The organism is Caballeronia sp. INML1, assembly GCF_023631085.1.
Lineage (GTDB): Bacteria > Pseudomonadota > Gammaproteobacteria > Burkholderiales > Burkholderiaceae > Caballeronia > Caballeronia turbans.
Map to the genome: position 1 here is coordinate 169610 of NZ_JALQDT010000059.1, position 115343 is coordinate 284952.

Genomic DNA, 115343 nt, shown 5'->3' on the forward strand with positions numbered 1-115343 from the left:
CGATACGCGCGCGACCGCGTATCGGCAGACGCATACGAAGACGACTATCGCCATCGATGCAATCGACACCGACGCGAAGCGCATCACGTACTTCCATAACGCGGGTTATTTCGCGTTGTCGGGCGAGGACTACGATGGCGTGTTCCGGCTCATGCCCGGCCTCGCAAGCGATGTGCACGCGCTCTTTCCGTACGTCGAGTTCGTGAAGCGCGCGCGTGCGCCGCTCGAAGGCGATGCGATGGTGCAACGCTCGGTCGAGCTGCTCGCCTTGCGGCTCGCGGATCGTCCCGCGACGAATCCGGTCGCGCAATGGCGTGCCGCATTCCCCGAGCACTTGCGCGCGTTGCTCGAACGTGATCCCGCGTACTATCACCTCTACACGTTCAACGTGATGCGTCAGCTCGGCTCGAACTTCGAGTTGCTGTCGAAGTATCTCGGCTGGCTGAACCGGCACGGCGTGAAAGTGTCGTGCGACATCCAGACGAGCGCGCAGGCGATTGCCAGCGAAGCGATGGTCATGCAGTTCCGTCTCGCGCGCGCCCGCATGCGCTCGCGCATCGACCCTTGCGAAGATTGCCTCGATTCGATGCAGGCTTCGTACGACAAGGTCATCGAGCCGCTCGCCGCGCGCTTTCTCTGAACGCCAAAGCCGCGCACATCGCGCGGCTTTGGCGTCGTTCTCCGAATCCCGTCAACGAGGTAGGCACATGCACGTCCTGTCCGCGCACGCGCCGCGGCGTCTCTCCGAAGGCTGGCAATGCGTGAGCACGCCTGCGGGTGCGTGCGCGACGCCCGCATCGCTCGATGCGCTCACCACGCAGTGGATCGAAGCGCCCGTACCTGGCACGATCGCGTCCGCCCTGCGCGCGAGCGGCGCCAGCGATGAAGCGCTTGCGCAGCCGTTCGCGTATTCGGATCACTGGTATCGCGTGACCTTGCGCGGGCACGGCAAGCGGCGCCTGCGCTTCAACGGGCTTGCGACCTTCGCCGAGATATGGCTCGATGGTCGCAAGCTGCTCGAATCGGATTCGATGTTCGTCGCGCATGATCTCGATGTCGATCTCGATGGCGAGCACACGCTTCATCTGTGCTTTCGCTCGATCGCGCCCGCGCTGGCCGCAAAACGAGGACGCGCGCGCTGGCGTCCGAAGCTCGCGCAACCCGCCACGTTGCGCAATGTGCGCACGACGCTCTTCGGGCATATGTCCGGCTGGTGCCCGGCCATTCAACCGGCGGGACCGTGGCGGGCGATCGAACTGATCGGCGAGTCGCGTGCGTGCATAGACAACGTGGACATGCGCACGCGTGTCGATGAAAGCACTGGCATTCTCGATGTCACGGTGCGCTACTTTCATGCGCAGGAACAAGCACCGGTTCATATCGAATGCGGCGAAGCGCAAGCCATGATGCAATGGCAGGACCCGTACACGGTCACGGGCCGCGTGCGCGTGCCGGACGTGCGCTTGTGGTATCCGCATACGCACGGCGAGCCGGCGCGCTATGCCGTGAAGCTCGGCGAAATCGAGCTCGGCGAAGTCGGCTTTCGCACCATCGAAGTCGATCGCGGCGTGGACGACAAGGGCTTTCAGCTCGTCGTGAACGGCGTGCCCGTGTTCGCGCGCGGTGCGTGCTGGACATCGGCGGATATCGTCGCGCTCGATGCGTCGCGCGAGAAGCTGGATCACATCTTCGGGTTGATGCGCGACGCGGGACTCAACATCGTTCGCGTGAGCGGCATCACGCTCTACGAATCCGACACGTTCTACGAACTCGCCGACAAGCACGGCGTGCTCGTGTGGCAGGACTTCGCGTTCGCGAACTTCGACTATCCCGACGACGAAGCCTTTCGCGCCAGCGTGCAACGCGAAGCCGAACAGTTCTTGACCCGCACGCGCCGCTTCGCTTCGCTCGCGGTGTTGTGCGGGGGAAGCGAAGTGCATCAGCAGGCGGCGATGCTCGGCCTTCCGTTCGAGGCGTATCAGCAACGCCTCTTCAATGAGCTCTTGCCGAATGCAGTTGCGATGCAACGGCCCGATGTTGCGTATGTCGTGAACTCGCCGAGCGCTGCGCCCGGCGATACCGTGTCGATGCCGTTCGGCACGCACGGCGGCATCACGCATTACTACGGCGTGCCCGCGTATCAGCGTTCTTTCGATGACGTGCGCCGCTCGCAGGTGCGTTTCGCGTCGGAATGCCTCGCGTTCGCCAACGTGCCCGACGATGTCGCGCTGCGCGCCATGCCGAACCCGCGCGCCCATGAGCCGCGCTGGAAAACAGGCGTGCCGCGCGACCCCGGCTCGGCATGGGACTTCGACGACGTGCGCGAGTACTATATGCAAACGCTTTATCGCATGGACGTGCCGCGTTTGCGCTATGAAAACCCCGAGCGCTATCTGGAGCTATCGCGCGCCGTCGTCGCCGATGTGATCGGTGCGGTGTTCTCGGAGTGGCGTCGCGAAGGATCGACCTGTGCGGGCGGCATCGTATGGAATCTGCTCGACGTGCGCCCGGGTGCGGGCTGGGGCGTCATCGACGTGCTCGGTGCGCCGAAGAGTGCGTTGCACGGACTCGCGCGCGTGCTGCGACCGGTGCAGGCGCTGATTATCGATGAAGGACTCGACGGCCTCGACGTGCATCTCGTCAACGAGACCGCGCGCGAGATTCGTGCGCGCGTCGAACTGACTTGCCTGCGTGAAGGCGCGGTCAAGGTCGCGGGCGGTTCATGCGATGTCGTGTTGCAGGCGCGCAGCGTGCAGCGCGTGTCGTCGAATGCGCTGATCGGTGCGTTCTTCGACATCACATATGCATACCGCTTCGGCCCGCGTGCACACGACGCAACGCATGTCGTCTTGCGTGATGCCGATACGGGCGATGTGATGTCGGAAGCGTTCCATTTCCCCGATCCGTCGATTGGCGAGCGCCGCGATATCGGCTTGAATGCGACTGTCGAAAAAGACGACGAGGGCTTTTGTCTCGTCGTCGAAACGGCGCAGCTTGCGCGCTGGGTGCACGTGGTCGATCCGAACTACTTCGCGCGCATCGACTGGTTCCACCTCGCGCCAGGCAGCACGCGGCGCGTTCCGCTCATTGCGCGGCACGCGAACGTGAGCGCCGCGCCCGAGGGCGATGTATGCGCGATCAATGCGATACGGAGCGCCGCCTATCGCGCCGTCTATCGCGCCGTCTAACGCCCGAATGCGTCCGTTTCAACGCGCCGTCCGTTGAGAAACGCATCGGCCACGAGACGCAGCGGGCGCACGTCGACATCGCTCGTCTTCGTTTCGATGAGCGCGTGAAAGTGCTCGTATAGCGCGGGATATTCGCGCTCGCGTCCGATGTCGATGTCCTTGCCCGCGATGGACAAGCGCTTGCCGCCCTCGCGCATCGACAGACGGCCCGCGTCCGTTTCCACGTCGATATCCCATTCCTCGACCGGCCCGTGACGCCAGTCGAACACAGCGCGCACCGGCGCGCCGTTCGTTGCGATGCAATCGAGTTGCGCCGCGATCGGCGTGGACGTATCGCTCGGCATGGTCAGCGTGGCTCCGCGCAACGCGACTTCATGCGGCAAGATGCGCGTGACGATCGACAGCGCGTTGATGCCCGGATCGAACACGCCGAGCCCGCCCGGTTCCCAGATCCATTGCTGTCCCGGATGCCAGCGGCGCACGTCTTCCTTCCAGCGCACTTCGACAGAACGAATCGCGCCTGCGTTCTTCGCAAGCCACTCGCGCGACGGTTCTACGGCGCTCGCCGCGCGCGAGTGCCACGATGCGAACAGCGTGCAGCCATGCGCCCGCGCGACCTCGTCCAGGGCCGCGACTTCGCTCACGCTCGCGCCCGGCGGCTTTTCCAGCATCACGTGCTTGCCCGCTTCGAGCGCGGCCAGCGCCTGCGCGTAGCGAACTTGCGGCGGCGCGCAAAGCGACACGGCATCGATTGCGGGCTCGGCGGCGAGCAGCGCGTCGATATCCGGATAGTTGCGCACGCCATCGACGCTCGCATTGCGGCTCGCGCACGCGACGAGTTCGAATCCTGGCTGCGCCGCGATCGCGGGCAAGTGCTGATCCCGCGCGATCTTGCCGATGCCCACGACGGCGAGCTTATAAACGCCTTTCATGCGATGTCTCCTTTCGCTCCGAGTGTGTTCGAGCGTAAAGATACCCTATCGCATCCATCACGCTGACACAGCCATCTCCACCCGCGCGCGATATCGTTCGATCAAACGCTCGCGCTTCTTCGCGACCGCCGCCATGTTGCGCTCCTTCACATGGCCAAAGCCGCGGATTTCATCAGGCAGCTTCGCGAGTTGCAGCGCCGTGTCGAAGCGGTCTTCATCGAGCGTCGAACAGAATTCGTCGACGAGCGCGAGATAATCCGCGATCATCCGGCGCTCCGTGCGGCGCTCGGCCGTCTTGCCGAATACATCGAGCGACGTGCCGCGCAAGCGTTTCATCTTCGCGAGGACGCGGAATGCGGGCAGCATCCACGCGCCGAAGGTCTGCTTCACGAGATGACCGTGTTCGTCACGCTTTGCGAACAGCGGCGGCGCGAGATGGAACATCAGCTTGTAATCGCGGCCCGGTTCGCCTTCGAACTGCTCGCGCAACTTGTCGAGATACGCGGGATCGGCATAAAGACGCGCGACTTCGTACTCGTCCTTATAGGCCATGAGCTTCGCGAGATTCACCGCGACCGCGCGCGTGAGCGGCAGCTTCGCGTTCAACGCCTTTTCCTTCTCGCGGAGGCGCTCGACCACCGTGCGATACGAGCGCGCATACGCTTCGCTTTGATACGCCGTCAGCAAAGCCTCACGCGTCGCGATCACGTTGTCGAGCGACTCGGGCATCTTCATGACGATCGCATGCTGCGCGGTTTTGAGCAAATCGCCCGCGCCATGTTGCGCGACGTATCGGCCCCAGTCGAATGCGAGCCAGTTCTTCTCGACCGCAACGCCATTCAGTTCGATTGCGCGCTTGAGGCTTTCGAGTTCGAGCGGCAACCAGCCCTTCTGCCATGCGAAGCCGAGCAAGAGCGGATTCGAATAAATGGTATCGCCGAGCAGCTTCAGCGCGAGCGCGTTGGCATCGACGAATGCGCAGCCCGCGCCGATGCTGTCCGATAGCGCCTGCTCCGTTTGCGCGGCGGGAAACGTCCATTGCGCATCGGTGACGAAGGCGGCGGTCGGCGTCGCGCCGCTGTTGATGGCGGCCTGCGTGATGCCATGCCGCGTGCGCGAGAGCACATCGTTCGATGCCGACACGATCGCATCGCAACCGATCACGAGCCGCGCCTCGCCCGTCGCGATGCGCGTCGCATGCAGCGCCTGCGGCTCCGGTGCGATCTGTACGTGGCTCAGCACCGCGCCACCCTTCTGCGCGAGACCGGCCATGTCGAGCACCGTGACGCCCTTGCGCTCGATATGCGCCGCCATGCCGATCAATCCGCCGATCGTCACGACACCCGTTCCGCCGACGCCGGTCACGAGAATGCCGTAAGGCTTCGACAATGCGGGCAATGCCGGCAACGGCAAGGCATCGAAATCGGGCTGCGCGCCCCCGGCCGCTTTCGGCTTGCGAACCTGTGCGCCTTCGGCCGTGACGAAGCTCGGGCAAAAGCCCTTCACGCACGAAAAATCCTTGTTGCACGACGACTGATTGATCTTGCGCTTGGTGCCGAGCGGCGTGTCCATCGGTTCGACGGACAGGCAATTCGATTGCACCGAGCAGTCGCCGCAGCCTTCGCACACGGCGTCGTTGATGAACGCGCGGCGTGCGGGGTCAGGATACGTGCCGCGCTTGCGGCGACGGCGCTTTTCCGTCGCACATGTCTGGTCGTAGATCAGAATGGTCGTGCCTTGCGTATCGCGCAACTCGCGCTGAATGCGATCGAGTTCATCACGATGATGCACGCTCACGCCTTCAGGCAATGCGACTTTCGCATCGTATTTCTGCGGCTCGTCCGTCACGATGACGATGCGCTTCGCGCCTTCCGCGAAGACCTGATGCGCGATCTGCGGCACCGTCAATACGCCGTCGACGGGCTGTCCGCCGGTCATCGCGACCGCGTCGTTATAAAGAATCTTATAGGTGATGTTCGCATTCGCAGCGATCGCCGCGCGCACCGCGAGCAAGCCCGAATGGAAATACGTGCCGTCGCCGAGATTGACGAACACATGCTTGTCGCCCGAGAAATGCATCTGACCGATCCATGCGACGCCCTCGCCGCCCATCTGGCTGAAGGTCTCGGTCTTGCGATCCATCCACATCGACATGTAGTGGCAGCCGATGCCGGCGAGCGCGCGCGAACCCTCGGGCACGCGCGTCGACGTGTTATGCGGACAGCCCGAGCAGAACCACGGCTTTCGTTCGACCTCGACGCGCGGCTTGATCGCCTCGCGCTCTTTTGCTTCGATGGTCTCGACGCGCGCGAGCATGCGCGCGCGCACATCGGCGGGAAGATCGGCGCGCGCAAGACGCCGCGCGATGGCCTTCGCGATCAGCGCGGGCGATAGCTCGTAGTGCGCGGGCAACAGCCAGTCGCCGCGCGGCACGGACCATTCGCCGCCTTCGTTGTCGCGCTCATCGAACTTGCCGTAGATGCGGGGACGCACATCCTCGCGCCAGTTATATAGCTCTTCTTTCAGCGCATATTCCAGGATCTGCCGCTTCTCTTCGACGACGAGAATCTCTTCGAGACCGGTTGCGAATGCGCGTGCGTCCTGCGCATCGAGCGGCCACACGCAGCCCACTTTCAGCACTCGAAGGCCGATCTGCGCGCAGGTTACATCGTCGAGGCCGAGGTCGACGAGCGCCTGACGCACGTCGAGATAGGCCTTGCCCGCGGTGATGATGCCGAAGCGCGGCTTGTCTGAATCGATTACTACGCGATTGAGCTTATTGGCGCGCACATACGCCAGGGCCGCGTACCACTTCTCGTCGAGCAGACGCGCTTCCTGCGCGAGCGGCGAATCGGGCCAGCGGATGTTGAGGCCGCCATCGGGCATTGCGTAGTCGGTCGGCGTGACGATCTCCACGCGGTCCGGATCGAGATCGATCGATGCGGTGGATTCGACCACATCGGTCACGCATTTCATCGCGACCCATAGACCCGAGTAACGGCTCATCGCCCAGCCGTGCAGACCGTAGTCGAGATATTCCTGCACGTTCGACGGATACAGCACCGGAATGCCCGCCGCAATGAACGCATGATCCGATTGATGCGCGACCGACGACGACTTGGCCGCGTGATCGTCGCCCGCGAGCACGAGCACGCCGCCGTGCCTGTCGGTGCCCGCGGAATTCGCGTGCTTGAAGACATCGCCCGTGCGGTCCACGCCCGGGCCCTTGCCGTACCACATGCCGAACACGCCGTCGCGCGTCGCGCCGGGCCACAGGTTGATCTGCTGCGTGCCCCAGATCGAGGTCGCCGCGAGATCCTCGTTCACGCCCGGCTGGAACACGATGTCGTTGTCTTTCAGATGCTGCTTCGCCTTCCACAGCGACTGATCGAGCGCGCCGAGCGGCGAGCCGCGATAGCCTGAAACGAAGCCCGCCGTATTCAGCCCGGCCTTGCGATCGCGCGCCTTTTGCAGCATCGGCAGACGCACGAGCGCCTGTGTGCCGCTGATATAGACGCGGCCTTTCTCCAGCGTGTATTTGTCGTCGAGGGAAATGGTTGCGGCTTCCAGCGCGGCGCGGTCGGGTGCATTCATCGGGGCTCGTCTCCGGGTTCGGGAATTTTGTTTTTTGCCGAGTATAGGAAGCCGATTCGACATCGTAAAATCACGAATAAACAACTCTGGTATCTGAAAATCAGATGGCCTTCGACCTCACGCTCCGGCAATTGCGCTACTTCGTGGCCGCCGCACAAACCGGCCAGTTCTCGATGGCGGCGGCGAACGAGCATGTATCGCAATCGGCGATCACCAATGCGGTGCTCGCGCTCGAGAGCGCGTTGGGCACGAAGCTCTTCGAGCGCCTGCCGCAAGGCGTGGCGCTGACGCCCGATGGTCAGGACTTTCATAATCACGCGCGCCGCGTGCTCGATGCCGCCCGCGACGCCATGCACATGCCGCCGTTCCGTGCGCACGACATGCGCGGCGTCGCGCGCATCGCGGCGTCGTACACGGTGCTCGGGTATTTTTTGCCGGAGTTGCTCGCGCGCTTCCGTGCGACGTATCCGTTCATCGATTTCGATCTGCGCGACATGGAGCGGCCGCAGATCGAAGAAGCGGTGGCGAATGGCGATGTCGATATCGGCGTCGTGCTGCTATCGAATCTGCAGCGACCGGACCGCTTCGACAGTCAGGTGCTGATGCGCTCGCGCAGGCAGTTGTGGGTCGCGCCGATGCATCCGCTCGCGCAGCAGCAGGCGGTGTCGCTGAAGGACATCGCCGAGCATCCTTACATTCTCATCACCGTCGATGAAGGCGAGCAATCGACGATGCGTTATTGGCACAAGAAGCGCCTCGAACCGAATATCGCGTTTCGCACGAGTTCGATGGAGGCGTTGCGCGGACTGGTGGCACACGGCTTCGGCGTCACCGTGCTGTCGGACATGGTGTTTCGGCCGTGGTCCCTCGAAGGCAAACGTATCGAGGCGCGGCCCGTGAACGATGCCATTCCTCATATGGAAGCGGGCATGATCTGGCGCAAGGGCGCGACCTTGAGCGCGCCGTCGACGGCCGTGCAGCAGTTCCTGATACACGCGTGCGGGGCCTGACGCACGCGCGATGCGCTCGATTATTGCGCGCCGGCCAGCGACGTGATGATTGCATACGCGGCCTTCACGCGATCCTCGTTCGGTATGTTCCGGTTCGCCAGCATCACGATGCCGATACGCTCCTTCGGCACGAACGCGATATATGTGCCGAAGCCGTTGGTCGAGCCGGTCTTGTTGATCCATACATCATCGCGCGGGGCTTGCGGCGGATCGATCCGCGTGACGGGCGTCGCGTTCAGGATCATCGCCGATGCGTTCCCGTCTAGCAGCGACTGCAATGCGGCCGGATACGGATACTGCTCCCAGATAAGATCCTGCGTCATCGGGCCGGCCTGGAAATAGCCCGTGTGCGTCGCATCGACGGCACGCTGAAATGCAGGGTCGATGCGGACCATCTTCATGTTGATCTGCAAGAAGCGCGTCATGTCGGCGGCCGTCGATCTCACGCCGTAGGCCTCGGACGACAGCACGCCGCCTTTCATGCGGATCGGCGTCTCGTCCTTCGCATAGCCTTGCGCATAGTCGCGCTGCTTCGACGCGGGCACGTCGATATAGCTGTGCTTCAGGCCGAGCGCTGGAAACAGGCGCGTTTGCATCAGCGTATCGAAGTTTTCGTTCATGCTCTTCGCCGCGATCAGCCCGAGCGTGCCGATGCCCGGATTCGCATAGGTGCGGATCGTGCCGGGCGGCCCGGCGGGACGCCACGTCCTGAAGTACTGCATGAGTTGGGCGTCGTTGTGAACCTCGTCGGGCACTTGCAGCGGCAGACCGCCCGGCGTGTGCGTGCCGAGATTCAATAGCGTTACCTTGCCGAACGCCGTGCCGTCGAGCGACGGAAGGTGCCTGCTCACCGCATCGTTCAGGGAAAGATCGCCTTCGATCTGCGCATAGGACGCGAGTGTCGCAGTAAACGTCTTGCTGACCGAGCCGAGTTCGAAAAGCGTATCGTGCGTGACCGGCTGCTTCGTCGCTTTCGACGCGACACCGTAATCGAACACATACGGCCTGCCATCCACGACGACGCCCACCGCCATGCCCGCGATGCCATGCAGTGCCATCAGCGGCCTGATCGTTCGATCGACCGTCTGCCTGATCTTCGCAGTGTCGCGATCGGCGGCGAGCGCGGCGCCGGACATCGCGCCAAAAGAAAATATGGCAGTCGCCAAGAGACTCAGCGCACGAAACTTCATCGTCTTGATCCTTCGTTCTGGTTTGCATGATTGGAACGAAGCGAAATATCCGCTCTTTTTCGTGCTTCGACAATCGAGGATAATTTGCCGCACGCAATAGAAAATCTTATGCGACCCATGCGTCCTCATCTTCCCCTGAACGCACTGCGCGCGTTCGAAGCATCCGCGCGGCATCTGAGCTTCACGCGCGCCGCGCAGGAACTGAACGTGACGCAGGCGGCCGTCAGCCAGCAAGTGCGCGCGCTCGAGGAACGGCTCGGCACACCGCTCTTCCGACGCCTGCCGCGCGGCCTGAACGTCACCGACGAAGGCCGCGCGCTCCTGCCCGTACTGAGCGATGCGTTCGGCCGCATCGAAGCCGTGCTCAAGCAGTTCGAAGGCGGCCATTTTCATGAAGTGCTGACGGTGGGCGTCGTCGGCACATTCGCGGTCGGCTGGCTGATGCCGCGGCTGAAGGCGTTTCGCGAGACGCATCCGTTCGTCGAATTGCGGCTGCTCACGCATAACAATCTCGTCGATCCGGCGTCGGAAGGACTCGACTTCGCGATTCGCTTCGGCACAGGCATCTGGCCGGCGACGTACAACACGCCGCTGCTCGATGCGCCGCTCGCCGTGCTATGCGCGCCGGATATCGCGCGCCGCCTCGGCAAGCCGTCCGATCTCGCGAACGAAGTGCTGCTGCGCTCCTATCGCGCCGACGACTGGACCGACTGGTTCCACGCCGCCGGCCTCGACGCGTGGACGATGAACGGCCCCGTCTTCGATTCGTCGCGTCTGATGGTGGAAGCCGCGGTGCAAGGCGCGGGCGTCGCGCTCGCGCCGCCGCGCATGTTCGTGCGCGAGCTGCAGGCCGGGCTGCTCGTGCAGCCGTTCGACATCGAAGTGAAGACCGGCGGCTACTGGCTCACGTGGCTCAAGTCGCGAAAGCTGTCGCACGGCATGCGGCTCTTTCTCGACTGGATCCTCGCGCAGGCCGCGCAAGCGCCTTGATGGATTTCATGGCGCCTCAACGCCGCGCGCGACGCCTGCCCGCAGCCCAGTCGTCCGCAAGCGGCACTGACGAGAACAGCAAGAGCAACGCGGCGAGCGGCACGGTCGTGGCAAAGCCGAGATGCGCGAAGCCGATCGCGCCCGCGAAGCCGCCGAGAATGAACATCGCGAAGAGCGAGCTCAGCAGCACGAGGCGCGCGTGATTCGCGCGCACATAGCTGGCATCGTGCCGCGCAATGCCGCGGTTCCAGTACAGACTCTTGCCGATTTCTATACCGATGTCGGTGACGAGACCGGTCACGTGCGTCGTCCGGATCTCGGCCTTCGAGATCTTTGTGATCATTGCATTTTGCAGGCCCATCACGAAACACAGCAGCGCGACGGTCAACGGCACGTCCCACACGCGATGCGTCTCGAGATTCGCGCCAAGAATGCCGAAAACGAGCAGGAGCGCGGCTTCGAGCAGAAGCGGCAAGGCGAACACGCTGTGCGCGCGCCGCTGTCGTCCCCAGCTGATCAGCACCGCCGAGGTCGCGGCGCCGCAGAGAAACGCGCCGACTGCGCCGATCGCTGAAAACACGAACGCCACCTGGCCGAGCACGAGGTTATCGGCGATCGAAGACACGAGCCCCGACATGTGCGACGTGTATTGCCCCACCGCGAGAAAGCCGCCCGCGTTCGCCGCACCCGCGACGAATGCGAGCGCGCAGCCCAGGCGCCGGTTGGCGGAATCGGTGCGGCTGGGCGAAGTCAGGCCCCGGAGGTAGGCGATCGGCATGGCGGCGCGGGCATAAGAACTGAGTGGAAAAGATAGCACGACAATTTGCGTGCCCGACCATCCTTTCACCGAACGCGAAGTGAAAAAAAATCATAAGTCGATAGCATGCTAACGAATAGAGTTCTCGTTATAATCCGGCCGCATGACCCATCTCGACATCCTGCGCCGCTCCGTGAGCAGCACGCTCGTGCTTGCCGCGCGACGCTGGCGCCGCACGAGTCACGGCGTGCTCGCCTCGTACGGCGTGTCGGAAGCATGCGCGGTGCCGCTGCTCACGGCCAATCGGCTCGGCGAGGCGGTGCGTCAGGTGACGCTCGCGGAGCATGTCGGCATCGAAGGGCCATCGCTCGTGCGGCTGCTCGATCAGCTTTGCGCGGCAGGCCTCGTGCGACGCGACGAAGACCCGGAAGACAAGCGCGCGAAAACCATCACGCTCACCGATGAAGGCCGCGCGGTCACCGCGCGCATGGAAGAGCGCCTCGTGACGCTGCGCGCGCGGCTGCTGAAGGGCGTGAGCCGCGAGGATCTCGAAACCACGCTGCGCGTGCTCAATGCGTTCAGCGCATCGCCGGATGCAAAACTGCTCGCCGCGCTGGAAGCGCTCGACGACGCCGCAAAGCCCGTCCGCCCAGCCGGCAGGCGCGGAGCATAGCGCCATGTCCTTTCCTTCCGCGCGCGAGTGGCTCTTTTCCGCCAAGACCTTCGCCGCCGCGATGATCGCGCTTTACATCGGCCTCGCGCTCGAACTGCCGCGTCCGTACTGGGCGATGGCGACCGTCTATATCGTGTCGAATCCGTTCGTCGGCGCGACGCGCTCGAAGGCGCTCTATCGCGCGCTCGGCACGATGATCGGCGCGGCGGGCGCGGTGCTGATCGTGCCGCCTTTCGTCGAGTCGCCGTTTCTCTTCAGTGTGATCGTCGCGTTATGGACGGGCACGCTGCTCTATCTCTCCATGTTCGACCGCAGCGCGCGCAGCTATGTCTTTCTGCTCGCGGGCTATACGCTGCCGTTGATCGCCCTGCCCGCCGTCACCAACCCGATCACGGTCTTCGATCTCGCGATCACGCGCACCGAGGAGATTCTGCTCGGCATCGTGGTGGCGAGCATCGTCGGCAGCGCGGTGCTTCCTAGCCGGCTCGCGCCGACGCTCATCGAACGAACGGACGCATGGTTTCGCGATGCCGCGTTCTATGCGTGCGAGACGCTCTCGGGACATATCGCGGGGGCATCGATTTCAGCGGCACGCCAGCGGCTCGCGGCAACGGTCAACGGCCTCGAATTCCTGCTGAGCCAGCTGACTTACGATCACACGCGGCCCGATATCATCCGACGCGCGCGCGCGTTGCAGGGCCGCATGCAAATCTTCCTGCCGCTGATTTCGTCGATGGCCGATCCGCTCATCGAACTGATCGACAAGCACGGCGCGCATCCTCGAGGTCTTGAACAACTGTTGAAGGACGTGGCCGCATGGGTCGGCTCGCCGATGCCGCGCGCGGAGCAGGATGTGGAAGACGAGCGCGAGCCCGATGCGCTGCGCGAACGCATCCAGGCGATGCGTCCCTCCGTCGAAGCGCTGGCGAGCGCCGACGGCGCACTGCTGTCGAATGCGCTGTGGCGTCTCGGTCAGGTCGTCGATGTATGGCAGGACATTCGCGCGCTGCGTGCGGCGATTCTCAACGAGACGAGCGAATGGCGTCCGCACTTCCGTCACTGGCGGCTCGGCGGCACGGCGCGCTTCTTCGATCGCGGCATGATGCTCTTTTCGACGGGCGTCGCGGTCAGCGCGATCATCGTCGCGTGCGCACTCTGGATCGAATCGGGCTGGAACGATGGCGCTGGCGCCGTGACGCTCGCCGCCGTCGCGTGCTGCTTCTTCGCCGCGCTCGACGAGCCCGCGCCGCAAGTGTTCACCTTCTTTCTCGCGACCTGCATGAGCGTCGTGTTGGCCGGCCTCTATGTGTTCGCCGTGCTGCCCCACGTGCACGACTTCCCGATGCTCGTGCTGATCTTCTCCGTGCCCTTTCTCATCATCGGCACGCTCATTCCGCGGCCGCGCTTCACGCTCGTGACGATGCTCACGGCCGTAAACACCGCGACGTTTATCAGCATTCAGAGCGCCTACGAAGCGGACTTCTTCGTGTTCATCAACAGCAATCTCGCGGGCGTCGCGGGCCTGCTCTTCGCGTTCATCTGGACGCGCATGACGCGGCCCTTCGGCGCGGAACTCGCTGCCGCGCGGCTCACGCGTTCGGCCTGGGCGGATATCGTGTTGAGCGCGTCGGCAGCGGAAGTCATTCAGGACCAGCGCGAACTCTATGCACGCATGCTCGACAGGCTGATGCAACTCTTGCCGCGTCATGCCGCAACGGACTCGCATCGTCACCCATCGATCGAAAGCTTTCGCGATTTCCGCGTCGCGTTGAATGCGCTCGATCTGCGCCGCACGCGCCGCAAGCTGCCGATCGAATTGCAGACCTCGGTCGATACCGTGCTCGATGCATTGCGTCATTACTTCGAACTCTGCATCGCGCGCCGCACGCGTCAGCCGGTGCCTGTCGAACTCATTCGCAGCATCGATGCGACGAGCGCGCAGGTCACATCCCGCGCGATCACGCAGTCGCAAGACGTGGTCGCGGAGAAATGGCTGCGGGACACGCTGCACGCGCTCGTCGGCATGCGCCTGTCGCTGCATCCACCCGCGACGCAGACGCAGCCCGGCATCGCGAACGGCGCGCCGCCGCGCGAGGAGCCGGCATGATCTTTAAATTTGCTCTTTCATCGGAACGCCACACATGATCGGCGAAATCGACATTCTCGGCGTGTTCGTGCCTGCGGTGCTCGTGCTGATGTTCATCGCCTATCTCTTGAATCTCGCGATCCGCACCGTGCTCGCGCGCGTCGGCTTCTATCGCTTCGTGTGGCACCGTTCCATTTTCGATCTCGGCATCTATGTTCTGGTGCTGGGCGTTGTCGTCATCGTTTCGCAGCGGCTCATCTCGTGAAAAAAACCTGGTTCTCCCTCGGGCAGATTCTGCTTACGCTCATCGTCGTCGCGATTGCGTGCGTCGTGTTATGGAAGCTCGTCGATTACTACATGTTCGCGCCGTGGACGCGCGACGGTCACGTGCGCGCCGACGTGATCCAGGTCGCGCCCGACGTGTCCGGCCTCATCACCGACGTGAAGGTAATCGACAATCAGCAGGTCAGAAAGGGCGATGTCCTCTTCGTGATCGATCAGGCGCGCTACACGCTCGCGCTGCGCAATGCGCAGGCTACCGCGCAGCAACGCCGCGCGACGCTCGATCAGGCGCGGCGCGAAGATGCGCGCAATCGCGCGCTCGGCAATCTCGTCGCGCGTGAAGTCGTCGAGGAAACGCATTCGCGCGTCGAGCAGGCGACCGCCGCGCTCGCCGATGCCGAAGTCGCCATCGACACGGCGCGTCTCAATCTGCAACGCACCGAGATTCTCAGTCCCGTCGACGGTTATCTCAACGATCGCGCGCCGCGCGTCGGCGAATTCGTGTCGGCGGGACGCGCGGTACTCTCGGTCGTCGACATGCATTCGTTCCGCGTCGATGGCTACTTCGAGGAAACGAAGCTCGGCGGCATCGATATCGGCCAGCCTGTCGATATCAAGGTGATGGGCGAGCCGGGCCTCCTGCGCGGACATGTGCAGAGCATCGTCGCGGCAATCGAGGATCGCGACCGTCAGCAAAGCTCGAGTCTTCTGCCGAACGTGAATCCTGCCTTTAGCTGGGTGCGTCTCGCGCAGCGCATTCCGGTGCGTGTGACGCTCGATGAGATTCCGGCGGACTTTCGCATGATCGCGGGCCGCACCGCGACGGTCTCGGTGCGCGGCATCGGTCCGAAGATCGGCAAGCGCGCGGCGTCGGAGACCTCGCCGGCTTCTGCGCCTGCGCCGACTTCGAGCGTGTCGGCCCCCGCGTCGGGCGCATCGCAATGAAAGCGGTCGCCATCGCTGTTTCGTCTGCCATCGCGCTCTTCGGCTGCACCACGGTCGGCCCGAACTACACGCTGCCCGATCACGCGGCGATCAAAGCGCCCTACGCGAACGCGGCCATCGACGGCGCGGATCGCGCGCCCGTCACGCAAGGCGAAGTGCCCGCCAAATGGTGGCGCCTCTATGACGATCCCGTCGTCGATCAACTCGTGGCCGCGGCGCTCGCGTCGAACACCGACCTGCGCGTGGCCGCCGCGAATCTCGCACGCTCGCGCGCCGAAGTCGAATTTGCGAACCGGCAAGGCGGATTCTCGGGCAAGACATCGGCGGCGTTTCAGCGCGCGCAGGAATCGGCGGAGCAATATCTGTTGACGGAGAAGATTCCTGTCGTCAATGAAGGCGCGCTCGATCTTTCCATTTCATATGAGATCGATCTCTTCGGCAAGCTGAAGCGCGGCGTCGAAGCGGCGAATGCCGACGATGAAGCCGTCGAAGCCGCGCAGGACCTCGCGCGCATCACGGTCGTCGCGGATGTCGTGCGCGCGTATGTCGAAGCGTGCTCGGCGGGCGAAGAGCTGGAGATCGCACAGAAGTCGCTCGATTTGCAGAAGCAGCGCGTGAAGCTCACGCAACGTCTGCGCGACGCGGGCCGCGGCAATCAGTCGGAAGTCACGCGCGGGCAGACTCAGGCCGATACGCTCGCCGCCGACATTCCGCGCTTCATCGCGCGCCGCCGTGTCGCGCAGTATCGGCTTGCGATGCTGCTTGCGCGCGCGCCTTCGGACTTGCCCCGAGCCGCCCTCGCCTGCAAGCGGCTGCCGAAGCTGCGCGCGCCGATTCCTGTCGGCGATGGCGCAGCGCTCCTCAGACGCCGCCCCGACGTGCGTCAGGCGGAGCGGCAGCTCGCGTCATCGACGGCGCGCATCGGTGTGGCCACCGCCGCGTTGTATCCGTCGGTGAGCCTTGGTGCGTCGGTCGGGTCGGTGGGTGTCGTGGAAGATCTTTTCGGCGCGAACACGAACCGCTGGGCGTTCGGGCCGCTCATCAGCTGGAGCTTTCCGATCAACGGTCAACGCGCGCGCGTGCATCAGGCCGAAGCGGCGACGGGCGGCGCGCTTGCACAGTTCGACGGCGTCGTGCTGAAGGCGCTGCAGGAGACGCAGAGCAGCCTCGCCACATACGCATCCGATACCACGCGCGCCGATGCATTGCGCACCGCGTATAAATCGGCGATCGAATCGGCCGATGAAACGAACCGGCTGTATCGCGCGGGCCGCGAGTCGTTCCTCAACGACCTCGACGCGACGCGTACATTGACCGGCGTCGCGGCGCAGGTCGCGGCCGCCGAAGGCCAGGTCGCGATCGATCAGGTGAACCTCTTCCGCGCGCTCGGCGGCGGCTGGGAAACCGACGAAGCAGTCGCGAAGAACTCGAAGCAAAAATGAGGCGATCGTGCGTGCGAGCGAATATCGATTCATTACCGTCTGGAGGATCGCGGCGCCGCTTCAATCCGTGTGGGACGCGATCCACGATCCGTCGGCGTGGCCGCATTGGTGGGCGTGCGTCGAACGTGTGATCGAAGTGGAAACGGGCGCGCGCGATGGCGTCGGCGCGTTGCATCGTTATACATGGAAAGGACGTTTGCCGTATCGCGTGCGCTTCGACATGCGTGTTACGCGCGTCGAGCCGCTGATGTCGCTCGAAGGGGAAGCGAGTGGCGATGTCGAAGGCTCGGGGTGCTGGCACTTTTCATCGCAGAATGACGTGACGATCGTGCGATACGAATGGCGCGTGCGCACCGGACGCGGATGGATGAAGCTGCTTGCGCCGATCGCGCGGCCGCTCTTCAAATGGAACCACGACTACGTGATGCAGCGCGGCGCCGAAGCGCTTGCAAGGCGGCTCGATGCGCGGCTCGTGGGCGTGGAGCATCGTGAAGCGCAGAGGTGAGGCGGGCTTGGCACCGGATCACCCCCGCACCGCAATCATGTCCTCGTCGCGGATATTCCACGTATTGATCCTCATCCGTTTTAGCCTTATCCCGCCGGCCTTAACGATTACACGGCAAGCGCCGCGCAATCACGCCGCGCCGCGACGATGCGCCCGCCATTGCGCACAGAAACCTCGTGAGGTCCGCGGCGGGCATCGGCCGGCACAGTCCGTCTGCATCCCATTGCGCGATATTGCGGCACACATTGCGCAACACCCAGTCGCCGATCTGAACGATGAGGCACGAGCGCATCGCGAAAGGGCGAGCTCGCGCAACGGGATCGATTCATAGCGACGTCGCCTGATCCAGCACCGATGCCAGAATCATCGCGCCCGCGTTGCCCGGAACCGGCCGCGGATTCGGCCCGTACACACGGTCGCCCGGACGGATCTCGACGCCGCTCATCGCGCACACGCCGGCGGTGCGCGCGCGCATCGCGCGCCACACCTGATCGCCATAGCAGCAGCGCGTCGGATCGCGCCATTCGATCGTCGCCGTGGTGCTCGACGGACGCTCGATCAGCTTCACGGTGACGCGGCGCTCGCCCGTTTGACTGAAGGGACGCCTCGCCGAAGGCGCCTCGAAACTCACGCCATCATTCAGCGACGTCAATCGAAAGATCGTCTGTGCCCACGGATCGAGCGCGATTGCAGCTTCGGCCATAGCCGGCTCCTTATTGAAGAATGGGGTGAACCGATCCGCTCACGCCGCCTCGAGCGGGTTTGTCTGCCAGTGCCTCGCCGTCGCGGCGACGAAGCGCCTGCGAAGGCCGCAGCGAAGCGCGATATCGAGAATGCGCATCGCGACCACTCCAAATTAATCAAACGAAAATCACGCGCCTAGCCGTACATACGGTTGACGAGACCGCCCATTGGTTGAGTCAACCTATATGAAGGTTTGATTCGCGCAGGGCTCGGCGAGGAGCTAACACCTTCGTATGAGCGCGTCAGACGCGCGCATGAGACGGCTCATCCGCACGTCGCATGCGATGCAGCCGGACGGTTCGATCCACGGCGCACGCGCCATGCGAACGTTTAGCCGATGCACCGATGGTTGGTGCGAGCACGCTCCTTCGTAGGTGTAGTCGAGGCGCGCGCCGGGCGATACATTGTCATCAAGGTCGCAACACGAACACAGACCGACGGCCTTGACCAAGGGAAACCGAAGAGAATATTTATTTCGGATACCCGAATACATACGCATCATCCACCAGGAATAGATCATGAAAAAATACCTCGTCAGCTTCACCCTCGTTGCCGCCACGCTCGCCGCGCCCGCTCTGGCATTCGCGCAGTCGAACGGTCCCGTCACACGCGCACAGGTCCGCGCCGATCTCGTCGCGGTCGAAAAGGCAGGTTATAACCCCGCGCTCGCGAGCGATCCGTACTACCCGTCCGACATTCAGGCGGCAGAAGCGAAGGTCGCCGCGCAACATGCCGACGCAGTGCGGACGTACGGGGGCGCGCAAACCGGCACGAGTGCATCGGGTGCACCGAAGCATGTCTCGATGAACAACACGTGCGTCGGCCCGATCGACTTCTGTCAGCCGTTCTTCGGTAGCTGATGCGCGCGTCCGGATCGATGATCTCTCATTCGCACAAGCGGAGTCCTTCATGAAGCGAATCTTGCAAGCAGCCTCGGTGCTGGCGCTGTCGGCCGGTGTGTTCGCATCGGCTGGCGCAATGGCTCAGAATGCCGCCCCGGCCGCCGATGCCCATGCGCCCGTCAGGAACATCGTCCTCGTTCACGGCGCGTGGGTCGATGGCTCGGGATGGAAGCCGGTCTACGACATCCTGACCCGGGACGGCTATCACGTCACGATGGTCCAGGAACCCCTGACCTCGCTCGAAGGCGATGTCGCCGCAACCAGGCGCGTGCTCGACCTGCAAAACGGTCCGACCATTCTCGTCGGCCATAGCTACGGCGGGTCGGTCATCACGGAAGCGGGCGTGCATACGAATGTCGCCGGGCTCGTCTACGTCGCGGCGCATGCGCCGAATGTGGGCGAGGACGAAGGCGCGCTCGGCAAGAAAACGCCCAGCTTCCTCGCGAAGCAGACGGACGCCGTCGAAAAGACAGCGGATGGCTACACGTACCTGAACCCCGCCGTCTTCCCGAAAGACTTCGCCGCGGATCTGCCGCTCAGGCAGGCCACGTTCGAATCGCGCTCGCAGATTCTGACATCGGCGCAAGTCTTCACGACGCCGCTGACGGCTGCAGCATGGACGTCGAAGCCGAGCTGGGGCATCGTCGCGGGCAGCGACAAGATCATCAATCCGGATCTCGAACGCTGGTACTACGAGCGCGCGCATAGTCACATCACGGTCATTCCCGGCGCGAGCCATTCCGTGTATGAATCGAAGCCGCAACAGGTCGCGGCGGTGATCGAAGATGCCGCGAAGCATGCGGTGCAATAGGTGACGCGATCGCGCGGCCGTCGTGCCCTTGCACGGCAGCCGCGCGTATTCGTCTGCGGTTTTCCCTTCTTGCCGCTTTCGCCGTCGATGCCTTATAACGTGTGTGGCCGCGCATGTGCCGCACGAGGTATCGAATGATGAGACGGAGGAAGCGATGGTTCGGCTGGTGATGATTCTTCTCGGCGTGGACTATCTGCGCACGCGATGGCGCTCGGTGATGACGCTCGGGCTGCTCAGCATCGCGCTCGGCGGCGTCATCTTCACCGACGCGCTCGACGGCTCGCTCTACTTTCCCATCATCCCCTTCGCGCTGATGATGCTGCTCGAAGGCCTCGCCACACTCGCCGTCGCGTGGACCGGCATGGGCGGTCAGCGCAAGCTGCGCTACGTGAAAGGCACGACGTTCTGCCTCTCGGCGCTGCTCGTGCTGTTCGGCGGCGAGCACGGCAACTTCGTGCTGTCGCTCATCTTCGGCACGCTCTTTCTCGTCGATGGCGCGTTGCAGATCGTCTCCGCGCGCGTGGTCCGCTATCGCAAATGGCGTCTCGCCACGGCAGGCGGCGTGCTCGAAATCGCAATCGCAATCTTTTTCTATCAGCCTTATCCCGATCACTATGCGGGCACGGTCGCCTATTGCGTCGCGTTCGGCCTCTTCTTCGGCGGCTGGAACATGATCCTGCTCGCGGCGCGCGTGCGGCGCATGGCGGCGAATCCCGCCGTCGAAGGCGAATCGGCTACGGCGGCGCAGGCAGAACCCGCGCGCGCCGCGCCGTCGTTCGCCGGCGCGGTCTTCGACGGCCCGCCCGCACCCGATGAAGCCGCGCTGACCGTGCACGTATGGACGCCGGTCGGCACGGCGAAGTCGCAGCCGAAGCGGCAGTTGCTGGTCGATCGCTATATCGCCGCTGTCGACAGGAACGGCACCATCTCGACGGGCCACGCGGCGCTGGAAACGCCCGAAGGCGTCTACATCAGCCTGTATCCCGCGGTCGAGATCGACCGCTCGCCGAACGAATTCACGCGCACGCTGCGCGCGACACGCGAGAACGACGTGCCCGGCCTCTTTCAGCCCGACTATGAAACCGAGTCGAAGGCGTGGTGTCCGTCGACGCAACAGGTGCGCATCCGCAACTACGATCCGGTGAGGCTCGCGCGCTTTTGGCAGGCGTATCGGCGTGACACGACCTATAACCTCACTTACCGCAATTGCTCGAGTTCCGTGGCGCGGGCGCTGGAAGCGGCGATCGAGGGTGCGTCGGCGCGCGTATGGGGCAAGGGCGGCGGATGGAAGCCGCTCGTGCGCATCATGACGACACCGGAGCTATGGGTCGCGGCGCAAGTGCGAAAGCGTGCCGCGACGATGGCCTGGACGCCGGGCCTCACGCTCGATTACGCGCGCGCGCTCAGCATGCTCGCCGACCCGCGTCACTCCGGCTGGGTGAAGATGGCGCGCATCGCGGTCGCGACGATGTATCGCTCGCGGCAGCGCTGGCGCGCCGAAGAGCATGCGGCGGCGCGCGCGCAAGGAGAAGCGTCGGTGGAAGCGGAACGGCGCACCGGATGAAGCGATGATTCGATGCGCGCGATTTACTGATCGCTCGCCTTGTCGATGGCCTTGCGCGAGCGGCTGCCGCGCGATGACGATTTGCGCGATGGCTTTTCCGCCTTCGATTCGGCAACCGGTCCGGCGGCGATCACCGCGCTTTCGTTCGATACATCGGCGACGCTCTGCTTCGTCGCAGTCTTGCGCGCACGGCTCCGCGCGGCCGGCTTTTTCGGCGCGGATGCGGGCGCGGGTGTAGCTTCCGCTTGCGGTTCGAACGTCTCGCGTTCGACCGGCATCGGTGCCTCTTCCACGAACGCGACCGGTTCGTGCGCGGCTTTCCTTGCGTCTCGTCGCTCTCTGCGGCTGCTTTTCCCCGCGCCTTCGTGTTCTGTCGGAGCGACCGGCGTCGATGCTTCTTCCTCGAACACGACGGGCTCGGGCGCGGCCGCGTGCGCACTCTTCCTTGCGCCGCGGCGCTCTCGGCGTCGGTTGTTCCCAGCGCCTTCGTTTTCTTTCTGGACGACCGGCGCCTCGGGTTGCCTCACATCGACCGCCGCGGCCTGAGCGGACTGAGCGGAGCGAAACACGAATGCGCCGGATTTGTCGTCGCGGCCCACTTCGAGCAGACCGCGCGACTGCGCTTCATCGAGCAGATTGCCGAACGCACGAAAGCCATATTGCGTTTCGCTGAAGCCCGGCTTGCGGCGCTTGATCGCGCTCTTCAACACCGACGCCCAGATCTTGCCGCTCTCGCCGCGCTCCGATGCGAGCGCCTCGAACGTCTCGACGGTGATCGCGATGGCCTGCGACTTGCGCGAGTCCGTCTCCTGCCTGGGATGCCGTTCTTCATCGGGCGCGCGTTTCGATTCGCGCTGTTCGCGCTTGGCGATGGCGCGTTGCTGCTCGCGCACGAGGTCGTCGTAGAAGATGAACTCGTCGCAGTTCGCGACGAGCAGGTCGGACGTCGATTGCTTCACACCTACGCCGATGACCTTCTTCGCGTTCTCGCGCAGCTTCGACACGAGCGGCGAGAAGTCGGAGTCGCCGCTGATGATGACGAACGTATCGACGTGTGATTTCGTGTAGCAAAGATCGAGCGCATCGACGACGAGGCGAATGTCGGCCGAGTTCTTGCCCGACTGGCGCACGTGCGGAATCTCGATCATCTCGAAGCTCGCCTCATGCATCGCCGATTTGAAGCCTTTGTAGCGATCCCAGTCGCAATAGGCTTTCTTGACGACGATGCTTCCCTTCAGCAGCAGGCGTTCGAGCACCGGCCGGATATCGAATTTCTCGTACTTCGCATCGCGAACGCCGAGCGCGACGTTTTCGAAGTCGCAGAACAACGCCATGCTGACGCTTTCCTGAGGTCCAGCCATATGATTCTCCAGCCCGTGCGGCTTGTTTGGAATGCGCACATGATAGCTTGTCGGCCCGATGGCCGTTCATGACTCGCCGCCCCCGACGTTCAAGGTCTTCTCGCGTCGCGCCAGCAGATCGTCGAGCGTCTCGTTCGCCTCGCGCATCAGACGTTCGACGACTTCGCCCGCGGATGTCCGCTCGCTCACCAGCGCCGACGATTCCCCCGCGAAAAGCGCCATTTTTTCGAGATCGCCGGTCGTCGATCGCAGCGGAGAGATCGTGCTGTATTTTTCGACGGCACCCCATTCGTCATGCGCGATGACTTCGCGCGGCAGCGCATAGGGATCGTTGCCGAAGAGATGATCGCGCGCCGCATCCGTCAGGCTGTTCGCGAGCACGCGCACCGGTGAGCCGGCGGGCCAGTTGATCGCGTAGAGGTCGGTGTGGACGGTGTCGCCCGCGCGCGCATCGATCACGCGTTGCTTGTGATAATCGTGCGCATAGGATTCGTGCGTCGGCAGGAAGACAGTGCCGCAATGCACGCCGCTCGCGCCCAGCGCCAGCGCCGCAACGAGCCCCGCGCCCGTCGCGATGCCGCCCGACGCGACCACCGGCACACGGATATGCGCGGCGATTTCGGGTAGCAGCGTCATGATGCCGGTCGAGCCGCGCACATGGCCGCCCGCCTCGACGCCTTGCGCCACGATCACATCGGCGCCGGCCTTTTCCGCGCGAAGCGCATCTTCGAGCGAGCCGACCTGATACAGCACGAGCGCGCCGCCGTCTTTCGCGCGCGCGACGATATCGGGGTACACGTCCCAGAAAAAGCAGATCGCCGGCACCGCCAGTTCGAGGCAGGCGTCGAGCTCGGCGGCCAGCAAGCCGGGTTTCGTGCCCGTCGGAATGAGGTTGACGCCGAATGGCCGATCCGTCGCGGCGCGCACGGCGGCGACTTCGTCGGCGATCGTCTCGGGCGATTCGCGCACCATGCCGAGCAATCCGAAGCCTCCCGCACTCGACACCGCCGACGCGAGTTCCGCACGCGCGGGGCCTCCCATGCCGGCGGAGATGATCGGATAAAGGCAGCCGAGCACGCGGGTCAACTCGGTATCGAAAGGCGCAGCGTTCGCGGTCATGTCGTCCTCGCGCGATGAACGGCCCGAAAGCAAGTGCCGGACCCTCGCCAAAGCCTAGTCCCGACCGGACTGGCTTTCAAGCTGACTCATGACGGATGGCGCTTCGTCGGCGAGAGCGCTTCGCGGACTGTGGCCTGAGAAGCGCAGTCAGGGCTTCGCATGACGCGCGGCGAGCGCGGCAAGGTCGCGGCGGACCCAGTCGGCGTCGGCGGCGAATTTTTCGTCGGACATGCCGGGCTGGCGGAACAGCGTGAGCGCCACTTCGGCGCCCGCGCCGTTCTGATAAACGCGCAATGGTACGTAGACCTCTTCACCGTTCGGCAGACCGACGTAATGATCCATCACGCCGAGCGCGTTGTGACCGGTGAAGCGGATCGTCACATCGCCTTCGGGACCGCGGGCGCGCCAGTGGTCGCCCAGGTCTTCGAGCGTGGACTGCGCGAGTCCGGACGCCCATGTCGGAAAGACCTCCGGATGCCAGATCGCTTCATAGAGCTCGCGCCAATCGCGATCGATCGTGACGGTGAGGGTCTGCGTTTGCATCGTCACATGAAGATCACGTTTCGATCTTCGACATCACCGCGGTCGCCGGATCGTAGCGATAACCCTTTTGCGCGAGCTGCTGCGCCATCTTGTCGCCGATCATCTTCTGCTGCGACTCGCGGAACACGAGTTCGTGATCCGGCTTCAGGCGCTCCAGCTCGACCGCGAGCCTGCGCATCAGCGCGACTTCGCCGGTGCTGCGAGCATCGATAAAGAGGATCTTCTCGTTGGCCACATCGAGACGCTGGCGCAAGTCCTTCGCGTAGGTGACCCATTGCTCGGCGTTGGCGCGGAGATCGTCATAGGCCTTCGAATGCGCCTTCGCCTGCGCCGAGATCTGACGCTGCAGCGACGCGAGCTCCGACTCGTCGCCCTGCTCCTTCTCGACGAGGCGCTTCGCGAGATCGGTCGCGTTCTTCTCGGCGGCCTCGGCGCGCTCGCGCAACGCGTTGACATCGTTCGACACGCGCGCGAGTTCGGCGCCCTGCTCGGCCTTCTCTTCCATGAACGCGCTGATCTGCTTGCGGGCTTCATCCAGCTCGGCGCTGACACGGCCAGCGTGATCGCGGTACGCGGTAATTTCGGCGTTTCGCGCAGCTGCGTTCTCACGCTCCGCCGCGAGCGCGACGCGCACTTCGTTCAACTCCACCTCCAGTGCGGCGACGTGCGCGAGGCTTTCGCTCGCCTGCGCCTCGGCGGCCTGCGCGCGCCCGTGCGCGGCGATCGCATCCTGCGACCAGCGTTCGACTTCAGCCGATTTCTCCTGCGATGCGAGGCTCAACGCTTCATGCTGTTGCCGCGCCTGATCGCGCTCTTGTGCGATGCGCGCGAGCTCGTCGTCCTTGCCCGCCATCAATGCATGCAGTTGCGCGTGATCCTGAAGCACGCGGTCGCGCTCTTGCGCAATGCGCGCAAGCTCTTCGTCCTTGCCCGCGAGCGATGCGCTCAACTGCTCGTGCTGCTCCCGCGCCTGATTGCGCTCGTCGGCGATGCGCGCGAGTTCCTCGTCCTTGCCAGTCAGCGACGCGTGCAAATTGCCGTGCTGCTCGCGTGCCTGATCGAGCTCATCGGCGAGACGCGCGAGCGCTTCGTCCTTGCCCGACATCGACGCATGCAATTCCGAATGGTCCTGCCGCGCCTGATCGCGCTCTTGTGCGATGCGCGCGATGTCTTCGTCCTTCGCCGACAACGCCGCGTTCAGCGCATCCTTCGCGCGCCGCTCTTCTTCGAGCGACGCCTTCACGGCTTCCAGTTGCGCCTCGCCCGCCGATACGCGCTGCAACGCTTCCTCGACGCGCGTCTCTGCGGTCTGCGCGCGCGCCGTGACGGCTTCGAACTCCTGGCGCAAGCGCGCGACCGACTCTTCCGATGCCCGCAACGCGCTCACCATCTCCGTCATTTGCTGGCGGCTCTTCGCGGCCTCGTCGCCGGTCTTCTGGAACTCGGCGAGCGCCTCGTCACGCTCCGCGAGCGCGGTCGAAAGCCGCTGGCTCACCGCAGACAGACGCTGGCCGGACATCCGTTCGGTTTCGTCGCGAGAAACGGTCCAGAGCCGCCGCGCGACGTTCACGTGCGTCTCGGCGAGGTCGTCGGGGAGTCCGGTCGGCGCCTGCTGCTGCGGCACGTCCGGGGAACGCGCCTCGCGCCAGCGTTGCAGGCCTGCCGCGATGGCGACGACCGAGCCGCTGCCGGCCTCCGTCCAAACGGTCACGGGGGAAACCTTGCGGCCTTCTTGCGTCAGGCGGTCGGCGATCGACGCGATTTGCTCGTCGGTAATGATGTCTACGTCTGTGGGCATAAGCGCCTCGAAAATCAGTGGCGTCGCACTCAAAAAACTGCGATACGTTGTTACATTCGGCTGAATCCGCGCCAGGGCGGAACGGGATGATACCCATTTTCCACGCCTCGCCATTGCGCAGCGCGTCACGTGCCCTCGAAAACGGGATTTTGCAGCGAGAGTGTATCGCTTGAGAGGCGATAATTTCGAGACGTAATACGTTATTCACAGAAACGCATCGAGCCCGGACGGGCCATCCGTCCGGGCTTCATTGAATCGAGCAAACCGCGCGCTTACGGCCTTGCGAAAACCGGACCGAGCCCGATGACGTTCGCATCTGTCGAACGCGCGCCCGATGCAAAGGCGCCGTTCACCGGCGCACCGTAGGCGGTCAGGCCCTTCGCGGCATCGACGCGCGCCTGCGCGGCCTGGATGTTTTGCGGATACTGCGTCTGGTCGCTCGCCGGATCGTAACCGGCCTTTTGCAGCTCGACGAGCTGCGCGCGTACTTCCGCACGGGTGATCGGCTGGTTCGACTGCGCGAACGAGAAAGCCGGAAGCGCGACAGCGGCAGCGACGATAAGCGATTGGATGACTTTCATGATTGACCTCCAGAGAATGGGATGGAAACCCGTCTTGTCGATCCGCGCCGTGTTGCGAATCGTTCGGGCATGGAGGTATTAGAACCGGCGCACGTATCTGGCTTGTTTCGCGGCACGCAGGTTATGAAACGCCGTGTGTCGGGCTTCACTGCGGATACAGTGCGATACAAAGAGGACGGCCCGCCGCGCCGTCTACAATCGGCTTGCCGTATCGAAACAGGACACGATCGGGACCACACAGGGAGGAGACCCATGCAGACCCCGCGCCCTTCGCTGAACGCCCTGCGCGCGTTCGAGGCCGTGGCGCGCCTGCGCAGCATGACGCTCGCCGCGCAGGAGCTGTGCGTCACGCACGGCGCGATCAGCCGGCAGGTGAAGGCGCTCGAGGACACGCTCGGCCTCACGCTGCTCGTGCGCTCCGCGCAGTCGTCGGACCCGACGCCCGAAGGCAGGCGCCTCGCCGAGGGACTTACTACCGCGTTCAATCTCATCGACGCGAGTATCGAGCAGTTGAAGCCCGAGCCGCTCACGCTGTCGTGCTCCGCGACCATCATGATGAACTGGCTGATTCCGAGGATCGCGGGGTTTCATCGGCGCTATCCGCAGACCGAGCTCAAGTTCAACATGAACTACGACCAGATCGATTTCGTGCGCGACAAGATCAGCGTCGCCATTCGCGCGAACACGATCGAGCCGCCGAAGGACGCGGTCACGCGCACGCTCATCGACGAATGGATCGGGCCGGTGTGCTCGCCGGAGTATGCACAGTCGATCGGACTCGCAACGCCTGCCGATCTCGCGCGCGCAAAGCTGCTGTCCACCCGCACGCGCCCGGAGGCGTGGACGGACTGGTATCACGCGACGAACCTCGCGCCGATCGCCGGCGCGAGCGCGGATGCCTACGATCACTTCTATCTGCTGATTCAGGCGGCCGTGTGCGGTCTCGGCGTGGCGCTCGTACCGCAGTTGCTCGTGATGAACGATCTCATGTCCGGCAAGCTCGTTGCGCCGTTCGGCTTCGCGCCGGGTCCGCGTCAGCTCGTGCTGTGGGTCGCGCCGCATCTGCGCGCGCATGCCGACGTCGCGCAGCTGGAGCGCTGGCTGATCGAAGAGATGAACGAAAGTCTGGAGCAGATGACCGCGTTCCTGCGCGCGCGGGACGACGAAGCGCTCAGGACGTGAAGAACATGCCGTAGAGCGCGCTCGCACGCGAGAGGCGCGCGTGCATCGCGATCGCCGCGGCGATGCTCTCGTTGATCCGCCGTGCCTCGCAGAGCCATCGAAATCGCCCGTCTTCGATGAAACCTCACGAAGCCCCGGTCCATGAAGCGCCGTCGCGCACGTCGCCGAAGAAAGACGCGCGGCCGATCTGTCCGCCTTTCAGCACGATTTCGATCCCGTCGCGCGCCGGATCGTCGGACCACGCGCGGCACAGCGGCGCGCCCGGCGCCATGGCCGCCGCGACGCTCAATGCCGTGATGCCGAGCCTGCTCGCCACTTCGCCGGAACTGTCGCCGCCCGCGACGACGACGCGGCGCAACGGCGTGCGATCGAGCAGCCGGCGCATCACCTCGGCAAGCGCTTCGCCAACCCGGCGCGCGGCGTCCGCGCGGCTCAGTCCGGCGTGCGACGCCATGTCGTCGAATGCGAGCACGGCGGGGTCGTCCGGGCCTTCGGCGCTGAAGACGATCGGGCTTTCGCCAGCGCACACCGCACGAACCGCGGCGCCGGTCACGCGTTCGATTTCGGCTTCGCGAGATTGCGCATTATCGAGTGCGCGGCGCAAGTCCAGGCGCTCGACGCAAAAGCCGTGCTCGCGCGCCCAGCGAATCTGCCCCGCCGTCACGGGCGAACAGCTTCCGCTGACGGCCGCGATCACAGCGGCGGGCGATGCGTCGGGCAAGCCCGGCGTCTGCGGCACGAGCCCGTTCGCGCGCCAGTGCGCCGCGAGCGCGTACTGCAGTCCCGACGACGACGCCGTGAACACGCCCTCGCCGCGCGCCTCCCACACGAGCTTGCCCGCGGCGGCGAGCGTCTCCTCGTCGAGCACGTCGATCATGACGACGGGCGTGCCGTCGTTCGCGAGCGCGCTCAGGCGTTCGCGAACATCCGGCGAACGCAACTGCACGAAATCGATCAGGCGGATGCGCCGCTCCGTCTGCCGGCCCAGATGCACGCGCAGGTCCGCTTCGTCCATCGGCGTGACGGGATGACGCGACATCGTAGGATGACGGTCGAGCCGATGGCCCTCGCCGTCCACTGCCGCGAACAGATTGCCGAAGGCCTGATAGCGCTTGAGGCGCGGCGCGCCGACGATCATCGGCGACCACCTGCCGCGCATCTGCGCGACGCCGATGTCGATCGCGCGGCCTATCGAACCCGTGTGCGGCGATGAATCGAAAGTCGAGCAGACCTTGTATTGCAGGATGGGCGCGCCCAGCGCGGCGAGGCTCGCAAAGGCGTGCGGCAACTCGTCGTCCATCCATTGCGGACTGCGCCCGCGCGATGATCCCGCCAGCCCGACGCAACGCACATCGGGAAAGCGCGCGAGCAGTTCGGGCGCGGGCGCTTGCAGGCACAGAAGCGTCGGCACGCCGGCGGCGGTCATCGCTTCCATCGCGTCGGTGGAACCGGTGAAGTCGTCGCCGTAGTACGCGAGCAGCAGGCCGTCCGGCCATTGCGTGCTCATTTCCAGAACTCCAATGCGCTCTTCAGCGCAGGGCTGCGTTGCGCATGACGGGCGAGCGGCACGCCTTCGATCGCAGCGACCCAGGACTCGCGCAATGCCTCGACGCCCGCCGCGACGCCGCCCGGATGCCCGAAAATGCCGCCGCCCGCCGTGTGAATGAGATCCGCGCAGCCGATTGCGGCATACGTGTCCGCCGCCTGCAAGCCCGTCTGGCCCGAGCTGAACACGGGCATCGCGGTCAATGGCGCTTCGTCCATCACCGGCGACAGGACCGCGCGGGCCGCCGCGATCACGCTTTCGTCGGATTCGCTGAACTTGTTGCGCAGGCCGTTTACGTGCAGATGATCCGCGCCCGCGAGCCGCCACAGCATCTGCCACGGCGCATAGTCCCAGCCGAGCGCTTCGGCGCGCGTCAGATAACCCCAGCCCGCGCGATGCGCGTGGATCGGCAACTGACTGTGCTTGCGCAACTCGGTCATGCCGACGAGACCGATCGAATTGAGCACCGCCATCACGCACGTGCCGCCCTGTTCGAGCACGAGATCGTGACGACGCTTCATCTGATCGAGATCGCCTGTCACGTTGAACGCGACCATCACCTTCTTGCCGGTGCGCTCGGCGTGATCGTTCACGACGCGCATCACCGCGCGCACGCGTTCGTCGAACGGGCAATGCGAGCCGTCGCCTTGCAATTCGTCATCCTTGATGAAGTCGATGCCGCCCGCCACCAGTTCCTTCACCTGCGCGGCGGTTTCCTGCGGCGAAAGCCCGACGCTCGGCTTGATGATCGTGCCGATGAGCGGACCGTGCGACACGCCCGACAGCTTGCGCGTACCCTCGATGCCGAACGCGGGCCCCGGATACGCCGCCGCGAATGACGCGGGCAGGCGCAGCCCGGTCAGACGCAAGCCCGACACCTGCCGCAATTCGAAGAGATTGCCCGCGATCGTCGACATCAGATTCGGCAGCGACGGCCCGAAGTTACCGATCGGCCACGAAAGTTCGAGCACGCATTGCGTATAACGCTTCGATGCGGCGCCTCCCGGGAGACTCGGCGTCTCGGCATGGCCCAGCACTTCGAGCCGTTCGATGCGCGCGCCCGAGCGAGCCTTGAGTTCGGGCGTCTCGTTGGGCAGCGCGATGAAGGTGCCGCTCGACTGCTCGCCCGCGATGGTCTCGGCGGCAAGGCCCGGATCGACGCCGGTTTCGAGCCAGTAAGTGGCGTGGATGCGTTCGGTCACAGTCAGTTCCTCGATGGCGATTCGGTTGCGATCTTGCTCGTGCAGCGCGCAATTTTCAGGTGATACGGCGAATGCTCTCCGCGATTTCCTCGCGGTCGAACACCTTCTTCCAGTCATCGCGCATCAGGCGCGGCTTGCCGAATTCGATCGCCTTGTTGCACGCATCGGAGAATGCGCCGGGAATCTCGTTGAAGATCACTGCGCCGAGAATGTTCATGTGGCCGAGCAGGAAGTCGCGCGCCGCCTGTTCGGGCACGCCGCGCCTGATCGTCTCATCCATCGCTTCGCGCATCACGTAGAGCAGCGTCGCGCAGATGGTTTCCGACAGGCCCGGCTCCAGGATCGCCATCTGATCGACGGTCAGCCGATACGAACGCAGGATCGGCGCGTAGATCACCTTCGCGACGGCCTCGCCCAGATCGAACGCTTCCTCCGGCCCTTGCATCAGCGCGCTGACGATCGACTGCTTCGCGTGCGCGCCGCCGAAGTGGTCATGCAACGACTTCTCGTCGAGGTCGTAGTTGAAGATGATCGGATGGCACGGATGCGCGACGAAATACGTCAGATCCTTGCGGTCCGGAAGATGGCCGGCGAAAGGCGCGGCGGCATCGAGCGTCATGACCATCGTGCCCGGCGACAGCTTGGGCGCGATGTCGTGCGAGAGCTTGCCGATCAGCGTATCGGGCACGGCGAGGATCACGACCTGCGCACCGTCGAGCGCGGCATCGGCGCTGACGCATTCGATACCGAGTTCATCCTTCAGCCGCTTCTGTCCGGCCGCGCCCGGCTCGACATGCGCGACGCGATAGTCCGACTTCAGCAGGTTGCTCGAGAGGCGCACGCCCATCTTTCCGCCTGCTCCGAATAACGCGATCTTTTCCTTCATTTCGATGACTCCGGTGTGAGGTGAGTGTTCAATGTGCGTTGGCCGCGACGGCATCCGGCGCGCGTTCCTGACTCGTGCGTCCGATGGCGAAGGCGAGCGCGGCGGACATCAGCATCATTGCGCCGACGATCAGCATCGGCAGTTGATACGAGCCCGTCGCGTCCTTCGCCATGCCGGTGATGTACGGCGCGACAAAACCCGCGAGATTTCCGACCGTGTTGATGAGCGCGATGCCCGCTGCCGCCGCCGCACCCGAAAGAAAGCGCACGGGCAGCGCCCAGAAGTTCGGCAGCGCGGAGAAGATCGCGCAGGCCGTCACGGTGATCACGGCGATGGTCGCGGCGGGCGAGCCCATCTGCATCGCGAGCGGCACGCTCAACGCGCCGATCAGCGCCGGCACGCCGATATGCCACGAGCGCACGCCGCGCTTGGTTGCGTCGCGGCTCCACAGGAACAGGGCGATCGCGGCCGGCAGATACGGAATCGCGGTGATCAAACCCTTCTGGAACACGTTGAAGTGCGTGCCGAAGCGCGCCTCGAAGCCGCCGATGATGGTCGGCAGGAAGAACGCGAGCGCGTAAAGCCCGTAGATCAGGCCGAAGTACATCAGCGCGAAGAGCCAGACACGGCCACTCATCAGCGCGGCGACGGGGTTGCCGTGGACCTTGCTGGCCGATGCGCCTTTCGCGCGGTCTTCCTCGTCGAGGCGCGTCGTGAGCCAGTCGCGCTCGGCGGCCGTGAGCCAACGGGCGTCAGCGGGTTTGTCCGCGAGATAGAACCACGCGATCACGCCGACCAGAATGGCAGGAATCGCGACGCCGAAGAACATGATGCGCCAGCCGGCGAGATCGAAGAAGCCGTGCGCCTGGATCAGAAGCGCGGCGAACGGCGCGCCGATGACGATCGTGAGCGGTTGCGCGAGATAGAAGAGCGCGAGGATGTGGCTGCGATGCTTCGCGGGCACCCACGTGCTCAGGAAGAGAATCGCGCCGGGAAAGAAACCCGCTTCGGCAACGCCCAGCAGAAAGCGCAGCGTATAGAGCCCGTTTACGCTGCTCACCCAGGTAAAGAGCAATGCGACGATGCCCCACGTCACCATGATGCGCGCGAGCCAGCGGCGCGCGCCGAACTTGTGCAGCGCGAGATTGCTCGGAATCTCCAGCACGATATAGCCGATGAAGAACACGCCCGCCGCGAAACCGAACTGTGCGGCGGTGAGGCCGAGATCCTTGGTCATTCCGTTCGGGCCGGCGAACGAGATCGCGGTCCGGTCGAGAAAGTTGATGAAGAACATCAGCGCGACGAACGGCACGAGCCGCCACGACACTTTTCTGATCGCCGATCGCTCGACGGACTGCGTTTGCACAACGTTCATGTCTCCTCCAGGCGTGGCGCACGAGTGTGGTCAACTGGTGTGACGAGTAGACCATCGCCGGAGGGATGCGAGACATAGGTGCAAACGCCGAATCGGATCGATTTTTTCTCACAGCTTACGGCGATATATTCACGTCTTTATCCATAAACCGCCATAGTGGTGCTGCGAAAATCTCACAGCGTTCGGTCTCCGGGCCGAGCCGGTCGTCGAGCCGAAGTGTCGCCGGCTGCCGCTCACGAATTCAGCGGCGTCGCGGGTGACCCAAAGCCTCATCGACGCGTGCATACCGAACAGGCATCGACCTTCATCGGGATGACTCGCCGATGAAGGTCGTTCGCGTCAGCGCCTTCACGCCGCGACGCGCAATGCCCGCGTTCCGCCTTTCCCCCGGCTCACCGCTGCCAGCGCCGCGAGGCTGATCACCGCCGTGAACATCATGTAGAAGCTGGGCGCCGCCTTGCTGCCCGTCGCGCTCAGCAACCAGATGATGATCGCGGGCGTGAATCCGCCGAACACCGTCACGCCGATGTTGTAGCCGATCGACATGCCCGTCGCGCGCGTGGACACCGGAAAGATTTCCGACATCAGCGCAGGCAGCGCGCCGAAGTAGATCGCCTCGAGCAACGCGAGCCACGCGACGAGTGCGAACAGTGCAGGCACCGACACATGCGACACGACATACGCGAACGCCGGATAGCCCGTCGCGAAGAGCAGCAGCGCCGCCGTCGACATCTGCTGCTCGCCGCGAAACCCGTCGATGCGTCGAGATTCAGCTCGCGGATCGCGAACGTCGGCACATACTGCAACAGGTAGTTCACCGCCGTCGATACCGTCAGCGCGCCGATCGAGACGAGCAGCAACGCCTTCTGCTGCGTGAATACATCGCGCACGGGCGTGGCCGTGTGGTCGGCTTCGGTGTAATCGGCCGCGTCTCGCAGATAGCGTCGCAGGAACAGGCCCGCCGGTCCGATCAGCAAGCCGAAGAAGAACGGAATGCGCCAGCCCCACGCTGCGAGCTCCGTGGCGGGCATCATTTCGGCGCGCTCACCGGCGATCACGCTCGGCAGCGCGGTCGCGCTCGAAGGCGACCCCCGCCCGCCGACGCTCGTCGCCACACCCATCGACGAGCCTTTGCTCAACGAGCGCCTGTTGCAGGTCACCGTGATGCGCGAGCGCCGACTTGCGCCTGCGGTCGATCAGTTTCTGAGCACGCTGACGAACGCGTTGCGCGAAAGTCTGGGCGCGCCGCCCGCCACGCGCGAAGAGAAAAAAACGTTAGGCGGTCATTGCGTGGCGACCCACCACGTGGTGCCGGCGGCGTCGCAAAAGCCGCCTCTGAAGTCGTCATCGGCGCGTTTGCGCGTGGGCGCTTGCACGCTTTGCGCGCCGTTGTGGATGGCGCGGTCGTAGACGGCCTGTACGTCGCGCACGTAGACGTGGATATGCGGCCCCGGCGATTGCTGATCCGTTGCGCCACCGCCGATCATCACGATGCTGTCGTCGATGCGCACTTCGGCGTGCATCAGCGAGCCATCAGGACGATCGAAGCGGCGGACCAGTTCGGCTTCGAAGACTTTCTGCAGAAATGTGATGGTCGCTTCCGCGTTTTCGCAGATGAGGTACGGACTGATGGAGGGGTAGGTCGGGGGTTTCCAGGCGTTCATGGCCATGCCTCGTTTGATCGTCGCGGCTCATCAGGGTAATGGAATCCCGCGTGGGCTTCAAACCCCTTCCACCTCATCCACCTCATCCACATCGACCAACTTCTTCGACACTGCCTTAGGCACCTCGGCCGTCGCTTGCGGCGCGGGCTCATACCGATGCACATCGTGCGTCACGAAGCCCAGATCATGACTCGGCACTTCGAACCACTCCGGATGCCCGAACGATCGACGAATATCTTCCAGCCCGCTTGCCCAGTGCTCGTCCATCGTGTCGTTGCTGAACTCGTAGTCCTTGTAGTGCCCTTCGAAGAACTTGTTCTTGTAGATGAGATGCACGACGTTCACCGCGCCGCCATCCGCGATTTTCTGCGCCTCGCGCAACAGCGGATGCGAGCGCCGCGTCTTCTCGGGAACGTGCTCCAGCAGTTCCTTGATAAGCCGCGCATGCTTTTGATTATGCGAAACGAAATCGGTGATCGCGCGTGTTCGGCTCGAATACTGAATGTCCTTCGTGCGTTCGCTCACGTCGAGAAAATCGCCCGGCAGCGTGCCGCGCGCGCTCCACAGATCCACCTGGAACACGAGCGTGTCCTTGTGCTGGCTTTCGCGAATGATCTCCGTCAGCGGGGTGTTCGACACGAGACCGCCGTCCCAATAGAACTCGCCCTCGATCTCGACAGCAGGAAAGCCCGGCGGCAACGCGCCCGACGCCATGAAGTGCTCAGGCGCGAGACGCATCTTCGTATTGTCGAAGTAGACGAGGTTGCCCGTGCGCACATTGACCGCGCCCACCGACACACGCATGGCGCCATCGTTGATGCGGTCGAAATCGGCGAACTGCAGCAGCGTCGAGCGTAACGCGGACGTATCGTAGTAACTCACGTCGCTCGGGCGCTTGCTCTTCGTGACCGGTCCGAGATCGGGCACATGCACGCGCGGCGAAAAGAAGCCCCTCTGTCCTTCGGTCAGCGCGCGCGCCGCCGCCCACATGCTCGAAAACTTGCGGCCGATATTGCCGAAGCCGAACGCCGCAGGCAGGAACGCGCCGACATGTCCGATCAGATCCGCAGGCTGGCAGATCGTGTTCCAGAACCCGCGCAGCGCGGCCACGCGGTTTTCGGGCGCATTGCCCGCGATGATCGCAGTATTCAGCGCGCCGATGGAAATGCCCGATGTCCATGTCGGATCGACGCCGACTTCCGCGAGCCCTTCGAACACGCCGGCCTGATAGGAGCCCAGCGCGCCGCCGCCTTGCAGCACGAGGCAGACGTCATCGTAATCCGGCAGCGCGACGTGGTTCGCCTGCGTGAGTGTGTTGCGTTGACTGCGGCGCATGGATTCCCCTTATTGCATGAACCAGCCGTGGCTCACCACGACCGACTGCCCTGTCAGCGCATTCGATTCGAAGCCCGCGAGGAACGCGACCGTGTTCGCGACATCGGCGACGGTCGTGAATTCGCCATCGACCGTTTCCTTCAGCATCACGTTCTTCACGACTTCTTCTTGCGAAATGCCGAGCGCCTTCGCCTGCTCGGGAATCTGCTTCTCGACGAGCGGCGTGCGCACGAAACCGGGGCACACCACATTGGCGCGCACGCCGCGCGATCCGCCTTCCTTCGCGACGACACGCGCGAGTCCCAGCAAACCATGCTTCGCCGTGACATAAGCCGACTTCAGTTTCGATGCCTCATGCGAGTGCACCGATCCCATGTAAATGATCGAGCCGCCCTTGCCCGATGCGTACATGTGCTTGATCGCGGCTTTCGTCGTGAGGAACGCGCCGTCGAGATGGATCGCGAGCATCTTCTTCCAGTCGGCATACGCATACTCTTCGATCGGCGCGACGATCTGAATGCCCGCGTTCGACACCAGCACGTCGATGCCGCCCAGCTTGGCCACCGCCTCTTCGATGCCGGCGTTCACCGCGTCTTCGCTCGTCACGTCCATCGATAAGGCGATCGCCTTGCCGCCCGCCTCTACGATGCTGTCCGCAACTTTCTGCGCATTCGCGAGGTTCAGGTCGGCGATGACGACCGCCGCGCCGTCGGCCGCGAGCTTGCGCGCCGTCTGTTCGCCGATGCCGCTCGCTGCGCCCGTGACGAGCGCGACTTTTCCTTGCAGTGCCATGTGCTTGTTCCTTAACGATTCGAAGTTATTGATTGACGGCGAGCCTGAGCTCATCCGGCGGCGCGAGATAGTCATAGGCGACTTCGCCGATATCGAGCGTGAGATTCGCGATGACATGCCGCGCGCCGACCACCTTGCGCACCGGCAGATCCGCGACGGGCGCGAGCGCATGCGCATGCAGTTCCAGCGCGGCCGGGCCTTCCCATGCGCCGAGCACGCTCACGTCGCGCAGAAAGAAGCGAACCAGTTCGCACACGCGCGCGGTGCCATCGACATGCGGCAGCACCTTCAGCAAATAGTTCGGCGTATCGGCGAGCTTCTTGCGCTCGGCTTCGAGATCGAGCGGACGATACTTGTAGCCCATCGTGCCCGTCGCGATCCGCTGCGTGCCGTAGTCGAGCGTGCCGAGCAGCGTGTCCTTGCCGTCGACTGAAAGACGCGGCGATGCGAGCTTCTTCGGAAAGCCCCAGATCTCGCGGCCGCCCGCAATCGGCCCTTCGTCGTCGAGATACATCGCGTGCGTGTAGCTGCCCTTCCGGCCATCCGGATCGATGACGGAGATCACCTGGCCACTTTCGGTGTAATCGCCGAAGCCGGATGAATCCGGCATGCGAATGAACTCGTAGTGCACGAGACCGTTGTCGACTTCGAGCGGCTCGGGGACCACGGCGCGCAACGCATCGAGATCGGTCTCATAGGAGATGATGAAGTACTCGCGATTGAGAAAGCGGAACGGCGGGCGCGGATAAGCAGGATTGTGCACCGGCATGGCGAACGCATTCCTGCGGATGTCATCTTGTTTCACTGGGTCGCCCCTAAGTTGAGAACAGGCACGATAGTAGATGCAGTCAATGACATTTGTCGCAGACGGCAGGCAGCGAACGCACGCATGCCGGCGCACTGCAACCGGCAAATATCCCGCTGCGTCAAAGTCTTATGCACGCCCGCTGATGAATTGCAGTTTTTTGTGCAATATACTGTTGCCTCAGCGGCGCAGACACGGAACGAGCGTGACGTTGCCGCCCGGCTCACACACGCATGAGCGTGATCGGCCGGTGTACCCCAGGTTGAAGCGGAATATCGAGTCTTTTGTTTCTTGCGGTGCGAAGCAACGGCCCACGCGTTGCTTTGCCTTTTCGAAGGCCATCTCCTCCAAGCGAGTCTCCGATGAAAACGTCCTTGAAAAAATCCCTCGTGCTTTTGGTGCTGACGGCATTCGCGGCGCCGACGCTGTCATTCGCGGCCGCAGAGTACCCCGACAACAAGCCGCGGCCCGCGTATCACAAGAAAGGCCAGAAGCATCATCACAAGAAGTCGACGCCGCCCGCCTCGCAATCGCAATAAGCGGCACTGCTCACACACGCACGGGCGTCCGTTATGGACGCCCGTACATTTTCTTCTGGCGCCGTCCGGCGCGATATCAGCTTGCCTGGATACGGTGCGCCGCGAGACTCAGCACGCGTTCGGGCACATCGACATCGATGGGCTTCACGAGATGTTGCGCAAGCGATCCACCGCGATGTGATGCTCGCCATTCGGCGAGTTGCCCGTCGTTAGCGCAAATCGGCACGGCGCGCGACAAGATCCAGCCCAGCGAGCCATGCGCGCGCACCACGCGATGCTCCGGCTCGAACAGGCTCCGCGATGCGAGCGCCGCTTCGATCGCGCGCAGCACGGGCTGATGCTCGGGACGACCGTAAGTACCGAGCCATTCCGCGTTCTCGGACAAGGTGTCCGCGAGAAAGCCGCGACCGTCGAGCGCGCGCATGCGGGTCCAGTCGGCGCTCATGCGATACACCGCATACGACCCGGATGCGACCAGCGCCCTGAAGCGCGATTCGCTCACACGCAGCGCTTCCTCCCTCACGGCGCGTTCGACGAGATCCGCGGCCTGGCGCGGCACGAGCCCGACTTCAAACAATTGCGTCTGATGGACGCACGCGCGCGGAAACTATTGCCCGCTCGAGACGAGACGTGCGCGCATTGCATCGAGGCGCGCCGCGTCGATATGGCCGCGCGTTGCCATCGCTTCGAGCGCCGCCAGCACAGATGCCGTGCCACAAAGCGATGCCGCTTTCGCGTCCGCATCGAGCTCGAAGGCGGCGGAGCGTTTTGCGCCGCGCGCGCGCCAGATTTTCGCGCACGCGAAGAACGCCGCGACGAAGGCGAGTCCGGGGAGGCTCACGCGCCACACATCTTCATCGGATGAGATCGCGAAAACGATGCAGGGTATCGACAAGAGCGCCGTCACCGAAAGCACGGTCCATGCAAAATCGAGCAAGATCGTTTTGCGTTGCGTCGCGTGCCCGACTTCGTGCGCGACGATGATCTGAAGCAAGGGCTCCGGTAACGTCAGCGTGGCGCGATCCACATCAATGCGATTGAACAAGGCTTCGTAGCAGGGCCCGGCGCAGCCCGTGACGAAGCGCACATGCGGCGGCGTAACGTGCAGCGCGGCGGCATCGGCGGCAACGAGCGCGAGGATATGCTGTTCTTCCACGCGAAGCCGCTTCATGATCATTGCCCCGGATGATCGGTCCACTCGCTGCGCGCCTGCCACGCATCGATCTCGGCGGTCAGCTTCGCCAATTTGGCGCGCACGAGCTCGAGCCCGGGGCCGCCCAGCACGAGATGCCCCGGCGGCTCGGACGACGTGACCGCTTCGATGATGACCTGCGCGGCGCGCGCCGGATCGCCCGGCTGCTTGCCGCTGCGCTCCGCGATGGCCGCGCGCCGGCTACCCGAGGTCTGTGCGTAATCGTCGATCGGCCCGCGCGTCTGTTTCAGCGACCGGCCTGCCCAGTCCGTGCGGAACGGGCCGGGCTCGACCGCCGTGACCTTGATGCCGAGCCCTTCGGTCTCGCGGGCGAGCGCTTCGCCCAGGCCCTCGAGTGCGAACTTGGTCGCCGCGTAATAGCCGCTGCCCGGATTGCCGACGAGCCCGCCCACCGACGTGATGTTGACGACATGCCCGGAGCGTCGCTCGCGCATGCGCGGCAGCACGGCCTTGATCATCGCGGCGGCGCCGAAGAAATTCACTTCGAACATCGCGCGCACTTCTTCGTCTTCGCCCTCTTCGACTGCCGAGAGATAGCCGAAGCCCGCGTTGTTCACGAGCACGTCGATATGGCCGAATGCTGCGTAGGCATCGTCGATTGCAGACTTGATCTGGTCGGTGTGCGTGACGTCAAGCGGCACCGCGATTGCGCGGCCCTGGGCGCGTTCGACGATATCGGCGACGCTCGCCGGATCGCGGGCGGCGACGACGGCGCGCCAGCCCTTGTCGATCACGGCGCCGGCCAGTTCGCGGCCGAAGCCGGTCGAGCAGCCGGTGATGAACCAGACGGGGGTGTCGTTATTGCCGTTGGAAGCGGACATTGCGCTACTCCATGAAAAACGCGCGCACACCGCTCATTCTGACCGGAATGCGCGACGCGTGTGTCGCAGGGATCGAAACGAATATGCGGGCCTATCGCAGCGCGGGCATGCGAATCGCCCGATGATTGCGCGGCTCGAACAGAACCGTCTGCTCGATGCGGGCAGCGATCTGCTTCCAGCCGGCGAGCTCCTCGTCGAGCACGGCGAGCGTCAAAAGAATCCGCTCACGATCGTGTTTCGTGGGCGCGGCTTGTGCGTTTTCGCGCAGCGACGCAAGCGCCGCCTCACGCGCGGCAATCTGTTTCGCGATTCGTTCCCGAAGGCACTTCAGTGATTGGTCCATTTTCGTATGACAGGATGATGTCACCGATGACCTCAGCAAACCGCGCGCCTTGCAGTGCGCTTTCACGAGCGCGCCGCGTTGACGCGTTTCTGCAGCGTTATCCGGCATCGCCCGAACTGATCACGGATTGCATGCTCTTCAATAGCTTCGTCAGATAGCGAAGCAAGCCGACCGTATCGCCAAATTCGACGAAGCCGGGCCTGACACCATCGCTGAAGAGCAGCGTGCCGTCCAGCGTGTTATCGACAATCAGCCCGGCGTACGCGGCGTGTGGTCTGTATTCGTCGGCAGCGAGGCTGAACGTATTGCCGTTCACAGCGGCATCACGCAGACGCATGAGAAATTGCACTTCGGGCGCGCGCGACGCGGATAACCGGTGAAGATCGAAGTACTCGGCGACCGCAAGAATTGCATTCGTGCACGGGACGAGCAGCGCAAAAGCGATGCGCTTTTCAGCCGTGTCGAACGATGGCCACGACAGCGCGTCTTGCGGCTGCGGGCTTTTGGTCGGCGTGCCGTCTTCGCTATGCGTATGCGCTTCAGGATGCGAACGTTTGCGCGCAAGTAAGGGCTGTGCCTTCGCGAAGTCCGGCGGCGGCGCACCGTGCTCGATCCAGTCGGAAAAGAGGCTCGCGTAAGCGTAGAGCGTCGTCAGTTGCGCTTCGATGAAGGCGACGCCCACTCTGCAGGCGTCTGGATGGCGACTTTCGGACATGGCGTCTCCTTTGCGTTTCCTCCCTGTATGCAATCACCGGGCCTGATTCGAAGTCGGTTTGCGTCATTGACAGTTAGTTGCGAGAAGGGACAAAGCTGGCCAACGCGAATCGTTCTATATATTTTGGATACCGAATCAATTTCAGCCACGCCAAACCGCCTCCGACACAAGGCGGAGTCACGCGAATACAGAAGACATGCGATGCGTTCGATCTGAAATCGAAGCGTACGAAAGGAAAAGGGGCAATGACGCGCGCGGGTCGGACCGCGCGCGGCGCGTCGCGTTACTTGGCCGCTTCCTCGGTCTTCGGCGCAGGAGCCGATCGCGCGAGGCGATTCGTTTCCAGGTACACGGCGCGTTCCGCATCCGCCGCCGAAACTTCGCCGGCCGCGCCGCCCGTGAGATCGATTCGGGGCGCGCCCTGCACGAGGCAGGTCCAATAGCGATTGCCGCGGCACCAGACCTTGATCGCGCTACGCAGTTCCTTCTCGTTGAGCCCGAGCTCCTCCGCGTGCGTCATCAGATCCTCGAAAATGCCGACCTTCAGCGGAACCTTCGGCGCAGGATTCTTCGGAAACGCGAGCGGAAACCGCTTCTGCAGCTTTCCGATCGTATGCACGACAGGGTCCACCGGTTTCGATGGAGTCCCGGATTTCGCGGACTTAGCGGGATCGGCCGGCTTCGACGCAGCCGGCGGCGCGGGACGCCGCGCGCGCGGCGCCTTCTTCTTCGCTGCATTGCTTGCAGCCTGTTTTGCGAGTTGCTCTTTCAGTCCGGCGAGTTGTTCGAAGCCCATCACATCGTGCCTGTAGAAAACGTACCCGGATTTTAACAGCCTCCGGTGACGACCTCGTGGCCGCCGGCGGCGGCCTCATCGGACAAGCATCTGGCCCCGAAAAGACCGCCCTGCCGACATCGCGCTTACTGGCCGCCCGAATAGACGTTGCAGAATGGTCGCGGCGCGCAGTTGTTCGACATGGCGCCAGTCCAGTTCGATGTTCGCCCGCTCGCGCTCTGGCCCATCGCCACGCCGCCGTATGCGGTGTCGCCGGAAATTGGTGTGCTTTGGACGTCTTGCTGGCGGGGTGCGGGAATGGACTGCAATGTGTCGGTGGGTTCTTGTGCCTGAGTCAGAGTTCCGATTGAAAAGGCGGCCACGAGCGTGGTCGTAACGAGGAAGGTCTTCATGACTTTCTCCTTCAACGAAAGACTTGCCGCTGCCTGACGATACAGCCGCCAGGTGAACCAGGTGCGCATGAAACGCGCACCTATCAAACATATACCCAAGCCGCCGCGAAGTTAAATCTGAAAGTTCGTGCGACTGGTCTGGCGAGCCGAATCCCCGCATGAACGTTCGTCCGCGCATCGATCAATTGGATGCCCGCGACGGCCCTTCACTCTCCTTGAGCCGTGCCCGATGCGCGGCAACCTTTGCCCGATTCCCGCAGATGGCCATGCTGCACCAGCGCCGCGCATGCCCGCGCGTGTGATCCGCGAAAAGCAGCGTGCATTTCGGGCCTTCGCACGCCTTCACGTAAGTAAAGTCCTCTTCGCAGACGAGTTTCGCAAGCGCTTCGACCACCGGCATCAACAGCGATTCGGCGTTCGGCCAACGTCGCTGCATGCTGAACGCGAGACCGCTTGCAGCATTCGCATCGGCGACGATCACCGCATGTTGCTCGTCGCGCTGCAACACGCTGTTTAGCGGCTCGAGTTCGGCCAGATCCTTCGCCGATAACGGCCGCCCTTTCCTCTTTCGCACGAACGCACGAAACCATTCGCGCAGTCCGCGCGCCTTTGCTGCGACCTCGTCCAGCTCGGCAGGCGCGATTTGCGAACGCATTTGCGCCAGCACGTCGGCGGGCACCAGTTCCGCCTGTTCAAGCCATGACAGCAAGCCTTCGCCATCGCCGATCCAGTCGACGGGCTCATCGACCGGCGTCGCGATCGAGTTGAGGAAATGGAGGCCGGGCGCGTCGGCCACAAAAATCGCCGGGATGGGGCGGTAGTCCATTTTGCAATTCAGACGTGTTTCTAGGATGCCCCCATCGTAACCACTAAAAATACTCTTGACAAGTTACGGCGTTCATCCGTAACCTTCTTCACAGGCTTTTAACGGTTACACAACTTTTCCTGACCCTGCGGAGAAACGCTCATGTCCACCATTGCGCATCGTCATATCGACGTCGACGGTTTCAACGTGTTCTATCGCGAAGCCGGTCCGGCAGACGGCCCCAAACTGCTCTTGCTGCATGGCTTTCCCAGTTCGAGCCACATGTTTCGCGATCTCATTCCGCTGCTCTCCGAGCGCTTTCATATCGTTGCGCCCGATCTTCCGGGTTTCGGCCTGTCCGATATGCCGAGCCGCGACGCGTTCTCGTACACGTTCGATAACATCGCGAACGTGATCGATCGCTTTACCGAAGTGATCGGCTTCGATCGCTATGCGGTATATGTCTTCGATTACGGCGCGCCGACCGGCTTTCGTCTTGCGCTCAGGCATCCAGAGCGCATCACGGGGATCGTTTCGCAAAATGGCAACGCCTATGAAGAAGGATTGAGCGACGGCTGGAATCCGATTCGCGCGTACTGGCAAGCGCCCACGCAAGCGAACCGCGATGCGCTGCGCGCGCTGCTCACGAAGGAGACGACGAAGTGGCAATACACGCACGGCGTGCCCGACCTCTCCACGATTTCACCGGATGGCTACGCGCTCGACGACTACTACATGAGCCGCCCTGGCGCGCATGAAGTACAACTCGATCTCTTCGGCGACTACCGCAACAACGTCGCGCTATACCCCGCGTTTCAGGCCTATTTCCGCGAGCATCAGCCGAAGTTGCTGGCGGTGTGGGGCAAGAACGATCCGTTTTTCCTGCCGCCGGGCGCGGAAGCATTCAGGCGCGATATCCCGCATGCGGACGTGCGCTTCTTCGATACAGGCCACTTCGCACTCGAAACGCACGCGGCGCAGATCGCGGCAGCCATCACCGAATTCCTCGCTCACTAAAACGCGGACCTTCACCGCGCTCATCCGTTACAGGAGAAAGATCATGCGTGCAATCGTGCTCGACAAGTTCGGCGGAATCGACAGCCTCGTGTATGCCGAGATTCCGGATCCGGAACCGCTGGACGGACATGTCGTCATCGAGATCAAGGCATTCGGCATCAATCACGCCGAGATGCACATGCGGCGCGGCGAATGGGCCGAAGCTGCGAGAGTGAGCGGCATCGAATGCGTGGGCATCGTGAAGTCGTGTCCGGGCGGCGAGTTTCCCGTCGGCGCGAAAGTGGCCGCGTTGATGGGCGGCCTCGGGCGCACGATCAACGGAAGTTATGCGCAATTCACGCGCGCCCCGGTTTCGAACGTGGCGCTGATCGAATCCGATCTGCCTTGGGCCGAACTGGCCGCCATTCCCGAAACCTATGCGACGGCGTGGACGTGTCTCTTTCGCAATCTCGAGATCGAGGCAGGGCAAACCGTGCTTATCCGCGGCGCCACATCATCGTTCGGGCAGGCCGCAGTGAATCTCGCGGTGAATGCGGGCGCGAAGGTCATCGCGACGACGCGCAATCGCGATCGCATCGCGAAGCTCGAAGCGTTGGGCGTGTCGCGTGTCGAACTCGAAGGGCCTGCGTTGAGCAAGCGCATTACGGAAGCGAAAGAAATCGATGCGGTGCTCGATCTCGTCGGCAACAGCACGATCCTCGACTCGCTCGCGATGCTGCGTCGCGGCGGACGCGCGTGTCTCGCGGGCTGGCTCGGCGGCCTTGCGCCGATTGCGGATTTCAATCCGCTGCTGCAGATGTCGAGCGGTGTGCATCTGACTTTCTTCGGCAGCTTCGTGTTCGGCACGCCCGGCTTTCCGCTGTCCGATGTACCGCTGCAAGCCATCGCCGCAGACGTTGCCGCGGGACGTTTCAACGCGAAGCCGTCACGCGTCTTTTCGTTCGACGAGATTCACGAAGCGCATCGCGTGATGGAAGCGAATGAAGCCAACGGCAAGATGGTCGTCGTTCATTGAAAACAATCGCGCGTTTTCCAGTCGAAACGGGTATCGCGCATTACGGCACGCCGGAAGAGATCGCGGAGTTGATGGCGTTCCTCGTGTCGCACGCCGCAAAATGGATGACGGGCAGCACGCTGAGAATGGACGGCGGCGAAGTCAAGTCGATATGAGCGGCGATCGGCCAACCCAGAGTCCATGAACCCCGTGCGAACCTCGAACGTGCGCAAACGCGAGCGAACGAGTAAGGTGCTATTTTTCCGCTCATTCGAGGCACTCCGCACGATGCAGCCAACCGATCCCGACTTCGTCACGCTCCTTTGCGAAAGCTATGCGCGCCTCTTGCGCAAGCCGCTCGTTCCCGATAAAGACCTGACGCCCGCCGAAGCCGCGCGCTGGCTTTACGAGGACGCACCGTTCGGCATCCTCGCGCACGACACCCGGCCCGATCCGGTCTTCGTCTACGGCAACTTGCGCGCGCAACGCCTGTTCGGCTATACCTGGAACGAGTTGACTGCGTTGCCGTCGCGCCTGTCGGCCGAGGCGCCCGAGCGCAGCGAACGTCAGGCGTTTCTGGAACAGGTAACGCGCGATGGCTATGTCGACGGCTATCGCGGCGTTCGCGTCACGAAATCCGGCAAACGCTTCTGGATCGAACGCGCGACCGTGTGGCAATTGTTCGATCGGGACGGCGTGTATCGCGGACAAGCGGCGCTGATTCCGCATGTCAGCGACATCGGCTGAAGCATGACACGCGTTTCAATCAACGCGCGACAAGCTTGCGAATCACGTCGACGAGTTGCGTCTTGCCCTTGACGATCGCTTCCCGGTGACCTTCGAAGTCGATCCAGCCTTGATTGAAACCGTCGAGCATTTGAATGCGCGGCATCGGGTACTTCATGCCCTGGCCCACGAACAGTGCTTCCCACGTTTCGCGCGGGACCGCCTGTGCGCGCACCGGCTTGCCGAGCACTTGCGCGAATGCGGCGGCAATGTCATCCGGACTCGTGCGCCGCGGCCCTTCCAGTTCGACGATCCGCACGCCCGCCCATTGCTCCTGCATGAGCTTCGCCGCGAGTTCGCCGATATCGTCGGTGGCGATCATCGGAATCGCGCGATCGAGCGGTTGCAGAAATGAATGCACGATGCCTTCGTTACGCGCCGAGTCGATATCCCACCCGCAATTCTCCATGAACCAGCCCGGACGCAAAAACGTGACGGGTATCGGCTGCTTGCTGAGCGCCTCTTCGAGCAGCGTGCGCTGCGTCAGCAGATTGGTCTGCGTGGCCTGCGCGCCAATCGTCGACAGACATACGATCTTGCGCGGCTTCGCACGCGCCACAGCCGCGACGATCGTATCGATGACTTCCCGTGCTTCCGGAAAGCCAGGCGCGGGATCGAATTCCGGCGGCGGGAGAATGAACGCGGCTTCGGCGCCTTCGAAGGCTTGCGCGAGCGCATCGGCGTCGGTCATGGTGGCGAGGGCAAGCTCGCAACCGCGCGCCGACCAGACCGCGCCCTTCTTCTCATCGCGTACGACAGCGCGAACGGGCTTGCCCGCTTCCAGCAGCGCGTGTGCGAGCGCCCCGCCGACTTGTCCTGTGATTCCGGTGATGACGTACATGGTCCGATTCCTTTGTGCAATTCATATGGATAAGATGGATTGCATGTTAGCGGGCGGACTTCCCGCGAAAAATGACTTGCAGGTTATCGGATCGATGCCTCGGCGTTATGGATCGTGCCGCGGTCCGCTCGCGGGCAAGCGTGAACAGGTTGATCCTCTGCCCGGCACATGAAACGGGTATTGCCACTCAGCGAAACATTTCCTTAAAGTCTGCCTATCCACCAGGATCCGCTGGCCGGCTCCAGCAACGGAGACGACACCATGAAAACGGAAAGCGCCGCCGATATCGTCGCGCCCACCTCCGTCGCGGCGCTCGCCACCACGCTCGATTACGATGCCGCGCCGAACGAAGGCGACGCGCTTGCGCCCTTGTGGCACTGGATTTTCTTCAGGCCGATCGTGAGGCAATCGCTCATCGCCGAGGACGGGCATCCAAGGAAAGGCAGCTTCCTGCCGGAACTCGGCCTGCCGCGCCGCATGTGGGCCGGCGGGCGTTTGCGCTTTCCCGCGCCGGTGATCGTCGGTGAACGCATCACGCGCGAATCGAGCATCTTCGATGTCAGCGAAAAGCAAGGCCGCACGGGCAAGCTCGGTTTCGTGACGGTCGGCCATCGCATTTGCTGTGGCGATGTCACCGCGATCGAAGAAGAGCACGACATCGTGTATCGCGAGCCGGCCGCGCCCGGCGCGCCTGCACCGGCCCCGACCGCCGCGCCCCGCGACGCGCGATGGCAGCGCGACATCGTGCCCGACGAAGCGCTGCTGCTGCGCTATTCGGCGCTGACCTTCAACGCGCATCGCATTCACTACGACAAGCCGATAGTACGCTCGCGACGATTCGATCGCACTGCGCGCCGCCGAAGTCGAACACGTCGCGTTCGGCGAGATCGAATGCCTGCGCCAGCGCTTCACGCAACATGCTGCGCGCGCGAAAATGCCGGCTGCGCACCGTCGCCTCGGGAATGTTCAGCCACTGCGCGGTCTCCTCGACGCTCATCTCCTCGATCGAACGCAACACGAACACGATGCGAAATAGCTCCGGCAATTCGTCGAGCTTGCGTTCGAGCAGCGCCCGAACTTGGGAACGCGCGAGTGCGTCATCGGGCGCGGGGTCATCGTGCGTAGTCGTCGCTTCGACCTGTTCCGCTTGGATGTCACGTCGGAAACCCGCGTTCCCGGCTTCCGGACGATGCGTTCAGCCTTGCGAGCGCTTGAGCCGCATCGACACGGAAAAGCGCTCCGCCGGGTGCACCGTCACCGACACTTCGAACGTCGCGCCGCTCGCATCGAGATAGCGGCGCACGATTTCGAGGGCAGCCGTTCCCGCCTCCACGCGCAGGCGCCGCGCCATTTCCGCCGGCACGTTGATGGCGCGCACGTCCTGCTGAATCTCGTCGATGCAGCGCCCATAGCGCGCTTCGATCAGCGAGCTGATGAGCGTGTCCGGATTCTGCTTCGCGGCTTCGGCCACATCCTCGTATGCCGGATCGATATACACGTCCGTCCATCCGAGGGGCGGGCTGTCCTTGTCGCCGTCGATACGCAAGCTCGACACCCGCAGCCACGGCGTGCCCTGCGCGCAGCGCAAAGTCTTTGCGAGCCGTGCCGATGCCTCGATGTGCTGCGTCGATTGCACGAGACGCAAGTGCTCCGAGCCGAACTGCACCAGATCGTCGACGGACGCGAGTGACGGGCGGAAGTCATTGCGCGGCTGCATCGACTCGACACGCGTGCCCGCATTCTTGCGCCGCGACACGAGGCCCAGTTGCTGCAGCTCGTGCAACGCGGCGCGCACCGTATGCCGGCTCGTCTGATAGTGGTCGCGAAGTTCCAGCTCGGTCGGCAGATAGGAGCCCACGGGAAAGCGGCCCGACGTGATTCCTTCGGTCAGCTCGCGCGCGATATCGGCGAAATGCGGTCTGTTCATGCTGTGATGGCGATGTTTTCGGGTGGTCAGGGTAAATCATAGCTTGATCGATATGTTCGAACATATTAATCTGCATATGTCCGGACATATTGCATGTCCTGCCCCGTTTATTTCGTTTGAACATGAGGTCACGATGACAATTTCCGTTTCTCCCCTCGCCAGCACCGTGTTCGATTCCGTGCTGTTTCGCGACGCCTTCGGCACCGCGAAAATGCGTGCGCTGTTCTCGGATCACGCGCTGGTGCAGCGTTATATCGACGTCGAAGTGGCGCTCGCAAAGGCCGAGGCGCGCACGGGCGTGATCCCGGCGGAGGCCGCCGAAGTGATTGCGCGCGAATCGACGATCGAGCGCATCGACTTCGATCACATGCGCGAGGAGACGGACATCGTCGGCTATCCGATCCTGCCGCTCGTGCATCAGATGGTCGCCATGTGCGGCGACGCCGGACGTTATGTTCATTGGGGCGCGACGACGCAGGACATCATGGATACCGCTGTCGCGCTGCAAGTGCGCGATGCGCTCGAATCCATCGAGGGCGACATTCGCGAATTGCGCGCGATTCTCGCGGACCTCGCGAAGAAGTATCGCGATACGCCGATGGCCGGCCGCACGCATTTGCAGCAGGCGCTGCCCGTCACGTTCGGCTACAAGGTCGCGATCTGGCTCGCAATGTTCGATCGACATCAGGAACGCGTCGCGCAGATGCGTCAGCGCGTGGCCGTCGTCCAATTCGCGGGCGCGGCGGGCACGCTGGCATCGCTCGCAGACAACGGCTTCGCGGTGCAGAAGGCGCTCGCCGATGAGCTGAAGCTCGGCGTGCCCGCGACGACCTGGCATGTCGCGCGCGATGGATTCGCCGAGGCCGTCAACCTGCTCGCGCTCGTCACCGGATCGCTCGGCAAGATCGCGATGGACATCATGATCATGGCGTCGACGGAATTCGGGGAAGTGTACGAGCCCTTCGTCAAGGGACGCGGCGCGAGCAGCACCATGCCGCAAAAGCGTAATCCGATTTCGAGCGAACTCATGCTTGCCGCGGCGAAAGCGGTGCGACAACACGCAGGGCTCATGGTCGACGCGATGATCCAGGACTTCGAGCGCGCCACCGGGCCGTGGCATGCGGAATGGATCGCGATTCCCGAGAGCTTCATTCTCACGTCGGGCGCGTTGCATCAGGCGAAGTTCGCGCTAGGCGGCCTGATCGTCGATGAAGCGCGCATGAAGCATAACCTCGGCATCAGCCGCGGCCTGATCGTGGCGGAAGCGGTGATGATGGGCATGGCGCCTTACACGGGACGCCAGCAGGCGCACGACATCGTGTACGACGCATGCCGCACGGTGAACGAACGAGGCGGCACGCTCGCGGAAGCGCTCGCTGCATTGCCCGAGGTGACGAAGCACTTCGACCGCGCCGCGATCGATCGCATGACCGATCCCGCGAACTATCTCGGTCTCGCGCCGCAAATGGTGGATCGGGCCATTGCGCTGTCGAGAGACATCTGATTACCGAAGGTCATGGAGGAGCATGCGATGCAAAACGAACACGCCTCACACGACGACACGACCGTCGCACCGCCGAAGAAGCTGCCGTGGTATCGCAAGCTCGGCATGCAAGTGCTTTTATCGCTCGTGATCGGCATTGCGGTCGGTCTCGTCTTTCCGAAGTTCGGCGCGCAACTGAAGGTGCTCGGCGATATCTTTCTCGCGCTCATCAAGGCCGGCGTCGCGCCGCTCGTGTTTCTCACGATCGTGCACGGCATCGCTTCGGCGGGCGATGTGAAGAGCGCGGGGCGCGTCGGCTGGAGATCGATCGTCTACTTCGAAGTCGTGTCGACTATCGCGCTCGCGGTCGGCCTGCTCGCGGGCAATCTGCTGCAAACGGGCAAGGCGATGACATCCGTCACGGTCGGCGCCGTGCCTGTGACAGCCGCCAAGGCCGCGCCACAAGGCTTCACCGAGTTCGTGATGCATGTCGTGCCGGACAACTTCATCGGCGCGTTCGCGAAAGGCGAGCTGCTGCAAGTGGTCGTGCTCGCCGTGATGGTCGGTATCGGCATTCTCGCCATTCCCGAGCGCCGCCGCATGCGCATCAACGAAGGGCTGGATCTCGTTTCCGAAGTGCTGTTCTCATTCATCAACCTCGTGATGAAGCTCGCGCCGCTCGGCACGTTCGGCGCCGTCGCGTACTCGGTGGGCAGCAACGGCACGGCCGTGCTGGTCGCGCTCGCACAACTCGTTCTGAGCTTCTATGCGGTGGTGGTGCTGTTCATCGTCGTGGTCATGGGCATCATCGCCAGGCTCGCGGGCTTTAGCCTCTGGCGCTTCCTGCGCTATATCAAGGACGAGATCTTCATCGTGCTCGGCACGGCTTCTTCGGAAAGCGCATTGCCGCGTCTTCTGATCAAGCTCGAACGGCTCGGCTGCGCGAAGCAGACCGTCGGGCTCGTGCTGCCGACTGGCTATGCGTTCAATCTCGACGGCACGTCGATCTTCATGTCGATGGGTGTGATGTTCATCGCGCATGCATATGGCGTGCCGATCACGCTCGAGCATCAGATCGGCATTCTGTTGCTGATGCTGCTGACGTCTAAGGGCGCGGCCACGGTCTCGGGCGGATCGTTCGTGGTGTTCGCCGCGACCGTCACGTCGACGGGCATCCTTCCCGTCGAAGGTCTCGCGCTGATCTTCGGCGTATACCGCTTCATGTCGATGGCGATCGCGACATGCAACACCATCGGCAACAGCCTTGCGACGGTCGTGATCGCGAAATGGTCACGCACGTTCGATGCCGCCATCAGCGAACGGCATCTCTATCCCGAGCGTTATCCGGAGATCGCGGAAGCGGACCAGCGGCTCGCGGACGGCAACCTTCTTCCGGAAGACATGAACGACGCGAATCCCCATCCGGACGGAATCTCGCTGAGAAGCGCGGGAACGCGATAAACCCGGCACGTCGTAATTTTCGCAGCGCGGCAATGCCGCGCTTTTTTCACTTCGCTTATCATCGGAGAACCGCGCATCGAACCCATTGGATGGCTATCCGGACCGGAGATCGCATGCCACCGCTACGCGCAATCCATCTCTTGCAAACCAAAGAAGGCGCTCGCCTGCATGGCGCCGAACTCGGCCAGTGGCGACGCTGGGGACCGTATCTGAGCGAGCGTCAATGGGGCACCGTTCGCGAGGATTACAGCGAATACGGAACCGCCTGGGATTACTTTCCGCACGATCATGCGCGCAGCCGGATGTATCGCTGGGGCGAGGACGGCATCGCCGGATTCGGCAACGACCCGCTTGACTGGTGTGCGTCGCTCGCATTGTGGAACGGGCGTGACCCGATCATCAAGGAACGGCTCTTCGGCCTCACGAACGAGCAAGGCAATCATGGCGAGGATGTGAAGGAGCTGTACTTTTATCTCGACGGCACGCCGACGCATTCGTACATGAAGATGCTGTACAAGTATCCGCACGACGCCTATCCGTATCAGCAGCTCATCGACGAGAACAGGCGGCGCGGCCCGGCGCTTCCCGAATACGAAGTGCTCGATACCGGTGTGTTCGATGGCGATCGTTACTTCGATGTCTGCGTCGAGTATGCGAAGCACACGCCCGATGACATCGTGATGCGCGTAACCATCGAGAATCGCGCGAACGAGGCCGCGACGCTGCATGTGCTGCCGCAGTTCTGGGCGCGCAACCGATGGTCGTGGTCGAGCAAGTGGGGCAAGCCTTCGCTGACGTTCGAGCAGCACGCGCGGGAAGGGGCGCGCGTCGTCGCGCACAATCCTTCGTATGGCGCGATGCTGGTTACGGCCTCGGCAGAAGCGCCCATCGAATGGCTCTTTTGCGAAAACGAAACGAACGTTCGTCGCATCTTCGGCATCGAAGGCGCGGGATCATTCAAGGACGGCTTCAACGACTATATCGTCGAAGGCGACGAGCACGCGATCCGGCGCGACCGCGGCACGCGCAGCGCCGCGCATGCGTGTCTGCAACTCGGTCCGCATGAGCGCTCGGCGATGTATCTGCGCTGGCGCCCGGCATCGGTTTCGAACGATCCGCCGCTCGACCTGGCGCAGCTTTTCGCGCGCCGCGAAGCGGAAGCCGACGAGTTCTACGCGACGCTGCAACACGACATCGACGATGCCGACGCGCGTCTCGTGCAGCGCCAGGCGCTCGCCGGCATGTTATGGACGAAGCAGTATTACCAGTTCGACGTCACGCGCTGGCATGACGGCGATCCGGGCCAGCCCACGCCGCCCAGAGAACGTCGGCATGGCCGCAATGCGGACTGGCGGCACATGTGCAACGGCGACGTCGTATCCATGCCCGACAAATGGGAGTACCCATGGTACGCGTCGTGGGATCTCGCGTTTCATGCGGTCGCGTTCGCGACGATCGATCCGGACTTCGCGAAGAAGCAATTAGCGCTGCTCGTGAAAGAGCGCTACATGCATCCGAACGGGCAATTGCCCGCGTACGAATGGGCCTTCGGCGATGCGAATCCGCCCGTTCACGCATGGGCGACATGGCGCGTGTTCGAGCTCGATCGCGAGATGACCGGCATCGGCGATCACGCGTTTCTCGAAGTGATGTTTCACAAGCTGCTGCTCAACTTCGCGTGGTGGGTCAACCGCAAGGACGCCGACGACCGCAACATTTTTCAGGGCGGTTTTCTCGGGCTCGACAACATCGGCATCTTCGACCGCTCGCAGCCGCTGCCGACGGGCGGACGCATCGATCAGGCAGACGGCACCGCATGGATGGCCTCGTATGCGCTCGACCTCATGCAGATCGGCCTCGAGCTCGCGATGACCAACGAGTCGTATGTCGAGATCGCGGTGAAATTCTTCGAGCACTTCCTGTATATCGCGGAAGCAGTGAGTTGCGGCGAAGTCTGCAACACGGGCCTGTGGGACGGCAGCGACGAATTCTTCTATGACGTGCTGCATCTGCCAAATGGCACGCGCGTGCCGATGCGCATTCGATCCATCGTCGGGCTGATACCGCTTTTCGCGGTGCATGTGCTCGAAGAGCGCGTGTACGGCGATCTGCCGGGACTGCGCGAAAGGCTTGCGTGGTTTCTCGATCATCGGCCGAATCTCGCGAAACTCGTGTCGCGCTGGACCGAGCCCGGCAAGGGCAACACCACCCTGCTTTCGTTATTGCGCGGACATCGCATGAAAGCGCTTTTGCGGCGCACGCTCGATCCAGGCGAATTTCTTTCCGACTATGGCGTGCGCGCATTGTCGCGCGTGCATTGCGACAAGCCTTATGTCTTCGATCACGATGGCGTGAACGTCTGCATCCGGTACGTGCCCGCGGAGTCGGATTCGCGCGTGTTCGGCGGCAATTCGAACTGGCGCGGACCGATCTGGATGCCGGTCAACTATCTACTGATCGAATCGCTCTACGAGTTTCATCGCTACTATGGGGATGAATTTCGCGTCGAGCATCCGACGGGATCGGGCAAGATGCATTCGCTGAATGAAATCGCCGACGATCTGTCGCGGCGCGTCAGCACGCTCTTCCTGAAAGATGCCGATGGCAAGCGGCCCGTGATGGCTGCATATCCGATGCTGCAAGCCGATCCGCGCTCGCAGGATCTCATTCTCTTTCACGAGTACTTTCACGGCGACAGCGGACGCGGCGTCGGCGCTTCGCATCAGACGGGTTGGAGCGGGCTCGTCGCGCTGCTGCTGCAACCGCGTCTGATGAAGCTGTCGCACGTGGGGCCCGAAGCGCCCGTCATGACCGTGCGCCTGCATGAAGAGGCTGCGGCGGCGATGGGCCGCTAGCATTCATCGCGTGCGCTGAAGGGAGCCTGGGCGGATGTGATTTTCGTGCAGGCTGCCCGGGCGCTCGCCTATACTGGAATTTCCCTCATGTCCCCAGAGAACCGGAGGACGTCATCATGTTCAACCATCTGCTGGTTCCCACGGACGGTTCCGCGCTATCGGAAGCGGCGGTGCGCATGGCGGTTGCGCTCGCCAAAGAGAACAACGCGCGCATTACCGGTCTTTATATGGTGCGGCCGCTTCATACGACCGTGTACAGCGCCGAGATGGCCGGAGCGAATCAGGATGAGCTTCAGGTCGCCGATCAGGCGCGCGCCCGGCTCTACCTCGATAATCTCAGGAGCATCGCGGTGCAGGCGGGCGTGGAGTGCGACACGGAAACGCCTACGGGAACGCACCCGTATGAGGCGATCCTCGATACGGCGAAGACGCGGCACTGCGATCTCATCGTCATGGCCTCACACGGTCACGGCGGCATTCGCGGGCTATTGCTCGGAAGCGAAACGCAAAAGGTGCTGACGCATAGTCATTTGCCGATTCTGGTGGTGAGGCCGCCGGAGTGATGGCGGGTCGAAGCCCTACCGCTCCAGATTTCCGAAACAGACGTACTTCGCCTCCAGATACTCCTCGACGCCCGAGGACGCCCCCTCGCGTCCCATCCCGGACTCCTTGATGCCGCCGAACGGCGCGACTTCGTTGAAGACGAGGCTGTCGTTTACGCCGACGACACCGCATTCGAGCGCTTCCATCACGCGAAACGCGCGGCTGATATCCGCCGTGTAGAAGTAAGCCGCGAGCCCGGTGCGCGTGTCGTTCGCGAACGTGATGACGTCGTCCTCGTCCCTGAACGGGAGCACGCTCGCGATCGGCCCGAGGACTTCGTCGCCGCACACGCTCATCGACGGATCGACGCCCGTCAGCACCGTCGGCCTGAAGAAATTCGATCCGGGCGCGACACGCGAACCGCCCGCCGCGACCGTCGCGCCGAGCCTGACCGCTTCATCGACGAGACTTTCGATGCGCGTCACCGCCGCGTCGTCGATGAGCGGGCCGATCTGCGCGCCTTCGTCCAGCCCGTCGCTCACCTTGAGCAACGCGACCTTCGACACGAGCTTCGCGACGAAGGTCTCGCACACGTCTTCATGCACGAAGAAGCGATTCGCGCACATCGCCGCCTGGCCCGAGTGACGGAAACGCGCATCGAGCGCGCCTTTAACGGCAAGGTCTATGTCCGCATCGTCGAACACGATGAAAGGACAGTTCGCGCCCAGTTCGAGCGACATCTTCTTCACGGTGGACGCGCACAGGCTCATCAGCCGCTTGCCTTCGTCGATGGAACCGGTGAACGACACTTTGCGCACATCCGGGCTCGCGAGCAGCGTGCTTCTGATCGGCTCGCCCTCGCCCGTGAGCACGGACAGCACGCCGCGCGGCAAGCCTGCGTTCTCGCCGAGCGCGCACAGCGCGAGCGCCGAGTACGGCGTCTGCGGATCCGGATGATGAATGACCGTGCAGCCCGCCGCGAGCGCGGCGCCGACGCGTCGCGCGACCATCGACGAGGGAAACGTCCATGACGTGATCGCGCCACATACGCCGACCGGCTGATGCAGCACGCGGATGCGCTGATTGCGGCGCGGCGCGGGAATGTTGTCGCCGTAGATGCGGCGCGCTTCCTCGGCGAACCAGTCCAGATAATTCGCGGCCTGCGTGATTTCGGAGCGCGCTTCGTGCAGCGGCTTGCCTTGCTCGCTGCACAGAATGATGGCGAGATCGTCGCGATGATGCTCGACGAGGCGTGCCCACTCCCTCAGCACCGACGCGCGCTCGCGGCTGCTCCAGTTGCGCCAGTCCTGCAACGCCGCACTTGCGCACTCGATGGCATCGGTCACTTGCTCCGCCGTGACTTGCGGCACGGAGCCGATGATCTCGCCCGTGGAAGGATTCGTGACAGGCACGCGCGGCAGCGAAGTGTTGTCGACCCAGGCGCCGCCGATATAAGCCGACTGCTCGAAAAGACTGGGGCACTGCAATTGCATGGCTCGCTCCAATGCGTAAGGCGCTTCCTGCACGGTTCCATCGAGCTTAACGCATTTTTTACTCGCCATTCGCGACGCGCGCGGCATCTCCGGTATACGAATGCGGCGGCGCATCGGACAACGCGCCGCCGCTGGGCGATCAGTGGCTCGCGCCCTCGACCGCGCCGATGCCCGTTTCGGAACGCACCGTCTGCGCTTCGAAGCCGGCCTTGTCGATGCGCGCACGCGCGGATTGGTCGGTCACCGAGAAGAGCCAGATGCCGATGAAGCCGATCGCCATCGAGAACAGCGCGGGCGATGCATACGGGAACGGCGCGCTCGCGTAGTGGAATACATCGACCCACACGGCTTTGGAGAGCACGGTCATCACGACCGCCGAGAGCAGGCCGAGGAAGCCGCCCACGGCCGCGCCGCGTGTCGTGCAGCCGCGCCACAGCACCGACATGAAGAGCACCGGGAAGTTGGCCGACGCCGCCACCGCGAACGCGAGCGACACCATGAACGCGATGTTCTGCTTCTCGAACACGATGCCGAGCACCACTGCGACGATGCCGAGCACGATCGTCGTCATGCGCGACACACGCAGTTCGCTCGCGCTCGACGCCTTGCCCTTCTTGAACACGGTCGCATAGAGATCATGCGAAACCGCCGATGCGCCCGCAAGCGTGAGACCCGCGACGACCGCGAGAATCGTTGCGAACGCAACCGCCGAGATGAAGCCGAGGAACACGTTGCCACCGACCGCGCTCGCCAGATGCACCGCCGCCATGTTCGTGCCGCCGAGCAGCTTGCCGCCCGCATCCTTGAAGATCGGGTTGGTGCTCACCAGCACGATCGCGCCGAAGCCGATGATGAACGTGAGGATGTAAAAGTAGCCGATCCACGTGGTCGCCCAGAACACGGACTTGCGCGCTTCCTTTGCGTTGGGCACGGTGAAGAAGCGCATCAGGATGTGCGGCAGGCCGGCCGTGCCGAACATCAGCGCAATGCCGAAGGAGATCGCCGAGATCGGGTCCTTGATGAAGTTGCCCGGCCCCATGATCGACGCCTTCTTCTCGTGCACATCGACGGCCTTCGCAAAGAGCGCTTCCGGACTGAAGTGGAATTGCCACAGCACCATGAACGCCATGAACGAAGCCCCCGCGAGCAGCAGGCATGCCTTGATGATCTGCACCCACGTCGTCGCGGTCATGCCGCCGAAGAGCACGTACACCATCATCAGCGCGCCGACGATCACCACCGCGATCCAGTATTCGAGGCCGAACAGCAACTTGATGAGTTGCCCCGCGCCGACCATCTGCGCAATCAGATAGAACGCCACGACGACGAGCGTGCCCGACGCCGCGAACGCGCGAATCGGCGTCTGCTTGAAGCGGTATGCGGCGACATCGGCGAAGGTGAAGCGGCCGAGATTGCGCAGACGCTCCGCCATCAGGAACGTGATGATCGGCCAGCCGACGAGAAAGCCGATCGAATAGATGAGGCCGTCATAGCCATTGCTGTAGACCGCCGCCGAGATGCCGAGAAACGACGCCGCCGACATGAAATCGCCCGCGATCGCGAGCCCGTTCTGAAAGCCGGTGATGCCGCCGCCCGCGGTGTAGAACTCGGCCGCCGAGCGTGTCTTTTTCGCGGCCCATTTGGTGATGAAGAGCGTCGCGATCACGAACGCGATGAACATGGAGATCGCGGTCCAGTTGGTCGCCTGCTTCACCGCCTGACCGAGGTCGCCGCCCGCGGCGAAGGCGCCGGCGGAGGCCGCGAAGAGCGCGCCTGCTGCGAAGATACGTTGCGGCTTCATGCGGCCTCCCGCTTGATCTGGTCCGTGAGTTCGTCATATGTGCTGTTGGCGTGGTGCACGTAGAGGCCCGTGATCACGACCGTGAAGACGATCACGAACAGGCCGATCGGCATGCCCCAGGTCATCACGCCCGCGCCCATCTTCGCGGCGAGCAGATCCTTGTTGAACGCGATGAGCAACACGTAGCCGTAGTAGACGACCAGCACGAGCGCCGTCAGCGTCCATCCGAGCTTCGAGCGTTTTCGCACCAGTTCGCGGTAAGCGGCGCTCGACTTGATTTTTTCTACGACCTTGAGATCCATTTCCGTCTCCTGCATGAAAGTCTCTTCTCTGCGTGCGACAACGCCCGCGTTCGGCGCGGCGCGCGAACGATCAGCGATGCGTATGAGTAAGGAAATCCCCGGGGCGGGGACGTCAACCGATGCTCTCGCGCATACATTTCAGGCGAGTTCTGTTTTCGATGCGCTGGAGACTAAGGTAAAAGCGCGCGCTTACCCGTTTCTTACGCGAGGCACTTTCTTTTGACGGGGTTTACGCGAAGCATGGCGCCTGCTGCCGTAACGCGCAACAGACGATCGAGCGTTCGCTCCCACAGCGTCAGCGCACAATCGGTGCCGACGTTTCACATTGCGCCATACCCTTTCCGAAAGCGTGCGAGACAATCCTCGCCCTGCCAGTTGTTCAGTAATTGCTGCACATTCCGATCCACAGCGTTCAGTGGAAATGGCATTAAACGCTATGGCGTTTTCATCCGTATTCAGCTATTAGTAGACTCGTCACGCACGTCACGCTACGCCGTGGCGAATCATGAGCATCTCTGGCTATAACTCGACCGTCAAAACCGGAGGCAGCTACGACACATCACAAGCATCAGGCTCGCGCTCGCTGACGTCGCCCAAGAGTCCTGTCCCGCGCGATTTCATCGCATGGCGAACGCATGCCTTCCGGGCACGCATTCGCTGAAACGCACACCGCGAGCATGTCGTGGCGAGGCGCCTGCCGGCGCGCTCGCTCATCAACGATCGGCCATCCCAAGAGGGAGGCGCCTATGGCGTTCGTGTCGGAACAGATGCTGGACTGCTGCTCGTTCGCTCAACCCTCGCGCCGGGTGCGCGCGCTGCGTCTCGTCGCGGCCGCCGCGCTCGCATCGCTCTCGCTCGTGGCGTGCAGGAAGCCGCCGCCCGAAGCGCCGAAGCCCGCCGTCGATGTCACCGTCGTGACCGTCGCCGCGCAAACGACGCCCGTCGATTTCGAATTCACCGCGCAGACGCAGAGCTCGCGTGAAGTCGAAATACGCGCGCGCGTCGACGGCTTCCTGGAAAAGCGCGTGTACACCGAAGGCGCGCTCGTTCAGGCGGGCCAGGTGATGTTCATCATGGACAAGCGCCCCTTCGAAGCCGCGCTGCAGACCGCCAAGGGCTCGCTCGCGCAGCAGCAGGCGCGGCTGCTCGTCACGCAGCAGAATCTCTCGCGCGTGAAGCCGCTCGCCGCGATGAACGCGTTGAGCAAGAAGGATCTGGATGACGCCGTCGGCAACGAGAAGAGCGCCGAGGCCGCCGTCATCGCCGCGAAAGGCGAAGTGCAGACCGCTGAGCTCAACCTGAGCTACACGACGATCCGCTCGCCGCTCAAGGGCCTCTCCAGCTTCGCGCGCGTGCAGGAAGGCAGCTACGTGACGCCGACGCAATCGGGCCTGCTCACCTACGTCTATCAGCTCGACCCGATGTGGGTGAATTTCAGCATCTCGGAGAACGAGTTGCTGACTTATCGCGAGCAGATCAAGAAAGGCCAGTTGCGCTTTCCGTCCGACAACAAGTTCGATGTCACCGTCATCCAGGCCGACGGCTCGGTCTATCCGCAGACCGGCCGCATCGACTTCACGAATCCGGCCTTCAGCACGGAGACGGGCACGTTTCTCGTGCGCGCGGTATTCGCGAATCCGCAAGGCACGCTGCGGCCCGGCCAGTTCGTGAAGGCGCGTGTCACGGGCGCGCTGCGGCCCAACGCCATTCTCGTGCCGCAACGCGCCGTGCTGCAGGGCGCGAAGAGCCACTTCGTGTGGGTGCTCGACGAGCAGTCGAAGCCGCATCAGCGTGTCATCGAAGTCGGCGAATGGCATGGCGACGACTGGTTCATCACGAGCGGCCTGAAGGCGGGCGAGCGCGTGATCGTCGATGGCGCGATCCGGGTCGGAGCGGATTCGCAGGTTCGCGTCGTCGCGGCACCCCCGGCACCCGCAGCGCCCGCCGCGGGCGGCGCGGCGGCGTCGGGCGCTCAGGAGGCGTCGCTCGGGCAGACGAAGAACGCAAGCGGCGGGACGGAAAAGTGATTTGATCTGACCACTATCGAAAGCACGTCGCGCGGAAGAGGCCAATGAACATTTCACATTTCTGCATTGACCGTCCCATTTTCGCGTCGGTCATTTCGATCGTCATCACGCTGGGCGGCGCGCTGACCATGCTCGCGCTGCCCACGGCGCAGTATCCCGACATCACGCCGCCGCAGATCACGATCTCCGCGACCTATCCGGGCGCGAGCGCGGACGTGGTCGCCAACAACGTCGCCGCGCCGATCGAGCAGCAGGTCAACGGCGCGGACAACATGATCTACATGAGCTCGTCGAGTTCGTCGACGGGCAACCTGACCATCAACGCGTACTTCCAGATCGGCACGAACCCGGAGCTCGCGCAGGTCGACGTGCAGAACCGCGTGAACCTCGCTTTGCCGCAACTGCCGCAGTCAGTGACGGCGCAGGGCGTGCAGGTGCAGAAGAAGTCGCAGGCGTTCATGATGGTCATCGCGATCTATTCGCCCGACGAACGCTACGACGCGACGTATATCGCCAACTACGCGAACGTGTATGTCCTCGACGCGCTCAAGCGGATTCCCGGCGCGAATCAGTCGAGCATCTTCGGCACGCCCGATTACGCGATGCGCATCTGGCTCAAGCCCGACCGCATGGCGCAACTCGGCATCACCGCCGCCGACGTCCAGCGCGCCGTCGCCAACCAGAACCAGCAGTTCGCCGTGGGCCGCCTCGGGCAATCGCCGACGGGCGCGCCTGTCGAGCAGTCCTTCGCGGTGACGACGACCGGGCGGCTCACCGAGCCCGCCGAGTTCGAGAACATCATCATTCGCGCGCAATCGGGCGGCGCCGCGATCGTGCGTCTGAAGGACGTGGGCCGCGCCGAGCTCGGGCAGAAAGACTATTCGATCCGCAGCCGCTTCCAGGGCAAATCGGCGACGGTGCTGGCCGTCTATCAGCAGCCGGGCGCGAACGCGCTCGACGTGTCGAAGCAGGTGCGCGCGTCGCTCGCCGAGATGAAGAAGACGTTCCCGCAGGGCATCGACTACGAAATCGCGATGGACACGACGGAGTTCACGCGCGCCTCCATCTCCGACGTGGTGCATACGTTCTTCGAAGCGGTCGTGCTGGTCGTCATCGTCGTGTTCGTGTTCCTGCAAAGCCTGCGTGCCACATTGATTCCGGTGCTCGCGGTGCCGGTGTCGATCGTCGGCACGTTCATGGGCATGGAGGCCCTCGGCTTTTCCATCAACATGCTGACGCTGTTCGGCATGGTGCTTGCAATCGGCATCGTCGTGGACGATGCGATCGTCGTGATCGAGAACGTCGAGCGCAACATGACGGTGCACAAGCTCGATCCGAAGACCGCCGCCAAGAAGGCGATGGACGAAGTGGCCGGGCCGGTCGTGGCCATCGTGCTCGTGCTCTGCGCGGTGTTCGTGCCGGTGGCGTTCCTGAGCGGCATCACGGGGCAGATGTACAAGCAGTTCGCCATCACGATCGCGATCTCGGTGGTGATCTCGGGTCTCGTCGCGCTGACCTTGTCGCCCGCGCTCGCCTCGTTGCTGCTCAAGCCCGGGCATCACGAGAAAAAAGGCTTTTTCCGCTGGTTCGATGCCCAGTTCATGCGCATGACGCACGGCTACACGAGCGTCGTGCGGCTCGTCATCAAGCGCTTCGCGATCGCGCTGCTGCTCTTCGCCGGCATGATCGCGCTCGCCGTCGTCATGATGCGCGACATACCGACCGCGTTCCTGCCGCCCGAGGATCAGGGTTATCTGCTCGGCGCGGTGATCATGCCCGATGCCGCATCGCTCGACCGCACCGGCGCGGTATCGGACCGCGTCACCGAATACTTCATGAAGCAGCCGGCGGTCGGCAGCATCACGACCGTCGATGGCTTCAGCATTCTCGATAGCCAGAACAAGAACAACTCGTCGACGTTCTTCGTCGGCTTCAAGAGTTTCGAGGAGCGCTACAAGTCGGACAATATCCGCACGCAGAATGCGCGCGCGGTGCTCGTCGACGCGTACAGGCATCTGTCGCAGATCAAGGAGGGCATCGTCGTGCCGTTGAATCCGCCGTCGATTCCGGGCCTGGGCACGACGGGCGGCACCGAGATGTGGATTCAGAGCAAGGGCGACGCGACCATCGGGCAGTTCGCGGCCCTCGTCGACGATTTCGTCGCCAAGGCCAAGGCGCGCCCGGAGCTGACGGGAGTCACCTCGACCTTCAACGCGTCGTCGCAACAGATGCTCGCCAATGTCGATCGCGACAAGGCCGAAACGCTCGGCGTGCCCGTCGAGGATGTCTACAGCGCCATGCAGACGATGTTCGGCTCGCTCTACGTGTCGCAGTTCAACCGGTCGAGCCGGCTCTGGCAGGTCATTCTGCAAGCGGAGCCGCAATACCGCCTGAAGCCGGACGACCTCACGCAGATCTTCGTGAAGAGCAAGAGCGGCGAGATGGTGCCGCTCAAGTCCATGGTCACGACGCGCTATGTGACGGGGCCCGATCTCATCACGCGTTTCAACAACTTTCCGGCGGTGAAGATCACGGCGAACGCCGCGCCCGGTTACGCGTCCGGACAGGTCATGCAGGCGCTGGAAGATATCGCGCGGGACCTGCCGTCGGACTACGGCATCGGGTGGAGCGGCGAGGCGTACGAGGCGAAGCAGTCGGGCAGTTCGTCGGCGCTCGTCTTCGTGTTCGGCCTGATCATGGTCTTCCTGATTCTCGCCGCGCAGTACGAGAAGTGGAGTCTGCCGTTCGGCGTGCTGATGGCGGTGCCGTTCGCGATCTTCGGCGCGCTGCTCGCCATTCTTCTGCGCGGCCTCAACAACGACGTGTACTTCCAGATCGGCCTGACGATGCTCGTCGCGCTCGCCGCGAAGAACGCGATTCTCATCTTCGAGTTCGCCGTGCTGAACCGCGAAGCGGGCGCGTCCGTGTACGACGCGGCGATGACCGCCGCCGAAGAGCGCCTGCGCCCGATCGTGATGACCTCGCTCGCGTTCATTCTCGGCTGCGTGCCGCTCGCCATCGCGACGGGCGCGTCCGCGAACAGCCGGCATTCCATCGGCACGGGCGTGATCGGCGGGATGCTCGGCGCGACGGTCATCGCGGTGTTCTTCATTCCGATGTTCTTCTGGGGACTGGAAACGATGTCCTCGCGCTCCAAGAAAAAGAAAGGCGACGAAGCGCCCGCCGCCGATGCGAAGCCGCATAACGCACCGGGAAGCGGCTCGAATGCTTCGCCGTCCGCTCCGAACAAGGGAGACTGACATGCGGCGCACTCTCGTCAGCCTCGCCGCGGCACTATCGCTCAGCGGCTGCCTGCTCGGCCCGAACTACTCGCGCCAGCCGGTCGATACCCCGGCGACGTACCGCTTCGCCACGGCCGAAGTCGCCGACACCGCGAACACCGAATGGTGGAAGCAGTTCCAGGACCCGGTGCTCGATGAGCTGATCTCGACGGCCCTCGCGAACAACAAGGACGTGAAGATTGCGGCGGCGCGCGTCGAACAGTTCATGGGCCAGTTCGTCACGACGCGCGCCGCGCTGTTCCCGCAGGTCTCGGCAGGCGCGGCGGCCGCGCGGCAGCGCACGTCGGCGGCGGGGCCGCAGCCGCTCAACGGCTTCGGGCCGGTCTACAACAGCTTCGAGGTATCGGTGTCGGCGGCGTGGGAACTCGATATTTTCGGCCGCAACCGGCGGCTCACCGAGGCGGCGCGCGCGAATCTGCTGTCGAGCGAGGAAGGCCGGCGCGCGACAATTCTGTCGCTGGTGGCTTCGGTGGCGTCGGCGTATCTGAATCTGCGCAGCTTCGACAAGCAGCTCGAAATCGCCAAGGCGACGACGCAAAGCCGGGCCGAATCGGTGCATGTGTTCACGTTGCGCTTCGAAGGCGGCGAAGTCTCGCAGATGGAGCTCGCGCAGAGCCAGTCCGAATACGAAGCATCGCTGGCGACGATTCCGCAGCTCGAAACGCAGATCGCTCAGCAGGAAGACGCGCTCTCGGTGCTGCTGGGCGCGAATCCCGGGCCGATCATGCGCGGCCGCGCGCTCGGCGAACTCTCGACGCCCGTCATCCCGGCGGGCCTGCCCTCCGATCTGCTGGAGCGGCGCCCCGACCTGCTTCAGGCGGAACAGGATCTGGCCGCGGCCAACGCGCTCATCGGCGCGGCGCGCGCGCTCTACTTCCCGCAGATTTCGCTGACGGGGTTGCTCGGCACCGCGAGCGGCCAGTTCTCGTCGCTCTTCACGGGGCCGGCGCGCGTGTGGTCGTTCGCGGGTCAGATCACGCAGCCGATCTTCACGGCGGGCAATATCTCGGGCCAGGTGCAGTCCGCCGAAGCGCAGCAACAGGCGGCGCTGCTCACGTATCAGAAGTCGATCCAGGTCGCGTTCCAGGAAGTCGACGATGCGCTCATCGCGTCGCAGAAGCTGCACGAGCAACTCGAAGTGCAGGGCCGGCAGGTCGTCGCGCTCTCCACTTACTCGCGGCTCGCGCGGGCGCGCTACGAAGGCGGCTACACGAGTTATATCGAAGTGCTCGACGCCGAGCGCAGCCTCTTCAACGCCCAGCTTTCGCAGACCCAGACGCAGGCCGCCGCGCTCGTGTCGTTCGTCACGCTCTACAAGGTGATGGGCGGCGGCTGGGTCGTCGCGGCCGACAAGATGACGACGCAGCAACAATCGGCGACGCCATCCGGCGATTCCGCCAAACCGGGCCAGCCCGCTTCGCAGACGGTGCAATGAACACGGTCACATCCGAAGATCGCGACCAACACGACGCGCGCCCGCTGATCGCGTGCCACGAATGCGATCTGATCCAGCGCGAAGGCAGCGTGCCGCCCGGCGGCGCCCTGCGCTGCTGCCGCTGCCGCGCCGTGCTCTATCGCCGTCGCGGACGCGGCTTCGACCGCGCGCTCGCCTTTGCGCTCGCCGCCTCCGTGCTGTGGCTGATCTCGAATGCGTTTCCGATCGTCGGCCTCGCGGTGAACGGCGATCTCGTCGAAACGACGCTGATCGGCGCGGTGCGCGTGCTCTATCGCGACGGCATGTGGCCGCTCGCCGGCCTCATCTTCGTCACGACGATCCTGATGCCCGCGCTGCAGGCGCTCGGCACGGTGTGGCTCGTGCTGCCGCTGTATCTGAACCGCAGACCCTGGCACGCCGACGCCGTGTTCCGTCTGCTGCGCGTCGCGCGCAACTGGGGCATGACCGAAGTGCTGATGCTCGGTCTCCTGGTCGCGGTCGTGAAGCTCGCGCATATCGCGTCGGTGGTCACCGGGCCGGCGCTGTGGTCGCTCGCCGCGCTGATGCTGCTGCTCGTCGCGGCGACGTCCGCGTTCGACGAGCGCGCGATGTGGATGCGCATCGAAGGCGCACCGCCCGGCATGCCCGCCGACACGCCGCTTCACGGGCGCACGGCGGCGGCGAGCGGCATCTGCGTCTGTCACGAATGCGGGCTCTCCACGCGCGGCACGCTGCGTCATGACCATCTGTGCTGCCCGCGCTGCGGCGCCCATCTGCATCTGCGCAAGCCCGCGAGCCTGTCGCGCACGTGGGCGTATCTCATCTCCGCGGCGGTTCTCTACGTGCCCGCGAACCTGCTGCCGGTCATGAACACGAGCTCGCTCTTCGGCGCGCAGAAGGACACGATCATGAGCGGCGTCGTGTACCTGTGGCATTCGGGATCGTGGCCGCTCGCGATCATCGTGTTCATTGCGAGCATCGCCGTGCCGATGCTCAAGATTCTCGCGATCGGCTATCTCGCCGCCACCGCGAATCTGCGCATGACGCAGCGCAACGTGCAGCGCGCGCGCATCTACCGCATCGTCGAGCTGGTGGGCCGCTGGTCGATGCTCGATATCTACGTGATCGCCGTGCTCGTCGCGCTCGTGCAGTTCAGCGCGATGGCGACGATCGAGGCCGGTCCGGCGGCGATCGCGTTCGGCGCGGTCGTCGTGCTGACGATGTTCGCGGCGATGTCGTTCGATCCGCGCCTCATTTGGGACAGCGCGCCGCCACGGGAAGAAAGGCGATGAACACACCCGGCGATATCCCCGATGCGGAAGTTGCGCCGAAGAAGCGCTGGCGCATTCCGTGGGTCTGGGTCGTTCCGGCGGTCGCGGTGGTGATCGGCATCTGGCTCGCCGCGAAAACCGTGCTCGAACAGGGACCGACCGTCACGATCAGCTTCAAGACGGGCGAAGGCATCGAAGCCGGCAAGACGAAGATCAAGTTCAAGGACGTGGACATCGGCCTCGTGAAGTCGGTCGCGCTGTCGAAGGATTACAAGCGCGTGGTCGCCACGGCCGAGCTGACGCGCGACGCGACCAACATGCTCGTCGAGGACACGCGCTTCTGGGTCGTGCGGCCGCGCGTGGCGGGCGGCTCGGTGTCGGGCATCAGCACGTTGCTCTCGGGCGCCTATATCGGCATGGATATCGGGCGCGCGAAGCAGGACCGGCGCGATTACACCGGCCTCGAAACGCCGCCGGTCTTCGCGAGCGACGTGCCCGGCCGGCAGTTCGTGCTGAAGGCGACGGATCTCGGCTCGGTCGATGTCGGCACGCCGATCTATTTCCGCCGCCTGCAGGTCGGCCAGGTGACGTCCTTCGAGCTCGACAAGGACGGCAGCGGCGTCACGCTGCACATATTCGTCAACGCGCCCTACGACCGCTACGTCAACGCGGATTCGCGCTTCTGGCAGGCGGGCGGCATCGACCTCACGCTCGGCACCGACGGGCTCAAGGTCAACACGCAATCGCTCGTCTCGATCCTCGTGGGCGGGCTCGCGTTCGAGACGCCCGCCGTGTCGCTCAGCTGGGCCGAGGCGCCGCCCAACACGACCTTCAATCTGTATCCGACACGGGCCGAGGCGCTGCGCGTGCAGGAGCGCATCGTCGATAACTATGTGTTCGACTTCTCGGGCTCGGTGCGCGGGCTCGCCGTGGGCGCGCCGGTGGAATTCCGCGGCATCCAGGTCGGCGAGGTGGCGGCCATCAACACGCGCTTCGACCCGGTCACGAAGCGCATCAGCATTCCGGTCGAGATCAGGCTGTATCCGGAGCGCTTCACGTCGCGATTCGCCACGGGGCCGACGGGCGGCAGGGTGGCGACAGACCGGCGCGCGCTCGCGGACGTGCTCGTCTCGCGCGGCCTGCGCGGGCAGTTGCGCACGGGCAGCCTGCTCACCGGCCAGTTGTACGTCTCGCTCGATTTCTTCCCGGGCGCGAAGAAGGCGAGCATCGACTGGAACCGCAGTCCGCCCGAATTGCCGACGACGCCGAGCGGCCTCGAATCGATGCAGGATTCCATCAACCGCATCATGACGCGCATCGACAAGCTGCCGATCGAGGAACTGACCGCGAGCGCGCGGCAGACGCTCAACAGCACGACCGCGCTGATGCAGGGCCTCAACACGCAAGTCGTGCCGCAAGCCGCGACCACGCTCGCCGCCGCCCGCGCCGCGCTCGATGCGGCGCATTCCACGCTCATGCCGGATTCGGGCCTGCAGCAGGACACGGCCGAAGCGGTCCGGGAACTGACGCGCACGGCGGCCTCGTTCCGCAGTCTCGCGGACTATCTGCAGCAGCATCCGGAAGCGTTGCTGCGCGGCAAGCCGGAGGACAAGAAGTGATGCGGTCCACTCTGCTCTCTCTCTTACTCGCCGTTCTGCTCGCCGGGTGCGGTTCGCCACCCGCGAGCTTCTACCGGCTGAGCACCGATCCCTCGCTCGCCGCGACGGCCGCGCGCACGAACTCGCGGCCGGTGATCGTCGGGCCGGTGACGGTGCCCGATCTCGTCGACCGGCCGCAGATCGTCACGCGCAACACGAACAACGAAGTCGCGCTCAACGAATACGCGCGCTGGGGCGAGCCGCTCAACAGCAGCATCGCGAGCGCCATCGCAGGCGATCTCACGTTGCTGCTCGGGTCCGATCGCGTCGCGCCCGCCTCGCGCTCGCTCGCGGACCCGCAAGCATGGCGCGTGCGCGTCGATATCCAGCAGTTCGAATCCGTTCCCGGCGATACCGTCGCGATCGACGCGCACTGGTCCGTGCGCCGCTTCGGCGACGAAAACGGGCTGTCCGGCCGCTCGCTCGTGCGCGAGCCCGTCGCCGGCGCAGACTGGAATGCGCTCGTGGCCGCGCACAGCCGCGCGCTCGGGAGCGTGAGCCGCGACATCGCCAACGCGATCGCGCGCAGCGCCTCGCCCTGAGCGACGCGGTTACAGGACCCAGTGTTCCGCGCCATCGAGCGCGGTGCCGGCGGGCGGCATGTCGCGCCGCGCGATCCGCACGAACTCGACCGCGCGCGTCTGCTGCGGCTGCATCGGCATGCGCGCGAGCTGGATGGTGACTTCCGCGCCGCATTCGTCGCTGCCCTCTTCCACGAGCAGGTTCATCTGATTGATGCACAGCGTGCGCGGCGTGACGCTGATGAGCGCCGCGGGCTCCGCGAGCAGATCGACGAGCGTGCGAAGCTGCACGTCGACGGCTTGCGCCCGCGAGCCGAGCGCGGCGAGCGCCGCTTCGTTCTCCGCGACGTCGCGTTGCAGGCGCGCCATGTCGCCCGATGTCCCGACAGACGAGACGAGACCGCCCATGCCCGTGCCGCGCCGGCCGAGCATCTGCATTCGCGCGCTGAGCAGTGCGCGCTCTTCGTTGAGCGCCTCGCGCCTCGCTTCCTGCGCGGTGAAACGCGCCATCGCCTCGAGCGTCAGTTGCTCGACCATGCGCAGCACGATGTCGCGCCTGAGCGCGTCGTCGGTTTCCGCGCAGATGCGCATGCGCTTGTCCTCGAAGCCGATCGTCGTGCGCGCGACGTCCGCGCGCATCACGCCGCCTTCGAGCGCGGAGCCGAGCACGCGCCGCTCGATCATCCGGCTGCTCAGCACGGCATGGACGTGGTCCGCGGTGAAATGCTCGTCGAACCAGCCGCGCACTTCGTTCGATTGCCCGATGACGCTCACGATATCCTCGGGCGTCGCGAACATCGCGCGCAAATGCGGATCGCCCGCCCAAGCGCCGGGTGTCGCATCGCGCGGCGGCGGCAGCGCGCAGACGAGCTCGCGCGCGAACCCGAGCGTCTTGCCGATGACGGGCGCAAGCCGCGCTTCGAAGCGACTCGCGAGCCTCACCTGCGGCGCAATCGCGACGATGCGCTCGAGCGCCTGCCGCACGTCCTCGCGCGACGCCTGAGGCTCACTCGCCCTGCGATTGAAGAGCCGGTCGAAGAGTTTCATCCCATGATGTGCACGCCGCCGTCCACATAGAGCGTTTCGCCCGACAGCCGCCGCGCATAAGGCGTCGCGAGGAACGCGCATGTGAAGCCGACGTCCATGATGTCGACCAGTTCGCCGAGCGGCGCGCGTTCTTCGGCTTCGGTCAGCAACAGGTCGAAGTCCTTGAGCCCCGACGCCGCGCGCGTCTTGAGCGGGCCCGGAGAGATCGCATGCACGCGAATGCCCTGCGGACCGAGCTCGTAAGCGAGATAGCGCGCGCACGCTTCGAGCGCGGCCTTCACCGGGCCCATCACGTTGTAGTTGGGGACGACCTTGTTTGCGCCGTGATAGCTCATCGTGAACATCGCGCCGCCGTTTTTCATGAGCGGGGCCGCGAGCCGCGCCATGCGCACGAACGAATGGCAGGAGATGTCCATCGCCTTCGCGAAGCCTTGCGCCGAACAGTTCAACAGGCCGCCTTGCAGATCGCCCTTCGGCGCCCACGCGATCGAATGCACGAGGATATCGAGCCTCGCCCACTCGCTCGCGATGCGCGCGAACACCGCGTCGGTCTCCTCCTCGCTCGATGCGTCGAGCGGCATGAAGATCGGCGCTTCGAGATCTTTCGCGATCGGCTCGACATACGGGCGCGCCTTTTCGTCCGCATAGGTGATGGCGAGATCGGCGCCCAGTTCGCGGAACGCCTTCGCGCAGCCATACGCGATCGAATGCTCGTTGGCGATGCCGGTGACGAGCGCCTTCGCGCCCTTCAACACGGGATGTGGCACGTTCAGCGTCATGCGCGCGCTCCTTCGATCAACGCGAGCGCATGACGCGCGATCATCAGTTCCTCGTTGGTCGGAATCGCCCAGGCGCTCACCTTGCTCGACGCGGTGCTGATGCGCGGGCCGCCGCTCTCGTTGGCTTTGGCATCGAGCTCGATGCCCCACCATGCCGCCTGCTCGCACACGCGCTGACGTATCTCTTTCGAATGCTCGCCGATGCCCGCCGTGAACACGACGGCATCGAGCCCTTGCAGCGCGGCGCTCATCGAGCCGAGCTCGCGGCCGATGCGATACACGTAAAGGTCGATGGCGAAGCGCGCGCGTTCGTCGCTGCTCGCGAGGAGCGCGCGCATGTCCCCCGAGATGCCCGATACCCCGAGCAGGCCCGAGCGGCGATACAACAGGTCTTCGATCTCGCGCGCGTTCATGCCGAGCTCGTCGAGGAGATAAAGGATCACGCCGGGATCGAGATTGCCGCAGCGTGTGCCCATCATGAGGCCATCGACGGCGGTGAAGCCCATCGTGCTCGCGACGCTCCTGCCCGCGTGTATCGCGCACAGGCTCGCGCCGTTGCCCAGATGCGCGACGACCGTGCGCCCGCGCGCCGCATCGGGCGCGATATCGGGCAGCGTACTCGCGATGTATTCGTACGAGAGGCCATGAAAGCCATAACGCCGCACGCCGTTCTTCGTGATCGATTCGGGCAGCGCGAACGCCTGCGCGAGCGGCGCCTGATCCGCATGAAAGGCCGTGTCGAAGCAGGCGACTTGCGGCAGGCCCGGATTGCGCTCGGCGATGATGCGGATCGGCTTGAGATTGTGCGGCTGATGCAGCGGCGCGAGCGGCGTGAGCTTGTCGAGCTCGTCGAGCACGTGCGCGTTCGTCAGCACGGGCTTCGTGAAATGCGCGCCGCCATGCACGACGCGATGCCCCACGCCGATCAGACGATGCCCCACGCCATGACCGCGCAGAAAAGCGCCCAGATATGCGATCGCATCGGCATGTTCGAGCCTTGCGCCCTCACCCCACGCATTTTCGCCGGTCTTCTCGCCTTGCGCATCGAACGCGACGAAATGCGGCGAGCTGAAGAGACCTTCCACTTGTCCGCGCGTGACGAGTTCGAGCGCTTTGCCTTCGACATCGAACGCGCTGAACTTGATGCTCGACGAACCCGCGTTGAGAACCATGATGACGTCGGCCATGGCTTACCCCGCCACTTGCGCTGCTTCGCGGCGCTTCGACGCCACGAGCGACGCGATCGCGCACGACGCAAGCCGCGATTGCAGCGAATCGGCACGGCTCGTCAGGATGATCGGCACGCGCGCGCCGAGCACGATGCCCGCCGCATCCGCGCCCGCGAGAAACGACAGGCTCTTCGCGAGCATGTTGCCCGCTTCGAGATCCGGCACGATCAGCACGTTCGCGCGCCCCGCGACGGGCGAATCGATCTTCTTCGTCCTCGCGGCTTCGGGATCGATCGCGTTGTCGAGCGCGAGCGGGCCATCGACGAGCGCACCGGTGATCTGATGGCGATCGACCATCTTGCAGAGCGCTGCTGCCTCCAGCGTCGACGGCACTTTCGGGTTCACCGTTTCCATCGCGGAGAGGATCGCGACCCTGACCTCGTCCATCGGCAGCGCGTGGCAGAGATCGATTGCGTTCTGCACGATATCGACCTTGTCGGCGAGCGTCGGCGCGATGTTGATCGCGGCGTCGCTGATGATGAGCACGTTCTCGTGGCCCGGCACATCCATGATGAAGCAGTGCGACAGGCGCCGTTGCGTGCGCAAGCCGCGCTCGCGTTTCACGACGGCGGCCATGAGCTCGTCGGTGTGCAGGCTGCCTTTCATGAGCGCCTCGGCTTTCGCTTCGCGCACGAGTTCCACCGCCTTTTCCGCGGACGCATGACTGTGCGGCGCATCGACGACAGGAAAGCCCGCGATGTTCAGCCCGCATTCCTCCGCGACCTCGCGAATGCGCTCGCGCGGCCCGACGAGAATCGGCGCGATCAGGCCCATCTCATGCGCCTTGACCGCGCTTTCGAGCGATGTCCGGTCGCACGGATGCGCGACCGCCACCGCGAGCGGCGGCAGTGCCCTGCAAATCTCGATGAGCCGTTCATACTTCTCGTGCGTATGATTCATACCGCCTCCCGTTGAACGTGAGATGCGCCGCCGATGCCTCAGTGCGCGGGCGCTGAACGTCTTGCCGCGCGCGCGGCCTTGACGGGCAGCGCCGCGCGAATGCGCGCGAGCATGTCGTGCTGCGCGGCCGTCGGCTCGAAGCCTTGCATGCGGCTGTCCGCGTGCAGCTTGTCGAAGAGCGTGATGAGCTTCTTGCGGTCGTCGTTGTCGTCGAGGAGATCGGGCAAGGTCGCGAGCGCCTGCTCCGGCTCGTAGCGCACGATGATTTCCTGCTCGCCGCGGATGCGCCGCCATTGGTCGGGCGGCATCTGCGGCAGATATTCCGCGTAGTCGGCCGCGAGCGCCTGCCGCAAGACCATGCGCGTGAGCGGCAGCGGCTCGTCGTGCCGCATCAGCAGGCACGCGACGCGCGCGACGGCCTCCGCATACCCACCGTGCCCGATCGATGCAAGCGCGTCCTGAACGAAAGGCAGATCGCGCGGATCGGCTACAGGCTCCGGCGCCTCCTGCCGTTGCGCCTGATGCGCGGAGAAGAGGTTGCCGTAGACGGAGAAGAACATTGCTTCCGTCGTGGCATCGCGCATCGCACGATAAAAGTCGAGGCTCGCGCTGATCATGTCGGAGCCGCAATGCTCCGCACGCCGCAGCACACTGGTTCCGGTGTCGGGCTTGCGCGCGGCCCTGACCGCATCCGCCGCGGGGCCGAGCCATGCGAGCCACGGGTTGTAATCCGAGAACATCCAGCGTTGCGCGCGCAATGGATGAAACGCGCGCAGCATGCTCGCGGTGGTGTCGTTGGCCATCGCCTGCACGAAGGGCTGCGCGAAAAGTTCATAGGCGCGCTGATTGAAATCCGATACCTGCTTCACCGCTTCGAACGGCCGCTCGTCGACGCGCTCGAAACGATTGAAGCGTTCCTTCACCTCTTCCAGACGGCGCTCGCGAAAGCTCACGTCGTACTCGGTCTTGCCGCCCTCGCCCTTTCGTTCGGCGATCTCCATGCCGTACAGCCCCGGCGGAAACGATTCGATCGCCTCCAGCACCGATGCGATCTGCGTGTACTCCTTCTTCGCGACCTTGCCGCTCACGAAGATGCCGAGGTGGCCGATGTTCTCATGCATCAATCCGACGATCACCTGGCCGCGCGCCTTGATCTCGTCCGTGCTGCCGTAGATGTCCGCGACCCAGTTGAACGCCTGCTGCGGCGGCGTGATGTTGTCGCCCATCGACGCGAAGAGGATGATCGGCGACTTGATCGCCCGCAGATCGAAGGACGCGCCCGACACGCCGCGCACTTCACCCGACCATAACTTGTTGCCGACGAAAAGATTGCGCGTGATCCATTCGATCTCTTCGCGGTTCATCAGGTAATAGCCGCCCCACCAGCGTTCGAAGTCGAGAAAGCGCGGCGGTTCGGTGTCGATGTTGTCGAACAGCTTGTAGTACTTGTCCCAGAAACTGTTCGCGGGATTGAGGTTCTCGAAATTCTCGACGAGATACGCGCCGTCGAACTTGCCGTTGCCGAGGTCCGCCGTCAATGACGCGAGCCAGGTGCCGCCCAGCATGCCGCCGGAATAGCGCATGGGGTTGTCGCCCTCGCCTTCGCTCCATGCGCCGCTCCAGTACGACATCGGCGCGCCGTTGATGACGAGCGGGCCGGTATCGTCGGGCTGCGAGCTCGCAAGCATCATCGCGGCCCAGCCGCCCTGGCAGTTGCCGACGATCGCGGGCTTCGCGCTGTCGGGATGCAGCTCCCGCACGTGCCTGACGAACTGCTGTTCGGCCGCGCATACATCGAGCAGCGTCTGACCGGGTTGCGGGTCGCGGAAGAACGTGACGAAGTACACCGGATGACCCGCGCGCAACGCGACACCCACTTGCGAATCGTCCTTGAAACCGCCGATGCCGGGACCGTGCCCTGCACGCGGATCGATGATGAGATAAGGCCGTTTCAACGGATCGATGCTCACGCCCTCGGGCGGCACGATGCGCAGGAGCGCGTAGTTCACGGGCCGCGCGAAGGTCCGGCCATCGAGCAGCATTTCATGCGCGAAGTGCAGCACCGGTTCGAGACCGCGCTTCGTCTGCTCGATGAAATTGTTGCCGCGCTGACGCAGCGTGTCCCAGAAGAGAATCGAACGCTGCACGAGATCGAGCGCATAGGTGTAGCCGTTCAACTGGCCCGCTGCGTTCGCGCCCGCATCGCTGAAACGATCCGCGTCGCCGTTGCCGAAAAGACGCGTGCCCGCATCGCGCGTGCGCTCGCTGAATTGCTGCTGCGCCAGTTCCGCGCGCTTCTCGAACACGCGCGCGACTTTTTCCGCGATTTCCTGGCTTCGCGCCAGTTGACCTGCATACGGCATGACGTGACCTCCGCGAAGAGAACGTGCAAGGGATGAGGCTCAAAGCAGATGTATCGGCCGGCGAGATGAACGCATGGACCGATGAATTGAATACCATCATTAAAATATATGCGCAATGTGCGACAGGGAAGTGGCAAATAAGGCAACTCAGGTTCGCGCGGCGGTATCGCCGTCGGGCGAAACAATCTGCCGGTACTTCGTCACAACATGTTCGAGGTTGTAGAACATGCGCGATTCGCCGAGCGCTTCGCCGAGCGGCGAGCGCCGCACCGCCGCGAGCACGCCCGGATTCAGGCCCGCGAGCCAGAGCGTGGTGCCGTTCGCGGCGAGGCGGGCTTCCGCTTCGCTCATCATCTTGAGCGCGGTGTATTCGATATCGAAGACGCGGCTCAGGTCCAGCACGACGACCTTCGCGCCGGACTCGCGCACGAGCGGCCGGATCTTTTCGGCGACACGTTGCGCATTGGCGAAAAATATCCGTCCCTCGGGACGCAGCAGCAACAGGCCGGGAAACGATTCGTCATCGGGATGTCTCGACGAATCGCGGCGAAACACGTTCGTGCCCGGTATCCGCCTGAGCGCATAGACCGGCGGATCGGACACCTGATGCGCGAGCGCAAAAAGCGACACGACGATCGCGACGACGATGCCCTCCAGCGTGCCCAGCAGCACGACGCCCGCGCATGCCGTCAGCGCCCAGACGAACTCGGTGCGGCGGATCTTCAGAATTGCGTCGAATTCGGCGGGGCTGAAAAGCCCGATGGAATAGAACACCACGACGGCGGCGAGTGTCGCGTGCGGCATCAGCGCCATCAGCGGCGCGAACAGCAGCATCACGGCGAGCGCGACGAGCGCCGTCATGAGGCTCGCGAGTTGCGTGCGCGCGCCCGCTTGCCGGTTCACGGCCGTCTGGCTCGTTCCGCCGCCCGCAACCATCGCGCCGAACAATGCGCCGCCCGCGTTCGCAAGACCGGTCGCGAGCAGTTCGCGGTTCGCGTCGGGCACCGGCTCGTCGTTGCGCGCGAAGGCGCGGGCCGCCGCAATGCTTTCGGTGAAGCTCATCAATGCGATGCCCAGCGCGTCCGGCCACAGCTTCAAGGCAAGCGACAAATCCGGCTGCGTCCACGAGGGCAATCCCGCCGGCACCGCGCCGACCGTTTCGACGCCGTGCGCGCGCAGATCGAAGGCGGCGACTGCAATGATCGCCGCCGCGACGACCAGCAACGGCGCCGGCGCGCGCGGCGTGAAGCGTTCGAGCAGCACGAGCGCGACGAGCGTGAGCATCGCGAGCGCGAGCGTGCTCGCCGAAAGATGCGGTAACCCCGCGACGAACGCGCCGACATTGTGGAAGAACGACCCTTTCGGATAGTGGATGCCGAACAGTTTCGGCAACTGATCCATGACAATGACGATCGCCACGCCCGCCTTGAAGCCCACGAGCACCGGCTCGGAAATGAAGTTGGCGACGAAGCCGAGGCGCAGGCACGCTGCCGCGACGAGCATCACGCCGACGAGCATCGTCAGCGTGGCATTGGCGATGGCGAGCGCGTGCGTGTCGTCGTTGCCGATCGTCGTACTCAATGCATTCGCGGCGAGAATCGCGAGCGTGGTCGTCGTGCTCACGGAGAGCGCGCGCGACGATCCCGTGAAGGCGTAGACGATCATCGGCACGCATGCCGTGTAAAGGCCGGCCTGAACGGGCAGGCCGGCGATCGTCGCGTAGGCGAGCGCCTTCGGAATCACGACGGCCGCCGCCGTCAGACCCGCGATCGCATCGGCGCGCGCCCACTGTTTCTCATAATGAAACAGCCATTCGGGAGCGATGGGCGCGCGCGGCGGCATGACGAAACCCGTGCGCCGGTGTCGCGCTCAGAAGCGCTCGGGCACGTAGCGCAGCGGCCGGTCGCTCTCGCGATAGCCCTCCGGCTTCTGGCGCTTGGGCAGCTTCACCTTTTCCCTCGGCACGGCCGTGTAGGGAATGTTCGTCAACAGATGGCTGATGAGATTCAGGCGCGCGCGGCGCTTGTCGTCGGAACGTACGACGTACCACGGTGCGAGATCGGTGTCGGTTGCTTCGAACATGTCGTCGCGGGCGCGCGAATAGTCGTACCAGCGGCTGTACGAGCGCAGGTCCATCGGCGAGAGCTTCCAGATCTTGCGCTCGTCGTGGATGCGCTCTTCGAGGCGCCGCGTCTGTTCTTCCTGGCCGACTTCGAGCCAGTATTTGAGCAGGATGATGCCCGAATCGATGATCGCGCGCTCCACGAGCGGCACGCCTTTCAGGAACGTTTTCGCCTGCTCCTCGGTGCAGAAGCCCATCACGCGTTCGACGCCCGCGCGGTTGTACCAGCTCCGGTCGAAAAGCATGATTTCGCCCGCCGCCGGCAGATGCGGCAGATAACGCTGCACGTACATCTGCGTCTTCTCGCGCTCGGTGGGCGCGGGCAGCGCGACCACGCGGAAGATGCGCGGGCTCACGCGCTCGGTGATCGCCTTGATCGTGCCGCCCTTGCCCGCGCCGTCGCGCCCTTCGAATACGACGCAGACCTTCGCCCCCGTGTGGACGGCCCATTCCTGGAGCTTCACGAGCTCGACATGCAGACGCGCAAGCTCCTTCTCATACTGCTTTCGGCTCAGGCGCTCATGCACAGCCGCGCCTTCGCGCACGCCCCTCGATTCGCCGACAGCCTTCTCTTCTTTCATCGCTGTCTCCCCATGTGGTTCGATGCAACCCGTGCGGCCGCCCCGCGGCCGCCGTCGAGACGATGCGCGCGGCACCGGGTCGCGGCCTCGTCATGACGCCATCAGGTTTCGTTGCGCTCGGGCACAACCTGCACCATGAGCGTGCGATTTTTCCAGAACATGTTGTGAATGCGCGGCTGAAACGTGCGCAGCACGTGCGGCTCGACGTTATCGAAGCTCACGACGGCGGCCGGATGCTCTCCGGTGCCGGGCACGCGCTGAATCGAATCGTACGGAGGAAAGCCGTAATTGCAGAGGAACTGCCGGATTTCATCGTCGGTCGTGGACTCGTCTACATTGCCTATCCAGAGATCACCCATTGCGAAATTCTCCGTTGAGTTTCGTGTTGTTTCTGCTTCTATAGCCTAGTACACGAACGGCCGATCAGGTCGATTCATCGCGCTTTCCCGATCTTCGTTGCGCGAGCGGATTCAACGCGACGACAAAGGTCACGATGCCGATGCCGAGCGCCCACATGCCGTAGCGGAATTCCGGCTTCACGTCATACAGCAGACCATGAATCGTGAAGTAGAGGCCGCCGAGCCAGATGAAAACGCCGATCGAGGCAACCACCATGCGCGGCTCGTTCAATCTCATCGTTCTCTCCTGATGTTGCGCGGAATAGATCCAGTTTAGGAAATCCTGGGTCGCCGTGTGAACGCTCTCGTATGCGTCGGGCTTGGCGCGCGCCGCCCGGTAGGCTACATTTCCTGCGTGTGACCGTGGGATCGTTCAAGGGCTCCGCGCATGCGATGTGCATCGGCACATCGGCGGAGCAGCCGTTTGCAACGTACGACCAATCAGCCGTTCAACGTTCGAGCGCTGCGCACATGCGAAAGCCGATCCTTTCTTCGATCCGGTTGCGCATCTTTTCGATGCTCGTCCCGATCGCCCTCGCACCCGTCCTCGCGCACGCGCAGGCCGCGCCGGACCGCGCCGTCGTCGGGGCGAACGTCAAGAGCTACGCGAACGCCGTGCTCGCGATCATGTCGTACACCGCGGTGCCGGATGTCACGACGAGTTCGCTTTCCATCAACAGCGGCACCACCGGCAATCCGGGCTTCGGCCAGACGCAGCTCGGCGGCGGCTTTACCCTGAGCCGCTCGTTTCCGCTTTACCTCGAAGGGACTGTGGCGTACAGCCGGTACGACCCGACCTTCATCGCGACCGAAGGCAATCAGCAACGTCCGGTGCCGGCGAAATGGAACACCGCGAGCACGACCATCGGCATCGGCTGGGATTTCCCGATCACCGACGAGTTGCGCCTGCGGCCGATCCTGAACGGCATGATCGGCCGTGTGGCGAGCGATCTGCGCGTCGCTCAGACCGTGTTCAACCGTGTCGCCAACTCCAACCTCCAGTTCCTCGAAGACGGCGCGCTCAATGCGTACGGTCTCGGCGGCTCGCTGATGCTCGATCTGGAGCACTACCGCGAACACTACGAGATCGATCTCGAACTCCGCGCAACCGATATCTATTTACGCAGCTTCGGCAGTTCGTCGGAAGCCGTTCAGGGATCGGCGACGGCCCAGCAATTCAGCCTGTGGGCGCGCTGGCGTGCCCCCACAGGCCTTGCCGCGCTCGACCGCCCGGTGCGCTATGTGCTCGAAACCGCGTACTCGCATTACTTCGGCGACAGCGCCGGCGTACTCGGCTTCAACGACCTGACATCGCTCGGTGTCGGATTGGAGCTCGACAGCAGCCGGTATCCGGTCGTCATCACGCGCACACGCGCGATGGTGCGCTACGTGTTCGGCCACAACGTGCACGGCGTGTCGTTCGGCTTCGCCGTCAGCTTCTAGATTTGCGCGCATGCCTTCATCGTTCCCGCGTCCTGAGAAAGTGCGCGGGTTCACGCCCATGTCAGGCGCCGTTCACAGCACGTTGCGCTGGCTGGGATCGTATTTCGGGTCCGGCTGCTTCTGCGTTTGCCTGAGCACGCCCTGAGCGTCGAAATAGAAGTGAAAGAGCATATGGTCGATGTTGTTCTCTATATACCGATACGACCACACCTCACGATCCATCCGCTTGAAATAGGCCGTCTCGAACGGACGGCCGAATGCGACCAGCACGTCGTTGCGCGTCCATTTGTTGATCTCGGCCCGATAGAACTCGTTTTCCTGAAGCACTTGCCGCACACTGACCGTGTTACCCGACGCGTCGAGATCGACGGCCGTGGTCGTCGATCCCATAGGCTGCGTGGGCCACATGAGACGCTTGCCGCCATTGGGCAGGTCGTAGGTTTCCGTCGGTGGCCCGAGCTTCGCGATGATCGCCTGCTGATCCATGCCGGGTTGCACGCGCTGCTCGGGCTGCGCGCAACCGGCGAGCGCGAGCGCGACGGCGCACGCGCCATGCGTCATCGCGAATGCGAAGCGTCTTTTCATGGTCTCCCCCGCGTTGCCGTGATGCTCGTTTACGCTTATTTCTTCGTGGCAGGCTCGACGGAGATCGCGAGCGCTTCCGTATAGACCGCTTTCACCTGATCGCCCTTTTTCACGCGCTTCAGGCGGTCCGGGTCCTGCACGCGCAGGTCCACGATTTCGCCGCGCGGCCCGCGCAACGTGACGATCTTCGCATGACGATCGACGCCGATCACATCCGCGATGACCGTCACTTCCCGGCCGAGTGCGCCGCCGGGCTTCGCACCGCGCGGCGCACGCTCGGCCGTGTCGTTCTCCGAGCGTGACGCCTGCGTTTTCTTCTCGATGAGACTCAGCGTCAACGATTCCCGATACCGCGCCGTGACGACATCGCCGAGCGCGAGCTGGTCGAAGTTGCGCGCCTCGTTGGTCACTTCCAGCTCGATCACCTTGCCCGCCTGCGTTTTCAACGTGACGGTGCGCGTCGCCGGATCGATGCCGACGATCGTCGCCGTGACCTTAGCGACGCCCTGCACCGTGGCGCCGTTCGCATCGCGCGTGACGCTCACGTCGTTTTCGGGCTCGGCGGACAATGCGCTTGCGGATATCGCAAGGCACGACAAGACAACGAGACTTACACGTTTCATGATCGTGCTCCCTGTTTATATCCGCGCCGCAACGAAGTTACTGGATCGAGTAGCCGCGTCCCTGCATGCAGGCTGCCCACGCGCGGTAGTACGTGGACATCGCGCCCTGGCTCTGCGCCTGCGTGTTGGCTTCCTGCGCGCGCTTGTTCTGCCGCGCGCGCATTCCGCCCGCCATCGTGCCGGTGGCCGCGCCGATCGCCGCGCCCTTGCCCGCATCGCCCGCAATCGCGCCGATCACCGCGCCACCCGCCGCGCCGCGCGCCGCGCCGCCCACGCGCTCACCGCCGCCCACGGCCGGCCCGCCCTGCGGAGGCGGCGCCGCGGAAGCAGTCGCCGGGTCGATGCCCGTGTTGCTTTTTGCCCAGCTATAGCACGCGCCGTCGTCGCTTTGCTGTTGCTGCGCACTCTGACCTTTGGACGGGTAAGCGATCGGTTTGCTCTGTGCGACGGCATCGAGCGCCATCACGGCGATCACGATGGCGCAGCCCGCACGCAATCTCTTTGCATTCATGGTGACTCCTTCCCTGAGTTCGATAATTCAAGCCATTCAAAATTTCGGCGCTTCCGCGAAATCCGCGCCCCGGTCTTCCTTCGAGGCTTCTGCAAGCGGGCCAGGACCGCCGCGATCCAAATTCCGTGCGCTTGCGCGGACGCACCGCAATCTTTTGATACACGACGCCGTTGCTATTCACAACGAATGTCGTCGCGCCGTGCTGCGAGGGATACGCGGTCATCGCGAAGCCCGCCAGCATGCGCCCGTCGATGATATAGCCGGAGGCGCCGTCCTGGCGCATACTTTTCGCTATTTCGTGAGGATTCGAAAGTAATATCCTTGATAAGCGTCAACCGGGTTTCGATCCTTGAAATGATTCGACGATCCGGCCGATATCGGCGCTCATCTTTTTCATGACTTTCGCGCAATTGGGAAGCGCATTCAAGGCATCCGGCCACGCTTCGTTCACAGGCTGATTCGTCGCGATGGCGCGCGAGTAAAACGCGACAAGAGGCACGCGGCGATATCCGGCTACACGGACCTCTCCAGACTCAGCAATCGGAGGCGTGGGAAAACCTGTGACCAAATCAGCGTCTTCGTATTCTGTGTTGCCGTTTGTCGCTCGATGCCCGCTGACGTTTCATCCCCGCGGAAAAGGGCTCCCTCTGCAAGATATGCGAACCTTTCAGCGATTTCAAGAATGGCAACGTAGGTGTTTATTCGCTCGTTCGGCGAACGCCCCCGGTTTTGGTTATCCGCCTAAGGCGATGATCGCCATCGTCAGGAGCACGCCCAGCGCCATCATCGAAAGCCCCGCTTTCCAGCCCTTCCAGCCCGCATAGCGGCCCAGTGCAAAGCCGCAGAAGAACAACATCACGAGCGTCAGCACGCGCGAGATCAGCAACGCCGTCGGCACATGTTCGAAGATGACAAACGGCGCCGCGACGGGAAACGTCGACAGCACGATGATGATGAAGATGCCCAGCGCCGCGAGAAAGTCGTCGCGTACGAAATGCGCGCGCTCGGGCAGGCTGCCGCTTTCGGCGATGCGCCTGCGAATGGTCTCGAGATCGGCGTCGGTCACGAACGGATCGAGCGCCGTGGACACGCGCTCGCGCAATGCGCGCACGCCCGCCGCCGCGTCGCGCTCGCGTTGTATGGAGAGCGCGAGCGCATGCCTGCGCGCGCGGTCCGTGATCGTGCGCACGAGATACATGACGGCGTCCGCGAGACCCCACGCGAGATTGCAGCCCATGGCCGTGTAGAGCATCTTTCGCCCCGCGTCCTCGCCGCCCGTCGCCGCCGATACCGTGCCCACGAACGTCAGCGCCATGAAGAGGCCGAAGCACAGTTCCGACACGCGATCGACCGTGTCGAGCACGGGCTCGCGCGCGCGTTCCTTCGGCGGATTTCCGGGAGTCATCGGCGCGCGCCGCTATTTGGCCTTCACCTCGTTTTCCAGCGGCTGGTTCTTCTCGAAGGCCGTGATGCTTTGCAGCGTGGTCTCGCAGATCGTCGTCAATGCTTCACGGGTCAGATACGCCTGATGCCCCGTCACGATGACATTCGGAAACGAGACGAGCCGCTGGAAAATGTCGTCGGTGATGATTTCGCTCGACAGATCGCGGAAGAAAAGATCTGCCTCCTGTTCGTAGACATCGATCGCGAGACCGCCTAGCTGCCCGGTCTTCAACGCCTCGATGACGGCCTCCGTATCGATCAGCGCGCCCCGGCTCGTGTTGACGAGCAACGCACCGGGCTTCGCGCGCTTGAGCGACTCTGCATTGATGATGTGATGCGTCTGCGGCGTCAGCGGACAAAACAGCGCGACGATGTCCGCCCGCTCGCCGATCTCTCCGGGCGTCGCATAGTGCAGGCCGAGCGCCTCGAATGCCTTCGACGGATAAGGATCGTAGCCAATCACGTTGCAGCCGAAGCCCTGCATGATCTTCGCGAAGACGCAGCCGATCTTGCCCGTGCCGACCACGGCGACCGTCTTGCCGCACAGATCGAAGCCGATGAGCCCGTCGAGCGAAAAGTTCGAATCGCGCGTGCGGTTGTATGCGCGATGCACCTTGCGATTGATCGCGAGCAGAAGCGCAACCGCGTGCTCCGCCACCGAGTTCGGCGAATAGTTGACGACGCGCACGACCTTGATGCCGAGCTTCGCGGCGGCCGCGAGATCGACATTGTTGAAGCCCGTGCAGCGCAGTGCGACGAGACGCGTGCCGCCCTTGTGCAATGCTTCGAGCACTTCGGCATCGGCCTTGTCATTGACAAAGATGCAGACGGCGCCGTAGCCCGCCGCGAGCTCGACCGTATCCATATTGAGCGACATCTCGTGATACCTGAGCTTGTGCTTCTCGACCTTGTTCGCTTCGTCGAGATACTCGCGCTCGTAGGGCGTCGAGCTGAAGATCGCCACTTCCATGATGTTCTCCTCCGAGATTTTGACGGCATGGTGACGCAAGGCTAACCCGCGGCAAGCGATATGGCGATCTGCACGAAAAGCACTTTGACGATGGTCATCGACGGGAAGATCATCGCGTACATGATGTCGGGCTGATCGGTCGGCGCGACGCGATTGGCGAATGCGAGGATCGCCGGATTGCCGGTCGCGCCGCAGATCACGCCGACCGACGTATCGAAGGGAAGCCTGAAGATCCACAGGCAGCAGACTGCCGTCACACTCACGAGAACCAGCAGCGTGATCACGCCGTAAAGCAGCAGAAGCGGCCCGGCCGTGGCCACGGTCGCGACGAACTTGGGCCCGCAGGAAATGCCCACTTGCGCGAGGAAGATCGTGAGGCCGAGGTTGCGCAGCACGAGATTCGCCGACAACGGCATCACCCAGACGAACGGCCCGTTGCGCCGCGCCTTGCCGAGACACAGCGCGACCAGCAGCAACGCGGCGAGCCCCAGGCTGAACGCGCCGAGGCCGGGAACCGGCAGCGGAATCGCACCGACGAGCAAGCCCAGGGCCGCGCCGATGCCGAGGCAGATGAAGCTCAGATCGGCTGTGCCCTTGATCGAATCGCCGAAGAACGTGCGCATCGTCGCCTGATGCGCGCGATTGACGAGCAGGCCGACGCGGTCGCCCGCTTCGAGGATCAGATCGGGTGTCGAGAGCATGTCGGCGTCGCCGCGGCGCACGTGCGCGATCGCGCAGTTGACGCCATCGGGAAAGCGAATATCGCCGAGCGCCATGCCGACGACCGCCGGATTCGACGCGAACACCCGCATGTAGTCGAGGTCTTCGCGATGACTCGTCATCCGTCCCGGCTGCAACTCGCCGCACAGCGTGGCGGCTTCGTCGAGCAGGCGGCGGTCGGTGGCCGTGGCGAGGAGCACATCGTCGGCGCGCAGCGTGAAATCGGCCGTGGGCAACTGATTGTGATGCGCGCGCCGCACCGCGGCGATCGCCACGCCGGAAGGCAGACGACGAGTAAGCTCCGCCAGCTTCAGACCGACGAAGTTCGCGTTTCTCAGCGCGATCTCCGCCGATTCGATCAACTTCGCCGGCGGCTTCTGAATCTTTACTTTCAGCGCCACGCTGAGCAGATAGATGAACAGGATCGGACCGGCAACGCCGAACGGATACGTGATGCTGTAGGCCACGGCTGCATCGTTGCTTTTCATCGATGCGATCGCGACCTGCAGGCTCGCCGTGCTGGTTCCGCTGCCGGCGAACATGCCGAGCGCATCGGCGAGCTTGATGCCGAAGTGTATGAAGGCGCAGGAAACGAGGCCCGAGACGACCACGCCGATGCACGCCGCCGCGTTCGCCTTCGCGCCCTCGCGGCTTGTCAGCCCGTGAAAGAACTGCGCGCCATACTGAATGCCGATGCCGTAGAGAAACAGCAGCAGCCCGAGCGTGCCGAGCAACGCCGGGGGCGCGGACTTCGGCGCGAATGCACCGATCGCGAGCCCGACGAACAGAACCGCGCCGGAACCGAGCGCCACGCCTTTGATGTTGATCTCGCCGATCAGATAACCCAGCGCAATCGTCAGGAAGAGCGCGAACAGCGACTGATTCTCGAGGAAGGTCCTGACTGCATCCATGCCGCCTCCTGTGGGTAGACAAAGCAACTCAGCAGTACACGAATATTAAAGGCGCTTTGCGCGGCGCAGTCCAGCATCACCGCGTAATCGACGCACGATCAACATGCAACCGATGCATCAATCCGATTCGAGCACGACGACGCTGCGTGCGCCGGCCCGGCACGCGCCGCGTTCGATCGCCGCCGTTTCGACATCCGGAACAATGTCCCTGGGCGATTCGGCCGACGTATCCACGATACGCCGCCAGCTCCGGTTGTCGAGGACGGGCAGCGCGACATCACGCGGCTCGTCGTGCATGTTGAAGACGATGTGCAGCATCGGCTCGCCCGCCGCCTGTCCAGCGAGTGTGAACGCCACGAGGCGCGCGCCCGGGTCATGCCACGCGGGCGCGTCGAGCCGTTCGCCGTGCCATGCGACATCGGGCTGCGTTTGCCCGTTCGCGGGTTGTCCTGTCAGAAAGCGCCGGCGGCGCAGGCTCGCGTGACGCTTGCGCAGCGCGATCATCTCGCGCACGAAGCGCAGCATGGCGCGGGCGTTGTCGGAGAGCTCCCAGTCGATCCACGAGAGCGCGTTGTCCTGACAGAAGGCGTTGTTGTTGCCGCGCTGGCTGCGCAGGATTTCGTCGCCGGCGAGCAGCATCGGCACGCCCTGGCTCAGAAGCAGGATCGCCATGAAGTTGCGCGCCTGTCGAAGCCGCAGGCCGATGATCGCCGGGTCGTCGGTCGCGCCTTCCGCGCCGCAGTTCCACGACAGATCGTCGTTGCTGCCGTCGCGGTTGTCCTCGCCGTTCGCCTCGTTGTGCTTGGCCTCGTAGCTCACGAGGTCGTTCAGCGTGAAGCCGTCGTGACAGGTCACGAAGTTGATGCTGTTCGCAGGCAGCCGGCCATCGCTCTGATAGAGGTCCGCGCTGCCCGCGATGCACGTGCACACCTCGCCGACGATGCCCGGATCGCCACGCACGAAACGCCGGATCACATCGCGGTAGCGCCCGTTCCATTCGGTCCACGCCATGCCGGGAAACGAGCCGACGTGATAGAGGCCGCCCGCATCCCAAGCCTCGGCGATCAGGGGCACGCGCGCCAGCACCGGCGAAGCTTCCATCGCCCACGGTAAAGGCGGCGTGCCCAACAACTCGCCGTTCTCGCCGCGCACGAACACGCTCGCGAGATCGAAGCGGAAACCGTCGACGTCCAGTTCGCGAACCCAGTATTCGAGGCAGCGCAAGATGAAGGCCGATACCAGCGGATGATTGCAGTTGAGCGTGTTGCCGCATCCGGTGTAGTCGCGGTAATGTCGCCCGTCGTTCGCATCTATCTGATAGAAGGTCTCGTTGGCGAAGACCTTGAAATGAATCACCGGTCCGTTCTTGCCCGCCTCCGACGTGTGATTGAACACGACGTCGAGCAACACGCGGATGCCCGCCGCGTGAAGTGCGTCGACGAACGCGCGGAACTCCTGCGGCGCGCACGCGGGCTCCACGCAATAGCGCGGATGCGGGCTGTAAAAGCTGTGCGTGCTGTAGCCCCAGTAGTTGCGCAGGCCACGCGCCGCGGCGGAAGCGGGAATGTCCTGTTCGTCGAAGGCCATCACCGGCAGCAGTTCGACGTGCGTGACGCCGAGCGCCTTCAAATAAGGAATTTTCTCGATGAGACCCGCGAACGTGCCGGGATGACGCACGCCGCTCGACGGATGCCGGGTAAACCCGCCGACGTGCAGCTCGTAGATGATCGCCTCGTCGAGCGTGCGAACCTCGACGTCGTCGTCAGGGCGGCCGAGCGGCTCCGTGACGATGCCCCGAAGGGACGCGTGCCCCGCCGCATGCGCGTCGGCGGCATGCTGACGATCATAGAAGCGGTCGCTCACGCCGCGCGCCTGCGGATCGATCAGTTCCTTGCGGCTCGCGGCCTCGTCGCTCATCTGCGGCACGCCGAGGGGACCGTATGCGCGCCACGTATAACAACTGCGCAACGGAAGATCCTCGACGAACACATGCCAGAAGAGATACGTGCGGTTCGCGTCGCCCGACAGCGCGATGACCTGAAACGGCTCGGCACTTTCTTCCGATGCGTACAGCAGCAGCTCGACGCGCGTAGCGCGCCGGCAGAACGCGCAGAAGTTGACGCCGCCCGGCATGACCGTCGCGCCGATGGGAAAGCGCGAGCCGGGCTGCGTGCGATAGATCCTTTGCGCGTGCGCTTCAGGACTGAGCAAGATCGATCCTCACCGGATGCGTCGTCCAGATGCGCTCGCAATATTCGCGGATCGCGCGGTCCGACGAGAACTTGCCCGAGCGTGCCGAATTCATGATCGACATGCGCGTCCATTGCCGCGCATCGCGCCATGCTTCGCTCACGCGGTCCTGACACGCGACGTAATCGGCGAAATCGGCGAGCACGAGGAAGGGATCGTGTTGCAGCAGGCTATCGACGAGCGGGCGGAACATCTCCTTGTCCCCGCGCGAGAAGCGGCCTTGCGCGATCTCATCGAGCGCATCGCGCAAGTCATCGTTGCCCTGCGCGTAGTCCGCAGGCCGATACCCCGCGCGCTTCAGCTCGTCCACTTGCTGCGCGCTGAGGCCGAAGAGGAAAAAATTCTCCGCGCCCGCTTCCTCGCGAATCTCCACGTTCGCGCCATCCAGCGTGCCGATCGTCAATGCGCCGTTGATCATGAATTTCATGTTGCCCGTGCCGGACGCCTCCTTGCCCGCCGTCGAAATTTGCTCGGACAGGTCCGCGGCGGGATAGATCCAGTGCCCGTTCTTCACGTTGAAGTCGGGATAAAACACCACTTTCATCCGGCCTTTGAGGCTTGCATCGTTGTTCACGACTTCCGCAATGCCGTTGATCAGGCGGATGATGAGCTTCGCCATCGCATAACCCGGCGCGGCCTTTCCGCCGAAGATGAAGCAGCGCGGCGCCGTATCGAGATCGGGATTGCGGCACAGGCGCCGATAGAGACTGATGATGTAGAGCGCGTTCAGATGCTGACGCTTGTATTCGTGGATGCGCTTCACCTGGATGTCGAAGAGCGCGCCCGGATCGACGTCGATGCCGGTCGTATTCCTGATGCGCGCCGCGAGCGCAGTCTTGTTGTCGCGCCGGATCGCGCGCCATGCGTCCTGGAAGGCGGTGTCGTCGGCGTGGGCCGCCAGCGCGTCGAGTCGTGCGAGATCGGTGCGCCAGCCGTCGCCGATCGTCTTATCGAGAAGGCGCGCGAGCCCCGGATTGCTCAGCATCAGAAAGCGGCGCGGCGTGACGCCGTTCGTCACGTTAAGGAAGTGCTCCGGGAACATCTCGGCGAAATCGCGCAGCACGGTCTGCTTCAACAGGTCCGAATGCAGCGCCGCCACGCCGTTGACCGCATGACTGCCGACGGTCGCGAGATTCGCCATGCGCACTTTCCTGTCGCCGGTTTCGTCGATGAGCGACATGCGCTTCACGCGCTCTTCGTCGCCGGGATACTGGCGGCGCACGTCATCGAGGAAGCGGCGATTGATTTCGTAGATGATTTCGAGCGGGCGCGGCAACAGGCTCTGAAAGAGCGGCAGGCCCCATGTTTCGAGCGCCTCGGGCAAGAGCGTGTGATTCGTATAGGCGAAGGTGCGCCGCGTGATGTCCCACGCCGCATCCCATGAAAGCAGACGCTCGTCGATGAGCAGGCGCATCAGCTCCGCCACTGCGACCGAAGGATGCGTATCGTTGAGCTGCGCCGCGAAAAGGTCCGCGAACTGGTCGATCGACGTGCCCTTCGCGTCCATCATGCGCAGCATGTCCTGAAGCGAGCAGGAAACGAAGAAATACTGCTGCGCGAGACGCAGTCGCTTGCCGGCCTCGGGTTCATCGTTCGGATAGAGCACTTTCGAGAGCGTCTCCGAGACGACCTTTTCCTCGACGGCCTCGTAGTATTCGCCCGCGTTGAAGTCCTGAAAATCGAAAGACTCGACCGCCTCGCTTTTCCAAAGGCGCAGGATGTTGCACGTATCGACGCGATAACCCTGCATCGGCATGTCGCATGCGACGCCTTTCACCTGGCGCCGCGCAATCCAGCGCACGCGCAGCCTGCCATCCGCATCCGTTTCGCTTTGCGTGTGTCCGCCGAAAGACACGTATTGGCTGATATCGGGGCGGACGATTTCCCACGGGTTGCCCTTTTGCAGCCACTTGTCGGTGGTTTCCACCTGCCAGCCGTCGCGGATCTCCTGATCGAAGATGCCGAACTCGTACCGTATGCCGTAACCCATAGCCGGGATTTCCAGCGTCGCGAGCGAATCCAGATAGCACGCGGCGAGGCGCCCGAGGCCGCCGTTGCCGAGCCCCGGCTCTTCTTCGATGGCAAGCAGCTCGTCCAGATCGTGACCGAGCGCGTGCATCGCTTCGCGCGCTTCGGCTTCCATGTCGAGATTGAGCAGGTTATTGCCGAGCTGCGGGCCGATCAGGAATTCGGCCGACAGATAGCAGGCGACCTTGACGTCCTTCGCCGCATAGACCTTCGTCGACGCGGCCCAGCGCGCGAGCATGCGATCCCGCACGCTGTACGCGAGCGCCATGTACCAGTCCTGCTGTGTCGCGATGTCGGGATAACGCGCCTGACGGCAGATGAGATTCCTCATGACGTCGTGCTGGAACGCATAGCCGGGCACGTCGCTCGCGGCGGCTTTCGCGTTCGCGACTGCATCGGTTGCGGAAACATCGCTCATGGCCGTCCCCCGTTCGGTTCATCACACTGAGCAAGGATATGTTAGGCGGCGGGGATTACAAGCGGCACGCGCGTTGCATCCACGCGTGCCGACAGCTTCATTGTTTCGATTCGCGCAATCGGTACACCGGGCCGTGGAGCGCTATTGCACGCCTTCGAGCAAGCCGAGCGCCATGGCGCGGCGCACCGCGTGCTTGCGCGAACTCGCGTCGAGCTTGCCGAAGAGATTCTTCAGATGCCACTTGACGGTGCCTTCGCCGACCGCCGCCGCGAGCGCAATTTCCTTGTTGCTCAGGTTGCGCGCGAGGAGTTCGAGAATCTCGCGCTCCTTCGGCGTGAGGATCACGCTCGGCAACGCGCGCGGGCCGCCCTCGCCGGAACGCGGCGGCACGCGCACGACATGCGGCGGCACGACGGGCCGCTCGCCCGGATTCACGTCGCCGGCTTCGCTCAGGCGCCGCGCCCAGTCCGCGAGCGCCGGATGCGCGTCGATCAGCACGCGCCCGAGGTGATACGTGCGCGCGAGGTTCAACGCTTCGAGAAACGGCGCGTGCCCTTCGCCGTTCGCCCGTTCCTGCGCGAACGCGCGCAAGGCCATCAGTTCGATGCGCTGGCGGCCGAGCTTCATCGTCGCGGCGAGCTGTTCCGCGTGCGCGAGCGGTTCGATGGCGGCCTGCCAGTCCTCCCGCGCGAGCGCCGCGCCGCCGTGCGCGGTCGACTGGAGCATGTGCATCGAGCGGCACCAGATCGGCCCGCGCGTCGCGCCGTGTTCATCGACGATCGCATCGATGCGCTCGACGAGCGCGTCGCAGGTCTGTGCGCGGTAACGGCCCGCGTGCGCCCGCACCTGCTCGGCAAGGCTCGTCGCGCAAAGACGCGGCAGGTTGCGCGCGACGCCCATCGCGTAAAGCATTTCGAGCAGATCGAGCGCGCGATGCTCGTCGCCGCGCACGGCCGCGATGCGCGCCGCCGTGCGGTAGGCGAGCATGACCGTTTCGGGCATCGCAGCGTGCTCGAGCACGTCGAGGCGATTGGCGAGCAGCGCGCCGGCCTCGTCGATGCGATCGTCCTCGTAGGCGATCGAAGCGCACGTCGCCGCGAACATGCACGTCAGCGGATGACGCCGCCCGAGATCGTCTTCGGCGCTCGCGAGCGCGGGCAGCAGCACGCTTTCGGCGAGCTTCACCTGTCCTTCCTGCAGCCACGTCAGGCCGACCATGTGATCGCCCCAGCGCACGACATAGCCGAGCCCCTTGCCGGTCTGCGCGCGCGTCACCGCCTGCTGGAGCCTGCGCGCCTGCGCGGGCTCGCCGAGCAGCATCGCGCGGGCGGCGAGGCGGTTCGCGTGCGCCTGCGCGAGCCATGAATCCTTCGGAGGCGGCGTCTGCGCCCACGGCTCGAAGAGCGCCAGGAAGCGGTCGGGATCGTCGGCGTACCATGCGGCCGCGCTCAGGATCAGCGCGCATTCGTAGCGCAGGGCGTCGTCGGCGCCCTGCGACGCCAGCACGCGCTCGACCTGACGCTGCGCCTCCTGATGACGTTCGCCCAGCGCGAGCGCCCAAGCGACGGCAAGGCACAGGCGCGGGCGTTTTTCCAGTTCGTCTTCCGGCAGGCGCTCCAGCCAGTCGAGCACGGTGCCGAGCTGGCCTTGCTTCACGGCATCGTGCAGCGACCGTTCCGCGAGTTCGTATGCGTGCTCGCGCTCGCCCGCCGCGTGCGCGTGACGCGCCGCCTGTTCGAGCATGCCGCGCGCGCCGAGCCAGCGCGCCGCACGCCGATGCAGCGCCGCGCGTTCATCGTCCGGAAGTGCGGTGAGCCGCGCCTGCAGCACGTCGCGCGCGAGCGGATGCATGCGGCACCAGTCGCTTGCTTCCGCCGAGACGAAGACGGGCGTGTCGCGCACGAGGCGCGCGAGACGCTGCGGCGCGTCCGCGGCGCCGGTCAGGCCGGCGCACAAATCGGGATGCAGCACGTCCACCACGCTGATGTCGACGAGAAAGCGCTCGTCGTCGGATGAAAGCTCGCTGAGCAGCGCCGCGACGAGCGGCTCGCGCAGGCCGCGCGGCCCCGCCGCGAGATTGTCGAGCGCCGCGCGCGGGTCCTGGGCGCGCGCCATCGCGGTGAGCGCGAGTTGCAGGCCGAGCGGCCAGCCATCGGTGATTTCGAAAAGGCGCGCGGAAGCATCGGCGTCCACGCGCCCGCCGAAGCGCTGCGTGACGAGCGCGATGGTGTCATCAACGCGAAAACGCAGCGCCTCCGGGCCGATGAGCTCCGCCTGCCCGTACGCGAGCAATTCCGCCGCCGGCTTGTCGAGCCCCTGACGCCCCGCCGCCACGATGCGCAGATTCTGCGGCGCGTTGTGCATCACGTAGTCGAGCATGTGTGCGCCCGAGGCGGGCAGCCGGTCGGCTTCATCGACGATCAGCACGACATCGAGCGATAACTGCGCGAGTTCGGCGAGCCACGCGGTGGCGAGTTCGAACGCGCCGGGCGCGCCCGGACTTTCGGCGATGAACCGCCCGAAGCCCGGACGCGCGCAGCCCGTGCGGATGGCGTGGACGAGCGCGCGCAGAAAACGCTCGGCGTCGTCGCGCTCGTCGGCGAGCAGCCACGCGACGGCCGCGCCGCGCGCCAGAAACTCGCGCCGCCACTGCGCGAGCAACGAGGTCTTGCCGTATCCCGCGCCCGCCTGCACCAGCACGATCTGGCTGCGGGCGCTTTCCGCGTTCAGGCGCGCACGCGCGAGCAGGCCCGACGGCGCGCGCGGCGCCATCGTCTTCAATACGAGTTCCGTGGAGGGGGAGTCGGTGGTCATCGGTCGATTTTTGTAATGCGCCTAGCATGGTTCGGATGGCGCACACGCGTCAAGCCCCCTCCCGCCGCGAGAGGGGCGCGCACGCGATGCGCGCACTACGATGCCCTCATCCGTGAAACTGCAAGCCGAAGGACCACCATGTACCGACATCTGCTCGTGCCCATCGAACGCAGCGACGCGTGCGTCGAGGCGATCGGCCATGCGGCCGAGCTCGCGCGATCGCTCGGCGCGCGCATAACGTTCTTGTGCCCGCAGGCGGGCGCGAGCGACGATGCAGCGCAGCATAGGCAGGCCGCGTCGCTATTGGCCCGCGCCGAAGCCGCGGCGCGCGCACAGGGCGTGCCCGCGTCGGTGCTGACATCGCATGGCAGGGCGGCGTTCGAAGGCATCGGCGGGCAGGCGGCGCGCGAGTACGACCTCGTGTGCATCGCGCACGGCGGGTCCGTGCCGCCCGTGCCGGGCGTCGCCGTGCTCGTGTGCCCGCGCGACGCCCGCCCGATGGTCGAAAAGGCGGTCGGCGCATTGCTCGCCGTGCATCGTGCGCGTTCGGATGCCTACGACGATGCGCTGCGCATGGCGCGCCCCGATGCCCGCACGATCGAGCGTCTTCGCGAAGCACATGGCGAAGAACACGCGCTGACGATGGCGTTGCGCGAGCGGACATCGTCGCTCGATGCCGAACTCGACGAACTCGCGCGCCTCGCCGGGCGCGAAGCGGCCCTGCTCGCGCGCATCGCGGAATCGGTCACGCACGACGGGACCGCCGGCGACGACACATTGCATGCGTGCGCGCGCTTCGCGTGGGAACGCATGGGACGCATCGAAGGCGTCGTGCTGCCGGCCGCGCGCCGTTATTTGCGCGACGAAGACTGGAGCGCGCTTGCCGGCGCCCCGCGCTGAACGTAACGAACGACACCGCAGACGAACAGAATGGCCCGTGCGATCCGCTTTCACGAAACCGGCGGCCCTGAAGTCCTGCGCTGGGAAGCGGTCGGCGTCGGCCAGCCCGCACCGTTCGAGGTGCGTCCGCGTCATGAAGCCGTCGGACTCAACTTCGCGGACACCTGCTTCCGCTCGAGCCTCCATCCGCTGCCGCTGCCCTCGGGCATGGGCGTGGAGGCCGCGCGAACGTCGCGCATCTGAAGGAAGGCGATCGCGTGACCTACACTGGATTCATCGACGCGAAGACGTCGCCGCGCGCGTGCGCGAACTGACCGACGGCAAAGGCGTGAACGCCGTTTTCGACAGCGTCGGCAAGACGGCCTTCGACGCATCGCTCGATTCGCTCGATTCGCTCGCGCGGCAAGGTCTGATGATGTGGGTCGGCACGGCATCGGGGCCGGTTGCGCCCTTCGATCCGCAGCTGCTCGTGAAAAAAGGCCCGCTATATCTGACGCGTCCGGCGCTCGCCGATTACATCGCCGATCCGGCCGAGAAGAACGCGCTCGCCGATGCGCAGGACGCGCACCGCGATGTCGAAGCGCGCAAGACCACGGGTTCGTCCGTGTTCGTCGTCTGAGGAGACAACATGCATATCGAGCAGCTCACTTGCGCAATCGGCGCGGAACTGACCGGCGTCAATCTCGCCGATGCCATTCACGACGACGCGCTCTTCGCCGGAATCCGCCGCGCGCTGCTCGCGCATCGCGTGCTCTTTCTGCGCGATCAGGAGATCACGCGCGCCGAGCATGTCGCGTTCGCGCGGCGCTTCGGCGAGCTGGAGGATCATCCGGTCGCGGGCAGCGATCCCGAGCATCCGGGACTCGTGCGCATCTACAAGTCGCCCGATCAGCCGAACGACCGCTACGAGAACGCGTGGCACACGGACGCGACATGGCGCGTCGCGCCGCCTTTCGGCTGCGTGCTGCGCTGCGTGGAATGCCCGCCGGTCGGCGGCGACACGATCTGGGCGAACATGGTGCTCGCATATGAGAATCTGCCCGCGCATGTGAAGGAGCAGATCGCGGATCTGCGCGCGCGGCACAGCATCGAGGCGAGCTTCGGCGCGGCCATGCCGATCGGAAAGCGTCTCGCGCTCAAGGCGCAGTTTCCCGATGCCGAGCATCCCGTCGTGCGCACGCATCCGGAAACCGGCGAGAAGGTGCTGTTCGTGAACGCGTTCACGACGCATTTCACCAACTATCACACGCCCGCGCGCGTGCGCTTCGGGCAGGACGCGAATCCCGGCGCGGGGCAGTTGCTCGCCTATCTGCTGAGCCAGGCCTGCATACCGGAATATCAGGTGCGCTGGCGCTGGTCGAAGAACAGCATCGCGATCTGGGACAACCGCAGCACGCAGCACTACGCGGTGATGGACTATCCGCCATGTCATCGCAAGATGGAACGTGCGGGGATCATCGGCGACGTGCCTTTCTGACACTTCCGGCTGACATTCACTGACCGACAAGGAAATCACCGCATGAACGCATCACCGGACGCGCCGACGATCCTCATGGTTCCCGGCCTGCGCGATCACGTCGAAGACCACTGGCAGACGCATTTCGCCAAGGCCCATCCGAACGTGCGCACCGTGCCGCCGCTGCAACGCGACAAGCTCGATCGCAGCGCGCGCGTCGCCGCGCTGGAGGCCGAGCTGTCGCACATCACCGGGCCGGTCGTGCTCGTCGCGCACAGCGCCGGCGTGATGATCACCGTGCACTGGGCGCGGCAGCACCGGCGCGAGATTCACGGTGCGCTCCTCGTCACGCCGCCCGATTTCGATGCGCCACTGCCCGCAGGCTACCCGACGCCCGATGAGCTTCGCCTGAACGGATGGCTTCCCACTCCGCGCGAGCGCCTGCCGTTTGCGTGTGTCGTCGCGGCAAGCCGGAACGATCCGCTTGCGCGCTTCGAGCGCGTGGCCGGCATGGCAGATGACTGGGGCGCGCGGCTCGTCGATCTCGGCGAGGTCGGCCACATGAATCCGGCGTCGGGATTCGGCGTATGGCGCGAGGCGGAGCGGTTCATCGCGGAGATCGGCTGACGAGGTCGCGCAGCATGTCCGCCGCCGCCCGCGCCGCCACTTCGCAACCCAGCACGATATGCGCCTCGGCCGTATCTTCGATGAAGTCGTGACTGACGCCGCCGATGCTCGGCACGAACAGCATGCACGCCGGCACGTGATGCGCGATGACCTGCGCATCGTGCGACGCGCCGCTCGGCATGCGCTCCCACTGACCCGGCGCGAGCGCTTCGGCCGCGTTCGCGAGATGCGCCTGCAACGCGGCATCCATCGTCACGGGCTCTTCGGGCGGCTCGCTGTCCGTCATGGCGACGCTCGCACGGCCTTCGGCGTTGAAGTCGCAAATCAGTGAGGCGAGCGCGGCTTCCATCGCGCGCAGACGTGCGGCGCTGGCGTCGCGGAATTGCAGGTAAAGGTCCGCCGCGCCCGGCACCACGCTGAACGAGCCCGGATCGAGCTCGATGCGCCCGACCGTCCACACGGTATCGGCATCGGCGAGCTGGCGGAACGCTTCGTCCATGCGCGCGATGAACGCGACGAGCGCCGCGCCCGCGTCGCGGCGAATCGACATCGGCGTGGTGCCGGCGTGATTGCGCTGACCCGTGAAATGCAGCTTCAATTCGCGAATGCCCACGATGGTCGTCACCACGCCGATCGACTTCCCGTGTGCTTCCAGCCGTCCGCCCTGCTCGATGTGCGGCTCCAGATACGCTTTGTGCCGTGTCTTGTCGATGCGCACGCGCGCGGCTTCGGCGAGTCCGGCCTGCTTCAGCGCATCGCCGAGCAGCACGCCTTCGCGATTGCGCGCGCCGCGCACGGCGTCATCGACATTTTCGCCGACGAAGCTGCGGCTGCCGAGAAAGCCCGAGAACGTGCCTTCTTCGTCGATCCACGATGCGACGTCGACCGCGAAATGACGCGTCTGCCCGCATTCGGCGAGCGCGCGTGCGATCTCCAGGCCGTAGACGACGCCGAGCGCGCCGTCGAGCCAGCCGCCCGTCGGCTGCGTGTCGGTGTGCGAGCCGATCAGGAGCGCCGGCCCCGCGTTGCGCGAGCGGCCGAACACGGTGCCGACGCCGTCGATGGACGCGCTCAGGCCCGCGTCGTTCATGCGGCCGGCGAGCCAGCGGCGCGCGGCCATGTCGACCGGCGACAGCGACAGGCGCACGACGCCCGGGCCGGTCGCGCCGAACGTGCGCAGATGCTTGAGGTCGCTCAGCAGGCGGTCGGGGTTTATGTTCGACACAGCTTGTCCTTGACGTTGACGTTGACGTTGAGTACGTGAAAAGCCGAGTATCAGACCGACGCCCGCGCCTCGCGCCGCACTTCCTGCGGCGGCACGCCGAAGCCGCGCATGAACGCCTCGCGCATATGCCGCCGGTCCCGGAAACCCGTTTCCTGCGCAATCGTTTCGAGCGAATGACGGCTCTTTTCGATCATCAGGCGCGCCGCTTCCAGCCGCAAACCCTCGATGGCCTTCGCCGGCGATTGCCCCGTCTCCAGCGTGAACACGCGGCTGAACTGGCGCGGGCTCAGATGCGCCTCGCCCGCGAGCTCCTCGACCGTCAACGGCCGGTTCAGGTTCTTGCGCGCATAGTTCAGCGCGTTCTGGATGCGGTCCGACTTCGGCGCGAGATCCAGCATTTCCGAATGCTGCGACTGGCCGCCCGCGCGCCGCTGATGCATTACGAGCTTGTGCGCGACAGAGCGCGCGATCTCCGCGCCGAGATCCTTTTCCACCATCGCGAGCGCGAGATCGAGGCCGGCCGTCATGCCCGCCGACGTCCAGATCGGCCCATCGACGATGAAGATGCGGTCTTCCTCCACGCGCACATCTGGGAAACGCTGCTGCATCTCCCGCGCGTAGGCCCAGTGCGTAGTCGCGCGGCGGTTTGCGAGCAAGCCCGCTTCGGCCAGCACGAAACCGCCCGTGCAGATGCCCGCGATGCGCCGCGCGCGCTTGCCGGCGCGGCGCAGAAACGTCACGACGTCGGCGGGTGCCGGCGTCATGAGCGGCTCGTTGACGCCCGCCGCGATCCACGTGTCCACTGCGGTACGCGGGGTGATCGGCCGCGTGTTCACCTTCATGCCGAGCGACGAGCGCACTTCGCCGCCCGCCGTCGAATGATTTTCGATGCTGTAGAACGCTTCGCCCGCGGTGATGTTCGCGTACTCGAACACCGATTGCGACGCGAGCGCCATCACCTGAAAGCCTTCGCTCAACAAATAGCCGACGCGATGCATGTCCGTTTATCCGCCTCGATGTCCTGAATCCGTACCTTATACGTCATTTGCGCCACCGTCAAACCGGCCCACAATTCACTCACGCAACCCCACCTTTTCCTGACGGAGTGAAATCATGACGCAACATCTCGGCACGGCGCTCGTCACGGGCGCGTCTTCCGGCATCGGCGCAGTCTATGCGGAACGTCTCGCGCGGCGCGGCTACGACCTCGTTCTCGTCGCCCGCAACCGCGACCGCCTCGCGACGCTCGCCGCGCGGATCACGAACGACACGCGCCGCAGCGTCGAGATTCTCGATGCCGACCTGAACGACCGCAATGCGCTCGCCGCCGTCGAAGCGAAACTGAAGGAAGACGCGAGCATTACGCTGCTCGTGAACAACGCCGGCGTCGGCACGCATACGCCCTTGCTCGACAGCGACGTCGACGCGATGACGCGCATGATCGACCTGAACGTGACCGCGCTCACGCGCCTCACTTACGCGGCGGTGCCCGGCTTCGTCGGGCGCGGCAACGGCGCGGTCATCAATATCGCGTCGATCGTCGGCATCGCGCCGGAAATTCTCAACGGCGTGTACGGCGGCACCAAGGCCTTCGTGCTCGCGTTCAGCCAGTCGTTGCATCGGGAACTGGCGGACAAGGGCGTGCGCATTCAGGCCGTGCTGCCGGGCGCCACGGCCACCGACTTCTGGGAAACGGGCGGCCTGCCGCTCGAAAACCTCGACAAGGCGATCGTCATGTCGGCGGGCGATCTGGTCGATGCGGCGCTCGTCGGCTTCGATCGCGGCGAGCTCGTGACGATTCCGTCGCTGCACGACGGCGCGAAGTGGGACGCGTATGAAGCCGCGCGGCAGGCGATGGCGCCCGAGCTTTCCACGGACACGCCGGCTGCGCGTTACGCGGCGTGAGGCGTGAATCCGCGCGCGGCGCGGGCGTGCACATGACGCGCGGCATCGCCACCGGTCTTTACGCCGGCGAACCGTGTCGCCGACGCGCCGCTCGCGAGATCGAACGGGTTCAATGCGGTGCCGCGCAGTGAAGGCGGCGCCCATGCAGCGGCCACGTTCGCAGGCGAGCGACGCGCGCGCACCGATCCGGGCGGTCGGTCCATGAAACGGGAGGAGGAACGCGCATACGGTATCTGCCCAGTCTCCCGCTACTTCTGATGCACATGCAGCGCGGCATGCAGAGTGGCGCGAAGCTCGATCAGATCGAGGCGAAGCTGCGCAGTGTAGGTATCGACGTCTTCCGCCCAGCTTTCCGATTCCCGCAGCAACGCGCGCAGTTCCTGGCACTCGTCGACCATCATCGACGGACCGAGCACCGTCAGGCCGCCCGCGAGCTTGTGCGCCCAGGCGCGCAGCTTGCGCGCGTCCTCGCGCTTGCAGATGTCGTCGAGCGCGACGATGTCTTCCTCGATCTGCGCGAGGAAGTCGGACACATACGCCGCCGGGATCTGCGGGAAGCGCGAAGGAAGATCATCGTCTTCCTGGCGATCGCTTCCGCCAGGCGCGTCCGTATCCGCCGCTGCATTCGATTCGACCGGGCCGACCGTTTGCAACACGCCCGCCAGCACGGCGAGCGGAACGGGCTTCGTCAGATAGTCGGTGAAGCCGCGCGCGCGCCCTCGTTCGACATCCTGCGCGCTCGCGCTCGCGCTGATCGCGTAGATACGCATGGCCGGATCGAGCGCACGGGCCGCGGCGAGCAGTTCCGCGCCGGACATCTTCGGCATGTCCATGTCGGTCAGCACGATATCCACGCGATGCTTGCGCAGCAGTTCGAGCGCCTCTTCGCCGTCGTGCGCCTCGAGCACGGATGCCCCGAGCGTGAGAAGCTGATCGCGCAGGAGGCCGCGATTCAGACGGTTGTCTTCCGCGATCACGACGACCGGCCCGGTCTTGCGCGCATTCGGCGAAGGCAGCGCCGCGCCGGTAGCCGGGCGTGCGGACGCGCGCTGCCGCCCCTCGATGGCCGCGACCGCATCCCTGAAACCCTTGAGGCTGAAGATGCTGACTTCGAGCACGCCGTCGGCCCAATGCACGGGCACGAGCGGGCCGTTCTGCGTCATGCGGATGACGCGCGCCTCGTCTTTCCACACCGCCTGAATCTCCTGCTCGCTGAACTCGTCGGTGACAATCAGATACTCGCAGCCCTTGGCGAGCGCCGCGTCAGGATGCGTCATGTACGTGACGGACGCGCGATCCGGATCGTAGAGATTCTCGAACCATTCGCGATATTCGCTCGCGCGGCAGAGAATGGCCGCCTTGCCTTCGAGCAGTGCGGCGTCGCCGCTTCCCGGCGATTCGTCGGCGAGAAGCGGCAGCGACACCTGGATGCGCGTGCCGACGCCTTCGGTGCTGTCGAGCGAAATCTTCCCTTTCATCAACTCGCAAAGCCGCACGCAGATCGAGAGACCGAGCCCCGTTCCGCGCGCCTGCGTGAGGCGATGCGCGTCGCCCTGCATGAACGGCTGAAAGAGCTTCTCGCGCTGCGATTCCGGGATGCCGATGCCCGAGTCCGCGACGCTCAGTTCCAGCGCGCCGCTCACCCATCGGGCGCGCACGACGACTTTTCCGGAATACGTGAACTTGAGCGCGTTGCCGAGCAGGTTGTTCAGAATCTGCGAGACGCGAATCGGATCGAAGAAGAGCTTTCCGGGACACGCGCGGTCGATCACGACGAACAGCCGCAAGCCCTGCCGGTTCGCGAGCGGCGCATGCGCGACCATCACGCGCACGACGAGCTCGCGTATCGAGCCCCATTCCTCCGAGAGCCGCATTTCGCCGATATCCATCTTCGAGAAGTCGAGGACATCGTTCACGACATGCAGCAGCGCGCTCGCCGACGCCTGCATCGCCTGCACGCGCGCTTCCTGCTCCGCGGCGAGCGGCCCCAGCGCGACCAGTTCCAGATTCCCGACGAGCGACGACAGCGGCGTGCGGATCTCGTGGCTCATCGCGGCGAAGAAGCTGAGCTTGGCTTTCGCGGCGGCGTCGCTGGTCTCCGAGCAACACGAAGTCGAGCGCCTGTTGCGCAGCGCGAAGGAAACCAGAACAGCACGCTGGTCTTGTTGACGACGGCCGACGCGTACGACACCTTGAGATGCAGCGCGTCGCCGCCCGATTTATGCAGCGTGTACTGGATTTGCTGGATCATCGCCTCGCGCCCCTCTTGCGCCGGCGCGATGCCTGCCGCCACGAAAGCCTCGCTGAGGCCGGCGGGCAGCCGCATCGGGGAGGCATCGGTCAGGTCGAACAGCGAACGCGCCACCTGATTGGCCGCGATGAGGCTGAAATCGTCTTTCAATGCGATGCACAAGCCCACGGGCGTCGCATGGGCCAGCAGATGGTTCAGTATTTCGCCTTCGACCGCGCGGCAGGCCTGCTCGTACGAGCGGGTAAGGAAACGAAAATTCCAGTAGCGGTACATCGCGAGCAACATGGCGGTGAGCGCCCCCGTGACGATGAGCAGGATCGTCAGTTGCACGCGCTTCGCGGCCAGCTCGGTCGCGAGCGGAAGCGCGACGACGATATGTCCGATGCCCAGCGCAAGCATGTCGAGTCTCGCGCCCCAACCTCTGCCGAGCCACTGATACACGCCGGCTTGCGCTTTCGCGAGCCGCCCGTTGACGTAGCGCAGGTACTCCGTATCGTCGCCGGCGAGCACGCGATTCTCGTTATCGAAGATGGCGATCTGTGATTCCAGCAGATCCGACGTCGACTCGCGCAGCACGTGGTCGAGCGTGACCCGTGTGAAGACGAGCGCATAAGGCGTCTCGTCGCGCGCCACCACCATGAACATGATGACAGTCGGCTTTGGGAAGCCGAGCGACGCCGGGGCGACGAACCACATGACGCGCCGCATGCGGGCGGCGTCGAACGGCGCGATGCCGCGCGTGTTCATGTAGATCTTTGCGAAGGTTGCGAGCGCGGCGAGTCTCTCGGGCGGCGCGACCTTGTCGTCGGTATCGGCGAAAAATCCAAAGCCAGACGAGGCGGTGCCGTCGAAGTCCGAGAACTGCAATATCGGCTTCGTGCTTTCCTCGGGGATCATCTGATGCGCTGCCTGGCACGCGGCGGCGAGCGCCTGGTCTTCCCGGCCGGACGGATAGGCCTTGCATCGAGGGTTGTCGGGCGCCTGGAGCACGCCGCTCGTCGGCTCGGTCGCGCCGACATCCAGCATCAGGGCGCCCAGCGTAAGCATGTTGTACCGGCTGAATATGTTGACGTTCGCGCCGCGCATTGCCGCCTGCGCGATTTCCTCTTCGTTCTTCAGCGACGACGTCAACATGAAGAACCCGGTGACGCCCGCTCCGCAGACTGCGGTGAAAATCAGCAGGCCCACCGCGACTGCGAAGATGCGCCGCTCCCGTCTGAGGTTGCTTTCGAGCATCCGCAGCATATGCAGAGGAGAATTCTGCGATGCGGCGAAAAAGCGCTCCATCAGGCCAGTCCCATCCTCGCGGCATACCTGACGAGGTCTACGTGATTCTCCACATGCAGCTTGCGCATGGCGGAACGCTTCTGGGTGGCGACCGTCGGCACCGAACGGTTCAGCGTCCGTGCGATTTCAGTCACGGAAAGCCCCTGCGCGAACAGCCGCACGACTTCCAGCTCGCGCGGCGAAAGCGGCTGCTCGCGCGCGAGGTCCTTCGTCGTCGAGCCTTCGCGCGCGAGACGGAGCTGGATCTTCGGTGAGAAGATCGTCTCTTTCGTGGCGAGCGCGCGCAGGCTGATCCGCGCAAGCTCGCTCGGCGGCTCTTCCTTGCTGACGATAGCCGCGACGCCGAGCTTGCACAACTCATGGAACATGCCGCCGCTTGCCATCATCGTGAGGACGACGAGCGGGACATCGGGATGCGAGCGGCGCAGCATGCTCACGAGCCGCAAGCCGTCGAGTTCGACTTCCTCGTCGCCCTGCATGACGAGATCGGTGATGACGAGATCGGCCGGCTCTTTATCGAGCACGCGGATCAACTCCGCGCCCGAGTTCACCGTAGCCGTGATGACGAAGCCGGGAAGCTTCGAGAACTGGTCGGAGACGGCCATGAGAACGATGGGATGGTCATCCGCCAGCACGACGCGAACCGTGCCCGTGTGCGCACTCATGGACACACCGCTCGCGGCGTCTTCGATAATTGATTCAGAAGTCGAAACAGACGCGCTGCTCGACGCGATCGATGCAACAGACGAACGGAACAGTGCATTGACGCGCCCCCCGACCCGGCTGGAATAGAATGAGTATGTCTTAGGATACCGGGATTCGAATTCAAAGACTAGCGCTGAGCCTCGCATGTGCGCGAGCCCGCCGGACTCCAGAGCCGCATGGTTCATTTCCGGCCTTCACAGTAAACGTTGCAGGTGAAACAGCCAAGGCGCAGGCGCTTGGCACTAGAGCGGCACAGGCTGCAATTCGGCTTTGCGCCTTTCCATGGCTCGCCGCACGCATCGGATGCATCGTCCGCTTGCTGCGTGGTTCGGGCGAAATGATGCAGCGGCATCGACATGACACGGGAACTCGCGCGCTTTCTGGTTTCACTGCCTCCGGCGACGAGCATGCAGGTGATCACGAGCATCGATCCGATAACGATGGCCGCGATCAGCACCAATATCATCCACTCCGACGTTTTCAGGCAGAGCGCGGCGACGATGACGAACGACATGCCGACGAACATCGAAATCAAGAGCGCCGATGCGAATCCCGCTGCTTCACTACACTTCCGGAAGGCGTGGCTGATCGAATCTAAAACGAGCATAAGGGCACCTGGCTAGCAATGCGGCGTGCAAAGGATGACGCGACCGTCTCCCGATCAGCGATGCATTGCGCGTCGAAGTGCAGCCGCCACCGGCATCGCGCACACGAGGCCTTGCGTCAACGCCTTGGTCTGGATCGCATCACTGTAGTCAAACGCGACAGGACCATGTATCGAACAATGTCGATAACGTGCGGCACCGCGAGGCACACACCGTTTCGATCGTCGAAACCGTCCCGCTTTAAAAAAAAAACCGCCTGGATAAGGCGGCAATCTGGGCCGAAGCAAGGTCGGATGTCCTGACGGGGCGGCGCGCGAAAGGTTCGACACGCGACGCGCCTTTCCCGAGCTTTACCGCTTGCCTTCATTTTCAAACGTCGAGGACGCAGCAGCTATAGATGGAATTCGATTCGCGACGAACGCCATCGCGCGCTCAGTTAAACCGCATGCCGAGCCACAAGTGCGTCATCACGCCGAGCGCGAGCCCCATCAGACGGCCGACGAACATGGCGTCGAGGGCGGGCTCGCGATCATGGAAAGAGCGGCGCGGGTTCCTGCGCCCCGCCGTCAGCGCGGGCCGCGCGAATACGATGCACGTTGCCCCCGCTATGCCGATCAACGCGCGCTGCGGGGCCGTACACGCGCTGCACGCACGGTGAACGAAGTCGGCAAGCCAAAGCAGCACGCCCGTTGCAAGCATGAAGTTGCAGACGAAGCTCGCGAAAACGCGGCCGACAGAAACGCGTTCCTTCATGCGGCCTCGCGCGATGCGTTCTCGTCCAGCAGACACCGCAAGTGTCCGCCGATGCGCGCGACGACTTCCGACCAGTCGCAACCGAAGCGGCGGCGGAACAGGCGCATCGTCGGATACCAGGGGCTGTCTTCACGCGTGTAGTGCCAGCGCCAGTCGCCATAGGACGGCAACATCAGCCACACCGGTTTGCCCATCGCGCCCGCGACGTGCGCAACCGACGTATCGACGGTCAGCACGAGATCGAGTGCCGCGATCACGCTCGCCGTTTCCGCCATCGTGTTGAGATGCGCGCCCACGTCGTGGAAGTTCCCGCGCTGCTCCGCGTACTCAGCGGCCTCGTCGGCGCCCGCGCCCTTCTGCAGGCTGAAGAATTCGATGCCGTCTACCTTGAAGAGATCGTTCAGCACGGCAAGCGACGGGAGCGAGCGGCTGGCGTCGTTCTCGTGCGTCGGGTTGCCCTTGAATACGATGCCGACCTTCAGCTTCCCGGGCGCGACCTCGGGCAGCTTCGATGCAACGGCTTCCGGCGCACGCAGATAAGGCACGGTCGGCGGCAGCGCATCGAGTTCGAGCGGCAGTTGCGCGGGAATCGCGTGCGGGAACACCCAGTAATCGATTCCTGACAGGTTCGCCGCGTCCCGCACGTCTACGACATCGCCGGCATCGAGCGACGCTTCGTAAAGCTCGACGAGCGGCGCCTGACACACGACGACCACGCGCTTCGCGCCGCAACGCTCGCGCATGATCTTCGCGAAGCGCAGAAAGAAGATCTCGTCGCCGAGGCCGAACTCGCTCCAGATGGCGATGGACTTGCCGCTCAACGATTCGCCCTTCCACTCCGGCACGTCGCGCGGAGGCTGCGTGGTGGTGCGGCGTTTCCATCCCAGCGGGCCCATCAGCGCTTCTCGGAGAGCGAAGCCTTCGTGCAGCTTGCCTCGCGCGATGAGGTGCAATGCTTCGTAAAGACGCGGCAAATGTTCGCCGGGCAGGCGCTCCACGCACTGCTTCCATATCGCGTCGGCATGCTCGGGCGCATCCCAGCGCAGCAGCGCCAACATCGCCTGATGGTAGATGTCGAAGCGGTACGGATACTGGCGCACCGCTGACGTCACGTTGCGCAAACGCGGAAAGACGTGTGCATGCGATGCGAGGGAATCATCGGCGCTGCAGATGTCGATGCCGTCGCCCACGAAATAGTGCTGGATGAATGCCGGTTCGCGCGAACGGCGCAGACTTGCCTTGCTGGTTTCTTTCATGTTTACCTCACTTCGCTTCGGTTACCGCAACGCGTGCCTGGGCACCATGCAGATTTTTCAACAGCGCCTGAATGCGCTCGCCGAGAATCTCGGGACGTCCCTTGAAAATCAGCTTCTCGATGGCTTTTTTGCCTGCGAGCGTCCGCGCGAGATCGCGCCGCTCGCTTTCGTTTTCGATGAGGCGCAGCGCCGCCGCCTTGTAGTCTTGCGTCGTGCCGGCGATGGTCCATTCCGGAAAGCCGAGACGGCGGAACATGCCTTCGTCGATGTGCTCGTGCACTTCGCGCCCCGTCTTGCATACGCCGACGAGCCCCGCCCACACCGTGTCCACGATGCCGTTCGTGTTGCCGAACGGGAACGGGTTCAGGAACATGTCGCAACCCGCGATCACCTTCATGTAGCTCGCGTAGTCCTGATGCTTGTGCACCACGGCCTTGTCGCCCATCAGGCGGTGCACGAGGTTGCGCACCTGCGGGAACGTGAGGCCCGTCGCCTGACCGACGAGAAAGTGAAACTCGACAGGCACCGGCGCTTCATTGGCGATCTCCGCGCACGTTTGCAGGAAGCCGGGATTGAGCTTGATGGTCGTGCCCGCGACAGCGATCTTCACGGGGTCGGCCTTGAGGCGCTTGCGCTTGGGCAGATCGAGTTCGAGCATCGCCGCAGGCGGACGATACGGCATGCCGTCCGAAGGCAGCTAGAGCAGCTTCTCGCTGAAGCACGCTTCGTCGCCTACGTAGTCTTCTTCGACGACCACGTAGTCCATCGCATGACCGTGCGTCGTCGCGGGATGACCGAGCGCCATCATCTGCAGGGGCGCGACGCGCAGGCACGCCAGCGCCATCGTGGTCGGGAACATGCCGACGCTCGGCATGTACATCGCCTGAGCCTGACGCGCTTCGCTCACTTCGCGCACCTGGCGCACGTGCTCCCACAGATTGGCGCCCGCGAGCGGAATGAATTCGTCGAATACTTCGCGGCCTGTTTCGTCGACGCGGCCTCGCGACATTCGCGCCGCGAAATTAGAACTTCTTCTATTCGTGAGGTCCGGTCGAAACCTTAATCTTCTCCTTGTCAGCGCCAGGCAGTCGCGAGGCACGAGCGAAACAGCGGCCAGAGGCGCATCGGAACAAACGACCAGGAACCGAAAGATGAAATTCAGCATCGCAAAGTTTGAACACCTCTGTTATCGCCGCGAATACGAGAAGGCGAGTCGCATGCTTCTCGAACTGCTCAACAAGATCGACCAGAATTACGGTGTTCTCATGGACGTCGACACGTGGGCGCAATCCGCCGAAGCGCGCGACATCATGGACGACCACCTGCTCACGCGCCTCACTTCCGCGATCACGGCACTGGCGTCCGATCCGAAATTCACTATTTCAGACCACGGCATCGGCAAACTGATGCTGTTTCAGCGATGGCTCGCCGCGCTGTTCGCCGCCAGCTCGTTCCGCAACGCGGACCACATCCTCCGTTCGCTCAGCGCGAACGAGGAATCGCGCAATTCCCTCGAACTGCGCAACAATGAGTTTCGCAAGTTCCAGCTTTTTTATCTGCCGGAGTCGGAAGTTCGCCTCGACTGGGACCTGCTCTGGAAGCACGACAAGGTGATGACGGCCAGCATGGCCACGACGATCATGTCCTCGCGCTTTCTCGCGACGCCTTCCGCACACGCCAAGCGTGAGATGCTGCTGAGCTGGCTGCCCGAGCGTCTTGCCGAAGTCGAAAGCGTCGACGTGCTGCCGATGGGCGTTTTCCACGACATGTACATGCACTGCAGCTATGCCGACCTGCCGGGCAAGCACGACATCAAGAAGCCCATCAATACGCTGGTTCGCCGCAAGCTCGCGAGCCTCGGCATCCACGATGTCGAACGCCGTGCGCAAGCGGTCGAACAGGGCGAAAAACCCGTGCTGCTCGTCGTGCTCGAATGGTTCTCGAAGAATCACTCGATCTATCGCACGCATTCGCAGACGATGGTGGCGATGCGCGACAAGTTCCATCTCGTCGGCATGGGCTATGAAGGCCGTGTCGATGATGCGGGCAAGGAAGTGTTCCACGAGTTCATCCCGCTGCAAGGCGCAAACCTCTGGGAGGTCGCCAAGCATGTTCGCCAGACGAGCGAAGAGCGCAATGCCCAGATGATGTACATGCCGAGCGTCGGCATGTTCCCGATCACGATGGTGCTGGCATGTTTGCGCGTCGCACCGCTGCAGATGATGGCCCTCGGTCAGACGCTCAGGCCGCACAGCATCAGTCCCGTCACTTCCATCTGACGGCGGGTAAGCGCCATGAATCGCTTGTATTCCGGCATCGCGCCGAAGCGCTCCAGCGAAGCGTGCGCGATGGGCGACAGATAGCGCTCGCCTTGATCGTCGACGATGGCGATTCTTGTCTTTTCCATCTCAAACAACTCCTGACAGGCCGAATGAGGCCTCCTGATCAAATGGCTCTCGCAGGTCTCGACCGTCGGTCCGATTGTTCAGCGAGCGTCGCAGGAACGCCGGGAGCGCGCTGCGATGTCGTCACAGCGATACGATGAGAAGCAGTTGCCCTTCGACGCGCTCCTGCGCATCGATCGTGTAGTGACTTGCATTGAACGATAAAGGCGCGACCACTCCGGTCATATAGAACGATGTTGAAATCTTGGGCGCGATCGCTCACGCGGCCGGACGTCGCGGCAGAGGAGGTAGCAAGGTCGCGCCCTGGAATGGTTGCCGGCGCCTGTCCCGAGAATCCAGGCGGCTCAAAAGAAAACACCCCGAAGGTGGATCGGCGTCCAAACCTTCGGGGTGCGGCTCGTGAAGCAGGAAATGTTGTCCGCGACAAGCGCGGTCGGATCAGGTCACCGGGGCGGGATTGAACAGCACGAGCGCGTTATGAAGTCTGAGCGCCTCGGCCTTCGTCTGCTTCTTGCCGCTCGCGACATCGAGCATCAGCCGGAACAGCTCCCAGCCCACATCGGCGATGGTCGCTTCGCCCGTCGCGATGGTGCCCGCGTTCACGTCCATCAGATCGTGCCAGCGGCGTGCGAGATCCGAGCGCGTTGCGACCTTGAGCACCGGCACTTCGGCCAGGCTGTACGGCGTGCCGCGCCCCGTCGTGAAGACGTGCAGGTTGATGCCCGCCGCGAGTTGCAGCGTGCCGCAAATGAAATCGCTCGCGGGCGTCGATGCGTAAATCAAGCCCTTCTGCTTCACCTTCTCGCCCGGCGACAGCACGCCGGAGATGGCGGAGCTGCCCGACTTGACGATGGACCCCATCGCCTTCTCGACGATGTTCGAGAGGCCGCCCTTCTTGTTGCCCGGCGTCGTGTTCGCACTGCGGTCCGCGCCGCCGCGCTTCAGATAATCGTCGTACCACTGCATCTCACGGATGATCGCCTGCGCCACGTCGCCGTTTGCCGCACGCGCCGTGAGCTGCGCGACGCCATCGCGAACTTCCGTGACTTCCGAGAACATTACGGTCGCGCCCGCGCGCACGAGCAGATCGGTCGCGAAGCCGACCGCCGGATTCGCCGTCAGACCGGAGAACGCATCGCTGCCGCCGCATTGCACGCCGACGACGAGATCCGCCGCCGGACACGTCTCGCGACGGCGATTGTTCAGCCGCTTCAGATGCGTGTCGGCCATGCGCATGATCGAATCGATCATCGACCCGAAGCCGACGTGCGATTCGTCCTGCAGCACGACGGTTCCGCCGTTGTCGTCGTGGAGGTTGTCGCCGATATCCGCGACATCTTCCGTTTGCGCGGATGCAGCCGCGATCGGAATCGTGCCCGGCGGCATCAGGCGCTCGGGCTGCAGCTTCTCGCAACCGAGGCTCACCATCATCACTTCGCCGCCGAAGTTCGGATTCAGCGCGATGTTGCGCACGGTGCGGATCGGCACCATCGCGTCGGGGGCGTCGATCGCCACACCGCAGCCGTAGGTGTGGCCGAGGCTCACGACGTCATCGACATTCGGGTATTGCGGCAGCAATTCGGCCTTGATGCGCGTGACCGCGTGCTGCACCACGTCCGCGACGCATTGCACGGTCGTCGTGATCGCGAGGATATTGCGCGTGCCGACCGAGCCGTCCGCGTTGCGATAGCCCTCGAACGTGAAGCCCTCGAGCGGCGACTCGTCAGGCGCCTTGATCGTCGCGATGGGCAGATCGTGCAGCTCGGGCGACGCCGGCATGCGCGTGACGTGCTCGTTCACCCAGCTTCCCTTCGGCAGCGCTTTGGTCGCATAGCCGATCACCACGTTGTAGCGGATCACCGCGTCGCCTTCCGCGAGATCCTTCAGCGCGACCTTGTGGCCCTGCGGCACGCGCTCGCGCAGCACGAGGCCATCGGAAAACGTGGCGCCTTCGCCGAGACCGCCGTCGTTGACGACGATCGCGACGTTGTCATCCGGATGGACGCGAATATAGAGAGGGGCTTGATTCATTCTGACGAATCCTTGAGGGAACGACACCCGCGCGGCTGCGGTTGGAGTTATGTCATCCTACAACATAGACGATCAAAGCGGGTTAGTATTTACCCGTATCCGTTGATTACATTGGCTTTAACCCGTTGTCTGACGTCGCGGTGTGTTGTACGATGACCTATAAGCTCGGCACCCGCCGGTCGCTGACCAACCAGACACGCACATCATGACGACACCGCAAGAACTGAAGCAAATCGTTTCCGAAGGTCTGCTCTCCTTCCCCGTGACGGATTTCGACCAGCAAGGCAACTTCCGCGCAGATACCTACGCAGAGCGCCTCGAATGGCTGGCTCCCTACGGTGCTTCAGCGCTGTTCGTCGCGGGCGGCACGGGCGAGTTCTTCTCGCTCACGCAACCCGAATATTCGCAGATCGTGAAGACGGCCACCGAAGTGTGCCGCGGCAAGGTGCCGATCCTCGCCGGCGCGGGCGGCCCGACGCGCACGGCCATCGCGTTTGCGCAAGAAGCCGAGAAGCAAGGCGCGCAAGGCGTTCTGCTGATGCCGCACTATCTGACCGAAGCGTCGCAGGAAGGCATCCGCGCGCACGCCGAGGAAGTGTGCAAGGCCGTGCCGAACATGGGCGTGATCATCTACAACCGCGCGAACTCGAAGCTCAATGCCGACATGCTGGAGCAACTGGCGGATAGCTGCCCGAATCTGATCGGCTTCAAGGACGGCGTCGGCGAAATCGAAAACATGGTGACGATCCGCCGCCGTCTCGGCGACCGCTTCTCGTACTTGGGCGGCCTGCCGACGGCCGAAGTCTACGCAGCCGCGTATAAGGCGCTGGGCGTGCCGGTGTACTCGTCGGCGGTATTCAACTTCATCCCGAAGACGGCGATGCAGTTCTATCGCGCGATCGCGGCAGACGATCAGGCAACCGTCGGCAAGCTGATCGACGAATTCTTCCTGCCGTACCTGAAGATCCGCAACCGCAAAGCGGGCTATGCGGTGTCGATCGTCAAGGCGGGCGCGAAGCTCGTCGGCCACGACGCGGGTCCGGTGCGCGCGCCGCTGACCGATCTGACGGAAGACGAGCTGGAGCAGCTCGACGTGCTGATCAAGAAGCTCGGCGCGCAGTAAGCGGTACGGAAGGAGACAGCGAAGCGCGGAAGTAGCTTCGCACATGAGGGCCGCCCGTGCGGCCCTTCGTGCATCAGCACGATCGAATCAAAGGGGAAGTCCATGTCGATGAGCCGCACCGCGAATCCCGCGGACGTCATGAAGCGCACCCGCGTGCGCTATCTCATTCTGTTGCTGGTCTTCGTCATCACGACGTTCAACTATGCGGACCGCGCGACGCTCTCGGTGACCGGCTCGGCGATGCGCGCCGAATTCGGTTTCGATGCGATCCGCATGGGTTACATCTTCTCGGCTTTCAGCTGGGCGTATGTGCTCTCGCAGATGCCCGCGGGCTGGCTGCTCGATCGCTTCGGCGCGCGGCGCGTGTATGCGGCGAGCATCTTCCTGTGGTCGCTCTTCACGTTGCTGCAAAGCGCCATCGGCCTGCTCGGCAGCGCGGCGACCGCCGTGACGGCGCTTTTCGTGCTGCGTTTCGCAATGGGCGCGGCGGAAGCGCCCGCGTTCCCGGCCAATGCGAAGGTCGTCGCGAGCTGGTTCCCGACGACGGAGCGCGGCACGGCATCGGCGATCTTCAACTCCGCGCAGTATTTCGCGGCTGTCATCTTCACGCCGCTGATGGCGTGGCTCACGCACGCGTTCGGCTGGCATCAGGTCTATATCGTGATGGGCATCGCGGGCCTGTTGCTCGCGCTCACGTGGCTCTCGGTGATGAAGAACCCGGCGGACCATCCGCGCGTGAACCGGCAGGAGCTGGAATATATCGAGCAAGGTGGCGGTATCGTCCGCGGTCATCAGCGCGCGGGCGGCGCATCGCGGGAAGCGACGAACAGCGTGGGCTGGCCCGTCGTCAGACAGTTGCTCACGAACCGCATGCTGCTCGGCGTGTATCTCGCGCAGTACTGCATCAACGTGCTCACGTACTTCTTCCTGACGTGGTTCCCGATCTATCTCGTGCAGGCGCGCCACATGACGATCCTGCAGGCGGGCTTCGTCGCCTCGCTGCCGGCCATTTGCGGCTTCACGGGCGGCGTGCTGGGCGGCGTCATCTCCGATGGCCTGATCCGGCGCGGGTGCTCGCTCACGCTGGCACGCAAGGCGCCGATCGTCGGCGGCATGCTGCTGTCGTCGTGCATCATCGGCTGCAATTACGTCGATACGGACTGGGTCGTGGTCGCGTTGATGTCGCTCGCGTTCTTCGGCAAGGGCATCGGTGCCTTGGGCTGGGCGGTGGTCGCGGATACGTCGCCGAAGGAAGCCATCGGGCTTTCGGGCTCGATCTTCAACATGTTCGGCAACGTCGCGGGCATCGTGACGCCGATCGTGATCGGCTATCTCGTCGCGCAGTCGGGCTCGTTCAACGGCGCACTGGCGTTCGTCGGGATCAATGCGCTGATCACGGTGTTCAGTTATCTCGTGATCGTGAAGGACATCAAGCGCGTCGAGTTGCGCGTCTGAGCGGACTGACGGCCCGTTCCGTCGATGGCGGAACGGGCACGACGCTTACTTCGCCTGAATCACGTCGATACGCAGCGCTTCGCCGCCATCGACGACCGCGAGCAGGCGATCGACATTCGGATGCGCGCCCGGACGATTGCGCGCATCGGCGGTATGTTCGGCGAACACGGCAAGACCGTGCTCCGCGGCCTTCGCGTCGAGCGTGCCGAACGCCTGCTTCAGATAGTGGTAGACCGCGAGCGAGCCTTGCTTGCCCGGCTTGTTCTCGATGTTCGCGACCAGATCACCTTTGCCGTCGACGAGATCGATGCGCTCGATGCCATCGATGGCGGGCATCTGGGCCAGGTTGTCCTTGAATACGCTGCTCGGCTGGATCACGGAAAGCACTCCACGTTATGAGTTGATGAGGCGGGGCGCAGTATCTTAGCCGATCAGCGCAAGGCCTGATCGCGCGCTTCTTCAGTCGGGGATCTCGGGCTCCACCAGCCTCGCCAGTTGAACCAGCGACTCCTGCCAGCCGAGGTAGCACATCTCCACGGGAATGACTTCGGGCACGCCCTCCTGCACGATGCTGAGCTCGGTCCCGCACGACACCTGGCGCAACGAGACGGTAACCTGCATTTCGCCCGGCAGGTTCGGGTCGTCGAAGCGGTCCGTGTAGCGGATCTTTTCGAAGGGCACGAGTTCGAGGTACTCGCCGCCGAACGAATGACCGTTGCCCGTGCCGAAGTTGCGGAACGACATCTTGTGGGTGCCGCCCGGGCGCGCATCCATGTGGTGGACCTGACAGGTAAAGCCGTAAGGCGGCAGCCACCTTGCTATTGCATCGGGTTCGAGGAACGCACGGTAGAGGCGTTCGGGCGTCGTGCGCAAGACACGGTGAAGACGGATGGTTCCGGTAGTCATGTTGGGCTCTCTTTCACTCGGGTAACGGGACACATCTCTACGACGATGCATCGCAGCGTGAATCGACACGGCCGAGCATCGGGGAATACCCTGGGCGCTCGTTCGTTCTGCGGAATGATACTTGCTCGCGGATGGCGCTCCCGAGGTGCGCGATCCGCAGACGGTTGACTGCGCGACAAGGCGCATGCGATCGTCGATCCTTCCTGATCGAGAGGTGCTGGCTTGTCGAGCAACTGGAACAGCGCGAGCGAGACCGCGCTAGAGCGGCCGATAAGCCGGCGCGTACGCGGCCGACTTGATATGCGCGACGAGATCGGCCGGCCGTTCGACACGCGCGAGACCATGATCGAAGATGTACTCCGCCACCGACGCCGCGACATGCATCGACGCCTCGAAGATGCGGCTTTGCGGCGGGTAGATCAGACCCTTGTCGAGGCTCTCGTCGCTGACCTGCTCGGCCACGGCCTTCGCCGCGACGATGAACATGTCCTCCGTCACGCGCGTCGCTTCCGTGGCGAACACCGCCATGCCCATCGCGGGAAAGATATAGACGTTGTTGCCTTGCCCCGGCACGAAGCTCTGGCCTTCGATCTGCACCGGTGCGAACGGGCTTCCGCTCGCGAAGATCGCCCGGCCATTGGACCACCGGTACGCTTCTTCCGCAGTGCACTCGGAACGCGACGTCGGATTGGAATACGGGAAGATGATCGGCCGCTCGTTGATTTCGCTCATTGCTTCGATCACCGCCTGACTGAAGAGCTTGGGCACCGTGCTCACGCCGATGATGCCCGTCGGCTTCAGCGCCCGTACCGCATCGACGAAGGTGTCGACCGGCTCGTGATCGATCGCGAAGACCTTCTGAAAGTCGGCCAGGTCGGTGCGTGAGCGCACCATCAGTCCATTGATGTCGAAGAGACTGCTGCGCCTGCGAGCCGAGTCGAGATCGAGGCCCTCCAGCACCATGGCCTCGCTGATCAGTTCGGCAATGCCCGTGGCCGCCGATCCTCCGCCGAGAAACAGGAAGCGCTGGTCGGTCAGCTTCTGCTTCGAGATGCGCAGCGCGCCGTAAATGCCCGCGAGCGCCACGGCGGCAGTGCCCTGAATATCGTCGTTATAGGTGCACACCTTGTCCTTGAAGCGCGCGAGCAGGGGCACCGCGTTGAAGTTGGCGAA

104 protein-coding genes and 4 pseudogenes (2 of these 108 running past the window's edge) are annotated in these 115343 nt (G+C 64.2%); 39 read left to right on the plus strand and 69 right to left on the minus strand.

Annotated elements, in window-relative coordinates; genetic code table 11:
- Both NCR38_RS23715 and NCR38_RS23720 read left to right on the plus strand, forming a co-directional pair.
- Positions 1-640, plus strand: partial view of a DUF1839 family protein gene (locus tag NCR38_RS23715; RefSeq protein WP_061117167.1) — the 3' portion only. Its footprint begins 365 nt before the window's first position; the window shows 640 of its 1005 coding nt (coding positions 366-1005); its start codon lies off the left edge, out of view; it ends in the stop codon at positions 638-640.
- A 67-nt stretch (positions 641-707) separates the two neighbouring features.
- Positions 708-3188, plus strand: a complete 2481-nt coding sequence (locus NCR38_RS23720; RefSeq protein ID WP_061117168.1) for a glycosyl hydrolase 2 galactose-binding domain-containing protein — start codon at positions 708-710, stop codon at positions 3186-3188.
- Here NCR38_RS23720 and NCR38_RS23725 read toward each other — a convergent pair.
- Together NCR38_RS23725 and NCR38_RS23730 are read right to left on the minus strand one after the other, a co-directional pair.
- Positions 3185-4120 (minus strand): Gfo/Idh/MocA family protein, encoded by a 936-nt coding sequence (locus tag NCR38_RS23725; protein ID WP_061117169.1) that lies wholly within the window; start codon positions 4118-4120, stop codon positions 3185-3187. The two genes, NCR38_RS23720 and NCR38_RS23725, sit on opposite strands and share 4 nt — an antisense overlap.
- Before the next feature lie 57 nt (positions 4121-4177).
- Complete coding sequence (locus NCR38_RS23730) at positions 4178-7714, minus strand: indolepyruvate ferredoxin oxidoreductase family protein (protein WP_250477693.1); 3537 nt, start codon at positions 7712-7714, stop codon at positions 4178-4180.
- Positions 7715-7818: 104 nt separating this feature from the next.
- On the opposite strand from NCR38_RS23730, the gene NCR38_RS23735 reads away from it, so the two are divergent.
- Entirely contained in the window at positions 7819-8724 is a 906-nt protein-coding gene (locus NCR38_RS23735; RefSeq protein WP_061117171.1) for a LysR family transcriptional regulator, read from the plus strand.
- Between the two features lie 20 nt (positions 8725-8744).
- Here the strand turns inward: NCR38_RS23735 and ampC are convergent, their stop codons facing one another.
- Positions 8745-9914, minus strand: coding sequence for a class C beta-lactamase (ampC, locus tag NCR38_RS23740; protein WP_061117172.1), 1170 nt, complete (start codon positions 9912-9914; stop codon positions 8745-8747).
- Between the two features lie 108 nt (positions 9915-10022).
- On the opposite strand from ampC, the gene NCR38_RS23745 reads away from it, so the two are divergent.
- The gene (locus tag NCR38_RS23745; RefSeq protein ID WP_061117173.1) at positions 10023-10904 is read left to right on the plus strand and encodes a LysR family transcriptional regulator; all 882 of its coding nucleotides are present in this window, start codon (positions 10023-10025) and stop codon (positions 10902-10904) included.
- Positions 10905-10920: 16 nt separating this feature from the next.
- On the opposite strand, the gene NCR38_RS23750 is transcribed toward NCR38_RS23745, so the two are convergent.
- Entirely contained in the window at positions 10921-11682 is a 762-nt protein-coding gene (locus tag NCR38_RS23750; protein ID WP_061117174.1) for a YoaK family protein, read from the minus strand.
- Between the two features lie 142 nt (positions 11683-11824).
- Here NCR38_RS23750 and NCR38_RS23755 point away from each other — a divergent pair, with 142 nt between their 5' ends.
- The 6 genes from NCR38_RS23755 to NCR38_RS23780 are packed head-to-tail and all read left to right on the plus strand — an operon-like array spanning position 11825 to position 17594.
- Positions 11825-12334, plus strand: a complete 510-nt coding sequence (locus NCR38_RS23755) for a MarR family winged helix-turn-helix transcriptional regulator (protein WP_061117175.1) — start codon at positions 11825-11827, stop codon at positions 12332-12334.
- A 4-nt stretch (positions 12335-12338) separates the two neighbouring features.
- On the plus strand, positions 12339-14441 hold the full coding sequence (locus NCR38_RS23760) for an FUSC family protein (RefSeq protein ID WP_061117176.1): 2103 nt from the start codon (positions 12339-12341) through the stop codon (positions 14439-14441).
- Positions 14442-14475: 34 nt separating this feature from the next.
- The gene (locus NCR38_RS23765; RefSeq protein ID WP_061117177.1) at positions 14476-14685 is read left to right on the plus strand and encodes a DUF1656 domain-containing protein; all 210 of its coding nucleotides are present in this window, start codon (positions 14476-14478) and stop codon (positions 14683-14685) included.
- Positions 14682-15647: an HlyD family secretion protein gene (locus NCR38_RS23770; RefSeq protein ID WP_061117178.1), complete on the plus strand. Its 966-nt coding sequence runs from the start codon at positions 14682-14684 to the stop codon at positions 15645-15647. The genes NCR38_RS23765 and NCR38_RS23770 overlap by 4 nt, the downstream gene beginning before the upstream one ends.
- The gene (locus tag NCR38_RS23775) at positions 15644-17089 is read left to right on the plus strand and encodes an efflux transporter outer membrane subunit (protein WP_061117179.1); all 1446 of its coding nucleotides are present in this window, start codon (positions 15644-15646) and stop codon (positions 17087-17089) included. The genes NCR38_RS23770 and NCR38_RS23775 overlap by 4 nt, the downstream gene beginning before the upstream one ends.
- Before the next feature lie 7 nt (positions 17090-17096).
- Entirely contained in the window at positions 17097-17594 is a 498-nt protein-coding gene (locus tag NCR38_RS23780) for an SRPBCC family protein (protein WP_061117180.1), read from the plus strand.
- A 325-nt stretch (positions 17595-17919) separates the two neighbouring features.
- Here NCR38_RS23780 and NCR38_RS23785 read toward each other — a convergent pair whose 3' ends face one another.
- The gene (locus NCR38_RS23785) at positions 17920-18297 is read right to left on the minus strand and encodes a DUF3331 domain-containing protein (protein WP_061117182.1); all 378 of its coding nucleotides are present in this window, start codon (positions 18295-18297) and stop codon (positions 17920-17922) included.
- A gap of 559 nt (positions 18298-18856) precedes the next feature.
- Between NCR38_RS23785 and NCR38_RS23790 the strand changes: the two genes are divergently transcribed.
- The 3 genes from NCR38_RS23790 to NCR38_RS23800 all read left to right on the plus strand — a co-directional run bounded on the left by NCR38_RS23790 (position 18857) and on the right by NCR38_RS23800 (position 21615).
- Positions 18857-19198 (plus strand): DUF4148 domain-containing protein, encoded by a 342-nt coding sequence (locus NCR38_RS23790; protein WP_061117183.1) that lies wholly within the window; start codon positions 18857-18859, stop codon positions 19196-19198.
- A gap of 49 nt (positions 19199-19247) precedes the next feature.
- Positions 19248-20051: an alpha/beta hydrolase gene (locus tag NCR38_RS23795; protein ID WP_250477694.1), complete on the plus strand. Its 804-nt coding sequence runs from the start codon at positions 19248-19250 to the stop codon at positions 20049-20051.
- A 154-nt stretch (positions 20052-20205) separates the two neighbouring features.
- A complete protein-coding gene (locus tag NCR38_RS23800; protein ID WP_061117280.1) occupies positions 20206-21615 on the plus strand; it encodes an HdeD family acid-resistance protein in 1410 nt (469 codons plus the stop codon).
- A gap of 23 nt (positions 21616-21638) precedes the next feature.
- Here the strand turns inward: NCR38_RS23800 and NCR38_RS23805 are convergent, their stop codons facing one another.
- The 5 genes from NCR38_RS23805 to NCR38_RS23825 all read right to left on the minus strand — a co-directional run bounded on the left by NCR38_RS23805 (position 21639) and on the right by NCR38_RS23825 (position 27017).
- Positions 21639-22976 carry an NYN domain-containing protein gene (locus tag NCR38_RS23805; protein ID WP_061117185.1) on the minus strand — a complete coding sequence of 446 codons (1338 nt, stop codon included), beginning with the start codon at positions 22974-22976 and terminating at the stop codon, positions 21639-21641.
- A gap of 66 nt (positions 22977-23042) precedes the next feature.
- Positions 23043-24095 carry a nitronate monooxygenase family protein gene (locus NCR38_RS23810; RefSeq protein ID WP_250477695.1) on the minus strand — a complete coding sequence of 351 codons (1053 nt, stop codon included), beginning with the start codon at positions 24093-24095 and terminating at the stop codon, positions 23043-23045.
- A 147-nt stretch (positions 24096-24242) separates the two neighbouring features.
- Positions 24243-24638: a hypothetical protein gene (locus NCR38_RS23815; protein ID WP_061117187.1), complete on the minus strand. Its 396-nt coding sequence runs from the start codon at positions 24636-24638 to the stop codon at positions 24243-24245.
- A gap of 13 nt (positions 24639-24651) precedes the next feature.
- Positions 24652-26436 (minus strand): DNA-binding protein, encoded by a 1785-nt coding sequence (locus NCR38_RS23820; RefSeq protein WP_250477696.1) that lies wholly within the window; start codon positions 26434-26436, stop codon positions 24652-24654.
- Positions 26437-26708: 272 nt separating this feature from the next.
- On the minus strand, positions 26709-27017 hold the full coding sequence (locus NCR38_RS23825; RefSeq protein ID WP_061117189.1) for a DUF4148 domain-containing protein: 309 nt from the start codon (positions 27015-27017) through the stop codon (positions 26709-26711).
- A 252-nt stretch (positions 27018-27269) separates the two neighbouring features.
- On the opposite strand from NCR38_RS23825, the gene NCR38_RS23830 reads away from it, so the two are divergent.
- Entirely contained in the window at positions 27270-28199 is a 930-nt protein-coding gene (locus NCR38_RS23830; RefSeq protein ID WP_061117190.1) for a LysR substrate-binding domain-containing protein, read from the plus strand.
- 124 nt (positions 28200-28323) lie between these two features.
- On the opposite strand, the gene oiaK is transcribed toward NCR38_RS23830, so the two are convergent.
- The 9 genes and pseudogenes from oiaK to NCR38_RS23880 form a co-directional block, all read right to left on the minus strand.
- Positions 28324-29706: a 3-oxo-isoapionate kinase OiaK gene (gene oiaK, locus NCR38_RS23835; protein WP_061117191.1), complete on the minus strand. Its 1383-nt coding sequence runs from the start codon at positions 29704-29706 to the stop codon at positions 28324-28326.
- Positions 29703-30947 (minus strand): ribulose-bisphosphate carboxylase large subunit family protein, encoded by a 1245-nt coding sequence (locus NCR38_RS23840; protein ID WP_061117192.1) that lies wholly within the window; start codon positions 30945-30947, stop codon positions 29703-29705. The genes oiaK and NCR38_RS23840 overlap by 4 nt, the downstream gene beginning before the upstream one ends.
- A gap of 55 nt (positions 30948-31002) precedes the next feature.
- Positions 31003-31833, minus strand: a complete 831-nt coding sequence (locus NCR38_RS23845) for a phosphogluconate dehydrogenase C-terminal domain-containing protein (protein WP_061117193.1) — start codon at positions 31831-31833, stop codon at positions 31003-31005.
- 28 nt (positions 31834-31861) lie between these two features.
- Positions 31862-33208, minus strand: a complete 1347-nt coding sequence (locus NCR38_RS23850; protein ID WP_061117194.1) for an MFS transporter — start codon at positions 33206-33208, stop codon at positions 31862-31864.
- 348 nt (positions 33209-33556) lie between these two features.
- Positions 33557-34284 (minus strand): annotated as a pseudogene (locus tag NCR38_RS23855) (MFS transporter); the annotation flags it as partial.
- Positions 34285-34491: 207 nt separating this feature from the next.
- The gene (locus tag NCR38_RS23865; protein ID WP_061117281.1) at positions 34492-34872 is read right to left on the minus strand and encodes a VOC family protein; all 381 of its coding nucleotides are present in this window, start codon (positions 34870-34872) and stop codon (positions 34492-34494) included.
- A 57-nt stretch (positions 34873-34929) separates the two neighbouring features.
- Positions 34930-36207, minus strand: a complete 1278-nt coding sequence (locus NCR38_RS23870) for a patatin-like phospholipase family protein (RefSeq protein WP_061117195.1) — start codon at positions 36205-36207, stop codon at positions 34930-34932.
- Positions 36208-36216: 9 nt separating this feature from the next.
- Complete coding sequence (locus NCR38_RS23875; RefSeq protein ID WP_061117196.1) at positions 36217-36999, minus strand: 3-hydroxybutyrate dehydrogenase; 783 nt, start codon at positions 36997-36999, stop codon at positions 36217-36219.
- Between the two features lie 25 nt (positions 37000-37024).
- Positions 37025-37804, minus strand: a complete 780-nt coding sequence (locus tag NCR38_RS23880; protein WP_311394676.1) for an acetoacetate decarboxylase — start codon at positions 37802-37804, stop codon at positions 37025-37027.
- A 362-nt stretch (positions 37805-38166) separates the two neighbouring features.
- On the opposite strand from NCR38_RS23880, the gene NCR38_RS23885 reads away from it, so the two are divergent.
- Positions 38167-38343: a hypothetical protein gene (locus NCR38_RS23885; RefSeq protein ID WP_250477697.1), complete on the plus strand. Its 177-nt coding sequence runs from the start codon at positions 38167-38169 to the stop codon at positions 38341-38343.
- A gap of 76 nt (positions 38344-38419) precedes the next feature.
- On the opposite strand, the gene NCR38_RS23890 is transcribed toward NCR38_RS23885, so the two are convergent.
- The 8 genes from NCR38_RS23890 to NCR38_RS23925 form a co-directional block, all read right to left on the minus strand.
- Positions 38420-38920 carry a PAS domain-containing protein gene (locus NCR38_RS23890; protein ID WP_061117197.1) on the minus strand — a complete coding sequence of 167 codons (501 nt, stop codon included), beginning with the start codon at positions 38918-38920 and terminating at the stop codon, positions 38420-38422.
- Positions 38921-38950: 30 nt separating this feature from the next.
- Positions 38951-39514, minus strand: a complete 564-nt coding sequence (locus NCR38_RS23895; RefSeq protein ID WP_250477698.1) for a M48 family metalloprotease — start codon at positions 39512-39514, stop codon at positions 38951-38953.
- Positions 39515-39516: 2 nt separating this feature from the next.
- Complete coding sequence (locus tag NCR38_RS23900) at positions 39517-40377, minus strand: oxidoreductase (RefSeq protein WP_061117199.1); 861 nt, start codon at positions 40375-40377, stop codon at positions 39517-39519.
- A gap of 91 nt (positions 40378-40468) precedes the next feature.
- Positions 40469-40720 (minus strand): hypothetical protein, encoded by a 252-nt coding sequence (locus NCR38_RS23905; RefSeq protein ID WP_086960869.1) that lies wholly within the window; start codon positions 40718-40720, stop codon positions 40469-40471.
- 97 nt (positions 40721-40817) lie between these two features.
- Entirely contained in the window at positions 40818-41435 is a 618-nt protein-coding gene (locus NCR38_RS23910; protein WP_250477699.1) for a hypothetical protein, read from the minus strand.
- A 283-nt stretch (positions 41436-41718) separates the two neighbouring features.
- On the minus strand, positions 41719-42231 hold the full coding sequence (locus tag NCR38_RS23915) for a ProQ/FinO family protein (RefSeq protein ID WP_061117202.1): 513 nt from the start codon (positions 42229-42231) through the stop codon (positions 41719-41721).
- 125 nt (positions 42232-42356) lie between these two features.
- Positions 42357-42692 (minus strand): hypothetical protein, encoded by a 336-nt coding sequence (locus tag NCR38_RS23920; protein WP_061117203.1) that lies wholly within the window; start codon positions 42690-42692, stop codon positions 42357-42359.
- Between the two features lie 112 nt (positions 42693-42804).
- Positions 42805-43449, minus strand: a complete 645-nt coding sequence (locus NCR38_RS23925) for a CGNR zinc finger domain-containing protein (protein ID WP_061117204.1) — start codon at positions 43447-43449, stop codon at positions 42805-42807.
- Positions 43450-43590: 141 nt separating this feature from the next.
- Here NCR38_RS23925 and NCR38_RS23930 point away from each other — a divergent pair, with 141 nt between their 5' ends.
- The 4 genes from NCR38_RS23930 (at position 43591) to NCR38_RS23945 (ending at position 46186) form a co-directional block, all read left to right on the plus strand.
- The gene (locus NCR38_RS23930) at positions 43591-44445 is read left to right on the plus strand and encodes an alpha/beta fold hydrolase (protein WP_061117205.1); all 855 of its coding nucleotides are present in this window, start codon (positions 43591-43593) and stop codon (positions 44443-44445) included.
- A 43-nt stretch (positions 44446-44488) separates the two neighbouring features.
- Positions 44489-45460, plus strand: a complete 972-nt coding sequence (locus NCR38_RS23935) for a zinc-binding alcohol dehydrogenase family protein (protein WP_061117206.1) — start codon at positions 44489-44491, stop codon at positions 45458-45460.
- The gene (locus NCR38_RS23940; protein WP_250477700.1) at positions 45457-45615 is read left to right on the plus strand and encodes an SDR family oxidoreductase; all 159 of its coding nucleotides are present in this window, start codon (positions 45457-45459) and stop codon (positions 45613-45615) included. The genes NCR38_RS23935 and NCR38_RS23940 overlap by 4 nt, the downstream gene beginning before the upstream one ends.
- A gap of 112 nt (positions 45616-45727) precedes the next feature.
- Positions 45728-46186: an MEKHLA domain-containing protein gene (locus tag NCR38_RS23945; RefSeq protein WP_061117207.1), complete on the plus strand. Its 459-nt coding sequence runs from the start codon at positions 45728-45730 to the stop codon at positions 46184-46186.
- 19 nt (positions 46187-46205) lie between these two features.
- On the opposite strand, the gene NCR38_RS23950 is transcribed toward NCR38_RS23945, so the two are convergent.
- Positions 46206-47066, minus strand: coding sequence for an NmrA family NAD(P)-binding protein (locus NCR38_RS23950; protein ID WP_061117208.1), 861 nt, complete (start codon positions 47064-47066; stop codon positions 46206-46208).
- A 477-nt stretch (positions 47067-47543) separates the two neighbouring features.
- Between NCR38_RS23950 and NCR38_RS34520 the strand changes: the two are divergent.
- Positions 47544-47624 (plus strand): annotated as a pseudogene (locus tag NCR38_RS34520) (hypothetical protein); the annotation flags it as partial.
- Positions 47625-47853: 229 nt separating this feature from the next.
- On the opposite strand, the pseudogene NCR38_RS23960 reads toward NCR38_RS34520, so the two are convergent.
- Positions 47854-48210: pseudogene (locus NCR38_RS23960) on the minus strand (sigma-70 family RNA polymerase sigma factor); the annotation flags it as partial.
- Positions 48211-48261: 51 nt separating this feature from the next.
- A complete protein-coding gene (locus NCR38_RS23965; protein ID WP_250477701.1) occupies positions 48262-48993 on the minus strand; it encodes a GntR family transcriptional regulator in 732 nt (243 codons plus the stop codon).
- 133 nt (positions 48994-49126) lie between these two features.
- On the opposite strand from NCR38_RS23965, the gene NCR38_RS23970 reads away from it, so the two are divergent.
- The 4 genes from NCR38_RS23970 to NCR38_RS23985 all read left to right on the plus strand — a co-directional run bounded on the left by NCR38_RS23970 (position 49127) and on the right by NCR38_RS23985 (position 55355).
- Entirely contained in the window at positions 49127-50497 is a 1371-nt protein-coding gene (locus tag NCR38_RS23970; protein WP_061117211.1) for an adenylosuccinate lyase family protein, read from the plus strand.
- 27 nt (positions 50498-50524) lie between these two features.
- A complete protein-coding gene (locus NCR38_RS23975) occupies positions 50525-51937 on the plus strand; it encodes a cation:dicarboxylate symporter family transporter (RefSeq protein WP_250477702.1) in 1413 nt (470 codons plus the stop codon).
- Positions 51938-52050: 113 nt separating this feature from the next.
- Positions 52051-54792, plus strand: coding sequence for an MGH1-like glycoside hydrolase domain-containing protein (locus NCR38_RS23980; protein ID WP_061117212.1), 2742 nt, complete (start codon positions 52051-52053; stop codon positions 54790-54792).
- A gap of 116 nt (positions 54793-54908) precedes the next feature.
- On the plus strand, positions 54909-55355 hold the full coding sequence (locus NCR38_RS23985) for a universal stress protein (RefSeq protein WP_061117213.1): 447 nt from the start codon (positions 54909-54911) through the stop codon (positions 55353-55355).
- 15 nt (positions 55356-55370) lie between these two features.
- Here NCR38_RS23985 and NCR38_RS23990 read toward each other — a convergent pair whose 3' ends face one another.
- From NCR38_RS23990 to NCR38_RS24000, 3 genes are all read right to left on the minus strand, one after another.
- Positions 55371-56828 (minus strand): NAD-dependent succinate-semialdehyde dehydrogenase, encoded by a 1458-nt coding sequence (locus tag NCR38_RS23990; RefSeq protein WP_061117284.1) that lies wholly within the window; start codon positions 56826-56828, stop codon positions 55371-55373.
- A 139-nt stretch (positions 56829-56967) separates the two neighbouring features.
- Positions 56968-58629, minus strand: a complete 1662-nt coding sequence (locus tag NCR38_RS23995) for a cation acetate symporter (protein WP_061117214.1) — start codon at positions 58627-58629, stop codon at positions 56968-56970.
- On the minus strand, positions 58626-58931 hold the full coding sequence (locus NCR38_RS24000) for a DUF485 domain-containing protein (RefSeq protein WP_061117215.1): 306 nt from the start codon (positions 58929-58931) through the stop codon (positions 58626-58628). Before NCR38_RS24000 ends, NCR38_RS23995 begins: the two co-directional genes overlap by 4 nt.
- 746 nt (positions 58932-59677) lie before the next feature.
- Here NCR38_RS24000 and NCR38_RS24005 point away from each other — a divergent pair.
- From NCR38_RS24005 to NCR38_RS24030, 6 genes are read left to right on the plus strand one after another with little or no spacing between them, the layout of a single operon-like run.
- Positions 59678-60958 carry an efflux RND transporter periplasmic adaptor subunit gene (locus NCR38_RS24005; RefSeq protein ID WP_061117216.1) on the plus strand — a complete coding sequence of 427 codons (1281 nt, stop codon included), beginning with the start codon at positions 59678-59680 and terminating at the stop codon, positions 60956-60958.
- Positions 60959-61002: 44 nt separating this feature from the next.
- Positions 61003-64218 (plus strand): efflux RND transporter permease subunit, encoded by a 3216-nt coding sequence (locus NCR38_RS24010; protein ID WP_061117217.1) that lies wholly within the window; start codon positions 61003-61005, stop codon positions 64216-64218.
- A 1-nt stretch (position 64219) separates the two neighbouring features.
- The gene (locus tag NCR38_RS24015) at positions 64220-65695 is read left to right on the plus strand and encodes an efflux transporter outer membrane subunit (protein ID WP_061117218.1); all 1476 of its coding nucleotides are present in this window, start codon (positions 64220-64222) and stop codon (positions 65693-65695) included.
- Positions 65692-66987, plus strand: coding sequence for a paraquat-inducible protein A (locus tag NCR38_RS24020; RefSeq protein ID WP_061117219.1), 1296 nt, complete (start codon positions 65692-65694; stop codon positions 66985-66987). Before NCR38_RS24015 ends, NCR38_RS24020 begins: the two co-directional genes overlap by 4 nt.
- Positions 66984-68585 carry an intermembrane transport protein PqiB gene (locus NCR38_RS24025; RefSeq protein ID WP_061117220.1) on the plus strand — a complete coding sequence of 534 codons (1602 nt, stop codon included), beginning with the start codon at positions 66984-66986 and terminating at the stop codon, positions 68583-68585. Before NCR38_RS24020 ends, NCR38_RS24025 begins: the two co-directional genes overlap by 4 nt.
- On the plus strand, positions 68585-69166 hold the full coding sequence (locus tag NCR38_RS24030) for a membrane integrity-associated transporter subunit PqiC (RefSeq protein ID WP_061117221.1): 582 nt from the start codon (positions 68585-68587) through the stop codon (positions 69164-69166). The genes NCR38_RS24025 and NCR38_RS24030 overlap by 1 nt, the downstream gene beginning before the upstream one ends.
- Before the next feature lie 9 nt (positions 69167-69175).
- Here NCR38_RS24030 and NCR38_RS24035 read toward each other — a convergent pair whose 3' ends face one another.
- The 9 genes from NCR38_RS24035 to NCR38_RS24075 all read right to left on the minus strand — a co-directional run bounded on the left by NCR38_RS24035 (position 69176) and on the right by NCR38_RS24075 (position 78802).
- Positions 69176-70192: a hypothetical protein gene (locus NCR38_RS24035; protein WP_061117222.1), complete on the minus strand. Its 1017-nt coding sequence runs from the start codon at positions 70190-70192 to the stop codon at positions 69176-69178.
- Positions 70189-70971, minus strand: coding sequence for an enoyl-ACP reductase FabI (fabI, locus tag NCR38_RS24040; protein WP_061117223.1), 783 nt, complete (start codon positions 70969-70971; stop codon positions 70189-70191). The genes NCR38_RS24035 and fabI overlap by 4 nt, the downstream gene beginning before the upstream one ends.
- On the minus strand, positions 70968-72158 hold the full coding sequence (locus NCR38_RS24045; RefSeq protein ID WP_250477703.1) for an acetate/propionate family kinase: 1191 nt from the start codon (positions 72156-72158) through the stop codon (positions 70968-70970). The genes fabI and NCR38_RS24045 overlap by 4 nt, the downstream gene beginning before the upstream one ends.
- 3 nt (positions 72159-72161) lie before the next feature.
- Complete coding sequence (locus NCR38_RS24050) at positions 72162-73100, minus strand: phosphate acetyltransferase (protein WP_061117225.1); 939 nt, start codon at positions 73098-73100, stop codon at positions 72162-72164.
- Positions 73101-73138: 38 nt separating this feature from the next.
- Complete coding sequence (locus NCR38_RS24055; RefSeq protein ID WP_250477704.1) at positions 73139-75463, minus strand: DUF3141 domain-containing protein; 2325 nt, start codon at positions 75461-75463, stop codon at positions 73139-73141.
- Between the two features lie 147 nt (positions 75464-75610).
- Positions 75611-77305 carry a SulP family inorganic anion transporter gene (locus NCR38_RS24060; RefSeq protein WP_061117227.1) on the minus strand — a complete coding sequence of 565 codons (1695 nt, stop codon included), beginning with the start codon at positions 77303-77305 and terminating at the stop codon, positions 75611-75613.
- Positions 77306-77332: 27 nt separating this feature from the next.
- Positions 77333-78166, minus strand: a complete 834-nt coding sequence (ppk2, locus tag NCR38_RS24065; RefSeq protein ID WP_061117228.1) for a polyphosphate kinase 2 — start codon at positions 78164-78166, stop codon at positions 77333-77335.
- Between the two features lie 101 nt (positions 78167-78267).
- Positions 78268-78525, minus strand: a complete 258-nt coding sequence (locus NCR38_RS24070; protein WP_061117229.1) for an RNA-binding protein — start codon at positions 78523-78525, stop codon at positions 78268-78270.
- Positions 78526-78589: 64 nt separating this feature from the next.
- Complete coding sequence (locus NCR38_RS24075; protein WP_250477705.1) at positions 78590-78802, minus strand: DUF2964 family protein; 213 nt, start codon at positions 78800-78802, stop codon at positions 78590-78592.
- A 278-nt stretch (positions 78803-79080) separates the two neighbouring features.
- Here NCR38_RS24075 and NCR38_RS24080 point away from each other — a divergent pair, with 278 nt between their 5' ends.
- A complete protein-coding gene (locus tag NCR38_RS24080; protein WP_409219303.1) occupies positions 79081-80007 on the plus strand; it encodes a hypothetical protein in 927 nt (308 codons plus the stop codon).
- A gap of 72 nt (positions 80008-80079) precedes the next feature.
- Here the strand turns inward: NCR38_RS24080 and NCR38_RS24085 are convergent, their stop codons facing one another.
- From NCR38_RS24085 to NCR38_RS24130, 11 genes are all read right to left on the minus strand, one after another.
- Positions 80080-80592, minus strand: a complete 513-nt coding sequence (locus NCR38_RS24085; protein WP_250477706.1) for a hypothetical protein — start codon at positions 80590-80592, stop codon at positions 80080-80082.
- A gap of 35 nt (positions 80593-80627) precedes the next feature.
- Positions 80628-81215, minus strand: a complete 588-nt coding sequence (locus NCR38_RS24090; RefSeq protein ID WP_061117231.1) for a hypothetical protein — start codon at positions 81213-81215, stop codon at positions 80628-80630.
- Positions 81216-81252: 37 nt separating this feature from the next.
- The gene (locus NCR38_RS24095) at positions 81253-81678 is read right to left on the minus strand and encodes a glycine zipper family protein (RefSeq protein ID WP_409219304.1); all 426 of its coding nucleotides are present in this window, start codon (positions 81676-81678) and stop codon (positions 81253-81255) included.
- Positions 81581-82009 carry a DUF2950 family protein gene (locus NCR38_RS34525; protein WP_409219302.1) on the minus strand — a complete coding sequence of 143 codons (429 nt, stop codon included), beginning with the start codon at positions 82007-82009 and terminating at the stop codon, positions 81581-81583. Before NCR38_RS34525 ends, NCR38_RS24095 begins: the two co-directional genes overlap by 98 nt.
- Before the next feature lie 48 nt (positions 82010-82057).
- Entirely contained in the window at positions 82058-82294 is a 237-nt protein-coding gene (locus NCR38_RS24100) for a hypothetical protein (RefSeq protein WP_143756298.1), read from the minus strand.
- Between the two features lie 165 nt (positions 82295-82459).
- Positions 82460-83131, minus strand: coding sequence for a VIT1/CCC1 transporter family protein (locus NCR38_RS24105; protein ID WP_061117233.1), 672 nt, complete (start codon positions 83129-83131; stop codon positions 82460-82462).
- 12 nt (positions 83132-83143) lie between these two features.
- The gene (locus NCR38_RS24110) at positions 83144-84139 is read right to left on the minus strand and encodes a 2-hydroxyacid dehydrogenase (protein WP_061117287.1); all 996 of its coding nucleotides are present in this window, start codon (positions 84137-84139) and stop codon (positions 83144-83146) included.
- Between the two features lie 41 nt (positions 84140-84180).
- Positions 84181-85770 carry an aspartate:alanine exchanger family transporter gene (locus NCR38_RS24115; RefSeq protein WP_061117234.1) on the minus strand — a complete coding sequence of 530 codons (1590 nt, stop codon included), beginning with the start codon at positions 85768-85770 and terminating at the stop codon, positions 84181-84183.
- Between the two features lie 117 nt (positions 85771-85887).
- On the minus strand, positions 85888-87981 hold the full coding sequence (locus NCR38_RS24120; protein WP_284502377.1) for a glycogen-debranching protein: 2094 nt from the start codon (positions 87979-87981) through the stop codon (positions 85888-85890).
- Positions 87968-90466 (minus strand): glycogen/starch/alpha-glucan phosphorylase, encoded by a 2499-nt coding sequence (locus tag NCR38_RS24125; protein ID WP_061117236.1) that lies wholly within the window; start codon positions 90464-90466, stop codon positions 87968-87970. Before NCR38_RS24125 ends, NCR38_RS24120 begins: the two co-directional genes overlap by 14 nt.
- Before the next feature lie 141 nt (positions 90467-90607).
- Entirely contained in the window at positions 90608-93280 is a 2673-nt protein-coding gene (locus NCR38_RS24130; RefSeq protein ID WP_061117237.1) for a LuxR C-terminal-related transcriptional regulator, read from the minus strand.
- A gap of 138 nt (positions 93281-93418) precedes the next feature.
- On the opposite strand from NCR38_RS24130, the gene NCR38_RS24135 reads away from it, so the two are divergent.
- From NCR38_RS24135 to NCR38_RS24150, 4 genes and pseudogenes are all read left to right on the plus strand, one after another.
- Entirely contained in the window at positions 93419-94180 is a 762-nt protein-coding gene (locus NCR38_RS24135) for a universal stress protein (RefSeq protein WP_061117238.1), read from the plus strand.
- 30 nt (positions 94181-94210) lie between these two features.
- Positions 94211-94799, plus strand: a pseudogene (locus NCR38_RS24140) (zinc-binding dehydrogenase).
- Positions 94800-94808: 9 nt separating this feature from the next.
- Positions 94809-95657, plus strand: coding sequence for a TauD/TfdA family dioxygenase (locus tag NCR38_RS24145; protein ID WP_061117239.1), 849 nt, complete (start codon positions 94809-94811; stop codon positions 95655-95657).
- 42 nt (positions 95658-95699) lie between these two features.
- Positions 95700-96263, plus strand: coding sequence for an alpha/beta hydrolase (locus NCR38_RS24150; protein ID WP_061117240.1), 564 nt, complete (start codon positions 95700-95702; stop codon positions 96261-96263).
- On the opposite strand, the gene NCR38_RS24155 is transcribed toward NCR38_RS24150, so the two are convergent.
- Entirely contained in the window at positions 96244-97488 is a 1245-nt protein-coding gene (locus NCR38_RS24155; protein ID WP_061117241.1) for a Zn-dependent hydrolase, read from the minus strand. The two genes, NCR38_RS24150 and NCR38_RS24155, sit on opposite strands and share 20 nt — an antisense overlap.
- Positions 97489-97538: 50 nt before the next feature.
- Positions 97539-98486 carry a GlxA family transcriptional regulator gene (locus tag NCR38_RS24160; RefSeq protein ID WP_061117242.1) on the minus strand — a complete coding sequence of 316 codons (948 nt, stop codon included), beginning with the start codon at positions 98484-98486 and terminating at the stop codon, positions 97539-97541.
- Between the two features lie 115 nt (positions 98487-98601).
- Between NCR38_RS24160 and NCR38_RS24165 the strand changes: the two genes are divergently transcribed.
- Positions 98602-99393 carry an SDR family oxidoreductase gene (locus NCR38_RS24165; protein WP_061117243.1) on the plus strand — a complete coding sequence of 264 codons (792 nt, stop codon included), beginning with the start codon at positions 98602-98604 and terminating at the stop codon, positions 99391-99393.
- Here NCR38_RS24165 and NCR38_RS24170 read toward each other — a convergent pair.
- The 9 genes from NCR38_RS24170 to NCR38_RS24210 form a co-directional block, all read right to left on the minus strand.
- Positions 99381-99596: a hypothetical protein gene (locus NCR38_RS24170; protein ID WP_143756299.1), complete on the minus strand. Its 216-nt coding sequence runs from the start codon at positions 99594-99596 to the stop codon at positions 99381-99383. The genes NCR38_RS24165 and NCR38_RS24170 overlap by 13 nt on opposite strands.
- Positions 99597-99641: 45 nt before the next feature.
- Entirely contained in the window at positions 99642-101444 is a 1803-nt protein-coding gene (locus NCR38_RS24175) for an ATP-binding protein (RefSeq protein WP_250477707.1), read from the minus strand.
- Positions 101441-102931: a hypothetical protein gene (locus NCR38_RS24180; protein WP_250477708.1), complete on the minus strand. Its 1491-nt coding sequence runs from the start codon at positions 102929-102931 to the stop codon at positions 101441-101443. Before NCR38_RS24180 ends, NCR38_RS24175 begins: the two co-directional genes overlap by 4 nt.
- A complete protein-coding gene (locus NCR38_RS24185) occupies positions 102931-103596 on the minus strand; it encodes a response regulator transcription factor (RefSeq protein ID WP_061117246.1) in 666 nt (221 codons plus the stop codon). Before NCR38_RS24185 ends, NCR38_RS24180 begins: the two co-directional genes overlap by 1 nt.
- A 221-nt stretch (positions 103597-103817) precedes the next feature.
- Positions 103818-104243: a hypothetical protein gene (locus NCR38_RS24190; protein ID WP_143756300.1), complete on the minus strand. Its 426-nt coding sequence runs from the start codon at positions 104241-104243 to the stop codon at positions 103818-103820.
- A 430-nt stretch (positions 104244-104673) separates the two neighbouring features.
- Positions 104674-104994 (minus strand): hypothetical protein, encoded by a 321-nt coding sequence (locus NCR38_RS24195; protein WP_061117248.1) that lies wholly within the window; start codon positions 104992-104994, stop codon positions 104674-104676.
- Positions 104991-106250 carry a glycosyltransferase family 9 protein gene (locus NCR38_RS24200; RefSeq protein WP_250477709.1) on the minus strand — a complete coding sequence of 420 codons (1260 nt, stop codon included), beginning with the start codon at positions 106248-106250 and terminating at the stop codon, positions 104991-104993. The genes NCR38_RS24195 and NCR38_RS24200 overlap by 4 nt, the downstream gene beginning before the upstream one ends.
- Before the next feature lie 7 nt (positions 106251-106257).
- On the minus strand, positions 106258-106932 hold the full coding sequence (locus tag NCR38_RS24205; protein WP_250477710.1) for a hypothetical protein: 675 nt from the start codon (positions 106930-106932) through the stop codon (positions 106258-106260).
- 15 nt (positions 106933-106947) lie between these two features.
- Complete coding sequence (locus NCR38_RS24210) at positions 106948-107259, minus strand: hypothetical protein (protein ID WP_250477711.1); 312 nt, start codon at positions 107257-107259, stop codon at positions 106948-106950.
- A 142-nt stretch (positions 107260-107401) separates the two neighbouring features.
- On the opposite strand from NCR38_RS24210, the gene NCR38_RS24215 reads away from it, so the two are divergent.
- The gene (locus NCR38_RS24215; protein WP_250477712.1) at positions 107402-108529 is read left to right on the plus strand and encodes a hypothetical protein; all 1128 of its coding nucleotides are present in this window, start codon (positions 107402-107404) and stop codon (positions 108527-108529) included.
- Here the strand turns inward: NCR38_RS24215 and NCR38_RS24220 are convergent.
- Both NCR38_RS24220 and garD read right to left on the minus strand, forming a co-directional pair.
- Positions 108484-108657, minus strand: a complete 174-nt coding sequence (locus tag NCR38_RS24220) for a hypothetical protein (RefSeq protein WP_250477713.1) — start codon at positions 108655-108657, stop codon at positions 108484-108486. The two genes, NCR38_RS24215 and NCR38_RS24220, sit on opposite strands and share 46 nt — an antisense overlap.
- 436 nt (positions 108658-109093) lie before the next feature.
- A complete protein-coding gene (garD, locus tag NCR38_RS24225) occupies positions 109094-110686 on the minus strand; it encodes a galactarate dehydratase (protein ID WP_061121915.1) in 1593 nt (530 codons plus the stop codon).
- 205 nt (positions 110687-110891) lie between these two features.
- On the opposite strand from garD, the gene kdgD reads away from it, so the two are divergent.
- Together kdgD and NCR38_RS24235 are read left to right on the plus strand one after the other, a co-directional pair.
- Positions 110892-111809, plus strand: a complete 918-nt coding sequence (gene kdgD / locus NCR38_RS24230) for a 5-dehydro-4-deoxyglucarate dehydratase (RefSeq protein WP_061121914.1) — start codon at positions 110892-110894, stop codon at positions 111807-111809.
- A gap of 102 nt (positions 111810-111911) precedes the next feature.
- Complete coding sequence (locus NCR38_RS24235) at positions 111912-113264, plus strand: MFS transporter (protein ID WP_061121913.1); 1353 nt, start codon at positions 111912-111914, stop codon at positions 113262-113264.
- 45 nt (positions 113265-113309) lie between these two features.
- Here the strand turns inward: NCR38_RS24235 and NCR38_RS24240 are convergent, their stop codons facing one another.
- The 3 genes from NCR38_RS24240 to NCR38_RS24250 form a co-directional block, all read right to left on the minus strand.
- Complete coding sequence (locus NCR38_RS24240; RefSeq protein ID WP_061121921.1) at positions 113310-113642, minus strand: DUF2322 family protein; 333 nt, start codon at positions 113640-113642, stop codon at positions 113310-113312.
- Positions 113643-113723: 81 nt separating this feature from the next.
- The gene (locus NCR38_RS24245) at positions 113724-114170 is read right to left on the minus strand and encodes an SRPBCC family protein (protein WP_061121912.1); all 447 of its coding nucleotides are present in this window, start codon (positions 114168-114170) and stop codon (positions 113724-113726) included.
- A gap of 258 nt (positions 114171-114428) precedes the next feature.
- Positions 114429-115343: the 3' portion of an NAD-dependent malic enzyme gene (locus NCR38_RS24250; RefSeq protein ID WP_061121920.1), read on the minus strand. The gene runs 711 nt beyond the window's last position; 915 of the gene's 1626 nt are visible here — the last part of the coding sequence; its start codon lies off the right edge, out of view — the gene reads right to left on this strand; its stop codon occupies positions 114429-114431.

Bases quoted from the DNA above. Each gene is read 5' to 3' on its own strand.
- NCR38_RS24085 (WP_250477706.1), bottom strand. From the start codon at position 80,592: ATGAAAAGACGCTTCGCATTCGCGATGACGCATGGCGCGTGCGCCGTC.
- NCR38_RS24130 (WP_061117237.1), bottom strand. From the start codon at position 93,280: ATGACCACCGACTCCCCCTCCACGGAACTCGTATTGAAGACGATGGCG.
- NCR38_RS24055 (WP_250477704.1), bottom strand. From the start codon at position 75,463: ATGCCGTATGCAGGTCAACTGGCGCGAAGCCAGGAAATCGCGGAAAAA.
- NCR38_RS23725 (WP_061117169.1), bottom strand. From the start codon at position 4,120: ATGAAAGGCGTTTATAAGCTCGCCGTCGTGGGCATCGGCAAGATCGCG.
- NCR38_RS24180 (WP_250477708.1), bottom strand. From the start codon at position 102,931: ATGGAGCGCTTTTTCGCCGCATCGCAGAATTCTCCTCTGCATATGCTG.
- NCR38_RS24080 (WP_409219303.1), top strand. From the start codon at position 79,081: ATGCTCGTCCCGATCGCCCTCGCACCCGTCCTCGCGCACGCGCAGGCC.
- NCR38_RS24090 (WP_061117231.1), bottom strand. From the start codon at position 81,215: ATGAAACGTGTAAGTCTCGTTGTCTTGTCGTGCCTTGCGATATCCGCA.
- NCR38_RS24185 (WP_061117246.1), bottom strand. From the start codon at position 103,596: ATGAGTGCGCACACGGGCACGGTTCGCGTCGTGCTGGCGGATGACCAT.
- NCR38_RS23990 (WP_061117284.1), bottom strand. From the start codon at position 56,828: ATGCAATTGCAGTGCCCCAGTCTTTTCGAGCAGTCGGCTTATATCGGC.
- NCR38_RS23760 (WP_061117176.1), top strand. From the start codon at position 12,339: ATGTCCTTTCCTTCCGCGCGCGAGTGGCTCTTTTCCGCCAAGACCTTC.
- NCR38_RS23975 (WP_250477702.1), top strand. From the start codon at position 50,525: ATGCAAAACGAACACGCCTCACACGACGACACGACCGTCGCACCGCCG.
- NCR38_RS34525 (WP_409219302.1), bottom strand. From the start codon at position 82,009: ATGCGCCAGGACGGCGCCTCCGGCTATATCATCGACGGGCGCATGCTG.
- NCR38_RS24210 (WP_250477711.1), bottom strand. From the start codon at position 107,259: ATGTCGCGAGGCCGCGTCGACGAAACAGGCCGCGAAGTATTCGACGAA.
- NCR38_RS24220 (WP_250477713.1), bottom strand. From the start codon at position 108,657: ATGGAAAAGACAAGAATCGCCATCGTCGACGATCAAGGCGAGCGCTAT.
- ppk2 (WP_061117228.1), bottom strand. From the start codon at position 78,166: ATGAAAGAAGAGAAGGCTGTCGGCGAATCGAGGGGCGTGCGCGAAGGC.
- NCR38_RS23820 (WP_250477696.1), bottom strand. From the start codon at position 26,436: ATGCCCACAGACGTAGACATCATTACCGACGAGCAAATCGCGTCGATC.
- NCR38_RS24070 (WP_061117229.1), bottom strand. From the start codon at position 78,525: ATGGGTGATCTCTGGATAGGCAATGTAGACGAGTCCACGACCGACGAT.
- NCR38_RS23865 (WP_061117281.1), bottom strand. From the start codon at position 34,872: ATGAACGCCTGGAAACCCCCGACCTACCCCTCCATCAGTCCGTACCTC.
- NCR38_RS23950 (WP_061117208.1), bottom strand. From the start codon at position 47,066: ATGTACGTCATCACCGGAATCACAGGACAAGTCGGCGGGGCGCTCGCA.
- NCR38_RS23720 (WP_061117168.1), top strand. From the start codon at position 708: ATGCACGTCCTGTCCGCGCACGCGCCGCGGCGTCTCTCCGAAGGCTGG.
- NCR38_RS24135 (WP_061117238.1), top strand. From the start codon at position 93,419: ATGTACCGACATCTGCTCGTGCCCATCGAACGCAGCGACGCGTGCGTC.
- NCR38_RS23825 (WP_061117189.1), bottom strand. From the start codon at position 27,017: ATGAAAGTCATCCAATCGCTTATCGTCGCTGCCGCTGTCGCGCTTCCG.
- NCR38_RS23900 (WP_061117199.1), bottom strand. From the start codon at position 40,377: ATGTCCGCTTCCAACGGCAATAACGACACCCCCGTCTGGTTCATCACC.
- NCR38_RS23745 (WP_061117173.1), top strand. From the start codon at position 10,023: ATGCGACCCATGCGTCCTCATCTTCCCCTGAACGCACTGCGCGCGTTC.
- NCR38_RS24115 (WP_061117234.1), bottom strand. From the start codon at position 85,770: ATGGATGCAGTCAGGACCTTCCTCGAGAATCAGTCGCTGTTCGCGCTC.
- NCR38_RS23915 (WP_061117202.1), bottom strand. From the start codon at position 42,231: ATGGGCTTCGAACAACTCGCCGGACTGAAAGAGCAACTCGCAAAACAG.
- NCR38_RS24030 (WP_061117221.1), top strand. From the start codon at position 68,585: ATGCGGTCCACTCTGCTCTCTCTCTTACTCGCCGTTCTGCTCGCCGGG.
- NCR38_RS23815 (WP_061117187.1), bottom strand. From the start codon at position 24,638: ATGCAAACGCAGACCCTCACCGTCACGATCGATCGCGATTGGCGCGAG.
- NCR38_RS24105 (WP_061117233.1), bottom strand. From the start codon at position 83,131: ATGACTCCCGGAAATCCGCCGAAGGAACGCGCGCGCGAGCCCGTGCTC.
- NCR38_RS24060 (WP_061117227.1), bottom strand. From the start codon at position 77,305: ATGCCGCCGCGCGCGCCCATCGCTCCCGAATGGCTGTTTCATTATGAG.
- NCR38_RS24000 (WP_061117215.1), bottom strand. From the start codon at position 58,931: ATGGATCTCAAGGTCGTAGAAAAAATCAAGTCGAGCGCCGCTTACCGC.
- NCR38_RS24175 (WP_250477707.1), bottom strand. From the start codon at position 101,444: ATGAGCCACGAGATCCGCACGCCGCTGTCGTCGCTCGTCGGGAATCTG.
- NCR38_RS24245 (WP_061121912.1), bottom strand. From the start codon at position 114,170: ATGACTACCGGAACCATCCGTCTTCACCGTGTCTTGCGCACGACGCCC.
- NCR38_RS23920 (WP_061117203.1), bottom strand. From the start codon at position 42,692: ATGCGCACCTGGTTCACCTGGCGGCTGTATCGTCAGGCAGCGGCAAGT.
- NCR38_RS24205 (WP_250477710.1), bottom strand. From the start codon at position 106,932: ATGCCGTATCGTCCGCCTGCGGCGATGCTCGAACTCGATCTGCCCAAG.
- NCR38_RS23800 (WP_061117280.1), top strand. From the start codon at position 20,206: ATGGTTCGGCTGGTGATGATTCTTCTCGGCGTGGACTATCTGCGCACG.
- NCR38_RS24145 (WP_061117239.1), top strand. From the start codon at position 94,809: ATGCATATCGAGCAGCTCACTTGCGCAATCGGCGCGGAACTGACCGGC.
- NCR38_RS23885 (WP_250477697.1), top strand. From the start codon at position 38,167: ATGAAAACGTCCTTGAAAAAATCCCTCGTGCTTTTGGTGCTGACGGCA.
- NCR38_RS24235 (WP_061121913.1), top strand. From the start codon at position 111,912: ATGTCGATGAGCCGCACCGCGAATCCCGCGGACGTCATGAAGCGCACC.
- NCR38_RS23870 (WP_061117195.1), bottom strand. From the start codon at position 36,207: ATGCGCCGCAGTCAACGCAACACACTCACGCAGGCGAACCACGTCGCG.
- NCR38_RS24020 (WP_061117219.1), top strand. From the start codon at position 65,692: ATGAACACGGTCACATCCGAAGATCGCGACCAACACGACGCGCGCCCG.
- NCR38_RS23965 (WP_250477701.1), bottom strand. From the start codon at position 48,993: ATGAACAGACCGCATTTCGCCGATATCGCGCGCGAGCTGACCGAAGGA.
- NCR38_RS23895 (WP_250477698.1), bottom strand. From the start codon at position 39,514: ATGAAGCGGCTTCGCGTGGAAGAACAGCATATCCTCGCGCTCGTTGCC.
- NCR38_RS23790 (WP_061117183.1), top strand. From the start codon at position 18,857: ATGAAAAAATACCTCGTCAGCTTCACCCTCGTTGCCGCCACGCTCGCC.
- NCR38_RS24005 (WP_061117216.1), top strand. From the start codon at position 59,678: ATGGCGTTCGTGTCGGAACAGATGCTGGACTGCTGCTCGTTCGCTCAA.
- NCR38_RS24160 (WP_061117242.1), bottom strand. From the start codon at position 98,486: ATGCATCGCGTCGGCTATTTGTTGAGCGAAGGCTTTCAGGTGATGGCG.
- NCR38_RS23995 (WP_061117214.1), bottom strand. From the start codon at position 58,629: ATGAAGCCGCAACGTATCTTCGCAGCAGGCGCGCTCTTCGCGGCCTCC.
- NCR38_RS23985 (WP_061117213.1), top strand. From the start codon at position 54,909: ATGTTCAACCATCTGCTGGTTCCCACGGACGGTTCCGCGCTATCGGAA.
- NCR38_RS24165 (WP_061117243.1), top strand. From the start codon at position 98,602: ATGACGCAACATCTCGGCACGGCGCTCGTCACGGGCGCGTCTTCCGGC.
- NCR38_RS23910 (WP_250477699.1), bottom strand. From the start codon at position 41,435: ATGTCCGAAAGTCGCCATCCAGACGCCTGCAGAGTGGGCGTCGCCTTC.
- NCR38_RS23830 (WP_061117190.1), top strand. From the start codon at position 27,270: ATGCAGACCCCGCGCCCTTCGCTGAACGCCCTGCGCGCGTTCGAGGCC.
- NCR38_RS24195 (WP_061117248.1), bottom strand. From the start codon at position 104,994: ATGAAGGAACGCGTTTCTGTCGGCCGCGTTTTCGCGAGCTTCGTCTGC.
- NCR38_RS23845 (WP_061117193.1), bottom strand. From the start codon at position 31,833: ATGAAGGAAAAGATCGCGTTATTCGGAGCAGGCGGAAAGATGGGCGTG.
- NCR38_RS23875 (WP_061117196.1), bottom strand. From the start codon at position 36,999: ATGGCACTGCAAGGAAAAGTCGCGCTCGTCACGGGCGCAGCGAGCGGC.
- NCR38_RS23765 (WP_061117177.1), top strand. From the start codon at position 14,476: ATGATCGGCGAAATCGACATTCTCGGCGTGTTCGTGCCTGCGGTGCTC.
- garD (WP_061121915.1), bottom strand. From the start codon at position 110,686: ATGAATCAAGCCCCTCTCTATATTCGCGTCCATCCGGATGACAACGTC.
- NCR38_RS24015 (WP_061117218.1), top strand. From the start codon at position 64,220: ATGCGGCGCACTCTCGTCAGCCTCGCCGCGGCACTATCGCTCAGCGGC.
- ampC (WP_061117172.1), bottom strand. From the start codon at position 9,914: ATGAAGTTTCGTGCGCTGAGTCTCTTGGCGACTGCCATATTTTCTTTT.
- NCR38_RS23775 (WP_061117179.1), top strand. From the start codon at position 15,644: ATGAAAGCGGTCGCCATCGCTGTTTCGTCTGCCATCGCGCTCTTCGGC.
- NCR38_RS23805 (WP_061117185.1), bottom strand. From the start codon at position 22,976: ATGGCTGGACCTCAGGAAAGCGTCAGCATGGCGTTGTTCTGCGACTTC.
- NCR38_RS24075 (WP_250477705.1), bottom strand. From the start codon at position 78,802: ATGAGATTGAACGAGCCGCGCATGGTGGTTGCCTCGATCGGCGTTTTC.
- NCR38_RS24125 (WP_061117236.1), bottom strand. From the start codon at position 90,466: ATGAGCGATGTTTCCGCAACCGATGCAGTCGCGAACGCGAAAGCCGCC.
- NCR38_RS24035 (WP_061117222.1), bottom strand. From the start codon at position 70,192: ATGAAACTCTTCGACCGGCTCTTCAATCGCAGGGCGAGTGAGCCTCAG.
- NCR38_RS23735 (WP_061117171.1), top strand. From the start codon at position 7,819: ATGGCCTTCGACCTCACGCTCCGGCAATTGCGCTACTTCGTGGCCGCC.
- NCR38_RS24025 (WP_061117220.1), top strand. From the start codon at position 66,984: ATGAACACACCCGGCGATATCCCCGATGCGGAAGTTGCGCCGAAGAAG.
- kdgD (WP_061121914.1), top strand. From the start codon at position 110,892: ATGACGACACCGCAAGAACTGAAGCAAATCGTTTCCGAAGGTCTGCTC.
- NCR38_RS23945 (WP_061117207.1), top strand. From the start codon at position 45,728: ATGCAGCCAACCGATCCCGACTTCGTCACGCTCCTTTGCGAAAGCTAT.
- NCR38_RS24045 (WP_250477703.1), bottom strand. From the start codon at position 72,158: ATGGCCGACGTCATCATGGTTCTCAACGCGGGTTCGTCGAGCATCAAG.
- NCR38_RS23810 (WP_250477695.1), bottom strand. From the start codon at position 24,095: ATGACCGCGAACGCTGCGCCTTTCGATACCGAGTTGACCCGCGTGCTC.
- NCR38_RS24010 (WP_061117217.1), top strand. From the start codon at position 61,003: ATGAACATTTCACATTTCTGCATTGACCGTCCCATTTTCGCGTCGGTC.
- NCR38_RS23730 (WP_250477693.1), bottom strand. From the start codon at position 7,714: ATGAATGCACCCGACCGCGCCGCGCTGGAAGCCGCAACCATTTCCCTC.
- NCR38_RS24200 (WP_250477709.1), bottom strand. From the start codon at position 106,250: ATGAAAGAAACCAGCAAGGCAAGTCTGCGCCGTTCGCGCGAACCGGCA.
- fabI (WP_061117223.1), bottom strand. From the start codon at position 70,971: ATGACGCTGAACGTGCCACATCCCGTGTTGAAGGGCGCGAAGGCGCTC.
- NCR38_RS23750 (WP_061117174.1), bottom strand. From the start codon at position 11,682: ATGCCGATCGCCTACCTCCGGGGCCTGACTTCGCCCAGCCGCACCGAT.
- NCR38_RS23850 (WP_061117194.1), bottom strand. From the start codon at position 33,208: ATGAACGTTGTGCAAACGCAGTCCGTCGAGCGATCGGCGATCAGAAAA.
- NCR38_RS23980 (WP_061117212.1), top strand. From the start codon at position 52,051: ATGCCACCGCTACGCGCAATCCATCTCTTGCAAACCAAAGAAGGCGCT.
- NCR38_RS23755 (WP_061117175.1), top strand. From the start codon at position 11,825: ATGACCCATCTCGACATCCTGCGCCGCTCCGTGAGCAGCACGCTCGTG.
- NCR38_RS23935 (WP_061117206.1), top strand. From the start codon at position 44,489: ATGCGTGCAATCGTGCTCGACAAGTTCGGCGGAATCGACAGCCTCGTG.
- NCR38_RS23930 (WP_061117205.1), top strand. From the start codon at position 43,591: ATGTCCACCATTGCGCATCGTCATATCGACGTCGACGGTTTCAACGTG.
- NCR38_RS23905 (WP_086960869.1), bottom strand. From the start codon at position 40,720: ATGGACCAATCACTGAAGTGCCTTCGGGAACGAATCGCGAAACAGATT.
- NCR38_RS23795 (WP_250477694.1), top strand. From the start codon at position 19,248: ATGAAGCGAATCTTGCAAGCAGCCTCGGTGCTGGCGCTGTCGGCCGGT.
- NCR38_RS24170 (WP_143756299.1), bottom strand. From the start codon at position 99,596: ATGGACCGACCGCCCGGATCGGTGCGCGCGCGTCGCTCGCCTGCGAAC.
- NCR38_RS23925 (WP_061117204.1), bottom strand. From the start codon at position 43,449: ATGGACTACCGCCCCATCCCGGCGATTTTTGTGGCCGACGCGCCCGGC.
- NCR38_RS24110 (WP_061117287.1), bottom strand. From the start codon at position 84,139: ATGGAAGTGGCGATCTTCAGCTCGACGCCCTACGAGCGCGAGTATCTC.
- oiaK (WP_061117191.1), bottom strand. From the start codon at position 29,706: ATGAGCACGCAATGGCCGGACGGCCTGCTGCTCGCGTACTACGGCGAC.
- NCR38_RS24050 (WP_061117225.1), bottom strand. From the start codon at position 73,100: ATGAATCATACGCACGAGAAGTATGAACGGCTCATCGAGATTTGCAGG.
- NCR38_RS24215 (WP_250477712.1), top strand. From the start codon at position 107,402: ATGAAATTCAGCATCGCAAAGTTTGAACACCTCTGTTATCGCCGCGAA.
- NCR38_RS23785 (WP_061117182.1), bottom strand. From the start codon at position 18,297: ATGGCCGAAGCTGCAATCGCGCTCGATCCGTGGGCACAGACGATCTTT.
- NCR38_RS23970 (WP_061117211.1), top strand. From the start codon at position 49,127: ATGACAATTTCCGTTTCTCCCCTCGCCAGCACCGTGTTCGATTCCGTG.
- NCR38_RS24190 (WP_143756300.1), bottom strand. From the start codon at position 104,243: ATGCTCGTTTTAGATTCGATCAGCCACGCCTTCCGGAAGTGTAGTGAA.
- NCR38_RS24150 (WP_061117240.1), top strand. From the start codon at position 95,700: ATGAACGCATCACCGGACGCGCCGACGATCCTCATGGTTCCCGGCCTG.
- NCR38_RS24095 (WP_409219304.1), bottom strand. From the start codon at position 81,678: ATGGCGCTCGATGCCGTCGCACAGAGCAAACCGATCGCTTACCCGTCC.